Source organism: Flavobacterium pygoscelis, from assembly GCF_023162025.1.
GTDB lineage: Bacteria > Bacteroidota > Bacteroidia > Flavobacteriales > Flavobacteriaceae > Flavobacterium > Flavobacterium pygoscelis.
In genome coordinates, this window is sequence record NZ_JALNUB010000002.1 from 2,931 (window position 1) to 118,273 (window position 115,343).

At 31.7% G+C, this 115,343-nt stretch carries 102 protein-coding genes, 1 tRNA gene and 4 pseudogenes (1 of these 107 only partly in view); 72 read left to right on the plus strand and 35 right to left on the minus strand.

Annotated elements, in window-relative coordinates:
- The first annotated feature begins 507 nt into the window (after positions 1-507).
- Positions 508-2,205, plus strand: a complete 1,698-nt coding sequence (locus MW871_RS02255) for a hypothetical protein (RefSeq protein WP_248427414.1) — start codon at positions 508-510, stop codon at positions 2,203-2,205.
- A 1,180-nt stretch (positions 2,206-3,385) separates the two neighbouring features.
- Positions 3,386-4,382, plus strand: a pseudogene (locus MW871_RS02260) (IS30 family transposase).
- Positions 4,383-4,811: 429 nt separating this feature from the next.
- Here MW871_RS02260 and MW871_RS02265 read toward each other — a convergent pair.
- The 16 genes from MW871_RS02265 to MW871_RS02340 form a co-directional block, all read right to left on the minus strand.
- On the minus strand, positions 4,812-5,987 hold the full coding sequence (locus tag MW871_RS02265; RefSeq protein WP_188050575.1) for a TerC family protein: 1,176 nt from the start codon (positions 5,985-5,987) through the stop codon (positions 4,812-4,814).
- Between the two features lie 27 nt (positions 5,988-6,014).
- A complete protein-coding gene (locus MW871_RS02270) occupies positions 6,015-7,526 on the minus strand; it encodes a helix-hairpin-helix domain-containing protein (protein WP_188050574.1) in 1,512 nt (503 codons plus the stop codon).
- A 3-nt stretch (positions 7,527-7,529) separates the two neighbouring features.
- Positions 7,530-8,939 carry a PP2C family serine/threonine-protein phosphatase gene (locus MW871_RS02275; RefSeq protein ID WP_248427415.1) on the minus strand — a complete coding sequence of 470 codons (1,410 nt, stop codon included), beginning with the start codon at positions 8,937-8,939 and terminating at the stop codon, positions 7,530-7,532.
- 5 nt (positions 8,940-8,944) lie between these two features.
- Entirely contained in the window at positions 8,945-9,997 is a 1,053-nt protein-coding gene (locus MW871_RS02280) for a TerY-C metal binding domain-containing protein (protein WP_188050572.1), read from the minus strand.
- A 341-nt stretch (positions 9,998-10,338) separates the two neighbouring features.
- A complete protein-coding gene (locus MW871_RS02285) occupies positions 10,339-10,974 on the minus strand; it encodes a vWA domain-containing protein (protein WP_188050571.1) in 636 nt (211 codons plus the stop codon).
- A gap of 133 nt (positions 10,975-11,107) precedes the next feature.
- Positions 11,108-11,749 (minus strand): vWA domain-containing protein, encoded by a 642-nt coding sequence (locus MW871_RS02290; RefSeq protein ID WP_188050570.1) that lies wholly within the window; start codon positions 11,747-11,749, stop codon positions 11,108-11,110.
- A 14-nt stretch (positions 11,750-11,763) separates the two neighbouring features.
- Positions 11,764-12,177 (minus strand): hypothetical protein, encoded by a 414-nt coding sequence (locus MW871_RS02295; RefSeq protein WP_188050569.1) that lies wholly within the window; start codon positions 12,175-12,177, stop codon positions 11,764-11,766.
- Positions 12,177-12,839, minus strand: coding sequence for a TerD family protein (locus MW871_RS02300; RefSeq protein ID WP_248427416.1), 663 nt, complete (start codon positions 12,837-12,839; stop codon positions 12,177-12,179). The genes MW871_RS02295 and MW871_RS02300 overlap by 1 nt, the downstream gene beginning before the upstream one ends.
- A gap of 19 nt (positions 12,840-12,858) precedes the next feature.
- A complete protein-coding gene (locus tag MW871_RS02305) occupies positions 12,859-13,410 on the minus strand; it encodes a TerD family protein (protein ID WP_188050567.1) in 552 nt (183 codons plus the stop codon).
- 9 nt (positions 13,411-13,419) lie between these two features.
- Positions 13,420-14,385 carry a hypothetical protein gene (locus MW871_RS02310; RefSeq protein ID WP_188050566.1) on the minus strand — a complete coding sequence of 322 codons (966 nt, stop codon included), beginning with the start codon at positions 14,383-14,385 and terminating at the stop codon, positions 13,420-13,422.
- Between the two features lie 20 nt (positions 14,386-14,405).
- Positions 14,406-15,494 carry a toxic anion resistance protein gene (locus MW871_RS02315; RefSeq protein ID WP_188050565.1) on the minus strand — a complete coding sequence of 363 codons (1,089 nt, stop codon included), beginning with the start codon at positions 15,492-15,494 and terminating at the stop codon, positions 14,406-14,408.
- Between the two features lie 6 nt (positions 15,495-15,500).
- Positions 15,501-16,109, minus strand: coding sequence for a TerD family protein (locus MW871_RS02320; RefSeq protein WP_188050564.1), 609 nt, complete (start codon positions 16,107-16,109; stop codon positions 15,501-15,503).
- 3 nt (positions 16,110-16,112) lie between these two features.
- Positions 16,113-16,667: a TerD family protein gene (locus MW871_RS02325; protein ID WP_188050563.1), complete on the minus strand. Its 555-nt coding sequence runs from the start codon at positions 16,665-16,667 to the stop codon at positions 16,113-16,115.
- 3 nt (positions 16,668-16,670) lie between these two features.
- The gene (locus MW871_RS02330; protein ID WP_188050562.1) at positions 16,671-17,477 is read right to left on the minus strand and encodes a phosphoribosyltransferase family protein; all 807 of its coding nucleotides are present in this window, start codon (positions 17,475-17,477) and stop codon (positions 16,671-16,673) included.
- 2 nt (positions 17,478-17,479) lie between these two features.
- Entirely contained in the window at positions 17,480-18,145 is a 666-nt protein-coding gene (locus MW871_RS02335) for an HAD family hydrolase (protein WP_188050561.1), read from the minus strand.
- Between the two features lie 94 nt (positions 18,146-18,239).
- Positions 18,240-18,815 (minus strand): TerD family protein, encoded by a 576-nt coding sequence (locus MW871_RS02340; RefSeq protein ID WP_188050560.1) that lies wholly within the window; start codon positions 18,813-18,815, stop codon positions 18,240-18,242.
- A gap of 584 nt (positions 18,816-19,399) precedes the next feature.
- On the opposite strand from MW871_RS02340, the gene MW871_RS02345 reads away from it, so the two are divergent.
- Together MW871_RS02345 and MW871_RS16390 are read left to right on the plus strand one after the other, a co-directional pair.
- The gene (locus MW871_RS02345) at positions 19,400-20,203 is read left to right on the plus strand and encodes a hypothetical protein (RefSeq protein WP_248427417.1); all 804 of its coding nucleotides are present in this window, start codon (positions 19,400-19,402) and stop codon (positions 20,201-20,203) included.
- Positions 20,204-20,215: 12 nt separating this feature from the next.
- Positions 20,216-20,410 (plus strand): annotated as a pseudogene (locus tag MW871_RS16390) (OmpA family protein); the annotation flags it as partial.
- Positions 20,411-21,041: 631 nt separating this feature from the next.
- Here the strand turns inward: MW871_RS16390 and MW871_RS02350 are convergent.
- Entirely contained in the window at positions 21,042-21,977 is a 936-nt protein-coding gene (locus MW871_RS02350; RefSeq protein WP_188050558.1) for an aromatic alcohol reductase, read from the minus strand.
- A gap of 325 nt (positions 21,978-22,302) precedes the next feature.
- Here MW871_RS02350 and MW871_RS02355 point away from each other — a divergent pair, with 325 nt between their 5' ends.
- From MW871_RS02355 to MW871_RS02390, 8 genes are all read left to right on the plus strand, one after another.
- A complete protein-coding gene (locus MW871_RS02355) occupies positions 22,303-22,713 on the plus strand; it encodes a winged helix-turn-helix transcriptional regulator (RefSeq protein ID WP_188050557.1) in 411 nt (136 codons plus the stop codon).
- A 346-nt stretch (positions 22,714-23,059) separates the two neighbouring features.
- Positions 23,060-23,536 (plus strand): hypothetical protein, encoded by a 477-nt coding sequence (locus MW871_RS02360; protein ID WP_248427418.1) that lies wholly within the window; start codon positions 23,060-23,062, stop codon positions 23,534-23,536.
- Positions 23,537-23,940: 404 nt separating this feature from the next.
- A complete protein-coding gene (gene chrA, locus MW871_RS02365) occupies positions 23,941-25,071 on the plus strand; it encodes a chromate efflux transporter (RefSeq protein WP_248427419.1) in 1,131 nt (376 codons plus the stop codon).
- 90 nt (positions 25,072-25,161) lie between these two features.
- On the plus strand, positions 25,162-25,743 hold the full coding sequence (locus MW871_RS02370) for a Crp/Fnr family transcriptional regulator (protein WP_248427420.1): 582 nt from the start codon (positions 25,162-25,164) through the stop codon (positions 25,741-25,743).
- Between the two features lie 78 nt (positions 25,744-25,821).
- Complete coding sequence (locus MW871_RS02375; protein ID WP_248427421.1) at positions 25,822-26,508, plus strand: CPBP family intramembrane glutamic endopeptidase; 687 nt, start codon at positions 25,822-25,824, stop codon at positions 26,506-26,508.
- A gap of 295 nt (positions 26,509-26,803) precedes the next feature.
- Positions 26,804-27,793, plus strand: coding sequence for a fumarylacetoacetate hydrolase family protein (locus tag MW871_RS02380; RefSeq protein WP_248427422.1), 990 nt, complete (start codon positions 26,804-26,806; stop codon positions 27,791-27,793).
- Between the two features lie 109 nt (positions 27,794-27,902).
- Positions 27,903-28,988, plus strand: a complete 1,086-nt coding sequence (locus MW871_RS02385; RefSeq protein WP_248427423.1) for a S41 family peptidase — start codon at positions 27,903-27,905, stop codon at positions 28,986-28,988.
- 96 nt (positions 28,989-29,084) lie between these two features.
- Positions 29,085-29,699: a hypothetical protein gene (locus MW871_RS02390; RefSeq protein WP_248427424.1), complete on the plus strand. Its 615-nt coding sequence runs from the start codon at positions 29,085-29,087 to the stop codon at positions 29,697-29,699.
- Between the two features lie 188 nt (positions 29,700-29,887).
- Here MW871_RS02390 and MW871_RS02395 read toward each other — a convergent pair whose 3' ends face one another.
- Genes MW871_RS02395 through MW871_RS02405 form a run of 3 tightly spaced genes read right to left on the minus strand, consistent with a single transcriptional unit; the run spans position 29,888 to position 30,689 of the window.
- Positions 29,888-30,268: a YchJ family protein gene (locus tag MW871_RS02395; RefSeq protein WP_248427425.1), complete on the minus strand. Its 381-nt coding sequence runs from the start codon at positions 30,266-30,268 to the stop codon at positions 29,888-29,890.
- 14 nt (positions 30,269-30,282) lie between these two features.
- The gene (locus tag MW871_RS02400) at positions 30,283-30,525 is read right to left on the minus strand and encodes a hypothetical protein (RefSeq protein ID WP_188050548.1); all 243 of its coding nucleotides are present in this window, start codon (positions 30,523-30,525) and stop codon (positions 30,283-30,285) included.
- An 11-nt stretch (positions 30,526-30,536) separates the two neighbouring features.
- Complete coding sequence (locus MW871_RS02405; protein WP_188050547.1) at positions 30,537-30,689, minus strand: hypothetical protein; 153 nt, start codon at positions 30,687-30,689, stop codon at positions 30,537-30,539.
- 291 nt (positions 30,690-30,980) lie between these two features.
- On the opposite strand from MW871_RS02405, the gene MW871_RS02410 reads away from it, so the two are divergent.
- Positions 30,981-33,824 (plus strand): PAS domain S-box protein, encoded by a 2,844-nt coding sequence (locus MW871_RS02410; RefSeq protein WP_248427426.1) that lies wholly within the window; start codon positions 30,981-30,983, stop codon positions 33,822-33,824.
- Positions 33,821-34,216, plus strand: a complete 396-nt coding sequence (locus tag MW871_RS02415; RefSeq protein ID WP_210646399.1) for a response regulator — start codon at positions 33,821-33,823, stop codon at positions 34,214-34,216. The genes MW871_RS02410 and MW871_RS02415 overlap by 4 nt, the downstream gene beginning before the upstream one ends.
- Before the next feature lie 23 nt (positions 34,217-34,239).
- On the opposite strand, the gene MW871_RS02420 is transcribed toward MW871_RS02415, so the two are convergent.
- Entirely contained in the window at positions 34,240-34,785 is a 546-nt protein-coding gene (locus tag MW871_RS02420) for a hypothetical protein (RefSeq protein WP_248427427.1), read from the minus strand.
- Positions 34,786-34,876: 91 nt separating this feature from the next.
- Between MW871_RS02420 and MW871_RS02425 the strand changes: the two genes are divergently transcribed.
- The 5 genes and pseudogenes from MW871_RS02425 to MW871_RS02445 all read left to right on the plus strand — a co-directional run bounded on the left by MW871_RS02425 (position 34,877) and on the right by MW871_RS02445 (position 37,490).
- Positions 34,877-35,122, plus strand: a complete 246-nt coding sequence (locus MW871_RS02425) for a hypothetical protein (protein ID WP_188050543.1) — start codon at positions 34,877-34,879, stop codon at positions 35,120-35,122.
- A 169-nt stretch (positions 35,123-35,291) separates the two neighbouring features.
- Positions 35,292-35,732 carry a KTSC domain-containing protein gene (locus tag MW871_RS02430; RefSeq protein ID WP_188050542.1) on the plus strand — a complete coding sequence of 147 codons (441 nt, stop codon included), beginning with the start codon at positions 35,292-35,294 and terminating at the stop codon, positions 35,730-35,732.
- 334 nt (positions 35,733-36,066) lie between these two features.
- Positions 36,067-36,828, plus strand: a complete 762-nt coding sequence (locus tag MW871_RS02435) for a DUF4369 domain-containing protein (RefSeq protein ID WP_248427428.1) — start codon at positions 36,067-36,069, stop codon at positions 36,826-36,828.
- Positions 36,829-36,846: 18 nt separating this feature from the next.
- Positions 36,847-37,233, plus strand: a pseudogene (locus MW871_RS02440) (peroxiredoxin family protein); the annotation flags it as partial.
- Between the two features lie 175 nt (positions 37,234-37,408).
- Positions 37,409-37,490: transfer RNA gene (locus MW871_RS02445), tRNA-Tyr, on the plus strand.
- A 201-nt stretch (positions 37,491-37,691) separates the two neighbouring features.
- On the opposite strand, the gene MW871_RS02450 is transcribed toward MW871_RS02445, so the two are convergent.
- The 3 genes from MW871_RS02450 to MW871_RS02460 form a co-directional block, all read right to left on the minus strand.
- The gene (locus MW871_RS02450) at positions 37,692-37,865 is read right to left on the minus strand and encodes a transposase (RefSeq protein WP_345799446.1); all 174 of its coding nucleotides are present in this window, start codon (positions 37,863-37,865) and stop codon (positions 37,692-37,694) included.
- Positions 37,866-38,240: 375 nt separating this feature from the next.
- Positions 38,241-38,582 (minus strand): transposase, encoded by a 342-nt coding sequence (locus tag MW871_RS02455; RefSeq protein ID WP_248427429.1) that lies wholly within the window; start codon positions 38,580-38,582, stop codon positions 38,241-38,243.
- A 180-nt stretch (positions 38,583-38,762) separates the two neighbouring features.
- Positions 38,763-39,056, minus strand: coding sequence for an ISAon1 family transposase N-terminal region protein (locus MW871_RS02460; RefSeq protein ID WP_248427430.1), 294 nt, complete (start codon positions 39,054-39,056; stop codon positions 38,763-38,765).
- Between the two features lie 334 nt (positions 39,057-39,390).
- Here MW871_RS02460 and MW871_RS02465 point away from each other — a divergent pair, with 334 nt between their 5' ends.
- The 37 genes and pseudogenes from MW871_RS02465 (at position 39,391) to MW871_RS02640 (ending at position 82,348) form a co-directional block, all read left to right on the plus strand.
- Positions 39,391-40,488, plus strand: coding sequence for an ROK family protein (locus MW871_RS02465; RefSeq protein WP_248427431.1), 1,098 nt, complete (start codon positions 39,391-39,393; stop codon positions 40,486-40,488).
- A gap of 286 nt (positions 40,489-40,774) precedes the next feature.
- Complete coding sequence (locus MW871_RS02470; RefSeq protein WP_248427432.1) at positions 40,775-44,215, plus strand: SusC/RagA family TonB-linked outer membrane protein; 3,441 nt, start codon at positions 40,775-40,777, stop codon at positions 44,213-44,215.
- A gap of 18 nt (positions 44,216-44,233) precedes the next feature.
- On the plus strand, positions 44,234-45,685 hold the full coding sequence (locus MW871_RS02475; RefSeq protein WP_248427433.1) for a RagB/SusD family nutrient uptake outer membrane protein: 1,452 nt from the start codon (positions 44,234-44,236) through the stop codon (positions 45,683-45,685).
- An 86-nt stretch (positions 45,686-45,771) separates the two neighbouring features.
- Positions 45,772-46,692, plus strand: a complete 921-nt coding sequence (locus MW871_RS02480) for a dihydrodipicolinate synthase family protein (protein WP_248427434.1) — start codon at positions 45,772-45,774, stop codon at positions 46,690-46,692.
- A 227-nt stretch (positions 46,693-46,919) separates the two neighbouring features.
- Positions 46,920-48,095 (plus strand): kelch repeat-containing protein, encoded by a 1,176-nt coding sequence (locus MW871_RS02485; protein WP_248427435.1) that lies wholly within the window; start codon positions 46,920-46,922, stop codon positions 48,093-48,095.
- Between the two features lie 68 nt (positions 48,096-48,163).
- Complete coding sequence (locus tag MW871_RS02490) at positions 48,164-49,408, plus strand: MFS transporter (protein ID WP_248427436.1); 1,245 nt, start codon at positions 48,164-48,166, stop codon at positions 49,406-49,408.
- Between the two features lie 148 nt (positions 49,409-49,556).
- Positions 49,557-50,180 carry a GDSL-type esterase/lipase family protein gene (locus tag MW871_RS02495; protein WP_248427437.1) on the plus strand — a complete coding sequence of 208 codons (624 nt, stop codon included), beginning with the start codon at positions 49,557-49,559 and terminating at the stop codon, positions 50,178-50,180.
- 333 nt (positions 50,181-50,513) lie between these two features.
- On the plus strand, positions 50,514-50,807 hold the full coding sequence (locus MW871_RS02500; protein WP_248427438.1) for a hypothetical protein: 294 nt from the start codon (positions 50,514-50,516) through the stop codon (positions 50,805-50,807).
- Between the two features lie 87 nt (positions 50,808-50,894).
- Positions 50,895-52,082, plus strand: a complete 1,188-nt coding sequence (locus tag MW871_RS02505; RefSeq protein WP_248427439.1) for an AGE family epimerase/isomerase — start codon at positions 50,895-50,897, stop codon at positions 52,080-52,082.
- 8 nt (positions 52,083-52,090) lie between these two features.
- Positions 52,091-53,215: an N-acetylglucosamine-6-phosphate deacetylase gene (gene nagA / locus MW871_RS02510; RefSeq protein ID WP_248427440.1), complete on the plus strand. Its 1,125-nt coding sequence runs from the start codon at positions 52,091-52,093 to the stop codon at positions 53,213-53,215.
- Positions 53,216-53,289: 74 nt separating this feature from the next.
- Positions 53,290-55,227, plus strand: coding sequence for a glucosamine-6-phosphate deaminase (nagB, locus tag MW871_RS02515; protein ID WP_248427441.1), 1,938 nt, complete (start codon positions 53,290-53,292; stop codon positions 55,225-55,227).
- Positions 55,228-55,916: 689 nt separating this feature from the next.
- Positions 55,917-56,492 carry an MliC family protein gene (locus MW871_RS02520; protein WP_248427442.1) on the plus strand — a complete coding sequence of 192 codons (576 nt, stop codon included), beginning with the start codon at positions 55,917-55,919 and terminating at the stop codon, positions 56,490-56,492.
- Between the two features lie 185 nt (positions 56,493-56,677).
- Positions 56,678-57,247 carry a TMEM175 family protein gene (locus tag MW871_RS02525; protein WP_248427443.1) on the plus strand — a complete coding sequence of 190 codons (570 nt, stop codon included), beginning with the start codon at positions 56,678-56,680 and terminating at the stop codon, positions 57,245-57,247.
- A gap of 41 nt (positions 57,248-57,288) precedes the next feature.
- Entirely contained in the window at positions 57,289-58,161 is an 873-nt protein-coding gene (locus tag MW871_RS02530) for a helix-turn-helix domain-containing protein (RefSeq protein ID WP_248427444.1), read from the plus strand.
- A gap of 270 nt (positions 58,162-58,431) precedes the next feature.
- Positions 58,432-59,145 (plus strand): pirin family protein, encoded by a 714-nt coding sequence (locus MW871_RS02535; protein WP_248427696.1) that lies wholly within the window; start codon positions 58,432-58,434, stop codon positions 59,143-59,145.
- A 93-nt stretch (positions 59,146-59,238) separates the two neighbouring features.
- Positions 59,239-60,750 (plus strand): annotated as a pseudogene (locus MW871_RS02540) (catalase).
- A gap of 146 nt (positions 60,751-60,896) precedes the next feature.
- A complete protein-coding gene (locus MW871_RS02545; RefSeq protein ID WP_248427445.1) occupies positions 60,897-61,706 on the plus strand; it encodes an SDR family oxidoreductase in 810 nt (269 codons plus the stop codon).
- Positions 61,707-61,729: 23 nt separating this feature from the next.
- Positions 61,730-62,284, plus strand: a complete 555-nt coding sequence (locus MW871_RS02550) for an NADPH-dependent FMN reductase (RefSeq protein WP_248427446.1) — start codon at positions 61,730-61,732, stop codon at positions 62,282-62,284.
- 11 nt (positions 62,285-62,295) lie between these two features.
- Positions 62,296-63,042 (plus strand): SDR family NAD(P)-dependent oxidoreductase, encoded by a 747-nt coding sequence (locus MW871_RS02555; RefSeq protein WP_248427447.1) that lies wholly within the window; start codon positions 62,296-62,298, stop codon positions 63,040-63,042.
- Between the two features lie 58 nt (positions 63,043-63,100).
- A complete protein-coding gene (locus tag MW871_RS02560; protein WP_248427448.1) occupies positions 63,101-64,348 on the plus strand; it encodes an amidohydrolase family protein in 1,248 nt (415 codons plus the stop codon).
- 452 nt (positions 64,349-64,800) lie between these two features.
- A complete protein-coding gene (locus MW871_RS02565) occupies positions 64,801-65,730 on the plus strand; it encodes a ClpXP adapter SpxH family protein (protein WP_248427449.1) in 930 nt (309 codons plus the stop codon).
- Between the two features lie 349 nt (positions 65,731-66,079).
- Positions 66,080-66,964: a pirin family protein gene (locus MW871_RS02570; RefSeq protein ID WP_248427450.1), complete on the plus strand. Its 885-nt coding sequence runs from the start codon at positions 66,080-66,082 to the stop codon at positions 66,962-66,964.
- A 438-nt stretch (positions 66,965-67,402) separates the two neighbouring features.
- The gene (locus MW871_RS16395) at positions 67,403-67,615 is read left to right on the plus strand and encodes an ATP-binding protein (RefSeq protein WP_427854624.1); all 213 of its coding nucleotides are present in this window, start codon (positions 67,403-67,405) and stop codon (positions 67,613-67,615) included.
- A gap of 718 nt (positions 67,616-68,333) precedes the next feature.
- A complete protein-coding gene (locus tag MW871_RS02575; protein ID WP_248427451.1) occupies positions 68,334-68,828 on the plus strand; it encodes a rhodanese-like domain-containing protein in 495 nt (164 codons plus the stop codon).
- Positions 68,818-69,456 (plus strand): TIGR04282 family arsenosugar biosynthesis glycosyltransferase, encoded by a 639-nt coding sequence (locus MW871_RS02580; protein WP_248427452.1) that lies wholly within the window; start codon positions 68,818-68,820, stop codon positions 69,454-69,456. The genes MW871_RS02575 and MW871_RS02580 overlap by 11 nt, the downstream gene beginning before the upstream one ends.
- 2 nt (positions 69,457-69,458) lie before the next feature.
- The gene (locus MW871_RS02585) at positions 69,459-70,328 is read left to right on the plus strand and encodes a sterol desaturase family protein (protein WP_248427453.1); all 870 of its coding nucleotides are present in this window, start codon (positions 69,459-69,461) and stop codon (positions 70,326-70,328) included.
- Positions 70,329-70,380: 52 nt separating this feature from the next.
- Entirely contained in the window at positions 70,381-71,136 is a 756-nt protein-coding gene (locus MW871_RS02590) for a DUF547 domain-containing protein (protein ID WP_248427454.1), read from the plus strand.
- A gap of 287 nt (positions 71,137-71,423) precedes the next feature.
- Positions 71,424-72,308, plus strand: coding sequence for a hypothetical protein (locus tag MW871_RS02595; protein WP_188050527.1), 885 nt, complete (start codon positions 71,424-71,426; stop codon positions 72,306-72,308).
- A gap of 9 nt (positions 72,309-72,317) precedes the next feature.
- A complete protein-coding gene (locus MW871_RS02600; protein ID WP_248427455.1) occupies positions 72,318-73,277 on the plus strand; it encodes a fasciclin domain-containing protein in 960 nt (319 codons plus the stop codon).
- A gap of 366 nt (positions 73,278-73,643) precedes the next feature.
- Positions 73,644-74,939, plus strand: coding sequence for an NAD(P)/FAD-dependent oxidoreductase (locus tag MW871_RS02605; RefSeq protein WP_248427456.1), 1,296 nt, complete (start codon positions 73,644-73,646; stop codon positions 74,937-74,939).
- 2 nt (positions 74,940-74,941) lie between these two features.
- Positions 74,942-76,534 (plus strand): 4Fe-4S binding protein, encoded by a 1,593-nt coding sequence (locus MW871_RS02610; protein ID WP_248427457.1) that lies wholly within the window; start codon positions 74,942-74,944, stop codon positions 76,532-76,534.
- A gap of 12 nt (positions 76,535-76,546) precedes the next feature.
- Entirely contained in the window at positions 76,547-77,266 is a 720-nt protein-coding gene (locus MW871_RS02615; RefSeq protein WP_210646368.1) for a DUF547 domain-containing protein, read from the plus strand.
- Positions 77,267-77,309: 43 nt separating this feature from the next.
- Positions 77,310-77,699 carry a toxin-antitoxin system YwqK family antitoxin gene (locus MW871_RS02620; RefSeq protein ID WP_210646367.1) on the plus strand — a complete coding sequence of 130 codons (390 nt, stop codon included), beginning with the start codon at positions 77,310-77,312 and terminating at the stop codon, positions 77,697-77,699.
- Between the two features lie 10 nt (positions 77,700-77,709).
- Positions 77,710-78,399, plus strand: coding sequence for a glycosyltransferase family 2 protein (locus tag MW871_RS02625; RefSeq protein WP_248427458.1), 690 nt, complete (start codon positions 77,710-77,712; stop codon positions 78,397-78,399).
- Between the two features lie 28 nt (positions 78,400-78,427).
- The gene (locus tag MW871_RS02630; RefSeq protein WP_248427459.1) at positions 78,428-79,909 is read left to right on the plus strand and encodes a cellulose synthase family protein; all 1,482 of its coding nucleotides are present in this window, start codon (positions 78,428-78,430) and stop codon (positions 79,907-79,909) included.
- Positions 79,906-81,249, plus strand: coding sequence for an MptA/MptB family glycosyltransferase (locus MW871_RS02635; RefSeq protein ID WP_248427460.1), 1,344 nt, complete (start codon positions 79,906-79,908; stop codon positions 81,247-81,249). Before MW871_RS02630 ends, MW871_RS02635 begins: the two co-directional genes overlap by 4 nt.
- 55 nt (positions 81,250-81,304) lie before the next feature.
- Positions 81,305-82,348, plus strand: coding sequence for a glycoside hydrolase family 113 (locus MW871_RS02640; protein WP_248427461.1), 1,044 nt, complete (start codon positions 81,305-81,307; stop codon positions 82,346-82,348).
- Positions 82,349-82,355: 7 nt separating this feature from the next.
- On the opposite strand, the gene msrA is transcribed toward MW871_RS02640, so the two are convergent.
- The 8 genes from msrA to MW871_RS02680 form a co-directional block, all read right to left on the minus strand.
- Entirely contained in the window at positions 82,356-82,982 is a 627-nt protein-coding gene (gene msrA, locus MW871_RS02645; protein WP_188050517.1) for a peptide-methionine (S)-S-oxide reductase MsrA, read from the minus strand.
- A 143-nt stretch (positions 82,983-83,125) separates the two neighbouring features.
- Positions 83,126-84,088 carry a nucleoside hydrolase gene (locus MW871_RS02650; protein WP_248427462.1) on the minus strand — a complete coding sequence of 321 codons (963 nt, stop codon included), beginning with the start codon at positions 84,086-84,088 and terminating at the stop codon, positions 83,126-83,128.
- 4 nt (positions 84,089-84,092) lie between these two features.
- Positions 84,093-85,082, minus strand: a complete 990-nt coding sequence (locus MW871_RS02655; protein WP_248427463.1) for a phosphotransferase — start codon at positions 85,080-85,082, stop codon at positions 84,093-84,095.
- A gap of 157 nt (positions 85,083-85,239) precedes the next feature.
- Complete coding sequence (locus MW871_RS02660; protein ID WP_248427464.1) at positions 85,240-88,215, minus strand: TonB-dependent receptor; 2,976 nt, start codon at positions 88,213-88,215, stop codon at positions 85,240-85,242.
- A 42-nt stretch (positions 88,216-88,257) separates the two neighbouring features.
- On the minus strand, positions 88,258-88,956 hold the full coding sequence (locus MW871_RS02665) for a TIGR04282 family arsenosugar biosynthesis glycosyltransferase (protein ID WP_248427465.1): 699 nt from the start codon (positions 88,954-88,956) through the stop codon (positions 88,258-88,260).
- Between the two features lie 424 nt (positions 88,957-89,380).
- Positions 89,381-93,349: a PAS domain S-box protein gene (locus tag MW871_RS02670; RefSeq protein WP_248427466.1), complete on the minus strand. Its 3,969-nt coding sequence runs from the start codon at positions 93,347-93,349 to the stop codon at positions 89,381-89,383.
- Positions 93,350-93,363: 14 nt separating this feature from the next.
- Complete coding sequence (locus MW871_RS02675; RefSeq protein WP_248427467.1) at positions 93,364-93,798, minus strand: response regulator; 435 nt, start codon at positions 93,796-93,798, stop codon at positions 93,364-93,366.
- A 366-nt stretch (positions 93,799-94,164) separates the two neighbouring features.
- Positions 94,165-94,359, minus strand: coding sequence for a hypothetical protein (locus MW871_RS02680; RefSeq protein WP_188050510.1), 195 nt, complete (start codon positions 94,357-94,359; stop codon positions 94,165-94,167).
- 342 nt (positions 94,360-94,701) lie between these two features.
- Between MW871_RS02680 and MW871_RS02685 the strand changes: the two genes are divergently transcribed.
- The 12 genes from MW871_RS02685 (at position 94,702) to MW871_RS02740 (ending at position 108,493) form a co-directional block, all read left to right on the plus strand.
- Positions 94,702-96,843 carry a catalase gene (locus MW871_RS02685; protein ID WP_248427468.1) on the plus strand — a complete coding sequence of 714 codons (2,142 nt, stop codon included), beginning with the start codon at positions 94,702-94,704 and terminating at the stop codon, positions 96,841-96,843.
- Between the two features lie 12 nt (positions 96,844-96,855).
- Positions 96,856-97,431 (plus strand): YciE/YciF ferroxidase family protein, encoded by a 576-nt coding sequence (locus MW871_RS02690; protein WP_248427469.1) that lies wholly within the window; start codon positions 96,856-96,858, stop codon positions 97,429-97,431.
- Positions 97,432-97,625: 194 nt separating this feature from the next.
- Positions 97,626-98,966, plus strand: a complete 1,341-nt coding sequence (locus MW871_RS02695; RefSeq protein ID WP_248427470.1) for a sigma-54-dependent transcriptional regulator — start codon at positions 97,626-97,628, stop codon at positions 98,964-98,966.
- Between the two features lie 161 nt (positions 98,967-99,127).
- Positions 99,128-99,409: a DUF7674 family protein gene (locus tag MW871_RS02700; protein WP_072991555.1), complete on the plus strand. Its 282-nt coding sequence runs from the start codon at positions 99,128-99,130 to the stop codon at positions 99,407-99,409.
- A gap of 139 nt (positions 99,410-99,548) precedes the next feature.
- Positions 99,549-99,908 carry a DUF7674 family protein gene (locus tag MW871_RS02705; RefSeq protein ID WP_188050506.1) on the plus strand — a complete coding sequence of 120 codons (360 nt, stop codon included), beginning with the start codon at positions 99,549-99,551 and terminating at the stop codon, positions 99,906-99,908.
- 6 nt (positions 99,909-99,914) lie between these two features.
- Positions 99,915-99,992, plus strand: coding sequence for a potassium-transporting ATPase subunit F (locus MW871_RS02710; protein WP_210646426.1), 78 nt, complete (start codon positions 99,915-99,917; stop codon positions 99,990-99,992).
- A 35-nt stretch (positions 99,993-100,027) separates the two neighbouring features.
- Positions 100,028-101,716 carry a potassium-transporting ATPase subunit KdpA gene (kdpA, locus tag MW871_RS02715; RefSeq protein ID WP_248427471.1) on the plus strand — a complete coding sequence of 563 codons (1,689 nt, stop codon included), beginning with the start codon at positions 100,028-100,030 and terminating at the stop codon, positions 101,714-101,716.
- 12 nt (positions 101,717-101,728) lie between these two features.
- Complete coding sequence (gene kdpB / locus MW871_RS02720; RefSeq protein ID WP_248427472.1) at positions 101,729-103,738, plus strand: potassium-transporting ATPase subunit KdpB; 2,010 nt, start codon at positions 101,729-101,731, stop codon at positions 103,736-103,738.
- A gap of 13 nt (positions 103,739-103,751) precedes the next feature.
- Positions 103,752-104,312 (plus strand): K(+)-transporting ATPase subunit C, encoded by a 561-nt coding sequence (locus MW871_RS02725; protein ID WP_188050503.1) that lies wholly within the window; start codon positions 103,752-103,754, stop codon positions 104,310-104,312.
- 73 nt (positions 104,313-104,385) lie between these two features.
- Positions 104,386-105,471, plus strand: coding sequence for a porin (locus MW871_RS02730; RefSeq protein ID WP_248427473.1), 1,086 nt, complete (start codon positions 104,386-104,388; stop codon positions 105,469-105,471).
- A 149-nt stretch (positions 105,472-105,620) separates the two neighbouring features.
- On the plus strand, positions 105,621-106,748 hold the full coding sequence (locus MW871_RS02735; RefSeq protein WP_121926613.1) for a sensor protein KdpD: 1,128 nt from the start codon (positions 105,621-105,623) through the stop codon (positions 106,746-106,748).
- Positions 106,749-106,765: 17 nt separating this feature from the next.
- Entirely contained in the window at positions 106,766-108,493 is a 1,728-nt protein-coding gene (locus tag MW871_RS02740; RefSeq protein WP_248427474.1) for a histidine kinase dimerization/phospho-acceptor domain-containing protein, read from the plus strand.
- Between the two features lie 122 nt (positions 108,494-108,615).
- On the opposite strand, the gene MW871_RS02745 is transcribed toward MW871_RS02740, so the two are convergent.
- Positions 108,616-109,659 carry an NAD(P)-dependent alcohol dehydrogenase gene (locus MW871_RS02745; protein WP_248427475.1) on the minus strand — a complete coding sequence of 348 codons (1,044 nt, stop codon included), beginning with the start codon at positions 109,657-109,659 and terminating at the stop codon, positions 108,616-108,618.
- A gap of 218 nt (positions 109,660-109,877) precedes the next feature.
- Here MW871_RS02745 and MW871_RS02750 point away from each other — a divergent pair, with 218 nt between their 5' ends.
- Together MW871_RS02750 and MW871_RS02755 are read left to right on the plus strand one after the other, a co-directional pair.
- Positions 109,878-110,312: a DUF6526 family protein gene (locus MW871_RS02750; protein ID WP_248427476.1), complete on the plus strand. Its 435-nt coding sequence runs from the start codon at positions 109,878-109,880 to the stop codon at positions 110,310-110,312.
- A gap of 78 nt (positions 110,313-110,390) precedes the next feature.
- The gene (locus tag MW871_RS02755; protein ID WP_210646345.1) at positions 110,391-110,960 is read left to right on the plus strand and encodes a pentapeptide repeat-containing protein; all 570 of its coding nucleotides are present in this window, start codon (positions 110,391-110,393) and stop codon (positions 110,958-110,960) included.
- A 33-nt stretch (positions 110,961-110,993) separates the two neighbouring features.
- On the opposite strand, the gene MW871_RS02760 is transcribed toward MW871_RS02755, so the two are convergent.
- Together MW871_RS02760 and glyA are read right to left on the minus strand one after the other, a co-directional pair.
- On the minus strand, positions 110,994-111,587 hold the full coding sequence (locus tag MW871_RS02760) for a MiaE family protein (protein ID WP_188050495.1): 594 nt from the start codon (positions 111,585-111,587) through the stop codon (positions 110,994-110,996).
- Positions 111,588-111,701: 114 nt separating this feature from the next.
- Complete coding sequence (gene glyA / locus MW871_RS02765) at positions 111,702-112,976, minus strand: serine hydroxymethyltransferase (protein WP_248427477.1); 1,275 nt, start codon at positions 112,974-112,976, stop codon at positions 111,702-111,704.
- A gap of 107 nt (positions 112,977-113,083) precedes the next feature.
- Here glyA and fahA point away from each other — a divergent pair, with 107 nt between their 5' ends.
- Together fahA and MW871_RS02775 are read left to right on the plus strand one after the other, a co-directional pair.
- Positions 113,084-114,367 carry a fumarylacetoacetase gene (fahA, locus tag MW871_RS02770; protein WP_188050493.1) on the plus strand — a complete coding sequence of 428 codons (1,284 nt, stop codon included), beginning with the start codon at positions 113,084-113,086 and terminating at the stop codon, positions 114,365-114,367.
- A gap of 433 nt (positions 114,368-114,800) precedes the next feature.
- Positions 114,801-115,343, plus strand: the beginning of a protein-coding gene (locus MW871_RS02775; RefSeq protein ID WP_248427478.1) for a hypothetical protein. 645 nt of this gene lie beyond the right edge of the window; only the first 543 of its 1,188 coding nucleotides appear in the window; the start codon lies at positions 114,801-114,803; its stop codon lies off the right edge, out of view.

Genomic DNA, 115,343 nt, shown 5'->3' on the forward strand with positions numbered 1-115,343 from the left:
GAATGTGGAAACTTGAATATTGGAATCTGATTAAGGTTGTGGAAAGCAGAAACTTGATAAAATTGGCTGAATATTGAAATGCAAATTATAAACTTGAATAGTAAAATTTTCGCGATTTTTTTTTTAGATTTTTAAGATCAAAATAGATGTTTAAAACTGAATAAAATAATTAAATTTGGAAAAGCCAATTGGAATAAATTGGAATAGACAAACATAGAACATATACTGCCGAACGCATAACAGCCGTTTGGCGAGATTGCGAATTTAGTGGTCAATTCATATTTTTCTTTCGCAAGATATTCTATCTTAGCCGAAAGAACTCGGTTACGAAGTTCGCAACCTTGCCAAGCGCCAAGACGTTAGCAGAAACCGTTGGAAAAATCTGCAAAATAGAACAATTGTTAATAAAAGATTAATAAATACATTTAGAATTGAATTTTATGGCTAACAAAAATAATAAATTGCAAGTTGCTTTCGAAATTTAAAGCTAAACAAAATGTATGACGAATGAGTGATAAAAAAACAGCAATTTATAAGCCTAAAGACTTTTCTAATTTTAATTTAACATTTCCAGAAGTAGACCAACTACTCGATAAAATTGAAGTAATAAAAAGAAGAAAGATAAAAGATGTAGATAGTCAAATAAATTATATTGACCCATTGCATCATGTAAAGACATTGACAAATCCTGTAAATCACCTTATAGTTGGAAGACGTGGTTCAGGTAAAACTTCACTATTGATAAAAGTTATAGAGGAAATTAGAAAAACAAAAGGTTTTGTTACTATTGTTGATATGCAAGGTAAACAAAGATTAAATGCGGAATTACCATTAATAGAAGTTTTGACTTACTTATTCAAGGATTTAAAAAAAGTAATAGAAAATGAAAAAAATTGGGAACCTTATCTTTTAAGGAAATCAAAAACTAGTTATTATCGTCTTAAATCGTTATATTTTGGTTTATTAAACAAAGATCTATGGACGAATGATATTATTGAAAACGATAAAATTTTTAATAGCATTACTTCAATAATTAATAAACTAAATTTAATAAAAGAAACACCAAATGATTCAAATATAATTATTACAAAATCAAGTAAAGATAAAATACAAACTAACAAATCAATAAAATCAATTATTGCTTTTGGTGCTGACACAAAATATTTGAACTTAATTCAAGCATCAGCAGAAGCTTCTTTTGTAATGTCAATTGATAAAGAAACTAACAGCGAAAATAATTTTGAATATAGCGGTAAGTATTCAAAACAACAAGCATTAGATGAACTAAAATATGAAATCATTGATTGTTTAGAAGTTTTCTACAACAAGTATAAACGTCCAATTTTCTTAATTCTTGATGATTTTTACCAAATACCTATTGACAATCAGCCGTTTATATTTCAATATTTACATGACCTAAATAAGGAAACTAGCGGTATTGCTTTTTCATATAAGGCATGTCTAGTTCCAAATAGATTTAAACTCAATGATGATAATAATAAAATTTTATCTCACAAAGACGACTTTAGTACAATAAATTTAGATAGAGAATTTTGTGAATTAGAGGCAAATAAAGATTTACTATTTAAGATTTTATGCAGTATTGACCCGAAATTAGATTTCACAACTGCTAAAATAAATAAACTATTTAATGATGTTGTTGTAATTAATGATTGTATCAGAGCATCAGGAGCTTTGCCTAGATACTTTTTAGATGTTTTTTGTCATATGGTTAAATTTTCTAAATCTGAAAATCAAACTAAAATTCATAAAATGGTACTTTCTCAGGTTATCCGAGAGATTAAAAAAAGTAAGGATGGTCTTATCACAGAAGAAGCATATCTACCCGATGACCAAATTAGAAAATTATGCACTATTATTGAAGATGAAGTTGTACATGGTTTACAAACTAATGTAATACTATATCCGCATATTTCGTTCAAAGAAAATGAAGATATTTTAAATACACTTATTAATTTAGGTTTTATTCACAGAATAAAAGAAAATTTAATGGTTCAAAAAATAAATTATGTTCCATTATTTATTGACATGATTTTCACTCATACAAAATCTGAAAAAATGCCTAAAAATTTTAAAGATGTTAAGTTTTGGGAGCAAGATGGTAAAGTTCTTTTGAAATGCAAAGTATGGGAATTTGATAAAGAAAAAATAAATGAATTGACAAATGTTGATATTGCTGTATAATAATTACGGCATCTGCTAACAGCCGTTTGGCGAGATTGGGGTTTTAGTGGAATTAGCGTTTTTTATCATATCTTCGTTTCGGCAGAAAATACTCTGCTTTAAAGTCCCCAACCTCGCCAAGCGCCAAGACGTTATGTGCAATTGCGCAATCGAGACCTGATAAACAGCCTAAATATTTGATTTGAAAGGGAATATTAAAACAGGAAATACAAATTTGTAATTTTCGTCAAGCCTTTCAAATGAGATTTGCTGAAAATTTATTTTCAAAGCGAAGACGCTTAAAGGCTTGGCTAAGTTATAAGAAAAAAATGATATAATCAAGTTTTTTTTATTATAACAGTTTTAATATGAGATTTTTAACTATTTAGGCTATGATTAAAAAAAACAGTACCTATCCCCCGAGTAGATAGGAACTATATTTTTTAATCGTTTATCTAGCTATCTCCTGGCACAACTGTTCCTGTTTTTATTATCTTAACAGAGAATAAATAACAGCACATAACAACGGCTAGGCATAATGCCGGCCACAGGCCAGAACAGGCACTATGCCTAGCCGAACCGTTAGGCAACATAATTTGAGCGCGAAAATTCTACAGAAAATATTCCTTTAAAATCTTGAAATTTAACTAAACAAAACTTAAGAAAGCAACTTTGGCAAAAATTGAACAATAACCAAAATGAATCGAAAAGTTGGAATAGTTAGCAGAATTACATTGCATGTTGGCATTTTAAATTTTTTACAAAGTGAATGGAAAAGTTGAAACATTTTGCGGAATTGCATTGCATATTGGAATTTTAAAATTGGAACGAAAAACCGAAATTAACCTAAAAATAGAATCGTAAAAATTGGAATTTAAAACAAAAAATATTTTTTCAGTTTAGCGCGGTAAAATAAAAGGTTGGAATTTGAAAATTGGAATATATAGCCGAACTGAATCGGTAGCTAGAATGGCAGAATATGATAAATATTATTACGTTGCCTAACAGCCGTTTGGCAAGATTGCGAATTTTCCAGTAAATTCATGTTTTGCTTTCGCAAGATATTCTATCTTAGCCGAAAGAACTCGGTTACGAAGTTCGCAACCTCGCCAAGCGCCAAGACGTTAGGCGATATTAAAAAACAAAAATCGTAAATTCAATAACTTAATGCAACAGTTTTAATTTTTTAAATTTGTTGTATATGGAAAAGAAACGAAATAGATTAACCTTTGCAGAGCGTATTATTATAGAGACTTTACTGTCCCAAAAGAGATCAATTTTATACATCTCAAAACAATTAGACAGAAACAGAAGTTCAATTTACAGAGAAGTCAAAAAATGGGTTCTTAAACCTTCAGATAAATACCTTGCTCATCTTGCCGATTTTTGTGCTAAAGAAGTGTATTTAAACAAAAGAAATCTTGACAAGATAAATACTCATTTCAGTTTAAAAGTGTTTGTTTATAGAGGATTAATCAATAATCACTCGCCTGAACAAATCGCTGGAAGTATAAAAGATTTATATCCAAATGACCCTATAATGTCAATCTCATATGAAGCGATTTATAAACATATTTACAAGCATAGACAATCTAGATTAGGTAGAAAATTAATTAAACTACTGCCCTACAGCCATTCTAAAAGAAGAAATAAAAAGAGATTTGGTTCTAAAAGATCCAGAATTAAAGATGCTGTTAATATTGAAATGAGACCAAATATAGAAGACAGAAAACAACTCGGACATTGGGAAGGTGACCAAATTGTAGGGCTTGGACATAAAAGCGCCATAGCTACAATGGTAGAAAGTAAAACAAGATTTACATACATCATTTTCCTTAAATACAGAACATCGGAAACCATGACATAAGCTGTAGCTAAAACTTTAAACATCTTAATGCCGGAAGCAATTAAAACAATTACTTACGATAATGGAATGGAAATGGCGAATCACAAATGGTTAACTCAAAACATAGGAATGGATATTTATTTTGCTAACCCCTATTGAACTTAGAAAAAAGATACAAATGAATAAAAACGGACTTATTAGACGTTATTTTATTAAGAAAATAGACTTTAATAACATTAAGCAACAACTAAAAATACTAAAGTAAAGGCTCAATAACAGATCAATGGAAGTGCTTGGTTTTAAAATACCAGCATATATGTTAGAACTCGAAATAAATAAGATCAAAATTTAAAACCAAATTAGTAATTTAAATTATTATCCAAAAACACCAACTCTTGCATTAAGATATTGAATACACCAGCAAACAAAGACTTAATTTAGAAACTCTTTAACTAAACGATTAATTTTAGTAAATTAATGAGTTAATGGTGATTATTTTTTAGATAATGTTAATATCAAACAAATTCCAACAATATTCCAAATTTTTCTTGCAAATTAAATTTTCATGAAAGTATTAAATAAAAAATAAAAACCTCTTTCTTGTATTTCTTTTATTGAAATTACATTTTAAGTAGCTAAATCAAATTGTCGAAAAAAATCGAAATAATTTATAATAGCCATATAGCATATCTAAAGGACAACTAAAAAGTATAAATGATAATATATTTTGTATAAAAAAAGACCTCTTGAAATGAGGTCTTTTAAATATTTAAATCAATGTCTATTCTTCTTTTGATTCAGGAAACAAAATTGAAACTATTACCGAAATTACAAGAACTCCACCAACGATTCCTAATGAAATTGGAGAGGGAATATGAAACCATGGGGATATAAGCATTTTAAATCCAATAAAACTTAAAATTATAGCCAAACCATAAGGTAATTTGCTGAACATGTGTATAAAATTAGCAAGCAGAAAATACAACGATCTTAATCCCAAAATAGCAAATATATTCGACGTGTACAGAATAAATGGATCTTTAGATATTGCAAAAATCGCAGGAATACTATCCACCGCAAATAATACATCAGTAAATTCAATTACGGCTACAACAACTAGTAATGGTGTTGCCATTTTTATACCATTTTGTATGGTAAAGAATTTGTCACCATCGTAATTATCTGAAACTTTATAAAACTTTTGAACAAGTTTTGCACCAGCAGTATCGCTAAAGTCTTCATCATCATCTCCATCTCCACTACCCCAAGATTGTATTCCTGCATAGATCAAGAATAATCCAAATATTGTCATTACCAAATTAATTGGTGGTAAAGCAAGTTGATTTACGTCAATGAAGTATTTAGCATTAACTCCTCCCAAGATAAATAATCCAAACATTATTGCTAGAATCAAAAATGCTTTTTCAGCCTTTAGAAACTTTATAGCTAAGCCAATTAAAGAAACTGCAATTAAACTCCAAACTACATAAAAAGTAGTGCTATCATTTTTAAGAAATGACTCCAAATAAGTTACATTAATGATGCCGACTCCAGCAAATATAAATATAGCTCTAAATATTAAAGCGCCTATAATACCCCAAAAAAGAACTTTATGATGCAGATGCTTAGGAACTTTAAAAAAACCGAATACTAAAATAAAAACAAAAAGATTATCTACTGAAAGTGCTTTTTCTATCCAATAGGCTAATTGAAACTGTGTGAATTTTTCTACTGCGATTTCATGACCACCAGCATCTTGGTTAAAAATCCAATATACAACTCCAGAAAAAGCCATTGAAAGTGAAATCCAAATGATGCTCCATGTTAACGCTTCTTTTGACGTTACTTCGTGTGCTTTTTTATTAAAGATACCTAAATCTAATAATAGCATTATAAAAATCACTATTGCGAATCCGACTACTAAGCCTGGATGTAAATCGATAATATTTGTTTCCATTTGTTTAATTAAAGTTAAAATTTTAAATTATGTATTTGCTAGTGTTACTACGATTACTCTGCCGCCTTCTTCTTTTGAAAGAAGTATTTTTTTTCCATTTGTTAATTCTACCATACTGCCGATTGGAATTTCTTTGTCTTCTGTCACATCTTTGAGCGAAGTGAGTTTCTGATTGACAAAAACCCATTTGTCCTTGAAATAAGTAAAATAGCCAACTGGTACCTTTTGCTGCGCGGTTAATTTCTCATTTCTTGCAATAGTACGATTAACATGCCATTGAAACAAATATTGATCGTTATAAACCATTAATCTGTAATTTTCGGGTTTCCACACGCTATCTTGAAATTGATAGTATAAATCTAAAACGGGTAGTGTTCCTTTGTGTGCCGTTCCGCAAAAAGGACATTTTGGACTATTGGTGTTATCAAAAACATACCATTTTTGTTCGCAATACGGGTTATGGCATTTCTGCATTAAATCGGTGGTTTTTAATAGTGCAATTTCCCATTCTTCTGCAGTAGGTCTTTGCATCGGATTGTGCAATCCGTCTATGAAAACTTTATCAAACAATGTTTTTAGATAAGGTCCAGTAATTGTATACGGCAACTGGGTAATATCTGCCCAAGGCAAATCCCATTTAGAAACTTGATTTAATTTTGGTCTGTTTGTTGGGTCTGTCGGATGTTCTATAAACATCGCCTTTTCTCCCATCGATAACAAATCGTCTTTTTCGGTGTCTAAATCATGAACTTTCCCTCCTTTTAGTGGATGTCTGTGCAACAAAAACATATAAATCAGAATTGGCAAAGCATGTAAGTCCGTTAGCCTGTTTGGTAATTTTCTGTTAGGATCTGTTTTGTTTAAATGTTTTGTAGAAAGCACTTCGGGGGCAATAAATTCTGCAGTGCCAATTACTTCTGCCTGAAATAAACCGGGTACTACTAATCCATCTAAATCAATCATACAGGCTGATCTTTCGATAGGATCTATCAAAACATTATTATAGGATAAATCAGAATGAGCAAGACCCATTGCGTGCATTTTTTTTACCCCTCTTGATAGATTGACAGCCACTTGAAAATAACTCAACCAATCTCCCAATTCGGAATTTGCGACTCTTAATGGAAATTTAGGATTTCTAAATTTTGGTCCAGCAAACCACTTTCCGTTTTTCTCTTTCCCCTGAATCAAATCGCTTGTCTGATATCCTTTCTTAAAGAAAAACTTGGAGTTGTAAATAGGAACAATTATTCCAGTTAGATTTTTATACTCAATAACATCCGTTGGCCATCTGAAAACTTCATTTAAATAATAGTCAGCTGCTTCGCCATTTTTTATTTGGTCAAAATATTTATTCGTTATTTTTTGCAGTCTTTCCTTTTGATTAAAATCTAGTTTGTCTCTAAAAATAGCGACAACATATTTTTTATCAGGACTAAAATATACATCTTTTACACCACCACGCATGGGTTCTCCGTTATCAACAAATTGATAGGTTTTAGTGTTGTCGTTTATTGATTTTACGGTAATTATACTCATAAATTAGTAAATTATAGCTAAGGTTCTGTCATCATGATTTCCTGGACTCCAAAAATCCATCCAGTTTGAAAGTTGTGCTGCAATTGCCGTATTTCCTTTCTCAAAATCAACTTTTGATCCGTCTTCGTTATTGCCTTTCAAATCAGATAAAAATTCATTCCATTTTTCTATTCTTTCTAGGTTTGCTTCTACAACAAACTTTGGGTCATATATTCCATCAGTCATTAACATCAAATACGAGAAATCATCCACTAATTTAAAGCCAAAACGGGAAGAAAATTTTTCGCTCTGAAAAATTTCCGGCATCGTAATAAATCTTGTGCCACCGCCAAATTCTCCAACATCCAAAAAATTCATCAGTTTTATCTCTGTCAAATCTTTATTTAATAAACCAATGGGACAATCACCAACTCCAAAAGTTAGAATTGCATAACCGAAATCGTATTTTTTAACTAAAGCAAAAATTAATGTTGCATGAAATTTTCTTAGTTCTTCTTCATTAATATTGGCAAATTCTTCGATTTTTTGATTTACAAAATGAGCCGCTTTTGATAAATTGTTGTAAACAAAATGGCTTATTTTTTTTGATGATTCTGGATCAGTTTTGTTGTAATGATTTAATACTATTTCATCAAATTGGTTTAGGTTTTCCGCATTTAAATTTTCTTCAAAATAGTTTACTACTGAATCACAAGCAATTTTTGAACCTTTTCTGGATAAACTGGCAGAACCCGCACCATCTGAAACCGCCAAAATACTCCATCCATTTGTACTGAAATTTTTAAACGCAAAATCATCTTCTCTAAAAGAACCAACGTTGGCATGGCTTCGTCCGCGTTTTGAAGCGACAACAATATTTTTATCCAAAAATTGACTTGAAACAGCTACATTATCTTCTTTTGAAAATGGATCGTTTTGATCACTTTCTATATTTTTCCATAATGATTTTGGATCAGGATTTATGATAAGTGTGATTGTTTTTTCGTTTAATGTTACTTCTTCAGCTTCACCATCTATTTTGAAAAACAATTTTATTTTTATATCACCGCTTATTTTCGGCTCACCATAAAGCAGCTCTTTTTTAGTATCAAAAGCAAGTCCTGTATCTTCTAAATTTTTAAACTCGTAATAAATAATATCATCCCAGCCCAATGCGATAAAATCTATTTTTGATTCATATGTTTTATTCACAGTACCATTAGCCAGAAAAACGGATTGCTGTATAATATCGTCAATTCGATTTTTTAATTTCCAATCCTTCATAATCAATTGCTGGTTTTCTTTAATTATTTTTACTGCTATGGTATTTTTTTCGTTATTTATAAAATCATCAAAAAGAGAATCTTTACTTTTTGGAATTTCGATTTTATTTTGGGATAAAAAAGACTGAATATATTTTTTGGTCTCTTCCATAAATATTATCCTTGTGTTCTGTTTACATCAAAACCGCCTTCGCCACAACCGTAAGACCCTTGATTATTACACCAAGGGCAAGTACTTATTTCTTCGTCTCCGATGCAATGAATTTTTTGGCAAACGCATACTGCAAATGCAACTTGATTACCACAACAAGGACAAGTTGGTCCGCCAATAAGTTCTTCGGTATTTATTTGGTTGCTGTAGTTATTACTGTCTGCCAATTCAAAATAAGTATTATCAATCTGGTAGGCTCCAACTAGTTTATAATTTCTTGAAGATAACTCGACACCTGCATAAATGGAAGGTGCAATTGTCTTGCGATACTTCATTAAATACGGTCTTTTTGTGTTTTGACATTTACCATTAAGAACGACATAATTATCATCGACAAAATGCTGATTTGTTTCTGTCTTGGTTAAATCTATTTTAGAAAGTGTTTCTCCATCCAATTTTGCTAATTCAAAACCTGATGAATTATTTTCTACACTAATACTGCTGGTTTTGATAGAATCGGTAACCCATTTAAAGAATTCTTTGTACGATTGTACATTCGTGTTTTTAAAATGAAGTACGTTTTCGGTAAGCTGTCCTAATAATTTTGTGTCAGTTTCGTTTCCAAAGGAAACTGCGATTAAGTTAGCGGTACGTTGCCAGTTCGTTTTCCATTCATTAATTGCTGCTTGAGAATCATCAGTAGGAACTCCGTCAGTGAATAAAAATACAATAGGTTTCCAATCTCCTTTTACTTCATAAGTAGTTTTAACGATATTATTTCTCAATTCGAACATTAAATGTCCTAGTCCTTTACTTAACGATGTGCCGCTACCAATTGGAAATTTTGGAGGATAGAAACTCACTATTTCCTGTAATGGCACTAATGTTTTAGGCTGACCTGCAAAAACTATAATAGAAACAAAAACAGTTTCTAATGCATGCGGATCTGTTTTTAATGCTTGAATTATAGTTGCTAATCCTTCTTCAACTTGTTGAATTGGCTCTCCAACCATTGATTCTGAAATATCTATTAGGAAATATATTGGTAATCTTCTCATCTTAAAGGAATTTTAATAATATTAAAAAAATAATTAAAAGTACAATTTGTGTCATGTCAACAGCCAATCCTAAACCAACCTGAAAAGGTTTGACAATAGTTTTCAAAAAATTGAATATTGGTGTGAATATGCTATTAAAAAAATCAAAAATCGATTTATATTGAGGATTCAACTTGTCTTTATAAGGCAATAATTTTGAATATAAAAACAAACCAACAATTAGGATATTTATAAAAATTTTAATTATAATCATTTGGAAAGCACTATTATTAATTGGTTTGAAATAACATTTTATGAAGTAATGAAACAATAGAGATTGTTAATAAAAGAACCATAATAGTCTATATCACTACCGTTATTTCGCTTGGCGGTGGCGGCAGCGTTACGCTTTCTCCAGTACCCTGGCTTTTATTACCTTGCTCGATAGTTTCGGAAACCCATTTGAAGAATTGTTTTAAAGTCGAACTGTCTGCCGAATCTAAATGAACTACATTATCTGTAAGTTCTTTAAGAATTGCATCATTGGCCATATGACCGGCAGCACAACCTATAACAGCGCCAAAATTTAGTGCTTTTACTTCTGCTATTTTTTCTCTGTAGAATTGAATGTCTGAAGGTTTTCCATCTGTAAAAACAAAAAGTAAAGGTTTCCAATCGCCTTTTAGCGTTGAAGAGCCTTTTATGACATCAGTTTTTACTTTCTGAATCACAAAATCCAATCCAGCTCCTGTATTGGTTGGGCCGCTTTGTGGACAGGTAATTTCAGGAAGTTGAAAATGTACTAATTCTGTTAACGGAACAATTTCTTTTACTTCTCTATCAAAAGTTATAATACTTATCCAAAGCGAATCCAGCGCTTGCGCATCTGAGCGTAAAGTATTAATCATGCCGCTTAAAGCATTATTCAGAGCTTGAATAGGTTCGCCATTCATGGAGCCAGATGTATCTAAAAGAAAATAAACGGGTAGTCTTCTCATAACTTTTTAAAAATAGTTTACTAATGAAATTGTAAAATTCAAAACATATTTAATAATCGGTGACAGAAGCAGAATTGTAAACTTAATACTCAATCTGTACGATTAAAAACAAAAAACTCCTGCTGTCTAAAAACTAAACAACAATATTTAATTCAGATGGAGGCGGAGGCAGTTCTTTTAATCCTCCTGTAAAATCTTTTCCAAAGTCTTCTACTTTTGTTGAGCTTACGCCAATAGAAGCCGTTACCCATTGAAAGAACTTGCCAATACTAGAACTGTCTGCATTGTCTAAACTTACCACATTATCTGTAATTTTCTTTAAAACATTGGTGTCAGCACCACCGCCAGCTGCACAGGCTACTGTAAATGCAATTTTGGCTTTTTTAAATTCATTTAAAGCGCTTTCCCAATTATCCGTAGGAATACCATCGGTCATTATAAAAACCAATGGTTTCCAATCTCCTTTTTGTTCCGTTGTTGTTTTGGCAACTTCGGTTTCAATTTTTTGAGAAACTAATCGTAAGGCATCTCCAAGCGCAGTAACTCCCGACGCTTTGAGATCGACCATTTGAAAAGAGGCTAAATCGGTTAATGGAATAATTTGCTGAGCAGTACTATCAAAAGTAATGATGCTTAAAAAAGCCGTTTCGATTGCTTGAGGATTTTGGCGTAAGGAACTAATCATCATCTGAACGCCGTTTTTTACAGCCTCTATAGGTTCTCCAGTCATAGAACCAGAGGTGTCTAATAATAAATATACAGGTAATCTTCTCATAGTAATTTTTGGTTTTATACAGGAATGTTGTATGTTGGCCTCTCGTTTGTATCTGCTTGAGAATTAGTACTCAAAACACCACCAACATTGTAAGTGCTTGTATTGGCTTGTGGGTCATTTTGTATCAATTCGCTCATTACTGCTTGCGTAAAATCTTTACCGCCAGTTATATGGTTGTAAAGTGCTCCAATAGTATAAATGGGTCCGCATGGAAAACCCCACCATCCAACGATTAAATTAAGCAAAACAAATCCGTAAGAATACTTAAATGTATTTTCGTTAGGTCTGATAAAATAAATATCAGAACTTCTTTTTAAAGTCATTATCAAAAAGGAAACTGTATAGGGAAAAACAACAAATTTCCCACCTTGCTGTACCAGATCTCTCATTTGAGAAACACTAAGTCCTTCTATGTTTTTGATTTGCATTATAGGTAAGAAGCTATAATTTTATGAATAGTTTGTCCTAAAAAAGTATCATCAGTTGGGTCACCAATGGCGCTAAATTTCCATTCGTTGTTTCTTTTGTATAATTTTCCCATTATGATAGAACGTTTGTTTACATATTGAGGATCTGCTGAAACGTTATAAGAAGCAAACTCAGAAACCACTCTTGTTGGCGTTCCTTCATACATTCTTATTTTAGCATACGGAATTTGAGAGAAATCTTCTTTACCAGCATTGTTTAAAAAGAAAAATATTTGAGTAACTTTCGAATCCACTTTTGATAAATCAACAGTTATAATTTCATTATCAAGACCATCGTCTCCGCCAGTATCTCCTGCAAGATCATCACCAGTATGTTTTAAAGCGCCGTCAACGGTTAATAATTTACCTTTTGGTAAACCAAATTGCTGTAGTACTTCTACTCTGTACAAAGGGGAATATAAATGATCGCATAGTTTATTTTGGTCATCTATAAGAATACAACTTAAATCTAAATCGATATCAATTATTTTTTTGGACATGCCCAGAAAACCACCTTTTGTTTCGATAGCTCCCCAGTTTACTCCAACGCAGAAGTTGGTTAATGTTTCTCCGCTTGATTTTCTTAAATCAATTTTTTGTCCTTTGGTTAAGTTAATTGCCATTCTTTTAAATTTTATTTAATTAGTTATATTTATTTAAGTAATCTTGTAAACCACCTTTCATTCCAATTCCAACTGCTTCAAACTTCCATTCTTCATTTCTTTTGTAAATTCTGCCAAATTCAACCGCAGTTTCTATAGAAAAATCTTCATCAAGCTCGTATTTTACTAATTCTACATTGGATTGATCCAGTATTCTGATAAATGAATTTCTGATCTGACCAAAATTTTGTCTTTTCGTGTCAGCATGATGAATGGTAACCACAAAAGAAATCTCATGAACGTCAGGAGAAATTTTAGATAAGTCTATTTGTATTTTTTCATCATCGCCATCGCCATCACCAGTTAGATTATCACCAGTATGGATAACTGCCTGATCTGGAGATTTTAAATTATTATAATAAACAAAATGATTTTCATTTGGCAATTTGCCATTTGCACCAACTAAAAATACAGAAGCATCCAAATCAAAACTGTCTCCTGTACTACTTGAATTATTATCCCATCCCAATCCAACAGTGAATTTGGGAGCGTCAATAATTTGTCTTTGTCCTTTTTCTAAGTTAATTGCCATTTTATTCTTTTAATTAATATTAATATTCAACATTGTTTTTAAAATATTTGTTTGTTCATCAACATTTTGCAATTCCTCTAGAAAATCGACTGATGAAATTTTTGCCAGATATTCTTTTAATACTGTCAAAACACTTTCGGGAAGTGTAGTTTTCAAAGTACTTAGCTCTTGTTGTAGCGTTGCATTTTTTGTTTTCAAATCTTTTACAATACCTTCTTTTGCAGATTCGTTTTTTGAAAGATCAATTCCTTTGGCGTTTTCATCCGTTAAGAGGTAAAAAGATTTTTCATTAGCTATAAAAATAAATTTATCATTAGAATCCCTAAACTCATACACTTCTATAATCTCATTATTGCAGACTAATCCACATGAAAACTTAATATTGAAATTTAGAATATTTAATCTTCCTAAAAGCTTCTTCTCAAATTGAGCATGTTCGTTTTTATACAGGTTTTTATTAAATTGAGAAAGTTGTTCGTATTGATTTATTGTTATTTCTCTGTAAAATTCAGCTTGAATGCTTTCTGAAAAAACTATTATTTCGTTCCAATCAAAAAAAACATCTTTTTCTGTTACAAATAATTGATAGAGATTTTCTATCTTTTTTGACATATTCTGAGCGTGAAGTTGCATTCTTTTAGCATACTTTGTCTCTTCTATCTCTAATTTTAATTTGGATAAAATATCTTCGTTAATATGAATTTCATCCGTAATTAGAACATAATGCTGCTCTTTTGATTTTTTTATTTTCTGAAACAAATCGATAAGACTATTAGTAAACTGAATGTGAAATAATTCTAATTTGTTAATATCTAATATTCGATTGTTCTGAAAAAGGGTGTGAATTATTTTTGTTCTTACCAAAACACCAACAAGATCCTTGTGATTAAAGAAATTGGATAACAATTCTAAAATCACAAGTTTTCTGTTACTGTCCTTTATTATTTGGAGATAAATCTCCTCTTCCTCCTGCATTTAATTGATTTTTCAATTTTCTAGCTTACCACTCCTTTTTTCAATTCTTGTTCCAAACTTTGTAAACCAGCATCAAGTTGTCTTCTGGTTTCAGTACCTTTTTCGTGAATCTGTTTAACTTCTGTCAAGGTATCTATTAAAGATTTTGTAGTTATTTTAAGTGTTTCTAGAGAAACAATTGTGTTTTCATTTTCTCTTGCCACTTCAATACTGTTTTGTTTCAGCATTTCAGCATTTTTCTGTAAAATAGTATTCGTTGTTTCAGAAACTCTTCTTTGTACCTCAATATTTTGTTTTTGTCTTTGTAATGCAACAGCCAATGTAAGTTGGTTTTTCCAAACAGGCATTGTTGTAGTCAAAATCGATTGCGCTTTTTCGGCAATTGATGTGTTGTTGTTTTGAACTACTCTAATTTGTGCCAAAGATTGAAGCATTATAAAACGTACGATTTTCATATCTGCAAGACGTTTGTCCAATCGATTGATGAACGTTCTTTTGTCTGCAATTTGATAATCTTGGTATTGGGCGCTGTTTCCTTCCATAACCGCAAGTTCTTCGCTCAGTTCTTTAAAGCGAATTTGTCCTGCAATAATGTGTTTTTCCATTTCTTTGATAAGATTTACATTGCCATCAAACATAGTTTGCAGTGCGCTGTTATCTTTTAAAGAATTAATCATTCCCGCTTTTACTTTGTTACTGATTTTTTCAATGTTTACAGTAATTTTATCGTATTGTTGAAATAATTTTTTTACATCAATAACCAGCTTATTAAGCAATGGAATTTTCGAAATAAATTTTTTAAATGGCCCTTGATCTAACTGATCTATATCTACATAATTCAATTCTGTAAGCAAATCATTAATCAAAGTTCCTACCTCGCCTGAGTTATAAGTTCTGACGTTGGTTAAAAAAGTATCACTTTGTTTTGCGATAGAAGTTTGAATTTCGGCACCGTAATTCAGAATTGAATTAGCGTCATTTTCATTCAACTGATTGGAGATTGACTTGTAATTATTAACTTCAGTCTCGGAGATTGAAGTTAAATTTACATTTCCATCTTTATCAATCAAAGAAACATTTTCCTGAGGAACTAATTGATTTTCTAACATCTTATTTTATAAATGATTCTGTTGAATTGTAACGATAGTTTGTTCTAGTTTTTTGTCACTTGTAGGAACTCCAACTGCGCTGAATTTCCATTCGTCGTTTCTTTTATAAAAAACACCCAAAACCATAGATACGTTTCCTGCGAAAGTAGCATCATTAGCAATATCAAAGCGAGCAAATTCTTGACTTACTTTGGTAGGTGTTCCTTCGTAAATTCTAATAGATGCAAAAGGAATGTCTTTGAAATCCTGTCCTCTGAAACTATTAATAAAAAAAGCAACGTGATGTGCAGCAGCAGTTAATTGAGAAAAATCTAACGTAATAACTTCATTATCCAATCCGTCATCTCCGTTCATGTCTCCAGTTAAATCATCACCACTATGTTTGATGGCGCGGTCACTAGATATAAGTTTTTTGAAATTTACGGAATCAATATGATTTTTTTTGTCATCATAAACGGCGCAACTAGCATCTAAATCTACAGCTTCTTTTTTTGTTCCAAAAAAACCTTTTTTCTCGATTGCTCCCCAGTTTACACCAACACAAATGTTTTGTAATTTTGAACCGTTACTTTTTTCAAGATTTATACGTTGTCCTTTTTCTAAATTAATTGCCATATCTTAGTTATATTTATTTAAGTAATCTTCTAATCCGCCTTTCATTCCAACTCCCATTGCTTCAAATTTCCATTGTCCGTCTTTGTCGTAAATTCTTCCAAATTCGACCGCCGTTTCTATTGAGAAATCTTCTTCTAATTCATATTTAACCATTTCGGTATTATTAGAATCATCTACTATACGAATAAATGAATTACGAACTTGTCCAAAATTTTGTTTTCTATTTTGAGCATCATGAATGGTAACAACAATGCAGATTTCTTTTACAGCTGGATTAATTTTGGTTAAATCAATTTTTACTTGTTCATCATCTCCATCTCCATCACCCGTTAAGTTATCACCCGTATGAATAACAGCATCATCTGGAGATTTTAGGTTATTATAAAAAATAAAATGGGCATCAGACATTATTTTTTTATTATCACCTAAAATAAAAACGGAAGCATCTAGGTCAAAACCTGTGCCTGTGCTACTGTTGTTTGTGTCCCATCCTAAACCAATTGTAAATTTTGGCGCATTGATGTTTTCTCTTTGTCCTTTTTGTAAATTGATAGCCATAGTTTAATCTATTTTTATTACGTTAATATTTTTTTTATATTCTAAAATTTGATGGTAATTATTGCTAATCGCAAGATGAAATAATTCGTCACACTTTTTGGCAGGTATGTTTGCAACTAAAAATTTAAACTGATCTTCATTTAAGCCTAAAATATATTTTACGATTCTAGTATTATACTGAAAATGATCACTGTTGATTATAGAAACGATATCTTCTACATTGTGCACAGCAAAATAGTTGTAATGATTTTCAATTTTTGGATGAATGTCTTTGTTCATTAATTCAGCGAAATAAACAAAGATAAAATCTCCTTTTACATCGTATTGGTTCAGAATTTTATTTACGGTATGCTCATGACTACCGGTTATTTTAATGTCATCAACAAAAATGCAAAGTTTTCCGTCAATAAAATTGCGGTCTATGTAATACGTATCATTAGAAATTAATTTTACTCTTTCTTCAAAATCCAAATTTCCATAATCGGTAACGTAAGTTTGATTTCTGTAGATTTTGGATTCGATGCAGGCTTTTTTACCATTTTTAAATAAAAATCCATTTAGCTCTTTTTTAAAATAATAACATAGGAAGTTAGAGGCAGTTTGAATTGATAAATAAGGACTTGGCAAAATAACAATCTCAGTTTGAGATAAGATAAGATCTCTAAATTCAGTAACAAATCCGTCAAACAAAACCTTTGCAAATTTCTCGGCATAGAATTTATCTCCAAATTTGAATCGGCTGTATTCTTCTTCTTTAAAAGGGCAAGCGTCTTTATCTAAGATTTTATGTAAACTATAATTTTTATTCACGTTTAAATTTTTAATAGATGTGCATTAAAGCCAAATTTCTGAGCTCCGTTGTAATCGGCAAAAGCATTGTCGCCAATATGCAAAACATCTTTTTTTTCTACTTTTTTATATTTATTTATTTCATCAAATACCAATTGAAAAATTTTCGAATTTGGTTTTGAGAATCCTACTTCGTCAGAATAAATCTGAAATGTAAAATACTGACTCAACTTATAATATTCTAACAGCTTTCTTAATGTTCTGCCTTTTATAAATCCTGTATTGCTCAAAATATTTATTGACATTCCTTGATTCGTAATTTCTTCAAACATTTTTTGAATATTAGAAAAAAGTAATACTGGTTTATATTCCAAAAATAATTCCTCAGTATGATTGTAAAATTGAAATAGTCGGTCTGCCCCATTTTTATCAATATTCACATTCAAAGCGCTTAAAATTAGATAATAAATTTCGTACGTGTCAATATTTAGCCCATTTTTTTCATTAATAGCATTACACAGTACATCATAATAGCGAACAACTTCATTTACTTTTTCAATTCCATGATCAATTTCAAAGAAGTCTTTAAATAATAAATTCCTTTTTTGCTTAAATTCTGGATGTGATTTTATTAGTGTAAGCCATAAATCAAAAGAAAGATGGCTGTAGTTTTCATAATTTATTTTCAAAAGTTTGTATTTTAAAAAATGTATAAAATTTAGGTTAAATAAAAGGCTTCACATTTGTGTGCGAAGCCATATTTTATAAAATTTAAATTTTAGTTTATTTGATAATCTCGCCTGAATAATATTTTTCTAAGAAAAAGCCTAAATCTGCTCTATAGCCTATTCCAGAAGCTTCAAATTTCCATTGATTATTTCTTTTGTATAATCTTCCAAATTCTACACCGGTTTCAATAGAAAAGTCTTCGTCTAATTCATATTTGGCAATTTCCTGACCATTTGAATCGTCAACAATTCTAATATATGAATTTCTAACTTGTCCAAAATTCTGTTTTCTTCTTTCGAAGTCTTCAATTGTTACTACAAAAAGGATTTCCTGAACGCTAGCGTCAATTTTACTTAAATCAACCTTTATAGCTTCATCATCATCTCCATCACTATTTCCACCAGTTGGATCATCTCCAGTATGCTCTAAAGATCCGTCGGGAGATTTTAGGTTGTTGTAAAATATAAAGTAATTCTCTCCAAGTAGTTTACGATCAGAATTAATCATTATTGCTGAAGCATCTAAATCGAAATCTTGTCCAGTTCCTTCATTTGGATCCCAACCTAATCCTATACTTATTTTGGATAAACCAATATCAATTTTTTGTCCTTTCTGTAAGTTAATTGCCATTTAATTCTGCTTGAGTTTAATTATTTTATAATCATACAATAATAATGAATTTTAATACAAATTACAAAATAATGTTAAAGAAGAGTGATAGTCCGGAAATCCAAAAAAGTAAGAAAGGTATTTATTATTTTTAACGGAATTAAAAACTTTTTTAAATAGTTATTTAGGTGAAGTTTTAAACAAAACATTGTAATATGAATTTGGACTTAATGAAACTATGCCAAATAAAACAATAGCTGTAAAAATGCAAAACGTACCTTAAAAATTTACAATACACTAAGACCATATAAAAGCTTAAAAGTAAGAACACCTAATAGTGTCCTTTTAAAGGCTAATCTACCCAATAAATCATAACGTAGGAATAAATAAATTATTTATGTAAATTTTAATTGAAAACACAATAAAAATTTGTCAACCTATTTCAGGACGTTACAAGCTACATTAGTACTTTTAATTATTAACCAAAAAGACCAACTGTTGCATTAAGTTCTTAAATCCACAATTAAATGGAAGCTTAATCATCAGTTAACACACATCAAAGATGATTATGATAAATTTACGGCTCAATAAATAAGTCATAAGAAATGAAAAAATCTTTAATTCTATCAATATCTCTAATGTCTTTATTTAATGCCTGCAACCAAAAGGAAAACAAAGAGAACTCCCAAGAGCAACAAACAGAAGCTACCTCGAAAAAGACAAAAAGATTCGAAAACACAGAAGTAATTACAACTTTCGACATCAACAAAATCCCTGTATCTAAACAAGAAATAGGCACTTTTCCGTATTTGTCTTCACCCGAAGGTTATGTATACAATAATGAAAAGAGTAAAAATTATGAAGAAAAATATTTTTGTTTTAATGATAGCTTACTAACCAAAATAGGTGGAAAATATTTTTTTAGTAAGATTTTAAAAAAAGAGGACAATAAAAATGAGTATGAAAAGTCATTTGTAATAAAAAGTTATGAAAATGCTATTAAAAAATTGGGAGGTATTCAAATTTATGAAGGAGTATATAATAAGAAAGCCCAGAATTTGATTAGCAAAGAAAACCCAGCTTCTTTTGAAGATTTAAACAATGACCTTTCACGAAAAAACATACAATTCTTACTTAAGGTTCCAAGTGGAAACATTTGGTTTGAATTAAGTATTCACGATAGAGACAATGAAATATTTTTTACTGTTATCCAAGAAGAAGGATTTAAACAGACTATTTCGATTCTAAAAGCCGATGAAATTAAAAAGCAATTAGACAAAACAGGAAAAGCAATATTGTATATTAATTTTGACACCGACAAAGCTACCTTAAAAGATGATGGAAACACGGCAGTATCCGAAATTGCGAAAGTAATGCAAAACGATATAAATCTCAAAGTTTCAATTTAAGGACATACCGATAATACGGGCGATGCCAGCCACAACAAAATCCTATCCACTGACCGAGCAAATACAGTATTTAAAAAATTGGTAGCATTAAAAATTAATGCCAAAAGGCTAAAAAGTATTGGCTATGGTGCACAAAAGCCTTTAATAGCGAATGACACAGAAGAAAGCAAAGCAAAAAACAGAAGAGTTGAAATTGTTAAAATATAGTACTGCCACCACCCTGCGTATGTTGATATGGCGGATTTTGTGTTAAATTCAAGTTCAGTTTTTCAATTGAACTTCGGTATAAAGATGAAGTTTTGAACTTCTATTTTCATCACATCGCCAAGCCGAAAACTATTGGTTGCAATTTAACTAGAAAATCACGAATATAATACTAATAGAATATATTAAAAATGCATATAATCAATTCAAAATTAATTATTTGTATAAATTAATAAATCGTGATTTTCTATTAAGTAAAAATTAAAAATTTTTCAATATCCTTTTTATATAGCGGTTGTTTTATTATTTTAAACTTAATTATTAATAATATTTCATATAAATTGATTCCAATTAAATTATTTTACTCTGTAGCAATTTTAATTTTGAACTTACGAGTAATCAAATTAATATTATAAATAATAACTCAAGGGTTTCAAAATCAACGAAAGTAAAATTACTAAAACTAAAACAATATGGAGCTAAAGTCAATAGATTTGATTTTCAGACTTAAAGCCTGCATGTTTATTAGTGCTCAATTATGAAAACATCAATATTTTTATAGCTGTTTTTTGGAAGAATAAAAGCTGAAACAACATAAATGTAATTCAGCTTTTTTAAATAAAATCAATGAGAATTAAATTTTAATACTTTCGCTCCAATCGATATTCTTTTCTGCCCATTCCTTAGCAGAAGTCGTTTTAATTCCTTTTTTAGCATTAAAACTAGTGTTGTAATCCCAAGACACACCTCTTCCCTCTCCAAAAATAGATCTGTACTTGTATACAAAATTTGTTGGGTCATTTTTTAAATCTTTTGCTAATTCATCTAAATCAGAAACAGTACGCTCAAATTTTTGTCCTGACAATGACTCTATAACATCGCCTAATTGTCCGTAAGTAATGGTATCACCAGCGATGTAAACAATACTATTTTCGATTTCTGGTTTTTCAAAAAATATTTCAGCAGTTAACATTCCGATATCATCCGGAGTGGTAACCGTTACTGCAGTATCTAAACTTCCTAGTGCATTCACGACTTTTTTATCGAGATCTACCACACCAAAAAAAGGTTGAAACAAATAACTGGTAAACAATCCTGTTGAAATAACAACCCATTTTGTACCCGTTTGCGCTCTAAGAATTTCCCTTACATCTAACTGTTCATCAAATAAGTCTTGTGCACTTCCACGTCCGATAATTTCAAAATCAACGCCAAATTGCCAAGGAAAATATCGTTTTACTCCAGCTTCCAATACAGCATTGGCTAATTTTATCTGAAATCCACCCGCACCGGCTCCGTATCCTGTACAGGAAACAATAGCATCGTAATTTTTAAAAATAGCTACTAATTCTGATGAAGGGGCTGTAAGATCTGCAGCTAGCAATGTTACCTCCATCGTTTTCAATTCGTCAACATCTTTTTTCTTTTCAACCTCTTCTATATCAATAGTTGATTGGCGAAGCAGCACAGTAATGCTTGTATTATAATTTTTTGCTTTTTTTGCCATATTACGGATTACAGGTAAACCTAGTTCACCAGCTCCCAAAATTAAAACTGATTTATTTTCCATCTCTTTATAAAATTTATTAGTTGGAATACATTATTTTTTTGCAAATTTTATACTTTACAAATAAAATTCCTCAACTTCAAAGGTATCAAAAACAAGATGTTAAGACAATAAGGCACCGAAAAGTGTGTTAGTAACCAATAGGTTAGTATTTTGAATACCAATCTCAAAATTAAAAAGTTTAGATATTAATTAACAGCCGTACTTTATATTTAAAACTTACAATTATAAATATCTGTAATAAAATTCCAGAAAATAACATTCTAGCTATATTAAGTTACCTTTATACCAGAGATAAAATTATTGCGAAAAGTAATACATAAAACAGATGAATAATCAAATGAATGATGATGAAATAGAAATTGCTTGGGGTTCTATTTGTAAAGTTTTGAATAAAGATACTGATGATATTAAGAGTGCTATATTAAATCATGTTGGAAACAAATGGTCACTTTACATTATACACGCTTTAGGAATAGATGGGCGAATGCGATTTTCTAATTTGCAAAAACATATTAATGGAATAAGTCAAAAGATGTTGACAAAATCGCTTCGTGAACTCGAACGCGATGGATTAATTTCAAGAACTTTTTATCCAGAAGTTCCGCCAAGAGTTGAATATGAATTGAATTCTCTAGGACGTGGCTTATTAGTTCTGGTTACTCCGCTTTGGTTTTGGATTGCAAATTCCGTCAACGAATTCAAAGAAGCAAGAGCGAATTACGATAAAACAGAATAATTGTTGAAATAATAAAATTGGAATGGTAAAAAATAATTTGCTAAACACTTGAAACCTTTTTGTCGAGATTGAGGATTTAATGAAATTAAAGTTTTTATTCCTATCTTCGTTTTTGTAATAAATAGTAGGATAAAAATTACCCAAAAGCTAAAAACCTTACTAATTTATGTGAAGTTTAATCTTAAAATGAAAATTAAACACAAAATAAGGAATAATTAAATTCAAAAATTAAATTTATGAGCAAAGTGAAAATACAATGTTTAATTGGTTTATTCTTTTTCCTTTCGAGCTACATATTTTTCTCGCAAATCTCTTTAAATACACAAAAATACGTTGACTGGGCACATTGTTTAATCTAGTTGGAGCTGTATTTTTACTATCTTTTAATTCTATTTTTCCTAGAAATAATATTAGTAAAGTAGCTTCTTTTTTTACATCTTTAGGAGTTATAGCGCATATTGGACTTTGTACAATTGATTTTATTTTATGGAGTTTTGGAGACAACGATACTGCAAGAAATGAGTTAAAACAACATATAAGCAATACTCCTTTAATTTTATATCCTTTTATTATAATTGGACCTTCTTTACTTTTCATAGGACTAGCAACTCATGCTTTAAATTTTATTAAAACAAACACAATTAGCTCACTAATGGTTATTGTAGGTGCGCCACTTGTTGGCATTTCTTTTTTCTTATTAAAAAATGGTAATTTAATGTTAGTAAGTTGTTTTATGTTTACAATAGGATTAGCGCTACTCCTTTTCAGGAAAGGAAATCACAAGGGGCAAATTGAAATTGTCGAAAAAATTGGTCCAAACTAAAAAATAAATATTAAAGCTGAAAATGAAAAATTCCTGATAAAAATTATAATTTCAGATGACTTTTAATGCAAAAAAACCTCAAAATATAGACTTTTAAAAGTACTAGCTTTTGGAATTCTTATGACGTTTTACCCAAATCAGAAAGTAATAAACATCAATTGTAGAAAATGTATTTTTGGTTAAAAAATAGATGGTCGAAAAGCATTTATAACAATAAAGAAATGTGACAATAAAAATTTAAAATATCGCTTAAAAATAAAAACTTCTATTTAAGGCTACTTTAAAAAAAGTGATTACAGTAAAAACAAATAATTATTCCTGTTAGAGTTCAATTATGATTTTAATGTAATTTTAATTTTGAAAATAAGAACATTCTCCAAACAATATTTCATATAAAAAAATAAATGAACGAGCAGAATAATTTGAAAGAACTAGCGAAATTATTTTTAAAAATTGGTATTATTGGTTTTGGAGGTCCCGCAGCACATATTGCCATGATGCAAAATGAAGTAGTTGTTAAAAAAAAGTGGTTAAGCGAACAGCATTTTCTTGACTTAATTGGGGCGACAAACTTAATTCCGGGGCCAAATAGCACTGAAATGGCGATACATATCGGACATGAAAGAGCAGGTTGGAAAGGATTACTTGTTGCCGGATTTTGTTTTATATTTCCTGCGATCATTATTACTTTGCTTTTTGCAGTGTTGTACAAAGAATATGGACAGTTACCTGAAATAAAACCTTTTTTATATGGGATAAAACCTGCTATTATAGCCATTATCCTTTCGGCTATTTTTCCATTGGCAAAAAAATCCTTAAAGACGATTCAATTAACTATTATTGGAGGATTTGTATTGTTTTTTTCATTATTAAAATACAATGAAATAATTTTAATGTTTGGTACTGGAATCGTAGCATTGGTCATTTATCAATTACAAAATAATAAAAATAATAGTGTAAATGCTATTTTACCAATAAGCTTCTTTGAATTTTCAACTACTCATTTAACTCCGATTACTAATTTAAATTTATTCCTGATTTTTATTAAAATAGGTGCGATTTTATACGGAAGTGGTTATGTCCTTTTTGCTTTTCTAGATGCAGAATTGGTAGCTACAGGAATTTTATCACGAACTCAATTGATTGATGCAATTGCTGTGGGACAGTTTACACCTGGTCCAGTATTTTCATCTGTTACTTTTATTGGTTATCAAATTAAAGGCTTCTCTGGTGCGTTACTTTCGACTTTTGCAATATTTTTACCCTCATTTGTTTTTGTAGCTCTTTTAAATCCAATAGTGAAGAAAATGAGAAATTCTAAATTATTTTCAGTCTTTTTGGATGCTGTAAATGTAGCTTCAATAGCAATTATCATTGCTATTTGTTTAGAAATGGGAAAAGAAACAATAGTAGACTGGCGAACAATATTGATTGCTTTAATAAGTATAATAATAACATTTAATTATAGAAATATAAATAGTGCTTTTATAGTTTTAGGAGGTTCTTTGATCGGTTTTCTTTTGACTTTTTTATAAATAGTTTAAAACTTTAAAAAAAATATTTTAAAAGTTATAATTGCGCTATTTTTGAAAACAATAAACTGATAATTCCTACAACTAAATTTTATGGAGCAACCAACAGCAGAGAGAATAAAAGAAATATTTGACCCGTTTTATCCTGCAAATTTAAGTTTATGGACTGAATTTTCTAAATATGTTCAGCCACGTCAGTTTTCGAAAAACGAAATTATCAAACACTTTAATAAAACTGAAAAACATATAAATATTCTTATTTCAGGTTCTGTAGCGCATTTTGTACTTGCAGACGATAAAGAGGTTTGCATTAATTTATATTATGAGAATCAGATTTTTAGTGAATATTTATCCTTTTTATTGCAATCACCAACAATAATCAAAACAGAAGCTTTAGAAGATTCCTTAATTTGGTCTATAAGCCACCAAGATTTAAATTCTTTGTATTTAAAATCGACCAAAGGATTGTTTATTGGAAAGGCAATATCCGATGCGATCTTCATTAGGAAGCAATCAGAACAAATAAATCTACTCACACTTTCACCATCAGAACGCTATTTAAAATTAATTAAAGAGCGCCCAGAAATTTTTCAGCGAACTTCTTTAAAGATAATCGCTTCCTATCTTGGAGTAACCGCAGAAAGTTTAAGTAGAATAAGAAAAAAATTATCTTAATTTTTAATTTCTTACCCAAAGTCAATTTTTTAGAAAAATGGAATTTTTAATTTTGAAATGTAATTAAAACTTTAACTTATGAAAACCAAAATTAACTATTTCGCTATTATCACTTTCTTTACAATCGCCATAAGTTTGCGTTATTTATCTAATAAAACGACAATATTAGACAACGTTAATAGTGAATTTATAAAAGTAATTTTACAGGCTGTTGGTCCAGCCATTGGTGCTATTGTTGCTTTTTTAATTTTTAAAATAAAACCAAAATTAACTCTGAAAGGGAATTATAAAAATCTTATTATTCCTTTTATTTTATACTGGATTTTTCCAATTATTTTGATATTGACAGTAGAATATTTTACAAAAGGAACTTTTTCAATTATTCCTATTTTTGCCATTTTAATATACGGTCTTTTAGAAGAAATCGGTTGGAGAGGATTCCTGCAACACGAGCTAAGATCATTACCAAAACTATTAAATATTATAATTGTTGCCATTTTGTGGTTTATTTGGCACCTAAATTTCGAGATGTCTAGTGGCAATATATTATTTTTTGGGATATTAGTTTTAGCATCTTGGGGAATTGGAAAAGTAGCAGACAGCACACAATCTTTTCTTGCAGTATCGGCTTTTCATTCATTAAATAATTTCTTTCCAGAAATGAACACAACCAAAATAATTATCTTACTAGTTTTAGTTGGTACTTGGGTTATTTTGTTAATCGATAGAAAAAAAAGAAATCAAAAAAAAGAAGCTTCTCTATAAAATTCTATTAGATAGCATCCAAGTATAAATTTCATTTTTTATATTTTCTGATATCATCTTGATTTAAATCAATAGGTTAATTTGTAATTATAACAACTTATAAAACAACAACATATTATTTATTTAAAAAATAACATTGTAAAAAACGTATTATAAAGATTACTTTTTTAGCATTATGATTTTAATAAATTCCTTTTTTATTGTATTTTCGTTAAAATAAATTTAGATTTCCTTTAATGGAATTTTCATTATAATTCCGATTTTTTAAAACTTATTTATAAAATAATAAAAGTACATGAAATTAGCTTCAATCGATAATAACACCAGGGACGGACAATTAGTAGTTGTAAATAAAGAATTGACAAAAGCAGTAAAAGTAACTGAAATTGCAGTGACAATGCAAGCTGCAATTGATAATTGGAACGAAACAGAGTGCAAATTACAAACAGTTTATGAAAATTTAAACGCTGGCAAAATAACTAATAGTTTTGATCTTTCTTCTGTAAGGATACTAGCACCAATTCCTAGAGCCTATCATTGGGCAGATGGAAGCGCTTATGTAACACATGTAGAATTGGTTCGTAAAGCTAGAAATGCCGATTTACCAGAATCATTCTGGACAGATCCGTTAATGTACATGGGTGCGTCTGATGCTTTTATTGGAGCAAATGATGACATAGAGATTGAGAATGAAGATTGGGGAATTGATTTTGAATCAGAAATAGCAGTTATTACCAACGATGTTCCAGCTGGAACTACTGCAGAAAAAGCATTAAGTCACATCAAATTGATTACAATTATTAATGATGTCTCTTTAAGAAATTTAATTCCAAATGAACTCTCAAAGCAATTTGGATTTTATCAATCTAAACCATGGACATCATTTGCTCCTGTAGTAGTTACGCCTGATGAACTTGGAGATTTTTGGACAAAAGGAAAGTTGCATTTACCTCTATATTCTACATTAAACGGAAAATGTATTGGTTCTCCAAATGCAGGAATTGACATGACATTTGATTTCGGTCAATTAATTGCGCATGCTGCAAAAACTCGTTCCTTAATGGCGGGAACTGTAATTGGCTCGGGAACTGTGGCCAATGAAGGAAGTATAAATGGTTCTAGTTGTTTAGCCGAAGTAAGATGCTTAGAAATTATAAAAGAGGGACAAGCTATTACTCCATTTATGCGTTTTGGAGATCAAATTGAAATTGAAATGAAAGACGAAGAAGGAAATTCTATTTTTGGAAAAATAAATCAAAAAGTAAAAAAATACATTAAAAAATAATTAAAATTCAATTTCATAAATCCAATACAATACATTTAAGGTTATTATCGATAGACCTAATATTTAAAATTAGTAAATAAATAATTGATAAATTAATTAAAGAAATTTAATGAAAATAAAAATTAGTTTTTTAACCCTAATGCTGCTCTTATGTTTTAGTATTCAAGGCCAAACAGAAAAAAAATTAAGCAGACCTGAAAAAGATTTCGAAAAATTTTGGATCACTTTCAAAGACAATTATGCTTTTTTTAAATTAAAAGGAGTTGATTGGGATGAAACCTATAAAATATTTAGACTACAAGTTAACCGCAAGACCAAGGAAAAGGAATTAATACAATTATTTAGCGAAATGGTTGCTCCATTAAAAGATGGTCATATATCAATCTCCAAAAAAGATCAGATAGTATATAAAGTAAAGAAACCTTCGGTGTTTAAAGAAGAATTTAAAGGTCATGAAAAAGAGCTTTGGGAAACTAGTTTTAAAACGCTAGAAAAAAAGGGCTTTTCGGAAATTAAAGGAATCGGACCTATTGTAAATAATGAACATTTGTACTATGTGTCGCAAAATTCGGACATAGGATTTGTTAGAATTTCACGCTGTTTTGGATCTCTTGAAAGTATTTATGATGATAAAAAAGAGATTGAAGACACCCAATTGATGCTATCCTTATTTGATAGTATTTTAAATTCATTTTCTAAAACTAAAGGAATTATTATAGACATTAGAGCAAATGGTGGTGGTCATGGCGGTTTGGAACTCGCTACTCGCTTGGCGAATGAAAAGAAAATAACCCACTACAAAGCAGTACGAATAAAAGGTAATTATGATGCAATAAGTACATTAGAACCTATTTATATAACACCTAACCAGGGAGTGAATTATGCAAATCCTGTAGTAATTTTAACTAATGATAAAACAGCTAGTTCAGCCGAAGATTTTACCATTGCTCTCTATCAGCAAAAAAACGTAACTACGCTGGGAACAAATACAGCAGGAATGCTATCCGATATGCTTAGCACTGATTTGTATCATAAAATTTCTTTCACTCTTTCCAATCAAATTTATTATTCTATTGATAAAATACCTTTAGAGGGAATTGGAGTTCCTGCAAAAATTGAACTGAAAAATTCAAAAAAAGATATCGATAATGGAATTGATCCTTTGATAATAAAAGCAATTGAAATATTAAATTAAATCTCATTCTTAATAAATAAATTTTGAATACTAATTAATATAAATTATTGATTTTTAATCATTTTTTTGATCTTATAAAAGTTTAAATAAACCATAATGAAATATATTAAACCAATTATTATATTAGTTCTATTCTCTTTTTTTGGTTGTAAAGACAATGAAAAGTCTGATAATTCAAACCAAATTGAGGAAAATGATTTAGAAAAAATAACCGATGTTGCTGAACTTGAAAAACTAACACGCGATCTTTACAAATGGATAGAAACTGAAAGTTCTATTGAAGATTTTGTTCCTTTACAAAAAGAAAAAACCGACACTATTTACACCAAATTAAATCTAGAACTTAATGAAAAAAGAGTAATTGAATTGATAAATACTAATTTCTTTACGAAGGGTTTTATTGAAAATTATAAAAAAATTGTACTTACAATTGATCAAAAAATGAGCAATAAAACACTTGTTTATTATATAGGTGATCTTCCACCCTATGGTAATGATGCTAATCCTTGGTGCAATTGTCAAGATAATCCAGAAGATTATTGGGGAAAAATATCATTAAAAAATGTAAAAATTATTAATAATAAAGCAACTTATAAATGGACTTGGGGAAATCAATTTGAATACAAGGTAGAAGCAGAAAAAGAAAAAGGAGTTTGGAAAATTTCCTATTTGCAAGGATTTGACTTTAAACAATTTATACCAAAAGAATAATTTTATAAAAAATAAAAATTAAGTATATTACTCTAAAACCATAATTATATATAGCCTTTATATCAATTTTATAGTATAAGAAAATAAAGATTTTAATTCTGAATTTCATTAATTATAGTAGTAATTTACCTTTTATAAAAAACCTCTTGAAATTAATTTAAAAGAGGTTTTTATCTATATTACTTTCCCTAAAAAAAAATTCCATCTTTATAAAACCATTTTTCATCTTCGTAAATAAATGTAGACAGTTCGTGATGCGTTTGTTTTTTAAGATGACTATCTAAAAAATAAGCTTTAAATTCGACTGTCTTTTCAGTGCTTTTTATAATTTCTAATTTTAACCACTTGTTCGTTGTTGCCCAATGTAATATCTCAGATTTAGTATAGAAAGCTCTTTGAGAAATATGAGTAGTTAACATCAAATAATTGGCGTCATGAATAACATAAGCCACATATCGAGAACGCATTAATTCCGCTGCCGTTTTTGCTTTTGTAATTCCATGAATAATTGGTTCACAACAATCCTCAAATTTTTTTGAAGAACCACAATAACATAAAACTAAATTCATAGAAAGTTGAAAAATTAATTTAAACTTGTTGTTTGACCATTTAGACCAACAATCTTTTGGTGCAATTGATTAAGTAATACTTGATACCTACTTATTTCCATAAGTTCATCGTCTTCTTCAGCAAAATCTAATAACTCATCTAATTCTTCACTAACTTCAACTAGTTTATTTCCAGCTTCTTTTGCGTTTTTTTCTGCAATAAAATCAATGATACTCTGTACCCCATTTTTTATTTCATTAAACTTACTTTTTTCCATGAGTTTTATTTTTAACTATTTTCAGAAGACTTTTGTTCATTAAATTTTTTAGCAATTTCTTTTAGCTTTTCTTTCCTAAGTATCTCTGCTTGTTTTACTTTATCTTGCGCTTTATGCAATTTATCGTTGTGTTTTTTTATATTTCTATCGTTATTTCTACCCATTGTTCGATTTATTAAATTATAAACTCAGTTATTGTACTGAAATTTTTGGGCAAAGTTCGGCTTAATTATTAAATTTAAATTGGTTTTAATTTGATAAATTTTATTTTTTTTATTCTGTTGCAGTTATTTATGTTAACTTTAAAGAAATAAAGCAGTAAAATAATTATTGTTTTACTAAATGATTAGAAAAGAAGCAAAATAATTATAAATGATATTTTTATTTATTGTATTTTTTTTTATATTTATTTTTTTAACTAAATGTTGAAGTTTCCTAAATCCTACTGCTGCTAAATGGAATACCAAAAAAAACACAACATATTCATCAGATGGTTCTTTGACAGACCAAAAACTACAGGCATTATTACGTTCTTATTTTTGAGTTATATAGTTAGTTTTATTGTATTTCAGCAGTATAAAATAACCAAAGAGGATGATCAACGAGAAATGAATACAATTCTTCATGTTATTCGTCAAAATATAGAACAATCATTAAAAAACTGCTACACTGCAACTTTAACACTGGCGCTAACTATTGATGACCATGGTATTCCTAAGGATTTTGATTCTATAGGAAAATCATTAATTCGATCTAATTCTAATATCAGTACGGTACAATTGGTGCCAAAAGGAATTATAAAATACACTTATCCTATTAAAGGAAATGAGAGTGTAATGAATCTGAATATCTTAAAAGATCCTTATCTAAAAAAAGAGGCTTTAAAATCGATTCAAACTCAGAAAATGTATTTTGCAGGACCTCTAAAGTTAAAACAAGGAGGAATTGGAATTGTAGGAAGATTGCCTATTTTTGAGAACAACAAATTTTGGGGATTTTCAGCTGTGATAATAAAATTAGAGACGCTCTTAAAATCAGCAGGAGTTGATGGTATTGATAATTCTAAATATTACTTTCAATTTTCTAAATATAATACTGTTAACCAAAAAGAAACATTTTACCTTCCAAATGTAAGTGATTTTTCCAATCATTTCAATATTTCCTTAAAAATACCAGATGGCGATTGGAAATTATATATTATATCCAAAAAGCAGAATTACTTTCAGTACCAAATAATTATTCCAGGTATCATTGGATTTTTTTTAGCGGCGTTATTTGCATTTTTAATATTTAAATTATTAAGAGTTCCCCAAGAATTACAATCTTTAGTAAGTTTACAAGCCAATAAATTACTTAATTCTGAAATAAAATTTGAAGCTATTTTTGATCAAGCAGCGATAGGAATAGCTCACATTGACTCGTTTACAGGTAGATTTATCCAAGTAAATAATCAATATTGTCAATTATTAGGATATACGCAAAAAGAGATTAAGGAATTAAATTATCAAACATTGACTCATCCTGATGATTTGAGTGAAGATTTGATAAATATTGATAAACTTAGAGAAGGTATAACTAATAATTATGCAATAGAGAAGCGCTACATTACGAAATCAGGAAATATAATTTGGATTAATCTCACTGTTTCGCCACTTTTAAAGAAAGAAGGTAAAGTAATTAGCCATATTGCAATTATAGAAAATATTTCGTTAAAGAAGGAAGCAGAAGAATTAATTAAAAAAAGTGAAATCCGTTTTAAAAGTTTATTTGAAGAATACCCAATTGCTTTATGGGAAAAAGATTTCTCTGAAGTAAAAAACTATCTTGAAAAATTAAATCTTATTGGTGAAAATCCCGAAACCGTATTTTATTATTTGCAGGAACATCCAGAAGTGGTTAAAAAATGCATTTCATTAGTAAAAATCATTGATGTAAATTCGATGTGCTTAGAACTACATGACGTTAAAACAAAAGATGAGCTAACACAAGGCCTTACAAGTCTTATAGATAAAAAATATATCTTTGATTTTAAAAAGCAAATTTTTGCCATAACACAAGGGGAAAATCAATTAATAACAGACACATTAATAAAAACATCAAAAGGAGAACTACGAGATGTAAAATTAAGATGGAGTGTAATTCGTGGTTATGAGGAATCTTTGGCCAGAACGATTGTTTCTACAGAAGATATTACGGTTCAGAAATACAACGAAAATATTATTCAAAAAGCACAACAAAGAATTGAATCATTAATTAACACAATTGATGGAATTGTCTGGGAATTTGACCTTAAAAGTGCTACGTATAATTTTGTAAGTCAAAAAGTAAAAAATCTGTTAGGATATATGCCTGAGGAATGGATTAATAATAAATCTTTTTGGCCTGATCACATACATCCCGATGATAAAGAATGGGTATTGAATTATATAAAAATACAAACAGATGCTAATTTAAATCATGATTTCGAATATAGAATGATTGCCAAAGATGGCTCTATAGTTTGGTTAAGAGACATTGTTCATATTGTTTTTGAAAATGGTAAACCTGCTAGTTTACGCGGTATTATGATTGACGTAACTAAAACAAAAGAAGCAGAAAAAGATTTAAATGCTTCGTTTGATTTAGTTTTAGAACAAAATAAAAGGTTGCTAAATTTTTCTTATATTATTTCGCATAATTTAAGATCACATACCAGCAATATTTCATCTATCGTTTCTTTGATGGAATCATCAGAGTCTGAAAAAGAAAGAAATGACATGATGACATTACTCAAAACAGTATCCTGTTCGCTTGACGAAACCATGTTGCATCTCAACGAAGTAATAAACATTAGAACCAACATTAGTTTAGTATCGGAACCATTGAATTTACAAGATTATATTAATAGAGTTACTACTATATTATCAAAGCAAATTTCAAGTAATGAAGTTATTATTAAAACTAACATTCCTGAAAATACTTTAATCAATTATAATCCTGCTTATTTAGAGAGCATCTTGTACAATATTATTTCAAACTCCATTCGGTACAAACATCCTAATCGAAAACCTATTATTGTTATTAGTTTACTAATGGAAAATAATATAAAAATACTAGAAATTTCGGATAACGGAATAGGAATTGATCTTGATAAAAATGGCGATAAAGTTTTTGGGATGTATAAAACCTTTACTGATAATTTAGATTCAAAAGGGATTGGATTATTCATCACAAAAAATCAAGTGGATGCAATGGGAGGAACAATTACTGTAGAAAGTAAACTAAACATAGGAAGTACATTTAAAATTTATATTCAATGACAAAAAAATCAATTTGGGTAATTGACGATGATGTTATTTACCAAATTATTATCAACAAGATAATTCAACGATCAGAGATGTTTTCGAGTACTTCTTCCTTTAAAAATGGAAAAGAAGCAATTGATAGTTTAAATAATTCACTAAAAAATAATTCTGATTTACCCGATATAATATTATTAGACATAAACATGCCTATAATGGATGGGTGGGAATTTATGGAAGAAATGGGATTAATTAAACCAAAACTAAAAAAAGATATTATTGTTTACATTGTAAGCTCTTCTATAGCTATTGAAGATAAAAACAGGTCCAAAACCTATGCAAACATCTTGGGATACTTATCTAAACCTGTAACAGTAAACGACTTAGTCCTAATTGCATCCAGTGATTAAAAGTTCGAACTAATAGTATTTTTTTAGCTGAACTGTTTTTTTATTTCTTCTAAAGTCTTATTGGTATATATTAGATCATTAATGATTTTTTGTCTTAAAAGATCAATATCATCACAATCAAAATACTTGGCCCAAGAAGTTAAATTTAATAGATTACGAACTTGTTTAATTCGTTTTGTAGTATCAGAACTAGTTCTTAAAATAGCTTTATTATTGTAACTAGGATTATTTTTATGTTGATAATTTGCCATTTTTTTTACAAAATTCACTTCTAAATAATACAGTTCATCGATAGCATTATCAGGATAAAAATGATCCCAAGAAGCATATCCTAATTTAAATTTTGATTCCGTTTCTGGTTCTAAAGGCTCTAAACGCCATTTACTATTTGCCAGTCTTCCCCAATGATTAGACAAACGAAACATACCAGATTTAGTGTAATAATACGTACTTCCAGACTTACTGTTATACTGTATTTTTAAATGATTAATGGCATCCAAAGGCATTTCATCAAATACACAAAAAGTATTCTTAAACGAATTAGGACTTGGGCGAAAATCTTTTTCCATGTTACAAAGGTAATCAGAAAGAGTAAATCATAGTTAGACAAACAATATTTCATTAACTTTGCCACCAAGAATTATTTTAAACAAATTGATTATGACTAAAGCTTCTGAAGAAAGAATGTTGCAAAAAGGGGTTTACACCGGAATAATGGAAAAAGATGAAAACAACAACTTTTTTTGTGGTGAATATCTATTAGACTATAGAATGGCTACCAAATATGCTGTTGGAGAATGGATTACAATAAAATCTATCATTGAAAATCCAAGTGACATCAGTTATAATAAATATCCAAAGAAATCAAAAAATTTCGATAAAGCGAATAATAAGCCGCAACAATAAGTTTTATTTATTTTCTTACTTTTAAAATCTTGTAAAATAGACTTTTTTATTAAAAATTATTTGGCATAAACCAAAAAATTAAAAAAAAGTGTACCTTTGCAAAAAATTTGTCGATTTTGAAATCAAATTATATTGATTTTATAGTAAAAGACAAGTAGTTACCTTATTTATGAAAAAAATAGTTGAATACCGCAAACTGCTTAATGTAGACAAAACTGCAGAGCTTAAAGATTTGAAAACCATTTATCGCAATGCGATGAAAGAAGCACATCCTGATAAATTTCAGGGAGATGAAGCTGGATTAAAAGCAGCAGAAGAAAACAGTAAAAAAATTATTGAAGCCTACCACTTTTTAGTAAGCATCAATCCAGAAACTACAAAACTGAACTTACCTGAATATACTGAAACTATATCAACTTCAACTATTTCAGATTATAAGTTTGTTGAAGGTAGATTAATCATTAATTTTTCAAATGGTAGTGTTTATGAATACATTAGTGTTCCTAAAGCAACCTATGTAAAAATGGTTAATGCTGATTCTCCTGGAAGATTTGCAAAAAGACACATTTTAAATTCTTTTACTTGGAGAAAAACAATCAATCAAGATTAATTCTCTCTTAAAAGTATAAAAATAGTAAAGCATCCTTATCGGGATGCTTTTTTTTATGTTTAAAATTTACAGATTTAAATTAGTTATAAAAATAGTATCTAAATTAATTCTACTACCCTACTCTAACTTTCTAAAACTAAATATGAATTGATGTTATTCAATGAATTACACAAACATTTAACAACTTTAAAAAATCTAATTGCAGAATAATGTAAAACCCTAAAAAAAAATACTAACTCATAATAAATTATAACAAAATTTTAGGCTCAAAAATCATTTGAATTTTGATAAATTTAAATACTTTTGCACACTTAACTCAATTAACTAATTAATAATGAAAAAAATAATTTTATTGCTTTCGGCAGCTGTAGTTTTAATCGCTTGTAGCAAAGTTGGTAAAGACGAATACATCATTACAGGAACTGCAACAGGAATTGAAAATGGTAAAACAATCATCTTAGAAACACAAGATGAAAGCGGTATGGGATTACTAGCTAAAGATACTGTAAAAGTTGAAAATGGTAAATTTGAAATGAAAGGTAAAATTACTGAGCCTGCATTTTACATGATTCAATTAGAAGGTGCTCAAGCAAAAATTCCTTTGATACTTGAAAATGGTGAGGTAAAAATCACAATTGACAAAGATAGTATTCAAAAATCTAAAGTTACCGGTACCTATAATAATGATGAGTATACTTCATTTGTTGCCGAAACTACTAAGATCCAAAAGAAATTAATGGATTTTCAAAATAAAAACATGCAAGCTATGAATGCTGCTCAACAATCTAAAGATACTGTGGTAATCAATGGTTTGATGAAAGAATTCAATAAACTGCAAGAAGAAGTGAGTGTTACTTCAAAAGCTAAATATGTAACTTATGCTGAAACGCATCCAAAATCTTTTATTTCTGCTTTGATTATTCAAGGAATGTTAAATGATCCAACAGCAGATGTTGCAAAATCTGAAAAATTATACAATAGTTTAGAAGAGTCATTGAAAAATACTAAACCAGGAAAAGCAATAAAAGCTAAATTAACTGAACTAAAAACACCTACAGGTGTTGGAGCATCTGCACCAACAACTGACGGTAAATGAAGAGCAGATTTTTCAGCTCCTAATCCAGAAGGTAAAGTAATTTCACTTAAGGAAAGTTTAGGGAAAGTAACAATAGTAGATTTTTGGGCATCTTGGTGTGGACCATGTCGTCAAGAAAACCCAAACGTTGTTGCAATTTACAAAGAATTGCATGCTAAAGGTCTTAACATTATTGGAGTATCATTAGATAAAGATGCTGCCAAATGGAAAGAAGCTATCGCTAAAGATGGATTAACTTGGACACAAGTTTCTAATCTAAAATTTTGGGATGAACCAATAGCAAAACAATATCATGTAGAATCTATTCCTGCTACTTTTATTCTTGATGCATCAGGACATGTAGTAGCAAAAGATTTAAGAGGTGATGAATTAAGAGCAAAAATAATCGAACTTTTAGCGAAATAAAAGCTCCATTTAATACAAAAATAAAAAATCTCCCTAGTGGAGATTTTTTTATTTTATTCAATACCAATACGTTAAAAATAATAGTAAAATTAAGTGTAAAATAAGTTTGCAGAAACAAAAACTGTTTCTATATTTGCACCGCTAACAACAAGCAATTGTTGTACTCAAAGGCTTAGGGGAGATACTCAAGCGGCCAACGAGGGCAGACTGTAAATCTGCTGACTACGTCTTCGTAGGTTCGAATCCTACTCTCCCCACAAAATTTATCTAGCCTAAAAATCTTTTGATTTTTAGGCTTTTTTGTTTTTGTACTTTTCTGAGCTTTTATAAAATGTTGAAAATTTTGGATTTTACCGAAAATGGATCAATAACAAAAGTTGGGGATTAAGCAAATAACTTAGTTAATCTAAAAAGAAAGAAGTCAAGGATCATAACGAAAACCTATGGAGTAGTAAAAATTAGGCATAAATATTCGTTAGCCTAAAAAGGAAAAACTCAATGTTTCTCACGCCTCTAAATTGAGATCTAAAAGCTTTAATTTTAGCATTTAAAGATTCCGCTGAAGCATTGGTACTTCTGTTATCAAAATAGTTTACAATTGTTTGATAGTGATTCTGTATTGATCTAGATATTGTATCAAATTATTTAAACTCAGCTTGAGCTACTTTTTCATGCCATCAAGCTAATTTGCTCAGATCGTAAATTTTATCTGTAGTATTCTCAAAAACATTTCGTAAGTCTTGACATAGCTGGTATGTTTTTTTAATATCAAGATATAAAATTAAATAAGAATCTAGCTCTTTTAGTTTGGTTCTATTCGCTATTTTATATTTTTATTTGATGCTCATGATATCACTTCGCTAATTTCAGACCATTTTGATTTGTTTTTATATAAGATATAACGGCTTCTAGCTAATAGTTGCTTAATGGTATCACCGTTTTATAGTATTTTGGGTTCGGATTTAGCTTTTCCAATAGCATCATTCTCCATGTCAATTGCTTGCCATCTATTTTTTAATCCTGATTTCTTGTAAAGCTTCGAGCGCTAGTTTTTTAACATGGAATCGGTGCATAACTCTTACTGCATTTGAAAAGTATTTCTTAGCAATAATCCCCATATTAGCCGACATATCGAGTGTTATTTCGGTAATTGAATTTCTTAACTTCAGTGGTGTTTTTTCTAATATAACAAATACTGTCTCTGCCTTGGTTCCGGCAACCATGGCTACTATAGTTCCCTCTCTACCTTTGCAAGCTTTGTTGGTTACAATGGTATACAATTCGCCATTGGAGAGGGATGTTTCATCTATCGATAATCGTTTTGCAATGTTTTCAGGAAAATAAGCCATTGTTTTGCATCTGACTTTTGTTTCCAAGCTTTAAAACCGCTTAACTAATCTTTGTAGTGATATTCCAAATTTCTTCCTGAAACCCCATAGAAAGAAGCTGTAGCATTACAATTATTTGGGTTGGAATATATTTTTTTAAAAAAGATGCAAACTCCTGTGTTACAAGAGTTCCGTCAGCTACTAAATTACAATCTCTAAAAAAACTACTTTTCCAGTGTCTTCGTTCAGCCATCTTCTACGAGTAATATGCAGGTATACTTGATGTGCACGAATAGGAAAATCCTGAACAGTTATCTCATCTAAGAATCCTTTTGAGCTTAATTTAAAAGGTCCGTATTCTTTGTGAATCAAATTAATTTCTTTTAAATACAAATGAAGTATCTCCTCTTGCTCTTTATAAGAAGTCAATTCAAAGTATTCAACAATTATTTCGGGTAATAATAACTTGATTAGTTCGCTGTAGCAATCTTGCATTTGCTATAATTTGGAATCACAAATATCTAGATTTTAATATTTTCCCACACATTATGTATTGATCCCTTTTTTTGTTAAATACCAACGTCTTCTGAATTCAATCGCAATAATTAAATTAATTTATTATCAAACTCTAATTAATAAATATTAATAGTAATTTTGTTTTAAAAAGTTATATAAACATTTTATACACAGCAAAATGAACTTAAAAAATTTATTAGACGTTAGTAGTGACAATACCCTTTCTGGTCAAAAATGGCACATCTTAAGGCAAACTATTGTTAGAAGTCTCCTATCAAATGGTAATGCCACAATAGCTGAGTTAAGTTTCGAGTTGCAGTCAAGTGTTCCAACTGTTACAAAGGCAGTAAACGAACTGCTTTTGGAAGACTATGTAATAGATATGGGTAAAGTTACTAATAGTAGCGGAAGACGTCCTTCATTATATAGTATTAACCCAACTTGCGCTTATTTCCTAGGGGTTAACGTAAACAGAGCAAGTATGTCAATTGGTTTACAAAATATTAAAAATGAATTCGTAAGTATAGAATTAGATTTTTCTTTTGTTTTAGAAAACACTCCAGAATCTCTTCAAGAATTGTGTAATATAATAAACTCATTTATCGATGACGGCTCTGTCGATAAAAGAATGATAGTGGGAGCTTGTATTAATTTGTCCGGTCGCATTAATTCGATCGAAGGATTTAGTTATAATTATTTCTTCAGTGAAAACAGACCATTAACGGAGATAATATCAGCTCAATTAGGGCTTCCCGTTCGATTAGAAAATGATACAAGAGCAATGGCTTATGGTGAATACAAAGAGGGAATTGTTGATGGAGAGCAAAACGTAATATTTGTAAATTATAGTTGGGGAGTAGCCATAGGAATGATTACGGATGGAAAGCTATATTACGGTAAGTCAGGATATTCAGGCGAATTTGGACATAGTACATTGTTTAATAATGAAATTATGTGTCAATGTGGTAAGTTAGGTTGTCTCGAAACTGAAATTTCAGGATGGTCCCTAGTTAATCAGTTTAAAAACGCATTAAAAGAAGGTAAGCAATCTAAAGTTAAGCTTACTGATAGTTCAGAGGCTTTACAACATCACGCCATAATAGCTGGCGCAATCAATTTAGAAGATAATTTATGCATAGAATTGGTTACCATTCAAAGTGAAAAAATGGGCCGTTATCTCTCTATTATTCTTAATATTTTTAATCCTGAGCTTTTAGTAATTGGTGGAGACTTTTCAAAGTTGGGAGATTATGCATTATTACCTATACAATCAGCTTTAAAAAAATATTCATTGGGTTTAGTTAATAGAGATGTAAAGCTAAAAAAGTCATCTTTAGGTTTAAGAGCTGGTGTAATTGGGGCTTGCTGCGTGGTAAAAGAACAAATGTTATCAACTTTAATTTCAAATTAAATAGAGTTAATAAAATATTTTAATAAATATAGTTATGATATTAAAATATTTTATATATTTACTTAATTAATAGTCAATAGAACAAAAATTGAGTGCTTGTGTTTTTGTTTCTATTATCTAATATCGATTATGCTAAAGCATTTAGTGTAGTCAAATAAAAAAAGTCAGCAAATGTTACTAGCATAGCTGACTTATAATTTTCCTGAAGGAAATGGCTGGAAAACAAAAAAAATAATTACTACATAGGATTTATCATTAACCAAACCATTACAAAGTTATGAATTTTTTGACTAAAAAAAAACCGCAAAACTTTCGGCTCGATTCGAAAAATTGGTCCGTTACGAAAGTAGCAGCAGTACTTTTAACTACATTGACAGTGCAAGTATCTGCAGCAGAATCTAAAGAAAGGCCTAATTTAATAGTGCATAAATCGACATTTTTTAAACAAATATCTACCTTAGGTTTTGTTCAAAAAATTGTCAAAGGAAAAGTACTTAATGAAAGCGGAGAGACCTTGCCAGGAGTAAATATTGTCGCAAAAGGAACTAATATAAGCGCGCAAACTGACTTTAATGGTAACTTTACAATTGAGGTTCCTGATAATGTTACAACATTAATTATTTCTTATATAGGTCTTGAAGAACAAGAGATCTTAATAGGAAATGAACCTCTTACTATAATATTAAAAGAAGTCGGCGTTCAAATGAATGAAGTTATTGTTGTGGGTTACGGACAACAAAATAGAAAAACATTAAGCACATCAGTATCAAAATTAGATAAAAAGGTTTTAGAGAATGTGCCGTATTCTAATGTTACTCAAGCTTTACAAGGTAATATAACTGGCTTAGTTGTTCGTACCTCCTCAGGACAGCCTGGAAAAGCATCCAACATTTTAGTTCGTGGTGGGACATCAATTGATAATCCAGCAGGAGCAACTCCCCTATATATTGTTGATGGAGTAATTAGAAATCAGATTGACGATATTAACTCGAATGACATAGCTTCATTGCAAGTTTTAAAAGATGCAGCAGCTACTTCTATCTATGGTGCAAGAGCTTCTAATGGAGTAATTATAATTACTACTTCAACTGGTAAAGCGGGAAAAACAAAAATCACTTATAATGTATCAACACAGAGTAGTGCGATTGGCAAAAAATATGATTTTTTAGATGGAGGAGATTATATCAGATTGCAACGTCAAGGTTTGTACAACGCTGCTGAAATAGCAGGATTGAATACAAGTACAGGTATTGCTAGATTAGGTCAGTTGACTGGTGCTACTCCGGCTGGTACAGGAAACAATTTGTTATCAAATACGCCTTTCGCAACTTTATTAAAGTCAAATTTATCGCCAAGTACAATTGGTACTTTGCAAGCTAAAGGTTGGCAAGAAATTACGGATCCACTTAATGCTGCCAATACTATTTTGTACAAAAGCACGGATTGGAATGACGTTTTGTTTCAAAATGCAATCACTCAAAATCATAATATAGGAATCAGTGGCGGTAGCGATAAAGGGGTATTCGATTTAAGTTTAGGATATTTAAAAGGTGATGGTATTACTATATTTACTGGTTACCAACGTTTTACTAGTAAATTAAACGCTTCCTTACAAGTAGCTGAAAACTTTACTTTAAATGGTCGTGTGTTATATTCTAAATCAAGTAACAATCAAGTTGTAGCCAATAGTGTTGTTTTTAATAGATACTTAGGTAATTCACCTACTACAAAACTATATTTAGAAGACGGTACATTGGCTCCTGGACAAAACAATATCAATGGAAATCCATTATACCAAATGGGCAAAGTGAAAGGAATTAATGAAAATAATAAATTACAAATGAGTGTTGATGGTGATTTAAAACTTACTAATGACTTAACTTTTACACCATCCCTTTCTCTTTATAATGAAAATGAAAATGACAATACTTTCCAACAAGCTTTTTTAAGTGGTAGTAACGGTTTAGTCGATAATACACGTACAGCAACTAGATTAAGTAATGAAATCGCACAATATCAATATGAAGGGGTGTTTTCTTATGCTAAAAATCTAGAAAAAATTGGAAATTTTCAAGCAAAGCTTGGAGCTTCAAAATTTGATAGAACGATAAAAACCTTTAATGCATCTGGAAAAGGAAGTCCTTCTGATCTTGCTCAAAGTTTAGATTCTTCTCCAATACCAATTTCAGTATATAGCAATAATACAAAACTAGTATTAAATAGTGTTTTTGGACGTGTAAATTACGATTATAAAAGCAAGTATTTTGCAACAGCTTCTTTTAGATATGATGGTGCATCTAGCTTAGGACCAGATAACAAATATGGTTTTTTTCCTGGATTATCTGTTGGATGGAACGCTCAAGAAGAGAAATTTTGGAAGGTAATGCCTGAAATGGTTTCTTCTTTAAAACTTCGTGGAAGCTTTGGTATAAATGGAAACTTAGGTACCTTGGGTGATTTTCAAGCAGGAGGATTATATTCTGGTACATCTAATGGCTTTGCCAACAGTTATAATGGTCAGTCAGCAATTATAAATTCTCAAATTGCGAATCCGGGTTTAAAATGGGAACAATCACAAACTTTTAATGCTGGTTTTGATTTAGGTTTTAATAATGACAGAATTAGATTGATTGGAGATTTTTACAATAAATTAACTTCTGATCTATTAACTAACTTAACGCTTCCTTCTAATAGTGGTTTCTCTACAGTATTAACAAACTTAGGCGGATTAAGAAGTAAAGGTTTTGAGCTAGAATTGAATGCTAATGTTTACAATCGAAATGATTTAAAAATTAATCTTGGTGCCAATGTTTCTCATAATACAAACGTAATCGAGAAACTTCCATTTAATGGTAATTTAAACAATAGAATTGGAGGAACTCAAATTTGGGACGCAGGAAGTGGTGCTTATAAATTTGTTGGGGGATTACAAGAAGGCCAAAAAATTGGTGATTTCTACGCCCATAAACAATTATATATTCTTTCGACTCAAGCAGAAGCAGATGCTTATAACTTGACCACTCATGATAATTATGTTACAAAAACAGAAATAGCAGGAGGAAATCCAACAGGAAAGAAATTTGCAGGTGATGCAGTATTTGAAGACACTGACAAAAACGGCATTATTGACAGTAGAGACAGAACCTTTATGGGAAATATGTTTCCAAAATTCACAGGAGGTTTTAGTTTGAACGCCGATTATAAAGGATTTGAATTAGCTGTTAGAACAGATTATTCACTTGGAGCAACAATTTATAATGAAGCAAGAGCACGTTTTGTAGGACAATTTCAAGGAAACTATGGATTACTAGCTGAAAGCTTGCAATCTTGGCAAAAAGAAGGAGACATTACTGATGTACCTCGCTATCGTTGGGCAGATCAAACCAATCAAAATAACTTGTTTAGATCTGAAGCAGCTGGTGCAGCTTACAACACTAATATGTTCCAAGGTAATAGCCGTTATTATGAAAGCGGAGACTACCTATGTTTGAGAGAAATAACAATCAGTTACACCATTCCAAAATCATTAATCGAGAAAATAAAATTGAATAACGTACGTGTTTATGTTACAGGAAGCAATCTATATTATTTCACCAAATACAGTGGTTTAAGTCCAGAGGTACAAGGTATAGACGGTGGTTCTAGTCTTGGACTAAATGATGCAGGAGCAAAAGGAACTTATCCTGTTCCAAGAAACATTATACTTGGTTTAAATATTGGTTTGTAAATTTTAACAAAAAATATCATGAAAAAGAAAATTCTCTTATATACAATGCTTTTTACAGGTTTATCATTACTGAATTCCTGTCAAGATGACTTAAATCTAAAGTCAGATAGTGTTATCACTTCTACGAGCTTTTGGAAAACTGAAGATGATGCTAAAGCAGGTGTAAACGGTATGTACTTCAACTTTAGAACACAAACCCAACAAAATTACTATTTATTGGGAGGAGCAAGAAGTGCTGAAATTACAAATGGTGTTCAATCACCTCTTACTTTAGCAAATTATTATAACAATAACTTAACGCCACAGAATATGGATGTGGATTGGGGTGGCTTATACACCGTAATCCAACAGGCTAATTTAATTTTAAAATATGTGCCTAATATTCAGTTTAGCCCAACTACGGTAAAGGAGCAAAAGAGATATATTGCTCAAGCTTATTCCATGCGTGCTTTAGCTTATTTCATTATGGCTCGTTCATGGGGAGGTGTACCAATTGTTACTACACCTACAGAAAACACCAATCAATCGGAATACATTGTTCCTAGAAACACTATTGCTGAAGTTTTTACCTTTATAAAATCTGATATTGATTTAGCTCTTGCTAATTTTCCTGATGCGAGTAATAATAAAACACAACTATCGTTAGCCTCTGTAAATGCATTAAAAGCAGATGTAAATTTGTGGACAGCAAAACAATTGGGTGGAGGAGCAACAGATTTAAATACTGCTTTGGCTGCGATAAACGCAATTCCTGCGGGACCTGCTTTATTACCTAATTTTAAAGATGTGTTTAGCTACACTAACAAAGGAAACAACGAGGTGCTTTTTGCAGTTAGATATTCATTAGCAGACGTCCCTTCATCTTTATCAGACAACTGGAATTCATTTATGTTTGTAGGACCTAGTGATTTTGCACCTTTAACTGCTCTAACGGCGACAGCAACTTTTGGAACCTTAGGAGTTGGTTCGGGTAATGCAGGAATTTCGAGAGTTCAACCGGACATTACCCGTTTTAACTTCTCCAATACTGATACGAGAAAAACAGCTACTTATTTAACATTGATGAACGGAGCTACACCTGTAGTAACAGGATTAGTGAAATATAATGGAACAGTTGACGGAACAACAAGAAGATTTGTAAGTGACATCATTATTTACCGTTGGGCTGACATCTTGCTAATGAAAGCAGAAATTAAAAATGCATTAATGCAAGACCCAACAACTGAAATGAATTTAGTAATGCAAAGAGCTGATCCATCAGCATCATTTACAAATGGCTCTCAAGCTGCTAACGATGATGCCATTTTAAGAGAGCGTTTACATGAACTAGCATTTGAAGGCAAAGCATGGTGGGATTTAGTTCGTTTTGGAAAAACAGCAAACGTTCCGTCAATGGCTGGTAAAAAGATCTTATTTCCTATTTCTCAAAATACAATAAATTATAATCCTAAAATCACACCAAATCCCTAATAGAATTTCATTTTAAATTTTAAGCCGGAAAATATTTAAATTTCCGGCTTATTTTATAAAATATAAAAATAAATAAATAAAATACCATGAAAATTCAACACTTACAAGGTCTTATCTCAGCTCCATTTACACCTTTTGACAGCAACGGAAAATTAGATGTTAGCTTAATTTCTGGTTATTATTCTTTTTTAAAGAAAAACGGCATAACAGGAGCATTTATTAACGGTTCTACAGGCGAAGGAGTTTCTACCACTATGGCCGAAAAGAAAGCGGTTGCGCAAGCTTGGGCAGATTGTAGTAATCAGGATCCCGATTTTAAAGTAATGGCTTTTTTAGCAGGAACTTGTCTTGACGATTGTATCGAATTGGCTAAACATGCTTATGAAATAGGTTTATACGCTGTTTCACTAACAGGTCCTTTTTATTTTAAACCGGCTAATGTAGATATGCTTGCTGAAGTATGTATCAAAGTAGGTAAAGAGGTTCCTAATATGCCCTTCTATTATTATCATATTCCTGTATTGACAGGCGTTAACTTACCAATGTTTGATTTAGTAAAAGCGCTAGACGGTAAACTTCCCAATTTTGCTGGAGTGAAATATACGCATGAAGACTTCATGGACTTCCAAAGTTGTATGAGCTATGAAAATGGAAAATACGATATGCTTTGGGGACGTGATGAAAATATGCTTTCAGCTTTAGTATTAGGAGCTAAAGGTGCTGTAGGAAGTACTTTTAATTATGCAGCTCCATTGTATTATGATTTGATTGATGCTTTCAATGCTAATGATTTGGTTAAAGCACGCATTTTACAACAAAAATCAATTAACATGATTCGTTTATTAGGTAAATATGGCGGAATCTCAGTTGGTAAAGCATACATGAAAATAGTAGGATTCAATTTAGGTGAATTCAGATTACCAGTTAAAAACATGAACGCTGAACAATTTGAATTGTTTAAATCAGACGTAGCTAGTCTAAATTTTGATGAATACAAGTCAAAATAATCGTAATTATATAGTCTGAAAAATTCTAACACGAATAATATTAAATAAGTTGTTTTTTTTTTAATAACTAAAAAAATATTAGTTGCCACTAAGCCATAAGATTACAAAGGTTTTACTTGATTTAATTTATTAGAAAGCTAAAAAAAATTGTTTGAGTCTTTGTGTCTTCGTGGCAATTGAATCAGGAATCTTCTTTTTGTTAGAAACTTTATTTTAAAATAATTACGATGAACAAATCTATTTTTTCTCTACTATTTATATCCCTTATTATGTCAACAACTGATGCCTTTTCTCAAAAAAAAGAAGTAAACCATGTAGATTGGAAAACCGCTGCCCAATTAAAAAATTTGGATGGAAGTATTTCAATTGGTTTCGCAGGGCCTATTAACGGCATTAGTAATGACGTTTTGATTGTAACTGGCGGTGCCAACTTTCCAGATAAAATGCCTTGGGAAGGTGGAAAAAAAAACTATTCAAAAACGATTCATGTTTTAGAAAAATGCAAGGATGTCTATAAATGGAACGAATTAGTAAAGAGTGAGTTAGCAGAACCTATCGCTTATTGTGGCTCAACATCTACAGATTTGGGTGTGGTATATGTAGGTGGTGAAAATGAAAAGGGACTTTCTAATAAAACGTATCTATTAAAATGGAACGCGGCTAAAAAAGAAGTGGAGACAAAATCTTTAGCTGATTTTCCTATCGCTGTTGCAAATATTTCTCTTACACATATTGGTAATGTGGTCTATGCTATTGGCGGAGATGAGGCAACTAAATCCTCTGATTTTTTTGCAAGTCTAGATTTGAATGAAGTAAATGCTAAATGGAAAACTTTACCCAATTTACCTTTGGCTCTAGCCAATGCAGTTGTAGTTGCACAAAAAGGAATAAATGGTACTAACATTTATATGGTTGGTGGAAGAACAAAGACAGGTTCAGGTATAAGTGATTTGCATAATACTACTTTTGTTTTTGATGTAAAAAAACAAATTTGGTCTGCTGCCGCAAATATATCTGATGGAAAAAACAGTACTAACTTTTCAGCAGGAGCTGGAGTTGCAGTTGGTTCACATTCGGTTGTAATTGTTGGTGGAGATGATGGTGTTATTTTTCATCAAATAGAAACCTATTTATCTCAAATTGCTAAAGCGACAACAGAAGAACTTAAAGCAGAATTAATCGCAAAGAAAAATAAATTAGTAACGAATCATCCTGGATTTTATAAAGGAGTTTTGTTATACAATACTTTGACTAATGAATGGTCAAAAATAGGAGAATTACCATTTTTACCACATGTTACTACACCTGCTGTTTTATGGGATAAAAAAATAATTTTATCAAATGGTGAAATAAAACCTGGAATCAGAACTCCTGATGTAATGTTAGGAACGATAAAAAAATAAACCAATTAGTAACCACAGCTATTTCTTTGCGAAGTCAACAACCAAAAAACTAAAAAGACTACCTAAATATGAAAGAATCAAAATATTATCCTTGGGTTGTCGTGGCCTTATTATGGATTGTCGCCTTGCTTAATTATATGGATAGACAAATGTTATCAACCATGCGTCCATCAATGGAAACGGATATTCCTGAATTATTATCTGGAGAGAATTTTGGTCGATTAATGGCAATATTTTTATGGATTTATGCCCTTATGAGTCCAATTTCAGGAATTATTGCTGATAAAATGAATAGAAAATGGCTTATTGTAGGTAGTCTTTTTGTTTGGTCAGCGGTTACTTATGCAATGGGATATTCTAATAGTTACAATCAGTTGTATTGGTTACGAGCTGTTATGGGTGTAAGTGAAGCCTTGTATATTCCTGCTGGTTTGTCGCTTATTGCTGATTACCATCAGAAAAAAACAAGATCGCTTGCGATAGGTATTCACATGACGGGATTGTATATGGGTTCTGCTATTGGAGGTTTCGGAGCGACTATAGCAGCTTCTTTTTCTTGGCATACTACTTTCCATTATTTTGGAATCATTGGTATTGTATATGCTGTTGTTTTAGTGTTCTTATTAAAAGAATTTAAACATCCTAAATCAGAAATTAAAACTACTGCAACTTCACCTATTAAAGAGAGAGAATCAGTATTAAAAGGATTAAGTGTGTTGCTTACTAATATGTCATTTTGGATAATCTTATTCTATTTTGCTATTCCAAGTTTACCAGGTTGGGCTACTAAAAACTGGCTGCCAACTTTATTTTCTCAAAACTTAAATATTCCTATGGAACAAGCTGGACCTCTAGCAACCATAACGATTTCTGTTTCGGCATTTATCGGAGTTATTTTTGGTGGAATTTTATCAGATAGATGGGTTCAGAAAAATATAAAAGGACGAGTTTACACCAGTGCCATTGGTTTAGGATTAACAATTCCAGCTTTGTTGTTACTTGGCTTTGGTCACTCTTTATTTAATGTAGTAGGAGCAGCCTTGTGTTTTGGTATCGGTTACGGAATGTTTGATGCTAATAATATGCCTATTCTTTGTCAGTTTGTTTCTTCAAAATATAGAGCAACTGCTTACGGAATCCTTAATATGGTTGGTGTAGGTTGTGGAGCATTAGTCACTTCATTACTAGGTAAATATTCAGATAGTGGAACATTAGGAAGTGGATTTGCATTAATGGCGGGTGTCGTTTTAGTCGCGTTAATAGTCCAAATTAGTTTTCTACGTCCAACCGCAAATGATTATGTAGATGTCTAATATTTGAAGAAAATTCAAATAGGCATTTAGAAATAATAAATGAATTTCATTATTTTTTGGTTTGGTTAGAGCTATCGTTTGAGGCGAAATTATAAATTTTGCTTCATCTGATAGACATTTAAAATCTTGCAACGCTTAATCGCACACTATGAAACGCTTTACAACAAATCAGTTTATTCTTTCTTGCATCACTATCATCTGCTTCGGGCAGGTGTTACTGGCGCAGAAAGCGGCTATAAAAATAGCGTGTATTGGTGATTCTGTAACTGCGGGGTATTTGCTAGGGAATGCTGGATCTTATCCTTCCCTACTTCAAGTTTTGATGGGTAATAAATATGACGTTGGAAACTTTGGAAATAGTGGTGCTACGCTTTTAAAAAATGGACATAATCCGTATTATAAAACAAAGAAATTTACTGATGCTGTTGCATTTAATCCAGATGTCGCCATAATTCATTTGGGCTTGAATGATACCGATCCTAGAAATTGGCCCAATTATAAAGAAGGGCTTGATGCTGATTACAGTTGGTTATTGGATGCATTAAAAAAGCAGAATCCAAAAGTTAAAATTTACATCTTTAGAATGAATCCTATTTTTAATCAACACCCTCGTTTTAAATCAGGTACAAGAGATTGGTATTGGCAAATTCAATCCTATATTTCAAATATTGCTAAAGCAAATCCAGTGGGCTTGATTGACTTATACGAAAATTTATATTCGCGCCCTGATCTTTTTCCAGATGCCTTGAATCCTACAAAAAAATGCACATGAAGAAAATGTACCTATTGGTTTGATAGAAGTTAATGTAGGAGGTTCGCCAATAGAATCTTGGATCGATCAATACACACTAGAACACGACGATAAAGCTGTTGATTTATTGACTAACTGGCGCAAATCAGATTTCACTATGCCATTGGTTAGAGAGCGTGCTGTAACAAATTTAAAAAATGCTATAAATTTAAAAAAAGTCATCCATATGATCCTTGTTATAATTATGAAGCTGGAGTTAATGATTTTTCCAAGTTCTCTTTCAAAGGTGTTATCTGGTATCAAGGCGAAACCTATACCCATAATATCGAATTATCTGAACATCTTTTACCCCTTTTGGTTAAAAGCTGGCGTAAGGCATGGAATACTGTTTTTCCTTTTTACTACATACAATTATCAGGAATTTGCCCTCCCTCCTGGCCTACCTTTAGGGATACACAGAACAGACTGCAAAAGATAATTCCTAAGAGTGGTATGGTCGTAAGTATGGATAATGACGATTCTATTAACGTTCATCCGATCAGAAAAAAAGAAATAGCAGAACGAATGGCTCTTTTGGCTTTACGATATAATTACGGAAAAGGAGTTAAGACCGATGGCCCCTCGCCTTTCAAATTAGAAATCAATTAAAAAGAAAGCATCTCAAGGGATGCTCAGGACATAAAAAATAAAACTACACCGCTATTTAAAATTAAATACGGATTATAAAAAAAACAAATGGGTTATTCAAAGAAAGACTTAAAAGAGCTTAAAGATTTTTATCAAAATCAGTTATTAAATGATACCATTCCATTTTGGTTCCCTCGTTCTGTGGACACCGAGTTTGGAGGGTACTTATTAATGCGAGACGAAGAGGGAGGCTTAATAGATGATGATAAAGCCGTTTGGATTCAAGGTCGTGCTGCTTGGCTTTTATCAACTCTTTATAATACAATTGAACCTAAACAAGAGTGGTTAGATAATGCCAAGTCAGGAATCGATTTTTTAAAAAATCATTGCTTTGACGCCGATGGACAAATGTTTTTTCATGTAACTCGCGATGGGAAACCTATACGCAAGCGACGTTACTTCTTCTCTGAAACATTTGCGGTTATCGCAATGTCAGCTTATGCCAAAGCTACTGGAGATAACAGTATTGCTCATAATGCACGTCAATTATTTGAAAAATGCATCGAATACTCAAAAACACCTGGGTTATTACAAGCAAAATTTACTGCTACTCGTCCATTAAAAGGGATTGGAGTACCGATGATAATGATAAACACCGCGCAACAGTTAAGAGAAAATATTGGGGACCCTCGTTGCAATGAATGGATTGATAAATGGATTGATGAAATTGAAACCTATTTTGTTAAAGATGATATTCAATGTGTTATGGAGCAAGTTGCACCAGATGGATCAATAGTAGATCACATTGATGGACGTACTTTAAATCCTGGACATGCAATTGAAGGAGCTTGGTTTATATTGCATGAAGCAAAATACAGAAACAACGACCCACGTTTAATTGCTTTAGGTTGTAAAATGCTTGATTATATGTGGGAACGAGGATGGGACAAAGAGTATGGCGGAATTTTATATTTCCGTGATGTATATGACAAGCCCGTGCAGGAATACTGGCAAGATATGAAGTTTTGGTGGCCACATAATGAATCAATTATAGCTACACTTCTTGCATACACCTTAACTGGTGATATGAAATATGCTAAATGGCATAAAATGGTTCATGATTATTCCTATGATAAGTTTCACGATAAAGAAAATGGAGAATGGTTTGGATATTTACATAGAGATGGTAGTATAGCTCAAACAGCAAAAGGAAATCTATTTAAGGGGCCTTTCCATTTGCCAAGACAAGAATGGTATTGCATGACATTACTTAACGAACATTTAGAAGAAAATTAGTTTTAAGAATGAAACAAGCTATTGTAAACGCAACAGTTCATACCGGAGATGAAATGATAACTAATAGTGTTGTCATTATCAAAAATGGCATTATCCTTTCGGTTCAAAAAGAAGTACCACATGATATTCCAACAATTGATCTAAAAGGCAAACATATTGCAGCCGGTTTTATTGATATTCAAATAAATGGCGGAGAGCGATTTTATTTCAGTCAATCTCCAAACGAAGAAACCATTCAGGACATTAATGATTCGAGTCTAAAACATGGAACTTTCCACACTTTACCTTGTTTAATTTCGTCTTCAAACGAAACAATTCATCAAGGAATTGAAGCTATCCGTAATTATATAGGAAAATATAAAAACGGAGTATTGGGTATGCATTTAGAAGGGCCTTTTTTAAATCCTTTAAAACGTGGTGCACATAGTATCAACCAAGTTCGAAAGCCATCTAATACTGAATTAGAAGAAATCATTCGTTATGGAAAAGATGTCATAAAAGTAATAACTATTGCTCCCGAATGTTTCACCGAGGATCAATTAGACATGTTGTTAGAAAGCGGCATTGTCATTTCGGCTGGACATTCAAACATGACCTACGATCAAGCGCAATATTACTTTTCCAAAGGAATCAAACTAGTTACCCATCTATTCAACGCCATGACACAATTTAGTCACCGAGAACCCGGTTTAGTGGGTGCGTCATTTGAAAACGAGTCCGTTTACACTCCAATTATTTTAGATGGCGTTCATTGTAACTATGCCGCTGCAAGGCTGGCTTATAAATTAAAGAAAGATAAATTTTTCTTAATTAGTGATGCCACATTTTTAGGGCGAAAAGTCTCTAATTTCAAATGGGATAGTTTCAATGCACACCTAAAAAACGGGGTTTATACAAACGACGAAGGCAATTTAGCAGGCTCCAGTATTTCAATGAAGGAGGCAGTTCAAAATGCTTATAAACATTTGAATATAACAGCTGACGAAGCAATCAAAATGGCTACTTCGAGGGTTGCTAATGCAATCAATATGAAAGATAAAATTGGAAAAATAAAACCTGGATTTCCTGCTAGTTTTGTTCAGTTCAACGATGATTTATCAGTAATTGAAACTTTGAAATTTAATGCATATTAAAATATATAGGAGTATTAATGAACGTCTAAAAGCAATATTAAATAATTATATAAATAATTCAAATAAACTACACAATGACTACCACATTAGAAATAAAATCAGACATTAGTTATAAGAGTCCTGGCAAATTTGAAGAAACTAGATTTGAAAAAATTCATAATGAAATTTTTAAAAATTCAGCAGAAGCTTCTATAATTGTTGCCAAAGAAATAGCTTTGTTAATTAAATCAAGACAAAAGGAAAACAAATCCTGTGTTCTTGGTTTGGCTACAGGGTCCTCTCCTATAAAAGTATATAATGAATTAGTCCGAATGCATAAAGAGGAAGGACTAAGTTTTAAGAACGTAATAACTTTTAATTTAGATGAGTACTATCCAATGACAAAAGAAAGCAATCAAAGTTATTATTATTTTATGCATCAACATCTTTTTAATCATATAGATATTAACCCAGACAATATAAACATTCCTGATGGTACTATTTCTATTCAACAATTGAATCAATATTGTTTAGATTATGAGAAAAAAATTATAAATGCTGGAGGACTTGATTTTCAATTGCTGGGAATTGGTCGCACAGGGCATGTAGGTTTTAATGAGCCTGGCTCACATATCAATTCTGGCACGAGAATTATTACCTTAGATCACATTACAAAAGTAGATGCATCTGGTGATTTTAACGGTATAGGTAATGTACCTAAAAGAGCGATTACAATGGGGGTCTCTACAATCTTAAGATCTAAAAGAATTGTTTTGATGGCTTGGGGCCAAAATAAAGCCGATATTATAAAAAGAACTATTCAAGGAGATATAAGTTCGGAAATTCCTGCTACTTTTTTACAAAATCATACTAATACCACTTTCGTTTTAGACGAATCTGCTTCCTCAGAATTAACAAGGTTTAAAACTCCATGGCTGGTTGGAGACTGTATTTGGACTCAAGAATTGAAAAGTAAAGCAATTGTTTGGCTTTGCCAAAATACAAAACAGTCGATCTTAAAATTAACCGATCGAGATTACAACAACAATGGAATGTCAGATCTTTTGGCTTCTGGAACTTCAGCTTATGATTTGAATATTAATATGTTTAATGTACTACAACATACCATAACAGGATGGCCTGGTGGAAAACCAAACACGGATGATTCAAATAGACCCGAAAGAGCTAATCCAACCAAGAAAAGAATCATTTTATTCAGTCCCCATCCAGATGATGATGTGATTTCTATGGGAGGTACATTTGCCAAATTAATTAAACAAGGGCATGATGTTCATGTCGTATATCAAACTTCAGGAAATATAGCTGTTACAGATGATGAAGCATTAAAATTTGCAGAAGTTTGCAATGATTTTATGGATAAATCTACTAGTGAAATCAATTTTAAATCAGTTATAAGCTTTATAAATGCTAAAAAACAAGGTGAAATTGATTCTGCAGAGGTTCGTAAACTAAAAGGAATTATACGCAGACGTGAATCTTACGCGGCTACAAGATACATTGGATTAAAAGATGAAAATACGCATTTTTTAGATCTTCCTTTCTATGAAACTGGGTTGGTACAGAAAAATCCACTGGGATCAACTGATATAGCAATCGTAAAAGACATCATAGCTAAAATAGAACCACATCAAGTTTTTGCCGCCGGAGACTTAGCTGATCCACATGGTACTCATGAAGTTTGCTTGAATGCCATATTTGCCGCAATGGCCCAATTAAAATCGGAATCTTACATGAATGAATGCTGGTTATGGTTATATAGAGGCGCTTGGCACGAATGGGAAATTCACGAAATTGATATGGCAGTACCATTAAGTCCAGATGAAGTCTTGTTAAAAAGACACGCCATCTTGTATCATCAATCGCAAAAAGATAGAGTAATGTTCCAGGGAAATGACTCTAGGGAATTTTGGGTAAGAGCAGAGGATCGTAATAAGAATACTGCAAAACTATATGATGATCTAGGTCTAGCCGAATACGAAGCAATTGAAGCTTTTAAACGTTTTGAATATTAAAGTTATTATGTATATCCAAGCCTAAAAATTGAACATGTTGAACCTTTAATTATTGTTAAGTACCTTTATTTAACCGCACCAAATTATGAACTTTACTAGGCTAATAACTTGTTTAACCATCGGTTCATTTACATGTTCTTTTTTCAGTATGGTTCATCCTGTCTGGTCCTAAATAACCAATACCAATTTTTACACAATAAATATTTAATTAAACACTTGCAAAAATTTTTTCGCAAGTGTTTTTGTTTTATTCGTCCTGATCTTAATCTTACTTTGTAAATGTAGAAATGGAAATAAAATATGGAGCTATATTTAAGAAAAAAGGGTGCAAAATTTCACTCTTATTTTGTTTACAAATGAGAAATACTTAGTCCTTTTATTTTTATAAATATTGAAACTTTTTTCCAAATTAAAAAAACAAATTTTAGCAGCTAAATTATGAGTTGGATCTTATAAAAACATTGGTTTAATTTTACATAAAACTAGAAATAGATTCTTACTTTCTATAAAGGATTCCAGATAGCTAATTTCTTTAGATCTTGTATAAAATGTTTTGTGAATTTCTAGTAAGGATCAAAAAATAAAAGCTCAATTCATATGAATTAAGCTTTTATTTTTAAATTTTAAATAATCTAAAATTTTGGAACAATTATTGAAATACAACTATCAAAATTAAAACTATATATAATATGAAAAAACAAATTTTGACTTTCGCAATGTTGACCGCATTAATAGTTACTTCTTGTAAGGAAAAAACTCAAAAAGACGAGAGCGTGATTACAACAGAAGCGGTAGAAGTTAAAAATGAAGACGTTGTTACATCGACTTTGAAAAACAAAGAAGGCAAACAATTAGAAATGAAATTTGACAATATCAATGGTACTGCCACAATAAATTTTGACGGCGAGACTAGCGAATTAAAAGCCCAACGATCAGGTTCTGGCATTTGGTATAAAAATGAACAATTCGAACTGAGAGGAAAAGGAAATGACATCGAACTTACAAAAGATGGTAAACTCATTTTTGAACACAAAGACGAAATGGGTTCGCAATCTTTAAAAGATAAAAACGGACAAACTTTAGATTTGACGTTCAACAATACTGAAAATACCGTAAAAGCGTATTTAAACGGTGGCGAACAAATTGATTTGGTTGGCAAAAAACCAGCTTCCGGAATTTGGTATAAAAATGACCAATACGAATTGAGAGGAAAAGGCGATCACCTTACTTTGACAAAAGACGGTAAAACGGTTTTTGAAAATTAAATAAAACAGATTCGTCTGAAGACAAGTTTTTGGCTAATCAGATGGAAGGACTTATAATTTTAGCGGTTGGAAAAACACTTTGTTTTTCTAACCGTTTTTTTTTTTGCACCATCGACATAGATGTTGTTTATAATTGAGAAATTACTAAATTCGCTTTTCTCTTTCACGTAATTTCTTTCTTCAAAATGACAACAAACAGACTAGAAGCTTTTAGCGACGGCGTTTTGGCAATTATCATTACCATTATGGTATTGGAACTCAAAGCTCCTGTTGACACGGACTTGAATTCTTTACTTGCAAAGACGCCTGTTTTTATCAGTTATATTTTCAGTTTCATTTACGTTGGAATTTATTGGAACAACCACCATCACCTCTTTCAAATTACCGAAAAAGTAAACGGTAAAATTCTGTGGGCCAATTTGCATCTCCTCTTTTGGCTTTCCCTTATTCCATTTACCACTGCTTGGATTGGGGAAAATTATACAAATCTTTTGCCTGTCATGGCTTACGGTGTAGTTTTGCTTTTTTGTGCCATAGCCTACTATATTTTGCAAGCTATAATTATAAAATTCCACGACGACCAATTTGCTTTAAGACAAGTTATTGGTTCAGATCGAAAAGGAAAGATTTCAATGGCATTGTACCTTTTGGGAATTGCATCCGCATTTATTTTTCCCTGGGTGGCTTTAATTTTCTACGGAATTGTTGCTATAATGTGGCTGGTTCCCGACCGGAGAATTGAAACAAAAGTATAATTTACACCAACCTCCTTATAAGATTCTAATTAAAGCTAGTAATGACTGCCGTAAAAACCTATAAGAGCATAAATAGTAACCAAGAAAATCTTCATTTTAATATTGCTAAAATGCAGGATATTTACACGCTTCGAAACGGTAAAGTAGATGAACCACATCGGCATAATTTCTATTCCGTTTTAATTATCAGTAAAGCAAAAGGTATTCATAAAATAGATTTTAATGCCTATGAATTGGCTGAAAAGCAAATCTTCTTTATTGCTCCAGGACAAGTGCATCAAGTAATTGAGCATGAAAAATCAGAGGGTTTTTCTATGACCTTCTCTAATCATTTTTTAGTAGAAAACTCCATTCCAATTTCATTTATAGAAAGCTTAAACCTATTTCAAAATTACGGACAAAGTCCACCGTTACAACTAGAAAGCAAAGCTTTTGAAAGCGTCGAAAATTTCGCCAATCAAATAGTCGAATTATTCAATAGTAATGCTGCAATGAAATTTTTATCCATTGGCTCGTTTTTAAAATTAATACTAATCGCATGCAATAACAGTTGTGCCATCAATCCCATCGAGTCGGATATTGATATTTCCGGAGCTTCTTTAATTCGGAATTTTAAAAATTCGGTAAACCAAAATTTCAAAAAAGAACATTCAACCACCTTTTATGCCAATCAGCTTTTTATTACTCCTGATCATTTGAATCGAACATTTAAAGCAAAAGTAGGCAAAACTGCCAAAGAATTTATTCAAGCACGAATCATTACGGAAGCTAAAAGACTCCTCTTTTTCAGCAGTTTAACCAATAAAGAAATTGCCTACCAATTGGGGTTTAACGAACCTGCCAATTTTAGTGCTTTTTTTAAAAAACACACCAAGTTATCTCCTTCTCACTTCAAGAAACGAGAAATTAAATAGGCACATTTCTATAAAAATCGGAAATTCATACGTTTACACTCCATTTTCATATTCCAGACTTGAAATAAGAAAGCCATCTTTGTAGTACTAACAAACGGCAAAATTATGGATCGTAAGAAATTCTTAAAAAATATCCTTATTACAGGTGTAGCAGGAACCATTGCACCTCAAATCATAAAAAAAGCAGAACAACCGGTTATCGCATCTACTTATGATCGATTGATGGAACAAGTAGGATTCAATCATTTGCCCAATAAAAACATAAAAACTATGAATACAGTTATTCACAAAGCAGCTACGAGAGGAAATGCAAATCACGGATGGCTTAACTCTTATCATACTTTTAGCTATGCCAATTATAACAATCCTGAACGAATGAACTTTGGTTTATTACGGGTTTTGAACGATGATAGTGTACAAGGCGGAATGGGTTTTGGTACACATCCACACGATAATATGGAAATTATTTCAATTCCTTTAGAAGGTGATTTGGAACACAAAGACAGTATGGGAAACACTACAGTAATCAAGCAAGGCGATGTGCAAGCTATGAGTGCTGGAACGGGAGTTACTCATTCTGAATACAACAAAAACACTCATAAAGAGGTGAAGTTTTTACAGATTTGGATTTTTCCAAACAAGAAAAATGTAACACCAAAATACGATCAGATTTCACTAAAAGATATTGCAAAAGAAAATGAGTTCTATCAAATTCTTTCGCCAAATAAAGACGATCAAGGTGTTTGGATCCATCAAGATGCTTGGTTTCACCTCGGTCAATTTACAAAAGAAACTAGCGAAACGTATCAAATAAAAAAAAAAGGTAACGGAGTGTATGCTTTTATTTTAGAAGGAGAAGCAACAATTAACGATCAACCACTTTCAAAAAGAGACGGAATGGGGATTTGGAATACCAACGGAATTCAAATTAAGGCAAATCCACAAGCAATGATCTTGTTGATGGAAGTTCCAATGAACCGATAAGTAATTTATATAAAAAGTGCAGTAATTGATTTAGTACATCAATAATTTGGTAAATTAACGTTCTAAATTTTTTATAACAAAACAACACAAATTATGGACGATAAAAACAAACTTACAAGACAGTCGGGAGCTCCAGTAGGCGACAATCAAAATGTACAAACGGCAGGAACTCGCGGCCCGATGTTAATGCAAGATGCTTGGTTTCTGGAAAAAATGGCCAACTTTGATCGAGAAGTAATCCCAGAGCGAAGAATGCATGCTAAAGGTTCGGGTGCTTTTGGAACATTTACTGTTACGCACGATATTTCGCAGTATACAAGAGCCAAAATATTTAGTGAAATCGGTAAAAAAACGGAAATGTTCAGTCGGTTTTCAACAGTAGCAGGAGAACGTGGAGCAGCCGATGCCGAACGAGATATTAGAGGTTTTGCATTAAAATTTTACACCGAAGAAGGAATTTGGGATTTAGTGGGAAATAATACGCCTGTCTTTTTCTTTCGTGATCCAATGAAGTTTCCAGATTTAAATCATGCGGTGAAAAGAGATCCGAAAACCAACCTACGAAGTGCAAACAACAACTGGGACTTTTGGACTTTACTACCTGAATCTTTACACCAAATAACCATCACGATGAGTGATCGCGGAATTCCAAAAGGATACCGTCACATGCACGGTTTTGGAAGTCATACGTATAGTTTCATCAATAAGAATAATGAAAGGCATTGGGTTAAGTTTCATTTTGTAACTCAGCAAGGCATTGAAAACCTATCGGATGAAGAAGCGATGAAAATAGTAGGTTCGGATAGAGAATCGTCACAACGAGATCTTTTTGATGCTATTGAAAGAAATGATTTTCCAAAATGGAAGATGTTCATTCAAGTTATGACCGAAGAACAAGCAAAAACCTACCGCTTCCACCCTTTTGATTTAACAAAAGTGTGGTCTAAAAAAGATTTTCCACTAATTCCAGTGGGAGAATTTGAGTTGAATCGAAATCCAGAGAATTATTTCCAAGATGTCGAACAAGCTGCTTTTAATCCAACCAATATTGTTCCTGGGATTGGATTTTCGCCAGACAAAATGTTACAAGGAAGACTCTTTTCTTACGGCGATGCATAACGTTATCGTTTAGGTGTCAACCATTTTCAAATTCCGGTAAATAAACCAACTTGTCCCTACAATTCTTTTCATCGTGATGGTGCCATGAGAGTAGATGGAAATTATGGTGGAGCCAGACATTATGAACCAAACAGTTTTGGCGAATGGCAAGAACAACCCGATGCGAAAGAACCTCCATTAGAATTAAACGGAGATGCTTATGCTCATAATTTTAGAGATGACGACGAAGATTACTTCACGCAACCCGGTAATTTATTCCGAATCATTAAAGCAGATGGAAAAGCAAATTTATTGTTTGCCAATACTGCAGCACAAGTGGGTGGTGCAGAAAAATTTATCCAAATTCGCCACATTAGAAACTGTTTTAAAGCCGATCCAGAATATGGAGAAGGTGTGGCAAAAGCGTTGAATTTGACCATGGAAGAAGTAAATAACTTTGACCTGACGCCTTACAATCGTTGGGCACCAAAGCCAACAAACGGATAATATAAATAATGAAAATTAAAAACCAATGCCTTAATGATTAGCAAATTCAATAATTAGGACAAGATTTCTAAAGTATTTATCCAACCTAGTTCTGCTTGAACTGCGAAAATTTAGAGTTAATTATAAATTCATATAAAATAGTAAAAATGAAAGAAGATAAAAAGTTGATAGTGATAACAGGTGGAGCCGGAGGAATTGGTCAAGCTTGTGCAAGAGCATTTAAAAACCAACCTATAATTATTACCGATTATTCGCAAGATCAAGTCGATGAAACCGTACAATCTTTTGAAAAAGAAGGATTTGATGTGGCAGGTATTGCTTGTGACATCACCGATAAAAACGACATTGAAAAACTAACCAAATTTGTTTCCCAAAAAGGTCAATTAAAAGCTTTGGTTCATACCGCTGGTGTCAGTGGAACCGTAAAAGATTTGAAAAAAGTGTACAGCATTGACTTAATTGCAACTGAACTTTTAGTAGATGCGTTTTTCGACATTGCAAAAAAAGATTCAGCAGCTATATTACTTTCGTCGATGATGGCGCATTCGGTTCCTCCAAATCCTGAATATGATGACGCTTTGGCTAATCCGCAGTCTTCAGGTTCTTTTGAGACGGTTAGTAAGTTTGTCAAAGATTCCGACACCATGTACAATTTTGCAAAAAGAGGTGTTCAATTGTTGACACAGAAATACGCTGATAAGTGGGGACAAAAAGGGGCGCGAATTGTTTCCGTTTCTCCCGGAGTAATTGAAACTCCTATGGCATTAAAAGCCGCTGAAGAGCATCCCGAACGTATGGAAGCGATTCGAAAAGCCACACCGATGCAGCGAAACGGACAAGCAGAAGACGTTGCCAACGTAGTGTATTTCCTAGCCAGTGATGCAGCAAGTTTTATTACAAGCACTGATATTTTAGTGGACGGCGGCGTGATTCACAACATTAAAAAAATGAAATAAAAATTAATTTAAAAAAGATATATATGAAAAAATTTAAAATTGGCGTACTCGTAGGAAGTCTTCGCAAAGAATCATTCAACTTGAAAACCGCAAAAGTGTTGATGGAAGTTGCCCCAAAATCATTAGAATTGGAATTAATTGACATTTCAAATATCCCAATGTTCAACCAAGATTTAGAAGGAACACCGCCTGAAGAATGGACGACTTTAAGAGAAGCTGTAAAAGCGGTTGACGGACTTATTTTTGTAACGCCTGAATACAATCGTTCGGTTCCCGCTGTGTTAAAAAACGCAATTGATGTCGGTTCTAGACCTTATGGGAAAAATGTTTGGACAGAAAAACCAGGTGCTGTAGTGAGTGTTTCTACAGGAAATATCAGCGGATTTGGAGCTAACCATCATTTGAGACAATCATTGGCTTTTGTCAATATTCCTACAATGGCTCAACCCGAAGCTTATATTGGTGGAGCAGCAGATCTTTTTGATGAAAAAGGTAATTTAAAAAACGATTCAACTAAAAAGTTTCTAACCACGTTTATGGAAGCTTTTGAAAAATGGGTTCAAACTATTGTAAAGTAATAACTATTATAATGAAAAATTTAACAGGTAAAGTAATAATCGTAACTGGCGGAGCAGCAGGAATTGGAGGAGCTATAACATCTGAATTAACAGAAAGAGGAGCCTTTGTTGTAGCAGTAGATTTAAATGAAGAGGCTGGAAAGAAAAAGGTAGCTTCCAATCCAGATCAGATAGCATTCCTAAATGGCGATATCTCGAAAGAATCCGTAGCAAAAGAGGCGGTGGCATTAGCCATTTCTAAATTTGGCAAATTGACAAGTTTAGTAAATAATGCACACGCTTCACGTCAAAAACCATTATTGGAACTTACCGAAGCTGATTGGGCACTATCCATGGACACTGGTTTAAAAGGTACTTTAAATTTCATGAAGGCGGCTTATTCAGAGCTTAAAAAAAATAATGGAGCAATTGTGAATTTTGGTTCTGGAGCAGGATTATTGGGTCAAAAAAATCAAGGAAGTTACGCTGCAGCAAAAGAAGCTATTAGGGGATTATCTCGTGTGGCAGCAAATGAATGGGCAGGAGATGGCATTCGTGTAAATGTCGTTTGTCCATTAGCATTTACTGAGGGTGTTAAAGAATGGAAAGAAAATTTTCCTGAACAATATGAAGAGATTGTTAGTAAAAACCCGATGCAACGTTTTGGAGACCCTCAAAAAGATGTCGCACCAATTGTCGCTTTTTTATTAAGTGATGACAGTCAATATATGACAGGTCAAACACTTATGGCAGATGGTGGAGACATAAAATTAAGATAGATTAAATAGTTAGTAAGATATTGGCAGTAATCAATTATTAACGTAAAATAAATCAAACATGAAAAAGAAGTTTTTTAATGCAAAAATTTATCGCAACGACACTGCTACTGAAATGATTGTGGAAAACGGAAAAATCATACACATTGGCACTAATTTGCCAAAATGTGACGAAGAAATTGACCTTAACGGGAAGCTTGTGATGCCTCCTTATGTTGATCCGCACTTGCATTTGGATTATGTTTATACTTTATCGGAACTTGGACAAGAAGGAGCTGGTTCTGGAACTCTATTTGAAGCCATTAAACTATGGCCACAATTCAAAAAAACACTAACCGTTGAAAGTGTGAAAAGATTGGCAATGAAGGGAATTAAAGATGAAGTTTCACAAGGTGTACAACACATTCGAACTCACATTGATGTTACTGATCCCAACTTTACGGCACTAAAAGCGATGCTGGAATTGAAAGCAGAATTAAAAGATATTGTTGACATACAAATTGTGGCTTTTCCCCAAGAAGGGATGTACATGTATAAAGGGGGACGCGATTTAGTGGAAGAAGCACTCAAAATGGGAGCTGATGTTGTAGGTGGAATTCCGCATTATGAACCTGCAAGGGAATTTGGCGAAAAATCCATTCACGATATCGTAAAAATGGCTATGAAATACGATAAACTGATTGATGTGCATTGTGATGAAACAGATGATCCCCACTCCCGATTTGTAGAATTATTAAATGGACTCGTTTACATGGAAGATTACGGAAGTAAAACTACTGCAAGTCATACGTGTTCCTTTGGTTCGGCAGATGATTCGTATGCGTTTAGAATGTTAGATATATTCCAAAAAACAAAATTAAACTTTATAGCCTGTCCAACCGAGAATGCCTATTTGCAAGGTCGTCAAGACACGTATCCAAAACGCCGTGGACTAACGCGAGTGAAAGAATTTATAGAATACGGAATTAATGTTGCTTTTGCTCAAGATTCCATCAATGACCCTTGGTATCCAATGGGTAATGGTAATATGATGAATATTCTTGATAATGGAATTCACTTGGCTCAAATTATGTCTTCGGAAGACGTAAAAACAAATTTCGACTTAATTACTTACAATGGAGCTCGTTGTTTAAATATTCAAGACAGTTATGGTTTAGAGGTAGGTAAAGCTGCGAATTTCATTGTTTTAAATGAAAGCTCGGTTTATGAAGCAATGCGAAAAAGAGTAGATGTCTTGGCATCTGTACGTAATGGAAATTTCTTATTCCGTCGAAAAGAGATGGCGTACGATATTCCATTACGTCTTTAATCATAATCAAAGTACTTCACATTGGTTGTTTCAGAACAATTGAACTACTTAATGTGAAATACTTTAAAAACTATAATCTCCTAAAATCAAAGTTATGACTAAAGAGTATAGTGTTTAAAAAACCAAAAGCGTTTTTCCGTGGCTGATTATGATGTCCTCTGTAACTTTCGTAGGAATATTATCAGAGTTGATGCCTTCCGGCGTGTTGCCATTAATCATGGATTATTTGAATATTAGTGCAGTGCAGACTGGAAATTTGGTTTAAGTCTGTATTAGTTGAACAACTTAAAAAAACAAAGCCGTTAGAATAAGCACTAAAATAAACATGGAGGAATTTGCAACTTCTGAAAAAGTCAATAAAGAATAGCATGGTGTTAAAGTAAAATTTCTTTAAATTACAAATAACTTTGTTAAGCGTGACCGCTTTGCAAGATCAATTAAAAACTAAAAATATGAGTACTGAAACGAATAAAGTCAATCCTCTTTTATGCGATATCGAAACCGGTATGTGCGAAATTGGATCAGAGACGACCGATAACACAACTAAAAACACACAACAATCGACAGCAAAACGCGTAAAACTGGTTTATTATACCGATCCAATTTGCTCCTCTTGTTGGGGAATTGAACCGCAATTGCGTAAATTAAAATTAGAATACGGCGATGCCATCGATATTGATTACCGAATGGGTGGTTTATTACCCGACTGGAGTTACAACAGCGGCGGTATTGGAAAACCATCAGATGTTGCAACCCATTGGGACGAAGTCAGCGCTTATTATGACATGCCTATTGACGGCGATTTATGGTTGGAAGACCCGCTAGATTCCTCCTATCCGCCATCGATTGCTTTTAAAGCAGCTCAAATGCAAGACGAGGAAAAAGCGGTGCTATTTATGCGTGAAATGAGAGAAATGGTTTTCCTGAATAAGAAAAACATTGCTAAATGGGAACATATTGCAAATGCAGCTCGAAACGTAGGATTGAACGTTGACCAATTAAAATCAGATTTTGAAAATGATGCGAAGAAGCGATTTGAAGAAGACTTGCAATTAGGAAGAACACTTGGAGTTCGAGGGTTTCCTACAATTTTCTTCTTTGACGAAAACGGCACCAAAGAAACGGTTCATGGTTCAAAACCCTATGCTTTTTATGAAATGGCGATTCTGAAGTTAAATCCAAATGCGGTAAAAAAAGAATACCGTAAAGATTGGGAAACGCTTTTTGCAAAATATCCTTCGCTTACAGCAAAAGAATTTTCGGAACTATCTGGAAATCCAAGAGTGGAAAGCGAAAAAATGTTGAATGAACTTTCAAATAAAGGGATATTAGATAAAGTAACCACAAAGAATGGTTCGATGTGGAAAATATTGAAATCTTAAGTTATCGTATCTTTAAGTTTTAAAAATCATTTAGGAAAAATATACCAAATCGGCAGAAGTCATCAACGGTCTTCCTTTGAAGGGTAAACGCACAATTTTAATATTGAACAGTATTGAATCATTTGTCTAGGAAAAAATGTAGAACTAAATCCAGACGATTTTGAAATCGATAAAATTATACGTTTTCAAGAAATTTGACGTGGGAATTACAAAAGTATACTCTATGCCATTTCTGCGATCCACTAAGATCTAAAAGGCTTTTCAATTAATGCGTACGGAATGTATGCCAATACGTCATTGGTTAAATTAATTACCAAACTAAAAAAACATTAAAAAATATTTAAGCACTATGTCAAATATCCAATTAATAATAGAAGAACGAGCTGCCACGATTGGGAAATTTATGGTGGGACGCTTATTGCCTTTTCGACAAAAAAGGATGGTTGGCCCTTTCATTTACATTGATCACATGGGGCCGGTAAAATTGAATGAAAGAGAAAACTTTGATGTTTTGCCCCATCCACACATTGGATTATCAACATTAACATTTTTATTTGAAGGCAGCATAATGCATCGTGATACTTTAGGAAACAATGTTGAAGTAAAACCAGGAGCTGTAAACTGGATGACGGCGGGAAAAGGGATTGTTCACTCTGAAAGAACGCCAGAATATTTGCGAGAATCAGAATTATTTATGCACGGTTTGCAAATCTGGGTAGCATTACCCAAGCATTTAGAACAGATGGAGCCCGCTTTTTCGCATATTGAAGAAAGCGAAATACCATCATGGACTGAAGATGATTTACAATTTAAACTGGTAGCCGGTGAAGCTTTTGATAAAAAATCGCCCGTTCCCGTATTTAGTAAATTGTTTATGATTGAAATAAAGAGTAAATCAAAACAATCAGTCAATATTGGTCATCATCTTTACGGAGAGGCTGGTATGTATATTTTAGAAGGAGCTATTGAAAGTGAAGGTAATCTCTACGGTCCAAAACAATTATTAGTGGCAAATGAAAGTACACTTTGCGAATTTACCATTCATGAAAACACTTCGATTTATATTTTTGGTGGTGAAACTTTTGCTGAAGAACGCTTTATCGACTGGAATTTTGTCTCTTCGTCGAAAGAGCTAATTGAAATCGCCAAGAACAAATGGAAAGAACAATTGTTTCCAAAAATTCAAGGAGAAGAAGATGAGTTTATTCCTTATCCAAGTTTACCTAGAAAATAAAACCGAAATACTTAGGATTTTTAGGGGATGATGCAAGTTCATCATACATTAAAAAAAACTGATTAAAATGCTGTTGACTGTGACCTATATCAGGTTGCTTCAACAGCATTTATTTTTTTTGTAAAAAATCAACAATAACATTGTTGTTCCTACTTCATCATTTCGCTTCTAAGTGCTGATGGATATGCAATAAAAGGAAGAATTTAAATTAAGCGATATTTTTGTAAATATTTGATTGATTTTTTAAATTCATTTTTATCCTATATTTCAAATCCGAATTTTTTATTGTATTCGATTTCAATCTATTCAAAAAACATGCAGTTTCATTTATTCTTTTGGATTCCGCTTATACTACAATTAGAAAGAAAAGATCTAATAATACTTGACGATTTTGGAATGCAGTCATTAGATGCACATAACCGAATTACACTTTTATAAATCTTTGAACACAGGCATAATAATAGTTCTGTAATCTTAACATCACAAATAGCACTGCAGGGTTGGTATGATATTATTGGAGAGAAAACCACAGCTGATACTATTTTAAATAGACTCATTCATCAGTCACACCGGCTTGAACTAATTGGAGAATCCATGAGGAAGAAAAGAGGCATAAGCAAACAATATTATTTAGGTATTTTGCCAATTTAACTTTTACAGTAAATAATTACTACTAGAAATAGCTATTCACTGAACAATTTAATTTAAAATTTATCATTTAGAAAACAACTTTGAACTATGCTTATAATGAATAATTTTTCCTTTTTTTTATAAAACTTATTACTTTTGTTAACTATATAAACTTTTGAAAGTGAACCTATTGTTGTCCCCGTTGTTAAATAGTAACTTTTAACCCCCTTTAATTACTAGAAAATTAATAAAGCTAATGGTACCTCTTTGTCCGCAATCAAAAATTTGCGAAAAAATTTTTAGGCTTTTTTGTTTTTTTACTCTTCTGAGCTTTTATAATATGTTGAAAAATTCTCTAAACACATTTTATATCTGAAATTAAAATTTACTATTCAAATTATCTCTGTAATTCTAAAAGATAATAGAATAATAAAATGTGATAGTAGATTAGCCTGAATTTTTCCAACAATAAAGAAACAATTCTTTTTCTAAAAACGATTTCATAATCCTATACATTAGTAATTCCTTCTTAAAAAATTTATTCAATTTATAAATTTAACAAATCTCATTATCAATTCTTTATTGTAATTTTTTAGAAATAACATAATTTTAAAGAACTAATTTTATGTTTTCTACGTAAATACCTTTAATCACTCATTTATATTGGATTAAAATAGTCCGCAACAACTAAATAAGTTTTAAAACATTTAATAAAGTATTTACCTTTAAAAAAAATAACATGCGAATTTATTTCTCTATTTTTATTTGTATTTTTTCGATAGGAATTCAGGCGCAAGGCAATATTCCTAAAGCGCTTAAAGAACTGAATAAAGAAACCGTTCCATATATCATGGTAAATGAATTAAAAGGGAAAAAAAATATGGTTTTCCTTGATGCAAGAGAAGTAAATGAATTTAAAGTAAGTCATATCAAGGGAGCAATTTGGGTAGGATTTGATCGCTTTAAAGCAAAACCTATTGTTAAAAAAATTAGAAATAAGAAAACCAACATAGTCGTATATTGTTCTATTGGGGTTCGGAGTGAGAGAATTGGAGAAAAATTACAAAAATTAGGGTATAAAAATGTATACAATCTTTTTGGTGGAATTTTTGAATACAAGAATTCTGGTGGAAAAGTGGTGAATTCAAAAAACATAGAAACAGATAGTGTGCACACTTACAACAAAGAATGGAGCGCTTATTTAAATAAAGGAATAAAAATATATGAAGACTAATGCCTTACTTATTTTTACTAGAAATCCAGAAATTGGGAAAGTAAAAACAAGACTCGCAGAAACAATTGGTGATCAAAATGCTTTGACTGTGTACAATGATTTGCTCAATCATACTAAAAATGTAACTGAACATGCAGATTGTGATAAATTTGTTTTTTATGACAGTCATGTAAGTAAAAATGACTTATGGCCGGAATCAATTTATCAGAAAAAACTACAAATTGAGGGTGATTTAGGCCAACGAATGCAAACTGCTTTTGATAGTCTTTTTGAAATGGGCTACGAAAGATGTATCATTGTAGGCAGTGACTTATTTGACTTAACAAAATCTATCATTGAAAACGCTTTTAAACAACTAAACACTTATGACGTTGCTATAGGACCGGCCGAAGATGGTGGTTATTATTTGTTAGGATTAAAGAAAAAAAATGATACTGTTTTTCTAAATAAAAAATGGGGCACTGATAGCGTGTATGAAGCGACCATAAAAGATTTAGAGCATTTTAAAATTGCCATTTTACCAACATTGAATGATATTGATACTTTTGAAGATTTAGAACGGAGCGGATATAATTGTAAAAACATCAAGATTAATACAAATGCAGAAATATCAAGTAAAGAAGTATAAAAATGGATAAATACATTGCTATTTTAATAAATTCCTATAGTGGTTATTTCGATTATCTAAAAAACGAAGTATTGTACTGGAAATGGGATAATTATTTCTACGGATTAATTGCTATTTCTGTTACAGTTTGGTTGCTTGAAATTTTGTTTCCATGGAGAAAAAATCAAGCTATTTTCCGAAAAGATTTTTGGCTGGATTTATTTTACTTGTTTTTTAATTTTTTCTTACTCAATCTCATTTTATTAATAGCGCTATCAAACATCACTGAGCAGTTTATCAATGATTTTTTGCATTTCTTTGGATTCGAACTAACATCTATTCAGCTCCTATCAATATCTAAACTTCCACAACCAATTTCGTTACTATTATTTTTTGTTATTAGCGATTTTATTCAATGGAATGTACACCGCCTTTTGCATACAATTCCGTTCTTGTGGAAAATTCATAAAACTCATCACAGTGTCAAAGAAATGGGTTTTGCTGCTCATTTTAGATACAATTGGATGGAACCACTGGTTTACAAAGTCCTACTTTACATACCCATTATTTTGATAGGTGGAATAAATCTTCAAGATGTGTTTATTGTACATTTTATATCAATTGCAATTGGACATCTAAATCATGCTAATATTGGCTGGGATTATGGTATTTTTAAATATATTTTTAATAATCCTAAAATGCACATTTGGCATCACAGTAAAAAAATACCAAATAAAAATGGGGTCAATTTTGGAATTTCATTAAGCATTTGGGATTACCTTTTTAAAACCAATTATATTCCGAGTGATGGTAGAGATATTGAACTTGGTTTTGATGATGATGATAAATTTCCAGAGGATTTTATAAAGCAAGAACTTTTTCCATTACAATAACAAATTCTAATTGGCACTAGCCTAATTACTAAAAATTAACTTTAAATAAAATATGAAAAAATACCTAATTATACTGATCCTTTTACCAATGCTTTCTTGTGGAAAAAATAAAGAGCAGGTAAAACTTACTTCAACTTCTACTGTATCAGAAAAAGTACTTGATGAGACTACAGATCATAATAAGTGGAATGCGCTTTTGCAAAAAAATGTATCAAAAGATGGAACAGTAAATTATAAAGCTTTTCAAAAAGATGGTAAAGAGTTACAATCTTACCTAGATGAATTATCCGCTAGAGTTCCCAATAGATCTTGGTCAAGAAATGCTACTTTGGCTTATTGGATTAACACTTACAATGCTTTTACTGTTAAATTAATTTTAGATAATATGCCCATAAAAAGTATTAAAGACATCAATAATCCTTGGGGTAAAAAATTCATTTCTTTAGCTAATAAAAAATATAGTTTAGAAGAAATAGAACATGAAATTTTACGAAAAATGGATGAGCCTAGAATACATTTCGCTATTAACTGCGCCTCGTTTTCTTGTCCAAACTTGTTGAATAGCGCTTACACGGAAACAAAATTGGAACAACAACTTAATACCGTAGCAAAAAGTTTTATTAACGATAAAAGTAAAAATAGCATCACAGCTAATAAAATTGAAATTTCTAAAATATTTGATTGGTTTGCAGGTGATTTTAAAAAAGAGGGTTCTGTTATTTCATTCTTAAATCAATATTCTTCTATTAAAATAAATCCTAAAGCAAAATTAAATTACAAAGACTACAATTGGAGTTTGAATGATTAAATTATCAATACTAATTCCGTGTTTTAATAAAGTTTATTATAACAATAAATCAGTATAAGATTTTGAAAGTAAGTCCTTTGATAAAAAATAACTCTAGATAAATATTATACTCCAATTACAATGTGATTTGATTATTTAAACTGTACAAAAATTTACAAAATTAATAAGTTTAAAACACTAAAAATCAATACGTTAAAAAATAATTTAAAAATTTTTATATTTTTTTAAAACCACAATTACTCTTTTTTCGTAAATCAATTTAAATTAAACAAAAACACATTATTATCATGATTAAAAAACAATTACTATTCATTTTAGCTGTAACAACATTTGGATATGTTAACACAGCTCATTCTCAGAGTCCAATTAGTGGATTCATGCAAGGAAAAGGCAAGGGAAATGTTTCTCTTTCTTTTAGTTCAGAAAAATATGATGAGGTTTATTTTATTCCAGAAAAAGTAAAAGGAGTTCCTGTTTTTAACGAAACAAAAATCACGAGTACTTCTATTTATGCCACTTATGGAATTAGTGACCAAGTTGATGTAGTTTTAGTATTACCTTACGTAACAGCAAAAGGGAATGCGACGCCAGAAGTTTTAACAAATTTAAATTTAGAAAACGAAAGAAAAGGTTTTCAAGATGTTTCAGTTTTTGTTAAATATAGTCCGTTTTATTTTGATTTTGGTTCTTCTTCGTTACGCTTAATTGGAGCTTTAGGATTAAAAACACCATTAGGCAACTACAAAGTTGAAGAAGGATTCCAATCTATTATTGCCATTGGAAATAGAAGTACAACAGTTAGTACAACTGGTATGGCAATGTACAAAATGAATTCAGGAATTTTTGCATCGGCGCAGTTAGCTGGAAATTACGCTTCAAATGATGTTCCTAACTCTTACGCTACAGAACTTAAAGTAGGTTATGCAGCAAGATTATTTTACGGGGACGCTTTTATAGCGAATCAAAAATCAACTGGTGGTGTAGATATTTTTGGACAAGGTTTTACAGGCTTTTTCCCAATTACAAAAGTAAATTATACCAAAATAGGTTTAAATTTATATACTCCTGTATATAAAGATCTAGGTGTTTCTGTTGGAGCTAGTACATTGGTAGCTGGTAGAAATATTGGTAATTCGACAGGTTATTACGGTGGTATAGTTTACAAATTTTAAAAAAAAAAAATGAAAAATACAAATATAAAAAACGCTTTTTTCGCAGTAGCTTTAATGTTATCTATAGTTTCATGTGATTCTGAGTACAAAGATGAAACACCTAGTATTGCTGGAATTGCAGTAGCTAATCCTAATTTTAGCACACTTGAAGGAGCTGCAGTACAAGGTGGTGTAGTTGGAGTTTTAAGCAACCGTAATCCTAATGATCCTTCTGGACATTACACTGTTTTCGCTCCTACAAATGATGCTTTTGCAAGACTAGGATTAGTTGATGCAGGAACTTTGGGAGGATTACAAAATAGTTTTTTGACCAATACCCTACTGTATCATGTTTCTAACGGGGATTTACTTTCTAATCAAATTATAACTGGTAACACATCAACATCTGCTTTAGGACCTAACAGACGTTTTATAAGTAGAGGAAAAGATTTATACATCAACGGTTCAAAAATAATATTGACAAATGTAAATGCTAGTAATGGTACCGTTCATGCTATAGATAAAGTGATGATCGCTACTGGTGTAGATATTGTACAATCTGCGATATTATTACAAACTGTTAAAGTATTTAAAGCGCCTGAACTTACTTTTTTAGTGGCAGCGGTAGTAAAGTCGGGTTTAGCACCGGTTTTAGCTGATCCAAATGCTAACTTTACTATTTATGCACCAACAGATGCAGCATTTAAAGCGGCAGGATTTGCAACTGTTCAGGATGTTACCAATGCACCAGCATCAGTTTTAGCACAAGTTTTATTAAACCATGCAATTGCAGGTGGAAAATTTACATCAGAACAAACTAGCACTACAGTTGCTACAGCAGGTGGAGGAACATTGACTTATAGCCCATTTTTAAACGGTACTTTTACTATAAAAAGTAATGGAATTACAACTCCTGCTAATATGGTTATTCCAGATATACAATGTAGTAACGGAATTGTACATGTTATAGACAAAGTTTTATTGCCATAATAATATAAAACAAAAGAAAACAGTTACAAGTTTATAATTGCAACTGTTTTCTTTTAAATTATTGCTTTCTAAAAAAATAAAGATTTTAGTTTTTATGATACTTTATAATTGTACTTTCTAATTAATATTTTTTTCTAAAAAGAATTAAAATTTTATGAATTGTTAATCATTATGGTTTTAACTTAAAACTATATTTGCGGTCAGATAAACAAGCACGTAATTCTATTAATAATTATAAAATACATTTGATTTTATTAAATTGATGTAGATCCAAAGTATTGGTTTTTAAAATGATTATTAAAATAGTATCCTTTTAAATCAGCTAACAAATTATTTTTTCAGTAATCGAATACTCAAATATTTTATATGGAACATATTGTAATCATTGGAAATGGAATTGCGGGAGTCACGCTTGCACGACATATCAGAAAGAAATCTGAATCAAAGATTACAATTGTATCAAATGAAAATGAGTTTTTCTTTTCACGAACAGCGTTAATGTATGTTTTCATGGGACACATGAAATTTGAGCACACACAACCTTATGAAAATGATTTTTGGAAAAAAAACAAAATAGAACTTACACTAGGGCAAGTTATACAGGTTGTTCCTTCTGCTAAAGAAATTATTTTGGCAAACGACAAAAAAATAAGCTACGACAAATTAGTATTAGCAACTGGATCAAAACCTAATAAATTTGGCTGGCCTGGCGAAGAACTAAAAGGCGTTACCGGGTTATATCATAAAAAAGATTTAGAATCATTAGAGAAGTGGTCTGTAAATGCAAATCGAGCTGTCATTGTTGGAGGAGGTTTAATAGGAATCGAATTAGCAGAAATGCTTCGCTCTCGTGACATACAAGTTACTTTACTTGTTCGAGAAAAATCGTTTTGGGCAGGCGTTTTACCTTTTGACGAAAGTCAGATGATTAACCGTCACATAGTAGAACATAATATTGATTTGAGATTAGAAACCAATTTAGTAGAAATTCTTTCAGACGAAAGCGGAAATGCTAAAGGAGTTGTAACGGATAAAGGAGAAATAATACTTTGCGATATAGTAGGTTTGACCGCAGGAGTATCTCCAAACATTGATTTTTTAAAAAATTCAGGAATAGAATTAGGAAAAGGAATAAAAGTAGATCGTTTTTTAGAAACAAATATAAAAGACATTTACGCAATTGGTGATTGTGCTGAACAACGTGTTGCGATTGGAGAAAGAACAGTTGTTGAGGCTGTTTGGTATACGGGTCGAATGATGGGAGAAACTTTATCACAAACATTATCAGGAATACCCACAGCATATAATCCAGGAAATTGGTTCAATTCGGCTAAATTCCTAGATATAGAATACCAAACTTACGGCTGGGTTTTGGCTAAACCTAAAGAATACGAAGCACAGTTTTATTGGGAACATCAGCAAGGAAAGAAAGCAATACGAATTTCTTTTGATAAAAGTAATCGCACTTTCTTAGGTATTAATACTTTTGGTATACGAATGCGTCATGAATTTTTTGATAAGGTTTTGACTGAAAAGAAAACGGTAGAATATGTTATCGAAAATTTACTTAAAGCTAATTTTGATCCGGAATTTTTCACTTCGCATCATAAAGAAATTCAAAAACAATTTTACAAACAATTCGATAGTTTTAAAACCGCATAATTATGACTAAAATAGTTGAAAATATATCGTTTGCTTCTCATGAAAATATGCAGATGGATGGTATGCAAAAATTAAGTGTTACTTTAGGCATATTGGGTTTATTTATTTTGGTACTAGCATTATTTAATGTTAATTTTCCAAATAAAGAAATTTGGCTTGCTACCGCTATAGCTTTAATTTTAGTAGGTGTTATTACTTATGCAAATAAAACCTATCTCAATCAGCCAGCAGGTATAAAAAACAATGGCGTTTGGCATACAAACTTTACCAACAAAGGTACTTTGGCTTGGATGACTGGTATTGTGTTAACTTCATTTTATGTTGTTTTATATTGGTATCCTCAGTATTTAGGGCTTAATCAAGAAGGTGGAAAAAATAGTGGAATTGTTGCGTTTTTTGATCCACTAAGTCTAATTTTAAACGGAAAATCGGCTACTCAATGGTTTGTTTATGGTACTTTATATACTGTCGCTATTTTAGGGTTAGGTTATAAATTTATTTTAAAATACAGACATAATAAGTACCAATTAGTGCGTACTTTATCAGTAATGTTTTTTCAATTAGGATTTGCTTTTTTAATTCCCGAAATCTTAGAAAAACTGAATCCAGAAAAAGCTTATTTTGCTAAGGATTTAAAAAATATGTGGCCACTAAACTATTATTTTTTTAATGATTGGCACTTAAAAAACATGTTGGAAGGCGGTAATTTAGGCATGTTCATGTTGATCTTTGGTTTAGCAATGGTTTTTATCATCTCCCCTGTCCTTACCTATTTTTATGGTAAAAGATGGTATTGTTCTTGGGTTTGTGGTTGCGGAGGTCTCGCAGAAACTGCTGGTGATAGCTTTAGACATTTGTCAAGTAAATCAACAATATCATGGAAAATTGAACGATGGATGATTCACAGTGTTCTTGTATTTTCATTTATTATGACAATCGCAGTAATATTTACATTTTTATCTGATAATCCTCAAATGAGTTTTATTACAAAAGATCAATTTATATTTGGTGTAGTAATTTTCTTAGCCTTATTTACAATTGTACTGTATGTTTTTAAAAGAAAAGATATGGATACCGATGCGATTTATACAATGCTTTCATTAGTCGCTATAATTATTATATCTTTGCTGCTCAATTATTTTTCTGGAAAACAAAACATTCTGTTTTTAGATAGTAATTCATTGAGAGAATGGTACGGCTTTGCTATAGGAGCTGCATTTAGTGGCGTCGTGGGAGTTGGGTTTTATCCTATTTTAGGCAATCGTGTTTGGTGTCGTTTTGGATGTCCAATGGCTGCAATATTAGGACTGCAACAACGCTTATTTTCGAGATTTAGAATTACTACAAATGGCGGACAATGTATTTCATGCGGTAATTGTTCTACCTATTGCGAAATGGGAATTGATGTGCGTAGCTACGCTCAAAAAGGAGAAAATATTGTGCGTTCTTCTTGTGTTGGTTGTGGCATATGTTCGGCAGTTTGCCCTCGTGGCGTTCTAAAATTAGAAAATAACTCCGTATCAGGTAGAATAAATGCTAATGAAATTTTACTAGGAAATGATGTTGATTTACTAGATTTAATAAATAATAAATAGAAAATTTTTAAAATGAAAAAAATTATTTTAGCGCTTTGTTTTTTGGCCTTACCCTTATTATCACAAGCTCAAACAACCGAGCAATTTTTTGAGCAAGCAACTGAGTTTCTAAAGAAAAATGTAACTGAAGATGGAAAAGTTGACTATGAAACTATTAAAAAAAGCCCTGGCGAGTTGATATACATATTAAGTAACATTCAAAAACTTGATACTAAATTTAGCGATAAAAAATTAGCAAAAGCATTTTGGATTAACGTATATAATCTTCAAGTAATAAAAGGAGTAATTGATGTATATCCTATTACTTCTGTAGAAAAAATACCAGGTTTCTTTACTGAAAATAATTTTGTTGTAGGTAATCAAGATTTAACACTTGATGATATAGAAAACATCATATTAAGAGACTTGTTCTTTGATCCAGCAATACACTTTACATTATCTAGTGCAGCAAATGGTGGAGCTCCTTTATTGGATACCGCTTATATGCCATTAAGAATTGATGAACAAATAAAACAAAGAGCTACGTTTGTGATTAACTCTAAAAACTACGTAATAGTTAAGAAAGAACAAAAAGTAGTGGAATTACCAAAAATATTTGAATGGTATAAAAAAGATTTCGCAGTAAACTATTTTAACGAAATCGATTTTATAAACATCTTTTTAGAAAAAAAACTAGATAGTAAGTTTACAGTAAAAACATATAATTTTGATTGGTCTTTGAACCAAAAATAATATCTAAAAAAATAGCCTTTGCTAGACTAATACTTGATAAAAAATGATTAAATCCGTTTTCATATTAATTTTATTTTATGTTTTACCCGTTTCTGGTCAAAAAACGTATTTCAAAAATTATTATGAAAACGGAAATATGAAGTCAGAAGGATGGCTTTCTGATAATAAGAAAGTTGATTATTGGTTTTATTATTACGAGAATGGCATAAAAAAAGAAGAAGGACATTATGCGGATGATAAAAAAACCAAATGGTGGTTGATTTACAACACCAATGGAAAAATCCAAAAGAAAGTCGAATTCAAAAATAATCTCCCCGAAGGGCTTTGTATTTTTTACACGAATGGAAAAATCATAAAAGCCGCCCGATACAATGCAGGAATTAAAACGAATGAATGGAATTCTATCTCAAGTTATCAGAGAGACAATCCGTGATAAATAAAAAATGAATATAATAAAAGTAATTATTCCTGCTTACAATGAGGAAAAAGCGATAGCAAATGTAATTGGTGAAATACCAAGTTTTGTTTCCGAAGTCATCGTAATTAGCAATAATTCTACTGATAACACAGTTCTTGTAGCAACTAACGCTGGTGCTACAGTGCTAACCGAAAAAAGAATGGGCTACGGATATGCTTGTTTGAAAGGACTTGAGTACATTTCAAATCAACCAATAAAGCCTGATATCGTAGTTTTCCTTGACGGTGATTACTCTGATTATCCAGAAGAATTAATTAAACTTACCACTCCAATTATTGAGAATAACATTGATTTTGTTATTGGCGCCAGATTAAAAAACTTGCGTGAAAAACATGCAATGACTCCTCAGCAAATTTTTGGAAATTGGTTAGCAACTACTTTAATGAAGCTGTTTTTTAAAGCTACTTACACGGATTTAGGTCCTTTTAGAGCTATTAAATATTCAAAATTAGTAGCATTAAATATGGAGGACAAAACTTATGGTTGGACCGTAGAAATGCAACTTAAAGTTTTAAAACAAAAAATGTCCTATTTAGAAATTCCTGTTCGGTATAAAAACAGAATTGGTGTTTCAAAAGTTTCAGGTACTGTAAAAGGAACCTTTATGGCAGGAATAAAAATAATAGGATGGATTTTTAAATATACCTTTAAATAAATTCTTCCATAAATGGTAAAATAATAACATGCTACTACTTTCTTATATTGTTGTAATTTTATACAGCCTAGCAATTTTTCTTTTATTTTTATATAGTTTAGCCCAATTCAATTTACTTTTGAACTATTTGAAAAGTAAAAAAAAGGAAGACCAATCTTTACAATTTGATCTTTCTCTAGAATCTGAAATTCCATCAGTAACCATTCAGCTTCCAATTTATAACGAAAAATACGTAATTGAGCGATTATTAAATACCATTTCTCAAATAGATTATCCAAGAGGACTTTTAGAAATTCAAGTATTAGATGATAGTACAGATGATAGTATTATAGAAACTAAAGCTTTAGTTAACAAACTTTTTGCTACTGGTTTAGATATAAAACACATTACACGCACTGATAGAAAAGGATATAAAGCAGGAGCATTAAAAGAAGGTTTACAATATGCTAAAGGAGAATTTATAGCTATTTTCGATGCTGATTTTGTACCACAAAAAGACTGGCTTTACCAAACTATTCCTTATTTTAAAAATCCCAAAATTGGTGTTGTACAAACACGTTGGGGGCATTTAAATCGGGATTACTCTGTATTAACAAAGATTCAAGCTTTTGCCTTAGATGCACATTTTACATTAGAACAAGTGGGTCGTAATTCAAAATTACATTTCATAAATTTTAATGGAACAGCAGGTGTTTGGAGAAAGAAATGCATTATAGATGCAGGCAATTGGGAAAGCGATACCCTTACTGAAGATCTCGATTTAAGTTATAGAGCGCAGTTGAAAAATTGGGAATTCAAATACTTAGAAAATGTAGTTACACCAGCAGAATTACCCGCGATAATTAGTGCTGCTCGTTCACAACAATTTAGATGGAATAAAGGTGGCGCTGAAAATTTTAGTAAAAATGCCAGAAGAGTAATTGCCTCAAAATCTATTGGACTTAAAACTAAAGCACATGGTATTTTACACTTGCTAAATAGTACCATGTTTTTAGCTGTTTTTACAATGGCGATGTTAAGTGTACCAATGCTATACATTAAAAATGAATTTCCTGTATTTGAAAAAGTATTTGATATACTTATCTTTTTCATCATAACTTCTATTCTGTTTTTTATTAGCTATTGGACCACTTATAAAAACATACATGGTGGCGGTTTTAAAAACTTTTTTAAATACATTTCTTTATTCCTTACTTTTTACACTATTGCAATGGGTTTTTCATTTCACAACACCATCGCTGTACTCGAAGGCTTATGGGGCAAAAAAAGTGAATTTGTAAGAACTCCAAAATTAAATATTGAAGGCCTTAAAGAAAAATGGAAACAAAACACATATCTGACTAAAACCATTTCAAAAAATATTTTTGTTGAAGGAGGATTAGTACTTTACTTCTTGTTTGCTATTTACAGTGCATTTGTATTAAAAGATTACAGTTTAATAGCGATCCATCTAATGCTTTTTCTAGGTTTTGCTTTTGTATTTATAAAGTCATTGCAAACAAATAGATGAGTTTTGTAATATCAAATAAAGTAAAGACATACTTGTTTGTACTTCTAAGTATATTACTTTACTTGTACATTGCTTATTTCTTAAAAAGAAATGAATTTATAAATTTAATAGTTTCTTTTACTTTTTTGTTTGTTTGTTTTTATTACATCGTTAAACTTCAAAAAGATAATTTTGTTTTTCTAATTGTAACAGCAATACTATTTCGTTTGCTTTTTTTGGTCGCTTTACCCAACTTATCCCAAGATTATTACCGTTTTATATGGGATGGAAATCTCATCTTACAAAATATAAGCCCTTATTTACATTTACCGCAAGACCTTATTAAAGAAAACAGCTTTAGCATTCCAAATGCGAATGTTTTGTATGAAGGAATGGGCAGTTTAAGTGCGCAACATTATTCTAATTATCCTCCTGTAAATCAATTTTTATTTGCAATAGCAAGCTTTTTGGGTTTACAATCTGTTTTAGGAACTGTTATTATGATGCGTGTAATAATTATTGCTGCAGACCTAGGAACATTATATTTTGGAGGAAAATTATTAGTTCGATTAGGCTTAGAAAAAAATCGTGTTTTTTGGTATATTCTAAATCCTCTGGTACTTGTAGAACTGTCTGGAAATTTACATTTTGAAGGAGTAATGCTATTCTTTTTTATATGGTCTCTTTACCTCTTAGAAAAAAACAAATGGAAAACTGCTGCTGTAGTATTAGGATTTTCGATTTCGGTAAAGTTATTGCCACTCCTATTACTTCCTTTATTCTTAAAAAAATTAGGTTGGAAAAAAGCTGTTTCTTTTTACGCATTAGTGATTGGAGTCACTATTATTTTGTTTCTCCCTTTTCTTTCAAGACAATTAATTCATAATTACAGTGAAACTATTGGACTTTGGTTTACTAATTTTGAATTTAATGCTAGCGTGTATTATATTATTCGCGAAATTGGTTTTTGGATTAAAGGATACAATATCATTCATACCGTTGGAAAAATTATTCCTATTTTTATTATTCTTTATATTGCTTACCAAAGTTTTAAAGAAAAAAACAAAAGCAGTATTGAATTGCTTCATACAATGCTAATAGTATTGTCTGTTTACTTTTTTATGGCAACAACCGTGCATCCATGGTATGTTATTAACCTTATTTTAATAGCTACTTTTACGTCCTATAAATATCCGTTCCTGTGGAGTTTTACCATCATTTTAAGTTATAGTGCGTATTCTAATGCTGTTTTTTCAGAGAATTATTGGTTAATTGCTATCGAATACATCGCTGTTTTTAGTTTACTTTTCTATGAGAAATGGATTAAATTAAAAAATAAATCTCAATTGACTACATCTTAACTTTTTCAGTTTTAACTATTTTATTCTGTAATTTATTTTTTAAAAATTGAACATTATGAAGTTAAAAAAAATCATACTTAAACTTTGTATCATTTTACCTCTTTTGGTCATTTGCTATTCTTTTTATAAAAGTGAAAACAAAACTAATTCGAAAACCAATTCGAAAACAAATATAGAATTCAGGGGAATGAATTTAGTTGCTCCCATAAGTGAACTAAAAAATGAAACCTTTGAAGCCTTAAAACAAAATAATGTCAATTACATTTCACTTATTCCTTATGCATTTGTCAATTTAAGTCAAGCCACCGTTTCTTATAATCACAGTAAACAATGGTGGGGAGAAACTTCTGAAGGAATAGCAGAAACTATTAAAAAATCACATCAATATCAAATACAAGTGATGCTTAAGCCTCATCTTTGGATTAAAAATGGCTTATATACTGGTAATTTAGACTTTGCAACAGAGAAAGAATGGGAAAAATGGGAAGAAAATTATGAAAAATATATAATTGAATTTGCTGAATTAGCTCAAAAAGAAAATGTAGTTCTTTTTTGCTTTGGCACAGAACTTGGAAATCCAATAGCAAAACGGCCTAAATTTTGGTTTGATTTAATTAGTAAAATCAGAAAAGTATATAAGGGTAAAATAACTTATGCCGCGAATTGGGATGATTTTGAAAAAATTCCTTTTTGGAAAGAACTAGATTATATAGGTATTGATGCTTATTTTCCGTTATCGGATGCTATCACACCAACCGTATCTGATCTAAATAGTGCCTGGCAAAAACACCTCTTAAAGATAATTCTACTCCAACAAAAAATAAATAAAAAAGTCGTTTTTACGGAATTTGGATACCGAAATTCAGATTATGCTGCAAAAGAACCTTGGCTAGAAAATCAGAGTAAGATAAATAATATTGGGCAAGCCAATGCCTATGAATCACTCTTTGAATCTTTGATTAGAAAAGAATGGTATGCGGGCGGATTTGCTTGGAAATGGTACGCAGATGATTATTATAAAAAGTCAAATCCTATTGATTATACTCCTCAAGAAAAACCAGCGTTACAAATTATTAAAAAATGGTATAAAGAAAGGTAATGAAAAGTTAGCTATTAGGTTTTAATTTACCTTTATAGTCATTTTTAAATTTTTCATATCGGGGCAAGGAAACTCCTCTAACATAAGGTTGACTCGGATTGTTTTTTACATAATTTTGATGATACGATTCGGCTTCGTAAAAATCGCCAACAGGTAATACTTCTGTTACAATAGGACTATTATAAATCTTATTATCTGTAAGTTGTTTGATTTTTTCCTCAATAATTTTCTTCTCTGTTTCATTTTTATAAAAAGCGATAGAACGATAAGAAGAACCCCGATCTGGACCTTGCTGGTCTGGTGTTGTGGGATCTTGTGAAATAAAAAATACGTTTACTAATTCTTGGTATGAAATCACCTTTGGATCATAAAACACAGCAACCGACTCTGCATGTCCTGTTTTATTAGAACTAACATATTCATAGTATGGATTTTTGATTGTTCCGCCTGTGTAACCAGAAATAACATCATCAACGCCCACAAGAGATTCAAAAATATGTTCTGTACACCAAAAACATCCTGAAGCAAAAATCGCTACTTCTTGGCCTTTTTTGGGTTTTAATGACAATTTTTCTGTTTTATTAGTACAACTAACAAGCAATACTAAAATCATAATATAACTTACTATTTTCATCTTAAAGTCTTTTTTTAATAAAGAAACCTCAAAACATCTAAAATAATTCTGATGATTTTGAGGCACACTTTATTAACAATTTAATATACAGTAATTTACGTGTATTTTATTTATTTAGCTTTAGAACAAGTATTAAAGTTTTGTTACTTTTTTACACTTAGAGTTTCTAATATTTTCTCTTCAAATCCTTGTAGAGCGCGTATGGCATAATCTACTTTTTTCTTAGATTTAAATTGATATGAAACCTCTAGAAAATTTTTATAAGGTGTTGTAGGTTGTATCTCTAGTGCATCATTTTTTTTGTAATTGACTTTGATAGGTATGTCCTTATAATATGTAAAATAATCTGGATGTGTAATTACACCAAGTGTAGAACAGTCAAAAGGAATAAAACCTCTCACACCAAAATATTTTTCATTGTTCTCCATCCAAGGTTGTACAATATCAAAAAGCCATTTATCTGCTTCTTCATTTTGATCCAAACTGGCCAAATCAATATTCCCAATATGCGTATAAGAACTGGGTTCATAACCTGCAAAAACTAAGGGAATACTTGATTCTAAAAGCACATTCATAGAAGCATTATCCAATTCATAATTATAGTCAAATACATTTAATTTTCCATTTCCTGGATTAAACACTAGACCAGGAGTTCGTGCCGCACATATTGAAATTTTCTCGATTTGCGGAATAATATCAGGATGATTCTGAATTAATGTTGCAATATTAGTCATTGGACCAAGTGCTAAAATCGTTAATTTCTCTTTTTTAAGTGCCTGATAAAGTGCTCTTGTTGCGTCATTTTCTACACCTAAATCATCTGCTTTTGGAGAACCTTTATAAACCGGAATTGATTCTCCTTTATGATGCCATTTTAATAATTTCTGAATAATATCGTAGCTATAATCGACATACGTAATCGAACTGATTCCTACAATATCAATTTGAGGCTGCTTTAAAGCCATAATTAATGTAATTCCATCATCAACTTCACGAGCCGTTTTATCTGGCATTCCAATCATCAAATCAGTATCAAACCACACTTTTGTTTGCGCTTGCAGTGCACAAGTAAACAAAAGTGCATAAAATATCATTTTAGTTTTCATCTTTTTATTTTAAAATTAAAGTCCGTGCAAAAGTCAATAAATTAGCTTTAGTTTCTAAATCCATTTTCAATGGCAATTGGGCCAAACCAATCAATCTTCGCATAATTTCAGTTCCTATAAAACCATTTAGAATTTCACTATTTAGTTCTGAAAAATAAAGATAATTATTTTTTATATAAGCAATCTTAGATTTCTCTTGCTGCGTAAGATACAAATGCGCAATAAAAACGGCTAAATCAAATTCGCGCAAACCATAAAAACAAAATTCAGGATCAATTATCTTAATTCCGTTTTCGGTCTTTAACCAACTTCCAGGATAATAATCACCATGCAATAAATATTTCCCTTTAGAAAGATATAAAGAGCCCAAACTTTCTATTTTAAGTTTTAATTCAACATCGTTTTTATAAGTTATTGCTATTTCTTGAAGTCCTTTTTGCACTGTATTCAAATCAAAACCAGTATCGTCTCTATAAGGAAATTCAAATATATGCTCGTAATTTAGCGCTCTCATTGCAGAGTTTGACAACTCCTCATCGATAATTTCTTTTTGAAAATTTTGGTGCAAACCATTCAAATAACCAACTAATTGATGTAGTTCCTTTTCTTGTATTTTTTCTTCTAAATCATACAAAAAAGTAAAATCATTTGACTTTCCTAAATCTTCTAAAAGAATTAAATTATTGGCCTCATCTATTGCAATTATTTTAGGCATCGCATCTTGAACATCAAAATCAGCAGCAATTTTGGTATAAAAAGCTCCTTCTGTAAGCACTCGATTTGCTGGAGCCAAAACTTGCGGATATTTTTCTACATACCCACGAGATTGTTTTATGATAAAAGAATGTTTTGTGGTCACGATTCGCAATACATAATTCATATTTCCCTCTCCTGGTTTGGCTATAGAGTTAATCGTTTCATTTTCTTCTAACCAATTATTTTCTCGCAAATAAGCAGCCAATTCTGTTGGCTCATTTTCGTTTAGTATAAACATAATTATTTTCTATTTTTGGGGCATTGCCTAAAAAGGCCCGGGCTATACGCTTTATCTTTTGTTCCGCTAACGCTTTACAAAAGGATACCGCTTCTATCCCTAATGCAAATTAAAAATATCCTGCAAATTAATGTAATCTGCAGGATATTAATTGCTATTAGAACAAATAACGCACTCCAAACTGAAACTGTCTTGGTGGCGAAGCATTTCTTTTAGTAAATAATCCACTGGCAACAGAACCACCTTGAATTTGGTTACTTTGAGTAGCATTATTACTATAACCACTTAAATTTTCAGCATTAAAAATATTAAAGATATCAGCACGCAATTCTAATTTATTATTTGCTGAAATTTTAAATTGATGTTGCAATCCAAGGTCAAAAGTAGCACTCCACGGCAATCGGTCATTGTTTCTACTTTCCCCAGGAAAACGATCACTATTTCCTTGATACGCATCCGAGAAACTAGAACCATCTCCGTTCAAATCAGTAGTACCAAAACCAAGTGGAATTCTGTTTATAGGTTGTCCACTTTGCAATAAACCAGCCATCGTAATAACTGTACCTTTAAAAGGGTAATAGCTATAAATACCGTTAATATTATGAGTTCTGTCGTTTATAGAAGGTCCCCATTCGTTAGCATAATTGTTGGCATCCGATGGTCTAAAGTTGATGTCATCTGTATTGTTTTTGCTAGAGGACAAAGTATAATTCAATCGATAAGAGTAATTATCCAATCCTCTTGCTTTTTGATAATTCAAGCTCATGGCGTAGTATCTCGATTTACCTTCGTTTTCTGTTACAATTACATTTCTAGCAACTCCAGTAAGGTTCTGACCATTTATAGTTGCGCTGCCGTTAACAATAGGAATTGGTCGACTAGCATCTGCCTGTGCTTGCGTTCTAATAACTACATTATTAGGATCTACTGTATATTCGGCTGCAGCATTAAGATTGCGCAAACGACTTAAATTTTCACCTCTATTGTGCACGACATCAATAAAAAATAATTTATCTTCTTGAACTTGCAGTTGATAACCCACTACAAATTGATGTGAATAAGGATTTTTGTATCCATTTGGATTCAAAATTCTGCGTTCACCAGAAAAAACATTTTCTCTTTGCACTTGCAAACTTGCAGCAGAAGGACCTTGCAAATAATTCACTCCCGATACTGAAGCGGATAAATTTCCGTCGTAGGTAATTTTATCTATGTTAGTGTTTGCAGGCAAAATTCCCAATCTTTTAAGCTCTTCTAATTGTGTTTTATAGCTTTGAGAAGTCGTATTTTGTTGTAGAGCATCACTGTAAATAGCATAGTTTACTTTGTCATAAGCAATACCATAACCACCTCGAATACTACTTGAATTATTTAATTTATAATTAAAATTAATACGAGGAGCTAAGTTGTTAAAATCACCTTTATCGCTTCCTCCTTTTGATAAATTATCATAATCGTAACGCAATCCTAAGGTAAGATTCAATCGATCGGTAACAGACCATAAATCTTCAATATAAGCCGAATAAATATCCTGATGAGTCCCAAAAGAAGTTGGTCGCAATTCTACATTATAATCTAAAACTTGAACATCCTGAGGAATATCATTTAGATCTAGTGCGCCTGCTACTCCACTATTTTTTATAATATCTATTTGATTTTGATTCAATTTAACTCTATAATTACCCACTGGATTTCCACCACCAAATAGCTGATGATTGCCTCTAATAAAATTTAAACCTGCTTTAAAAGTATGATTTTCAGAATAATACTTCAATTTTTGTTGCAATTGGATGGTGTTTTCAAACGAATCAAATACATATCCAGGATTTCCAATCACACCTAATGTTTCATCATTTACGCCTAATATCGTTACTTGAGATTGATTCGGATTAAATGGTTTTGCATAATTCCATCTAAAACGACTGTATTGAACATTTGTTTCCCCAGAAAAATTACCAAATTTATAGTTGTTTTTCAAGGCAACTAAAATACTATTTCGCGCTTGAGTATTTCCTGCAGAATTAAAAGTAGAACCACCATCGAGCCCACCACCTTGACGCTCTACATCAACTCTCCCAACGTTTGCTCGCAAAGAGGAATTGAAATTAGTATTCCAGATTTGATCTATTTTAGCCGAAAAGTAATCAAATGTATTGGTTCCTCTTACAGACTCTGAAACACCTAATTGAGGGACATTTAATAAATTATCTTTGATGTCTGTTGTATGTTCAAAGTTAAAATAATAGAACGTTTTATCTTTAGCAAAAGCGCCTCCGATTCCCGCACCGGTTTGGTAACGAGCAAATCCATTTTTAACTTGATTACCAGATAAATCACGTTGCGCAAAACTTGACTTTCCGTCAATTGCTGGACCTGGTCTTGTGATAAAAAATGCTTCTCCCGCAGTTTCGTTAGAGCCAGAACGCGGCGTAATATTTATAATTCCACTTCCTGTTAAACCATATTCAGCAGAAAAATTATTGGTTAAAACGGTTATATCTTTGACAAATCCAGAAGGAATAGCAAATTTTTGTCCACCTAAAAAGCGTTCGTTATTATCTAAACCATCAATTAAGTAAGAAGTGTTTTGAGAACTTGCTCCATTGATACTCACATTTGCCGCTTCAGGAAAAAATCCTGTGGCCTGCGAAACATTTGGCAAACGATATAAAACTCTTGTAATATCACGACCTTCAACTGGTATTTCCTGTATTTCAGCTGCTTTTAATTCAGAAGAAACCTCAGCATCACTCCTATTAATCTTTGAAGTTGATTTAGAAGATACCACAATTTCATTTAGTTCCTGCGCATTAGCTTTTCTTAAAACTAAAGTTACATTTGGATTCTGATTGGATCGAATACTTATAAAATTAGAATTTTCGGCTGAATAATCTTGAGTTGCCATAGCATTAACTTGATAATTATCAAGCGCTTCCAAATTTCTAAAAATTGCTTTCCCTTGTGTATTGGTAATCTGGCTTACTGCTAGATTTCTACTTTTATTGATTAAAGTAACAGCTATATTAAAAATGGGCTTTTGTGTTTCTGCATCGATTACAGAAACGGTTAAATCTTGTTGAGCGACTGCTATTGTTGATATAAGTAGCACTGCCCAAATATAAAATTGCTTCATTTGGTTGAGAATAATTAATTAAAAAAAAGTTGTAAAAAGTATTTATAAAGGAAAGGGAGATCCTTTATTAAAATTGACCGCTTGATAAGCAGTAGAAATAAATTTTATTTCACTATTCTTTTTAACTTTTAATGAATTAAAAAAAGAAAGTAATAACTTTCTAAAATCATCAGAAAATGACAATTTATGAATTGCTTTTTTAAAATCGGAAGCATCATCACAATCATTCAAAAATGGAAGATAGGCAATGGATTGTTCCTTGTAAAGACTTTGTAAAGCAGTAAAAACATCTTTACTTTGCCAAGGAATACGCTGAAAATTAGCAGAATTGAAGGTAGATTTTCTAACTCCTATTAAGTAAGCACCTCCTGAATAATCTGAACCAATAACCAAAGAATTTGTTTTTAAATCTCGATCGGCTTGTAATAAATGATGCGATTTTAATTCAATACAGTCATTACCTATAACAATAACTTTCTCGAATCCTTGATCGAATACATGCTGAATAGCATTTGTTATTTTTTCTCCAAAACTGGTTCCAACTTGATTTTTTTCAGTTGATATAAAATAAGATAATTTAGTTTTCTGAATGGTTTTTAAAGCATTTCCATTCATTTTCTTCCACAACAATACATTTTGCTTAACGCTAGGAAAAATTGGCTTAATAATACTTTCAACATTTTCGCTTTGTGCAAAAAGAAGAATAGCAGTTCGTGAATTAGAATCCTTTACTAAATTCATTATTTATAAGTCAAAATGATTTGTGGTTGTGGTGAAAGTAATAAAAAGTAATTTGAATATACTATCACAGTAATCATCTACGTATAAATAAAGAGTTTGGTTTTAAAATATTTTAAAATTTTGCAAAAAAAGAAGTAACTTCCTATAATTCTATTGATTAAACAATTATTAAAATTCTTATTTTATTTGAAATCAAATTCGATAAGCAACTAATACCTAATTTTCAGTATTATTAAACATTTAAAATAAAAGATAAAAACTTGAAATATTTTATAAAAAATAGTATCACTTGTCAATTGTTCTATTAGGAACGAAATTTTGTTCATTGTAAGATAGAAAATCCTAATGTATTCTTACTTTCAATAAAAAAGCGCTTAAATAAATTTTATTTAAACGCATCTTTTAATATGGTAATTGATCCAAATTAACCCTTCTGATACGGAATAAATATTTCAAAAGTAGCACCTTCATTTAAAACTCCAGTTGCAACAATACGTCCGTTATGATTGTCAATAATCCTCTTAACAATTGCTAATCCAATACCAGTACCTTCAAATTTTTCTTTACCATGCAAGCGTTGGAAAACCTCAAATATTTTTTCAGAATACTCTTCTTCAAATCCAATTCCATTATCTGTAAATTTAATATAACAATACTCTCTATCTGGGTCTAAATCATGAGTGACTATTTCTGAGTTTAATGCCAAACGTGAATCTATAACGATGTTACAATTTTGATTGGGTTTAGTAAACTTCAATGAATTACTAATCAAATTAAAGAGTACTTGCCTAAATTGAAATGGAATAATATCAATTTCGCAGTCATTACTGATTGTTATGCTTGAATTTTCTCCTTCAAAATCTTCCTCTAAGTCTTCTTTTACCTCATCAATTATATCTGAAAGTTTTGTTTTTTTGAAAGAGCGTTCTTGCACGCTGGTTCGGGAATAAGCAAGCAAATCTTGAATTAAAGTTTGCATTCTGTCTGCAGCAGATCGCATTCTATGAAATTTATCAAGCCCTTTATCGGATAAGTTTTTGGCTTCACTCTGTTGCAGTTGAGTTGCAAAAGTCTGAATTTTTCGCAAAGGTTCTTGTAAATCATGACTCGATATATAAGCAAAAGATTGTAGTTCCCTATTCATCTTTTCTAAGGCTTCGTTTTTGTCGTAGATTTCTTTTGTTCTTTCAGATACTTGTTTCTCTAATTCGTTGGTAAACATTTTTTGGTCCTGAATATCAGTACTCGTTCCCACCCACATAGTAATAACACCAGATTTATCTCGCTGCGGAATTGCCCTACTTAATTGCCATCTGTAGGTTCCGTCATTTTTGCGAAAGCGATGCTCAATTATAAAATCTTTCTCTGTAGAAACTGCTTCAATCCATTTAGTTCGATTTTCTTCTTTTTCCTCATCGTGAACGATAGAAAGCCATCCTTTTTCAATCATTTCCTCCTTAGAATATCCTGAAAAATCATAGACCGCTTGATTAAAATACGTTAATTTTCCTTCTCGATTAGCAGTCCAAACAAATTGAGGCATAGAATCTGCCAAAAGTCTGAACTTTTGTTCTCTTTCTAAAAGTTCATTTTGTATGTTTTTCTCATCGGTAACATCGCGCAAAGTTCCGATTATGCGAAGTGGTTTTTTATCTAAATCGAAAAAAACTTTTCCTTTAGCTTCTATCCAATGTATTACCTCATCAACAATTATTCTAATCTCATAATAAAGAATACCATTCTTTAGCGCTTCTTTAAATGCGGTTTTTCTTATGATTAAATCATCTTTATGCATCTTACTAGAAAGTAGTTCGCGATTGTATTTTTTTTCACCAGGCAATCCCAAGATTTCTAATGCACGTTGAGATACCTTTGTTTCATTATTTTTTAAATCTAATTCCCAAACACCTAGTTCACTTGCATTTATAACAATATTTAATCGCTGTTCCTTATTTTCTAATTCTTTCTTTGCTCTAACATTTGCTGTTACATCTGTAGCTACTACAATAATCCCTACCACTGTATCTGATTCTATTAAAGGTTGATACACAAAATTAAAATAGCAATCCTCTTTATTACCAAAGCGTTTTAGAACTACAGGAAATTCGTAGCCATAAAAAGCTTTTTTAGTTTGATAAATTCCCTTAATTATGGGATCAATAGATTGTTCTACTTCGGGTAAAGAAGAAAATAAGGGTTTTGATAAAAATTCAGATTCCGTTTTATCAACTAATTCTAAATATGGGGCATTAACCATTTCTACAATGTTCTCTTCTCCTCTAAAAATAACTATCGCAACAGGAGCTTGATGCACCGAATCTCTAAATCTTTTTTCGCTTTCTTCAATTCTTTTTTTAGCTTCGTTTAATTCTGTGACTTCAGCAGCAGTATTCATCACACCATAAATAGTTCCTAATAAATCCCTTAGAGGTGTAAAACTGTAATTAAAATAAAAACTTTTTAGAATACCGTTCTTTAATATGTCAACTTTTTGATTTTTTGCATGAAAGGGTATTCCAGTAGCAAAAACTCCGCTTATTTGTTCATAAATATTTTGATTTTCTAATTCTGGTAATACTTCTTTATATAATTTGCCAATTACACCACTTCCCTTTCCCCAAGCCTCTATCATAGACTGATTGGCAAGTGTTATTCGCATTTCAGAACCTGTGTACACTGCAATAGGAAAAGGTGCGCTTTCTACTATGCTGCGTATATCGTGTTCGCTTTTCTCAATTTCTTTACGTGCTCTAACTTGTGTAGTTACATCAAAACCAAGTACCATAATTTTATCACTATTTCCTTCATCATCAAAAAGAGGCTCATATGAAAAATTCATAAAGACAGTTTCTAATATTCCATAGCGCATAATCTTTAAGGGCAATTCTGTAGTAGAAAAATGTTGTTTAGTAGTTCTTACTTTATCTAAAATATTCTGGATTCCTTGCAATGCTAATTCAGGGATCGAATCAAATACAGAAATATTATATACTTCTTCCTCGGTCTTAGTCCAAAGATCTAAAGCGCTTTTATTGGCAATTTCTACGACATATTTAGGTCCACGAAGAATAGCAATTGCCATCGGTGCTTGAAGTATTATTAATCGAAGGTTGTTTTCGCTTTGCTCTAATTTTTTTCTTGCTATGGTTTGCTCCGTAATATCTTCGACAGTACCATTAAAACGAAAAGGTTTTTTATCACTAGTAAACAAGGCTTTTCCTTTGGCATGCAATGTTATTTCTTTTTTCGAAATAGGATTTACGATATCATAACAAATGTCATAAATTCCTCCTGACGAAAATTGAAGTGCGGTATCAATAGCAGTAATCACCTTAGATTTGTCTTTCTCTTTAATTACTTTTGTTCCGTCATACAGATCAATATCTTGTTCAACGGAAAGTCCAAACCACTCTTTTAATCGGTTATTCGAAGTAAACTTATTCGTTACTGGATCATAATCAAATGTTCCCAATTTTGCAGCTTCAATTACAAATTCTAGTTCGTTTTTACTTTCATCTAGCGCTCTTTCTGCTAATTTTTGTGGGTTAATATTGGTATTGGTACCAAACCAAGTTATAATTTCTCCAACCTCATTTTTCACTGGCAAAGCCCTTGTTAAAAATTGATTATAAACTCCATCTGCTCCCTTAATGGGATAAACCATTTCAAAAGCTTGTCCCGTTTTTAAAGAGGTATTCCATTCTTTTAAAACAGCTTCAAGCTCTTTCTCTTTGTATACCGATTTCCAACCCCAACCTTGCATATCTTCAAATGAAGTTCCGGTGTATTCATACCATTGTTTGTTGTACCAATATACAGATCCTTCAGCATCGGCCATCCAGGCCAAATTTGGAATATTATCGGCTAATGTTTTAAATCGCTTCTCACTTTCTTGTAATTCTTGATCCGCAATTTGCTTGGCTGTAGTTTCAAAAATAGTTACTAATGTTCCGCCTATTTCTCCGTCTTGTAAAAAAATAGGACTGTAAGCAAAATCAAAATAACAGTTTTTTAAAGATCCATCTCTATCCAAAGTCAAAATAAAGCTAGACGAACTTGCAAATTCACCTTTCATCACTAAATCAAACTTATCTTTAGTAATTTGCCAAACTTCTGATAAAGTGTCTGAAGGTTTGAAATCCAAAGAATCTAATTGTTGTTGTTTTCCTAAAATTGGCAAATAAGCATCGTTATAAATTTGTGTACATTCTTTTCCCCAAGCAATATACATAGGTAAAGGATTATTGAGTACTAATGAAACTGCTGCCTGCAAATTTTGAGACCATTTTTCTGGCAAACCTAAAGGCGTTTTTGTCCAATCTTTTTTGCGAATTAAATCGCCCATTTTGCCACCACCTTTAAGAAAGTAGTATTGATCGTTGGAATTATTCAAAATAAGATATTATGTTAACAATGAATTATAAAATTGTTTCTTTCTGGCTGATTAAGTTTGTCTTCTTGTAATAAAACAGTTGCTTGATGAATCACTTTCTTTAATACATTAAAATCACCCGGTTTACGAATATAATAATGTGCTCCGTTATCATATAACTTGTTTACTATTTCAATATCTAAAGAGGTAGAAAAAATAACAACAGGAATATCCTTTAAAGTCTCATTTGCTTTAATTTCAGACAAACATTCACATCCTGTTTTGCGCGGCATATTAATGTCAAGAAATAATATATCTGGCAATTGTTCTGAGTCCTTTGCTAATAATTCCATTAGCTCTACTCCATCATTAACTGTAGCTAATTTGTAAGAACTAAAGAGCTCTTCTACAGCATCTTCAAAGAAAAGACGATCATCTATGTCATCGTCTGCAAGTAATAATTTTTGCATAATAATATTCCTTTAAATAGATTCTTTATGGACGCTTTTGAATTAATTATTTAAAGAGGAATAAAAAATTCAATCAAAAGTAAGAAAAATTTTTGTTAAACAATTGATATGAGTTTAATGCCATAAGAATTACTAGAATTTAATAGAGAGCAGAAGTCTGTTATTTTGATATAGAAATTCTACTTAAACAAAATAAAAAAGGAATGTTTGTCTTAAAATCAATTTATTTATGAAATATAAGCTCGCAAAAAAATTAGTATGCGCTATATAAAGCCTTATAAACTAATTTGAGGAAAGAAATATAAATTTATAATAATACTACCTAAAAAAAGCGTCTTAGAGATTGCTCTAAGACGCTTTTAAAAATTATTTTTTTTCTTCATTATTGAGTTTATCATCAAAATCTGGTGCTTCCCCTTTAAATTTTTGAGTATCCTCATCGTAGTTTTCATCATTCGTTAACACTTGATCGTGATCTTTATATTGATGCTTTCTCATATCACTTCGGTTATCTGATCCTTTGTTGTTCGAATTTTGCGGAGTTGAATTGTTTGTGCTCATTTTTTGTGGTTTTAAATTTTAATAAAATTACCATTATCAACTTAAAAAGTTATTACACAATCACGAATAATATTTGCAAAATTCAAACTCATCAACCTTCAAAATCCTTAAAAATATATTCTATCAATTACATTGTCATTAAAAAATTCTACATTAGAATAAAACTCAATAACAACATTATCAAATACTTAATGTTTTAAATTATATAAAATTTTAAAAATATTTTATAATTTATTTGATCAGATAATAAATAAATTTGATTTTAAGATTTAAAATAAAATTATAAACACCTACAGAAATATCAACTTACATACAGCTATAAATTTAATAATCATAAATTCTATGGAAAATCTACAAGACAGCAAGCATCGCGATTTAACTAAAAACAAATCGGATGCAAACAACAAATTTTTGACAACCGATCAAGGTCTAAAAATCAACGATGACAATAATTCCTTAAAAGCAGGTGAACGCGGTCCATCTTTATTAGAGGACTTTATTTTAAGAGAAAAGATTACTCATTTTGACCATGAAAGAATTCCAGAAAGAATTGTACATGCAAGAGGATCTGGAGCTCATGGTTTTTTTGAAGTCACAAATCCAATACCCGAATTAACCAAGGCTGGCTTTCTGCAAACCAAAGGACTAAAAACCCCAATATTTGCTCGTATTTCTACTGTAGCGGGTTCTCGAGGTTCTACAGATCTTGCAAGAGATGTTAGAGGTTTTGCAATTAAGTTTTATACAGAAGAAGGAAATTATGATTTGGTAGGAAATAATATGCCAGTGTTTTTTATTCAAGATGCTTCTAAATTTCCTGATCTAGTACACGCCGTTAAACCCGAACCACATAACGAAATGCCACAAGCAGCTTCGGCACACGATACTTTTTGGGATTTTATCTCCTTAATGCCAGAATCCATGCACATGATCATGTGGATTATGTCAGATAGAGCTATTCCTAGAAGTTTACGCATGATGGAGGGATTTGGAGTTCATACTTTCCGACTCATAAATGCTAAAGACGAATCTGTTTTTGTAAAGTTTCATTGGAAACCAAAATTAGGCACACATGCAGTAGCTTGGGATGAAGCACAAAAAATATCAGGAAAAAATGCTGATTTTCATCGTCAAGATTTATGGGATGCTATTGAAATGGGGAATTTTCCAGAATGGGAATTAGGAGTTCAAGTTATTCCAACTGCAGACGAACATAAATATGAATTTGATTTATTAGATCCAACTAAACTGATTCCGGAAGAACTTGTGCCGGTTACAATAATTGGAAGAATAGTATTGAATAAAAACCCAGATAACTTTTTTGCAGAAACAGAACAAATTGCCTTTCACCCCGGTCATCTTGTTCCTGGAATTGACTTTAGTAATGATCCTCTTTTGCAAGGTCGATTATTTTCATATACAGACACCCAATTATCCAGATTAGGAAGTCCTAATTTTCATGAAATACCAATCAACCGCAGTATTGCGCCTGTACACAATAATCAGAGAGATGGTCATATGCGTCAGGAAATTAATACGGGTCGTGTAAGTTATCATCCTAATTCTCTCGGCGGCGGATGTCCATACCAAGCTAAAATAAGTGAAGGTGGATTTTCAAGTTTTAATGAGCGCATCGATTCTCATAAAATAAGAGGTAGAAGCGAAAGCTTTAATGATCATTTTGGTCAAGCCAAATTATTTTTTAATAGTCAAACCGAGGTGGAGAAAAGCCATATCGTTAAAGCCTTACGTTTTGAATTAGGAAAAGTTGAAACCGCAGCTATTAGAATTCGCATGTTAGGCCTTTTAGCTCAAATAGACCAACAATTAGCCGAAAAAGTTGCTTTAGGTTTAGGAGCACAAGTTCCTGACTCACCAGAAAAACCTATGAACCACGGAGTTTCACCAGAGAATGAAATGGGAAATCAAGAATCAACTACAGTTAAACAATCCGTTTCCTCTTCGGATGCGCTAACCATGATTAAAAACCCAACAAACTCTAATACAATAACTTCAAGAAAAGTAGCTATAATTTGTAATGAAGGAGTTTCTGAAGCTTGTGTAGCCAATATAAAAAGCGCATTGTTAAAGGAAGGGGCAAAAGGTTTTGTGATAGCACCTCATCAAGGAAGCCTGAAAACCGAAAATGATGGTGCTATTCCAGTAGACTTTAGTTTTCTTACCGCTTCATCCGTTCTTTTTGACGCAGTTTATATTCCGCATGGAAAAAAAATAATAGCCTTAGAGCAAAACGAAGAAGTACAAGAATTCTTGAATGATGCTTACAAACATTGCAAAGTTATAGGAGCAGATGGCGATGGGCAAAAACTATTAAAAGCGACATCATTTGCATCTAAAATAAAAACCAGTGACAAAGGAATTATTATGAAAGAAGAAAAAGCGTCAAAAGATTTTGCTACAGAATTTATTAAAGCAATGGGTAAACACCGTTACTGGGAACGAGAAGAAAATTTATACCAATAAAAAATAAAACTTATGAAAAATTCAGACCACCCAACACAAAACAAAAGTACTGTTAAAGACAAAACGAATAAACTAATGGTAGAACCAAAAAAGGATGCAGCTAAAACACTAAAGGATTTATTTATAGACAGTTTAAAAGATATATACTGGGCAGAAAATGCACTTGTTACTGCCCTACCTAAAATGGCTGCAAATGCTACTTCGCCCACTCTTAAGTCAGCTATCAATGAACATTTAGCCGTAACTAAGAATCAAGTGATTCGTTTAGACAACGTTTTTAAACTGATTAGCGAAAAAGCTGAAGGAAAAAAATGTGAGGCAATGGCAGGGCTATTAAAAGAGGGAGATAGCATCCTTGAAGAAACAATGCCAGGGGCTGTTCGTGATGCTGGAATAATCGCTGGATCGCAAAAAATAGAACATTATGAAATTGCTACTTATGGAACCTTGGTAGCGTTTGCAAAAGCGTTGGGCGAAAATGATGCTGCAAAATTGTTAACACAAACATTAGCAGAAGAAAAAGAATCGGACTTTATACTGAATGAAGTTGCCTTGAATGCTGTTAATCATGATGCTGTTCGTAAATAGCATTAAAGTTTTTACGATTATTTATTTTACAATAAATAGAAAAATCTGTATCTGATACAGATTTTTCTAAGTAAACGCTTTTGACCTAAATTAAAAATTAAAGTGCAATTACGATGCGTAAAAAACTTTAGTATTGATCTTAAAATAAGAAGAAAAATAATATCTAATTTTACAAAAAATAAATTGTAATCGAATTGAGAAATATTCTAATAATCGACGATGAAGAAAAGTTAAGAGGTCTTCTTGCTCGAATTGTAAAGTCAGAAGGTTTTGTAGTTTTGGAAGCAGCAGATTTAAAATCTGGTTTCAAGAAATTAGAACAAAATGAAATTGATGTTGTCCTTTGTGACGTAAAACTCCCTGATGGCAACGGCGTTGAATTTCTCGAGAAAATTAAAGCTAGTTTCCCCTTAACAGAAGTGATTTTGTTGACGGCCTACGGTAAAATCTCCGATGGTGTGCAAGCCATGAAAAATGGTGCTTTTGATTACATTGTAAAAGGCGATGATAATGATAAAATAATTCCTCTTTTATACAAAGCAATTGAGAAGGTTACTCTTCAGCAAAAAATTAAGCAGCTAGAAAAACGAATTTCAAAAAAGTATTCCTTTGATGCTATTATTGGAAAGTCAAAAGGATTGGAACAAGTTATCGAATTATCCAAAAAAGTGGCAAATACAGATTCTACCGTACTTTTAACTGGAGAAACCGGAACGGGTAAGGAAGTTTTTGCGCAAGCAATTCATGAGAACAGCAATAGAGCAGGAAAATCATTTGTAGCCTTAAATTGCAGCACCTTTAGCAAAGAACTTTTAGAAAGTGAATTGTTTGGTCATAAACAAGGCTCATTTACTGGCGCTATAAAAGATAAAAAAGGTTTTATAGAAGAAGCGAATGGCGGAACCTTATTTCTAGATGAAATTGGTGAAATGCCAATAGATTTACAAGCTAAATTACTTCGTGTTCTAGAAACGAGCGAATACATTCCTGTTGGAGATTCTACACCAAAAAAATCAAATTTCCGCTTGATTGCGGCTACCAATAGAAATTTGAAAACAGAAAGTGACGAAAAACTCTTTCGTCAAGATTTATACTTTAGATTAAATATTTTTGAGATTACTATTCCGCCTTTACGGGAACGAATAAAAGATATCGAACCATTGACTCATTATTTTGTAAGTCAGTTTGCTGAAAAAATGAATCGACAAACATTACAAATTGATAGTGATTTTTTGCAAAAATTAGAAGCCTATCAATGGCCTGGAAACATTAGAGAATTAAAAAATGTAATTGAGCGTTCCGTAATTTTATGCAGTAGTACAGTTTTATCCACAGATTTGCTTCCTTACGAAATGCAGCAAGAACAAAGTAAAAATGGGAAAAGCTTGTCGGCGTTTTCTATGCAAAGTGTCGAAAAACTTCACATCCAAAAATTATTAAATTATACCAAAGGCAATAAAGCCGAAGCAGCTCGTTTACTCGAAATTGGTATTGCTACCTTATATCGAAAATTAGAAGAATACAACATTCAATAAAAACCTATCATTTCAATAAAAGCCTATCATTATGATAGGCTTTTTTTATGTCTTTTTTTTAAAGGAACTATTTAAAACCAACATTAGTAATACTTTACGGAAATCGATATTTATTGGAACAGGATTTGGCATGAGTGAGGAGAACATAAAAATTCATCCTTATGAAAAATCAAGTCATTACGATTTACAAACAAGCAGAACGCTTCGCAGAAATCACAAAAAAAGCGATTAGTGCTGGAAATATTGCTAGAGCTAAAAAATGTCTAGCGCACGCAGAATACTTATTCAACAGCGGAAGCAATGAAACTAAAAGTGTCATTTCTAATATTTATGTTTTTTCGGTTTCTTCTTTTATGGAACTCCGTCATTGCAGCATTTCTAATCTCTTTCCTAAAAATTTGAAATTAGAGTATAACAAGCAAATCAATTCTTTAGGAGTATAATAATCAATGATACTCTTCCTACTACAATTTTAATTCACTTAGATCCATTTATTATGTTAACACTTATCCTTTTCGCTCTCGGTTTATTATGCTTTTGGCTGCTCTATCTCTCTATCAATTATTTTGACAACATTTAAAAATGAAAACAAAAATCTACGAGGCTATCCAACAATGGATACCCGATTCCAAAAACTGGACTGATTTTCCATCTACTAATGATGAAACTATTAATCAATATGCACTATTAAAAAGTGTTGCTAGATTTTGTGTGGAGAAAATGGATTCACTTGATGAATCTGAGTCAGAATCAGCAAGAGAAATTATTAGAGTGATCAACATGTTGTATGAAAGTGGCAATCACTACACTAGAAATGCAATTGAGAACGAATTCTTTACTGAATTAAGTGCTCAAGAAAATCCAGCAAGTTTAAAGAAGCATTTGGATTTTCTTTCAAAAGAATCGAAACAAGGCTATTTAAGAACACTATTAGAAAACTAAAAAATTATGACCGCATTATTTATTATAGCAATTGCAGTTTTTGTCTACATCTGTTATGTACTATTAAAACCTGAAAAATTTTAGCAACCAAAGAATTATTTAACCCTTAATACTAAAAAATGAATACAGAAATATTAGGAATTATAGCGATGTTCTTGCTCACCTTAGCACTCGCTATTCCGTTAGGAAAATATATTTCCAAGGTTTACGGAATGGAGAAAACTTGGCTGGATTTTATATTTAATCCACTTGAAAAGTTATTTTTCAAATTAAGCGGTGTCAATCCAGCCGAAGAAATGAACTGGAAACAACACATGAAAGCGTTACTAACCATAAACTTAATATGGTTTGTCTTGGGAATGATTATCCTGATGACTATGGGAAGTTTACCCCTAAATCCCGATGGAAATCCAAGTATGTCCGCTGATTTAGCTTTTAACACTGCAATTTCATTCGTGGTCAATTGCAACTTACAACATTATTCAGGAGAAACTGGAATAAGTTATCTAGGACAATTTTATTTGATGTTCTTGCAATTTGTAAGTGCAGCAACAGGAATGGCAGCTGCAGTAGTGGTCTTTAGAGCTTTTAGAGATAAAACAACAACGGAACTAGGGAATTTTTATACCTATTTCATGAAATCTTGCACTCGCATATTGTTACCACTTTCTTTTGTTGTAGCAGCTCTTTTGGCTTTCCAAGGAACACCAATGACATTTGAAGGAAAAGACAGTATTACTACTTTGCAAGGTGATGTACAAGAGATTTCTCGCGGACCAGCAGCAGGATTTGTTGCCATCAAACACATTGGAACAAATGGTGGAGGATTTTTTGGAACTAACGGAGCGCATCCTCTTGAGAATCCAACTTATTTCACCAATATGTTAGAAATGTGGGCTCAAATGATTATTCCGTTTGCTATGATATTTGCCTTTGGATATTTCATTAAAAGAAAAAAGTTCTCATGGATGATTTTCGGGGTGATGACTATTGGCTTCTTGGCTTTGGCGATTCCAAATGTGATCGGTGAAATGCAAGGAAACCCAATGATTGAGAAAATGGGAATTGATACTTCGCTTGGTGCCATGGAAGGTAAAGAAACAAGAATTGGCGCGGCAGCTACTGGTTATTGGAGTATTGCTACTACGGTAATATCAACAGGATCTGTCAATTCTATGCACGACAGTACAATGCCACTTTCTGGAATGAATGAATTGCTTGCCATGATGATAAACAGTTTTTATGGTGGAGTTGGCGTTGGAATTTTAAACTTTTTTGTTTTTATCATTTTGGCTGTTTTCATCAGTGGATTAATGGTAGGAAGGACACCCGAATTCTTTGGTAAAAAAGTGGAAGCTCGGGAAATGAAAATAGCGATGATTATTGCATTAATGCACCCATTCTTAATCTTAGTGGGAACTGCATTAACAGCAGCGATGCCAGAATATGGTACAGCAACTTTAAATAATCCTGGATTTCACGGTTTGAGTGAAATGCTTTACGAGTTTACTTCTGCATCAGCAAATAACGGTAGTGGATTTGAAGGTTTGGGAGACAACACCGTTTGGTGGAATGTTTCTACAGGAATTGTTTTAATTCTAGCACGATTTTTACCCATAATCGGACCTGTAGCCATTGCTGGATTGTTAGCACAGAAAAAATACATACCTGAAAGCGATGGAACATTAAGAACTGATACAGGAACTTTTGGTGTAGTAACATTGACTGTAATAGTGATTATTGCTGCATTAGCCTTTTTCCCTGTATTAGCCTTAGGACCGATAGCTGAATATTTTACCATTTACTAAAAAGAATTTAAAATGAATAAAGATCAATCCTTATTTCAAAAAGACATCATGCAACAAGCATTGGTTAAATCTTTTGTGAAATTGAATCCGAAACTTATGTTTCGAAATCCGGTAATGTTCACGGTAGAAATCGGAACATTTGTTATGCTCGTTGTTTCTATTTGGACATTAACAGGTGAAACTTCACAAGGTAGTTTTGGATATAATTTTGTGGTATTCCTAGTATTATTGTTGACTTTGTTGTTCGCCAATTTTGCCGAAGCCATTGCTGAAGCAAGAGGAAAAGCACAAGCCGATAGTTTAAGAAAAACAAGAGAAGAAACTCCTGCAACTTTAAAAAGCGGTGAAAAAATATCATCCTCTCAACTAAAAAAAGGCGATTTATTTGTGTGCGAAGCCGGCGATATTATTCCAACTGATGGAGAAATCGTAGAAGGTTTGGCCACAATTGATGAAAGTGCCATAACAGGTGAATCAGCTCCCGTAATTCGAGAATCTGGTGGAGATAAAAGTTCGGTTACCGGTGGTACAAAAGTATTATCAGACCGAATTGTTGTAGAAGTTACTAATGAACCAGGCGAAAGTTTTTTAGATAAAATGATTGCTTTGGTAGAAGGAGCTTCACGCCAAAAAACACCAAATGAAATCGCATTAACCATATTACTTGCTGGGTTTACCTTAGTATTCATCATTGTTTGTGTGACTTTAAAACCATTAGCAGATTATTCGAATGTTAATATTACAATCGCTTCTTTTATAGCACTCTTTGTTTGCTTAATTCCAACAACTATTGGAGGACTTTTATCAGCAATTGGAATTGCTGGAATGGACCGCGCTTTGAGAGCGAATGTAATCACGAAAAGTGGTAGAGCGGTTGAAACTGCTGGAGATATTGATGTATTACTGTTGGATAAAACGGGAACAATTACGATTGGAAACCGAAAAGCAACTCACTTCTACCCTGCTCCTGGAATTTCAGAAGCACAATTAATCAAAGCGGCATTTTTAAGTTCTATTTCTGATGAAACACCAGAAGGAAAATCGATTGTTGAATTGTCAAAAATAGATCCTTTAACTTTTCAAAATAGTAACGCACAATTTATCAAGTTTACTGCCGAGACGAGAAGTTCAGGAATCAATTTTGACAGTACTCGTATTAGAAAAGGAGCTACAGATGCCATTAAAAACATGGTGACAAATGCTGGAAATACCTTTCCAACCGAACTTTTAGACCAAGTAAAAGTAATTGCTGAAAATGGAGGTACACCTTTAGTAGTTTCTGAAAATGAAGTGGCTCTTGGAGTAATCGAATTGCAAGACATTATTAAAACTGGGATGTTCGAGCGATTTGAAAGACTTCGCAAAATGGGAATTAAAACGGTAATGGTAACAGGTGATAATCCTTTGACTGCCAAATTTATTGCCGAAAAAGCAGGTGTTGATGACTTTATTGCCGAAGCCAAACCAGAGGATAAAATGAATTACATCAAGCAAGAGCAAATGGCTGGTCGTTTGGTTGCTATGATGGGAGATGGTACTAATGACGCTCCTGCCCTTGCACAAGCTGATGTTGGTGTTGCCATGAATAGCGGAACACAAGCAGCAAAAGAAGCCGGAAATATGGTTGATTTAGACAATGATCCAACCAAATTAATTGAAATCGTAGAAATTGGTAAACAGTTATTAATGACTCGCGGAACGCTTACTACGTTTAGTATTGCAAATGATGTAGCCAAATATTTCGCCATCATTCCTGCGTTGTTTATCACTGCAATTCCAGCGCTTCAAGGATTAAACATAATGCATTTACACAGTCCTGAAAGTGCAATACTTTCAGCAGTAATTTTCAACGCGATCATTATACCGTTCTTGATTCCATTGGCTTTAAAAGGAGTGAGTTACAAACCAATTGGCGCTAGTGCTTTATTGAGAAGAAATTTATTGCTGTTTGGTGTTGGTGGAATCATCGTTCCCTTCATCGGTATCAAATTGATTGATATTGTAGTTGCATTATTTATTTAAAAAAATAGAAACCATGAAAAATAATTTAATAAAAGGAATTAGAATGACCGTAGTGCTAGTGGTGCTTTTCACAGTAATTTATCCACTATCGGTATGGGCAGTTGCTCAATTAGCTCCTAACAACGGAAAAGGCGAAATCGTGTCTTACAAACAAACCAAAGGATACGCTAACATTGGACAAAGCTTTACGAAAGACGAATACTTCTGGGGAAGACCATCAGCCGTAGACTATAATGCTGCTGGATCAGGAGCCAGTAATAAAGGAGCTTCAAATGAAGAATATCTAGCCGTAGTGCAAGGTCGAATTGATACTTTTTTACTTAAAAATCCAAGTGTGAAAAAGTCGGAGATTCCAGTTGATTTAGTAACAGCAAGCGGAAGTGGATTAGATCCTAATATTTCAGTTGCAAGCGCTAAAATACAAATTGCAAGAATTCAGAAAGCAAGAAATATAGATCCTGAAAAATTAAACACATTGATTGACGCCAATACTGAACAACCTTTATTAGGGATGTTTGGACCAGCAAAAATTAATGTTCTAAAACTAAATATTGCTCTAGACCAACTAAAATAAAACCGTAATCAGAGCTGGGGAGGTTGTGCCATACCTCCCCTTTTTTTAAAAAAATCAACTTAATAAATACAAAATGAATACAAAAATAAGTCTAGCTGCTTTAACTTTATGTTTTTCAGGAGTAGCTTTTGCGCAAGAAGAAAAATCTGAAAATCCATTGAAAATCAGCGGATATGCTGAAACCTATTTTCAATATGATGCTAATAATCCCGACAATAATTCGCGTCCAGGATTCATATACAGCCACAACCGTAACAATGAGGTTAGTTTGAACCTTGGATTTGTAAAAGCAAATTACGAAACTGAAAAGGTACGTGCCAATATAGCTATTGCAGCGGGTTCCTATATGAATGCAAATTATGCAGCAGAACCTGGAGTTTTAAAAAATGTTTACGAAGCCAATGTAGGATTTAAAGTGGCCAAGAACCAAAATTTATGGATTACAGCAGGAATTTTACCTTCGCATATTGGTTATGAAAGTGCTGTTGGAGCCGATTGCTTTACATTAACTAGAAGTATTATGGCTGAAAATTCTCCTTATTTTGAGGCTGGAGCCAAAATTACGTACATTTCGCCAAGTGGACAATGGGAATTAACGGGATTGTATCTTAACGGATGGCAACGAATTCAGCGTGTCGATGGTAATACAACACCGAGTTTTGGTCATCAAATTGTGTACAGACCTTCGTCAAAAATGTCCATAAACAGTAGCTCTTTTATAGGAAATGATAAAGCGGATAACGTACGTCAAAAACGTTATTTCCATGATTTATATGCTGCTTATGATTTAACCAGTAAAGTAAAACTTTTAGCAGGATTTGATATCGGTTGGGAGCAAGCCGCAACTCAAAGTGAGGATTATAACAAATGGTACGGAGCTTCTGTAATGGCGCAGATGATGGCAACTGAAAAATTAAATTTTGCCGTAAGAGGAGAATATTACCAAGATAAAAAAGGAGTAATAATTGCATCAGGAACCCCAAATGGTTTTGAAACTTATGGTCTTTCTTTGAACGCAGATTATAAAATCACTCCAAATTTAATCTGGAGAACTGAAATTAAAAATTACACTAGTGAAGATGCCGTTTTTGCTAAAAACACTGCTGAAGTATCAGATACTAGTTTTTCTATAGTTACTGCTTTGGCTATCAAATTTTAAATTAAAAGTTTTGCCGTGAAGGCACAAAGACTCAAAGTTTTCTTTTGCAGAAGTAATGAAAAGATCTATTTTTCAAGAAGTATTTTAAATTTTATTACAAAAAACTCTTAGTGACTTTGTGCCTTAGCGACAAAAATAATTTAACCTAAATGGACAACGAAAAAGAAAATAATGTCAAGCACTTTCTAGATTTAATTCAGAAATCTCGCAAAGGAAAGTTTAAAATCTACATTGGGATGAGTGCTGGTGTGGGAAAAACATACCGCATGCTTCAAGAAGCCCACACTTTATTAAAGAACGGTATTGACGTTAAAATAGGATATATTGAAACGCATAATCGCAAAGAAACGCACGAATTATTAGCTGGTCTTCCTGTTATTCCGCGCCGTACTATTTTCTATAAAGGGAAGCAACTGGAAGAAATGGACGTGCAAGCGATCATTAATTTACGTCCAGAAGTGGTAATTGTCGATGAACTAGCACATACGAATATAGAAGGAAGTAAAAATGAAAAACGCTGGCAAGATGTTTTAGAGATTCTAGAATCTGGTATCAATGTAATTTCGGCAGTAAATATTCAACATATAGAAAGTTTAAATCAAGATGTAAAACGAATTACTACTATTGATGTACAAGAGAGAATTCCAGATCATGTGTTGCGAATGGCAGATGAAGTGGTGAATATCGATTTAACTTCAGAGGATTTGATTGCACGATTGAAAGAAGGCAAAATTTATACGGCTGATAAAATACCAACCGCATTAAATAACTTTTTCAAATCAGATCAAATTTTACAGTTACGCGAATTAGCTTTGAAAGAAGTGGTGAATCAAGTAGGTCGCAAAGTAGAAAATGAAGTCCCTAAAAATTTAGCTTTAAAACCTCAAAAAATAGTCGCTTGTATTAGTAGTAATGATAAAATGGCTAAAATTGTGATTCGGAAAACGGCTCGATTGGCAAGTTATTACAATTGCAAATGGTATGTTTTGTATGTAGAAACTCCGAAAGAAAGTTCCAATAAAATAGCGTTAGATAAACAGCGCCATTTAATTAATAATTTCAAATTAGCGTCACAATTAAATGCTGAGGTTATCAAAGTAGAAAATAATAGCATTACCGATGCAATATTAGAAATTGTTGAACAGAAAAATATTACAACTGTTTGTATTGGGAAACCACATTTAAATTTATTTAAAGTAATTTTATCGACCACTATCTTTAATAAATTACTGAATAATCTATCTTCATCAAATATCGACTTAGTAATTTTGTCCTAACTGTTAATTGCATCATTATGAAAATAAAAACCAAATTGAATCTGGGTGTCGGATTGTTGTTCTTAATGATTATTATCCTTTCCTTGATAAGTGCTTATTCTGTTTTTTTGATAAAAATAGACACTCAAAACATTCTGAAAGCGAACTATAATACGTTAGAATATTCTCGTAATATGTTGCTTTCATTAGAAAAAATTAGTGCCGATAAAAATATAGATTTTTCTGTTTTCGAAAAAAATCTTAAAAGCCAGATGAAAAATGCAACTGAAATTGGTGAAAAAAATGCTAACATTAATCTTGAAAAAAAATTCATCACACTTAAAAATGATTTTAGCAACGAATCAGTAAAAAATCAAATTCGGCAAGATATTTTTGAAATAATGAAACTGAATATGAATGCCATTAAGCAAAAAAGCGATGTGGCAACTCATACTGCTGAAACGGCCAACTTATGGATTGCTATTACAGGAACGTTATGTTTCTTGATTGCTTTTAATTTACTAGTAAATTTACCTAATAATATTGCCAATCCTATTAAAGAACTGACAGATAGCATCAAGGAAATTGCCAACAAAAATTATTCGCAAAGAGTACACTTTATGAATCATAATGAATTTGGAGATTTAGCAAAATCATTCAATTCAATGGCGGAGAAATTACAAGAATACAGTAGCAGTAACTTACACAAATTATCATTTGAGAAAAAACGATTAGAAACCTTGATCAATAATATGCACGATCCAATTATTGGATTGGACAATACAGGAACTATATTATTTGTAAATAATGAAGCATTGAAAATCATTGGTTTAAAATCTAGTGAAGTTGTAGGACAATTGGCCACTACGCTAGCTCTTACTAATGATTTAATGAAATCACTTATAGTAAGTACACTGCTTGATGGCAAACAGAAAGTGGAACCGATGAAGATTTTTGCAGATAATATAGAAAGTTATTTTGAAAAAGAAATTGTAAATATTACCATTAAACCAACCGGTGAAGATCAAACAATTGATATTGGTGATGTAATCATTCTAAGAAACATTACTGTTTTTAAAGAGCTAGATTTTGCAAAAACCAATTTTATAGCCACGGTTTCTCATGAATTAAAAACGCCTATATCTTCGATAAAAATGAGTTTACAAATTCTTGAAAAAGAAGATACTGGTAAGATGAATGAAGACCAAAAACAGCTAATTACAAGTATCAAAGAAGATAGCGAAAGATTGCTGAAAATTACCGGAGAATTACTGGATTTATCTCAAGTAGAAACGGGAAACATACATCTAACTATAGAAAACAACAATCCTTACGACATAATAAATTATGCGATAGCGGCTGTAAAAGTAAAAGCCGATCAAAAAGCAATAAAAATCATTATTGATGCCCAAGAAAACTTGCCTTTTGTAAAGGCTGATACCGATAAAACTGCTTGGGTTCTTATCAACTTTTTAACAAATGCAATTACCTACTCCTCTGAAAACAGTACCATTATTGTCAAAGTAAGACAAGAGAATAATACAATCCTTTTTGAAGTTATTGACAAAGGAAAAGGGATTGATAGTCATTACAAGAATAAAGTTTTTGATAAATATTTCCAAATTCCAGGAAGTCATAAATTAGGAACTGGATTAGGTTTAGCGATTAGCAAAGAATTTATTGAAGCTCAAAATGGTATAATAAGTGTAAAAAGCGATCTGGGATTAGGAAGTACTTTTAGCATTGCACTACAAGCTGATACCTAGCAAGAAAAACAATTTATAAACATGTTTTTATTTACAATAAAAAATTGAAACATTCCTAATTAAAAAAACGCTGCAGTAATCTGCAGCGTTTTTTATGTTTATGTTCTACGAATTTGATTTTGCTACAAACTTGCCATGTCAATTACAAAACGATATCTTACATCTCCTTTCATCATTCGATCATACGCTTGGTGAACATTTTTGATATCGATCATTTCAATATCAGAAACGATATGATGTTCTGCACAATAATCTAGCATTTCTTGTGTCTCTGGTAATCCACCAATTAATGATCCTGCTAAACTTTTTCTACCTCCAATAAGGCTAAAAGCGTGGATTTGGTAAGGTGTTGGAGGCGCTCCTACACAAATATGAACTCCGTTAACACCCAACAAAGAAAGGTATAAATTCAAATCATGTGGTGCAGAAACAGTATCTAAAATAAAATCAAAATAACCAGTTACACTTTTTAATTGCTCTTCGTCTTTAGTTACTATAAATTTGTGAGCTCCTAATTTTTTAGCGTCAGCTTCTTTTTCAGGAGAAGTACTTAAAACCGTAACTTCTGCTCCAAATGAAACTCCAAATTTTACGGCCATATGTCCTAAACCACCTAATCCTAAAACAGCTAGTTTATGCCCTTTACCCACTTTCCAGTGTCTTAATGGCGAATAAGTTGTTATTCCTGCACAAAGCAATGGCGCTACTGCCGCTAAATTTAATTTGTCTGATACATGAAGTACAAAATCTTCATGCACTACAATTGTATTAGAATAACCACCATAAGTAGGCGTTTTACCATCTTGACCTAAAGCATTATAAGTTCCTGTGCTTCCATTAGAACAAAACTGCTCTAAGCCTTCTTTACAATTATCACAGGTTCTACAAGAATCTACCAGACAGCCCGTTCCGGCAAGATCACCAACTTTAAACTTTTTGACATGAGTTCCTACTTTCACTACTTTACCTACAATCTCATGACCGGGAACCATAGGATAAATTGCTCCTCCCCAATCGTCCTTTATTTGGTGTAAATCACTATGGCAAACACCACAAAACTGTATGTCAAATTGTACATCGTGAGGTCCTACTTCTCTTCTTTCAAAATTCCAAGGGGCTAAATCTGTTTTTGCATCCTGAACTGCATATCCTTTCGTTGGTATCATAATTTTTAATTTTTACTAAAATTATGGAATTATTAGTTTTATACAGAATAGCAATTCATAATATTTACATAATTTAATTTTAGTTACTTTTTTACAAATGAATAAATAATTATAAATAGAAAAAACAAATTGCAATTCTTCAGCTTTATTAAAACTAATATAGATTGACTAATTTGAATTTAATTGTTTTTAAGTATCTTTAAAAAAATAAAAAAACTATGAAAAACCAGTCTTATAAAAATCACATTCGCTTTTATCCACCGCATCATTTTGTTTATTATCCTATTATAATGGCTTTTCTTGCCTTTAGCATTTACTTTGCATTCACAACTCCTGATGTATTATTATGGTTGTTTATCAGCGCTATTTTCATAGTGTTATTTTGTCTGGCTTTCATGCTAAGACAACATTATGCCTTAACACTACAAAACCGAATCGTACGTCTCGAATTAAGATACCGATATCTTGCTACAACTGGAAATAGATTTGAGGTTTTTGAAGATCAATTAGATGATTCGCAATTATTTGCCTTGCGTTTTGCTCCAGATGAAGAGCTCGCTGCACTAACTCAAAGAGTAGTCACCGAAAATTTATCCGGAGATACCATCAAAAAATCAATTAAGAATTGGAAAGGCGATTACGAAAGAGTATAATATTACAGAAGATTACCACTGTTTAATTTGAACAACAATTTAGAATTTGTTTCTTTGCTAGGAATTGAAAAATACAAAATGCCAGAATATTTTTTAGATATTGAATACAACGAAATTACTTATTCTGAAGAGCAAGTTAATTTTAAAGAATTTGAATGCTGTACTTTTACAAATTGTAATTTCTCACAATGTATCTTTGTCGCGGTAACTTTTATAGATTGTACTTTTAATAATTGTATTTTTAGCGAAGCCAAAATTAATTATGTAGCCTTTAGAACCGTAGTTTTTAATAATTGCGAAATTAAAGAGGTGAATTTTGCAATGTGCGATAAACTAATTTTCGAAATCGCCTTTAATAACTGTATTCTGGATTTTTCTAAATTTTATACTTTAAAAATAAAAAGAACTTCCTTTACAAATTGCAGTCTAGTCGCAGTAGATTTTATGAATACGGATTTAACTGAAGTTGTTTTTGATAATTGTGATTTGTACCGCTCAGAATTTGCAAAAGCAATCGCTAACAAAGCCAATTTTCAAACGAGTTACAACTACACAATTGATCCTACCAAAACAAAAATTAAGAAAGCCCTGTTTTCTTTAGAAGGAGTCAAAGGATTGCTTTATAAACATGATATTACAGTTCAATAATTATAACAACTATAATTATTGAACTGTAAAATATTATCCATGAATGGTTTCGCTCTTACCATAATTTGCAATCACCGAAGCTTCAAATTCAATCCACTCACGCCATCTTTTTTCTACGTCAATTCCGGTTCCGTATTTTCTTGCATAGGTAATAAAAGTAGTGTAATGTCCTGCTTCACTTTCCATTAAATCCCTATAAAAAACAGACAATTCTTCGTCTTGTATGTTTTCAGAAAGTACTTTAAAGCGCTCACAACTTCTAGCTTCAATCATAGCGGAGAACAGTAATCGTTCTACTAAACTAGAAACGCGGCTCCCATTACCATTCTTTTTCATGTACAAATACAATTCGTTTACATAATCGTCTTTGCGTTCACGACCTAATTTAAGTCCACGTTTGATAATAATATTATGAACTTGTTCAAAATGATCAATTTCTTCTTTGGCTAAAGCCAAAAGATCCTGAACTAAATCTTGATGTTCTGAATTATTCGTAATAATTGTAATCGCATTAGTAGCGGCTTTTTGCTCGCACCAAGCGTGATCGGTCAATATTTCTTCAATATTTTTTTCTACTATATTTACCCATCTAGGATCCGTTGGCAATTTTAATCTTAGTACAGACATAGTTTTAATCTTAAATTTATAAAGTAATAAAGTCGAAAATCAAACTCAAAAAAGAACAGATTAATGTCTTTTTCAGGCTATTGACTTTCGACTTTAAAAATTTTGAACTATTTGTTAATATACAAAAATAGCTCTTTCGCTCATCATTTCGTTTACTTCATTAGCAACTGCTTCGATAACGTCTTCATTGGTAGGATCTACTAAAACTCTGTCGATTAAATCAACAATAGTTTCCATATCTGCTTCTACAAGACCACGAGTAGTAATTGCTGCAGTACCAACACGAATTCCTGAAGTTACAAATGGAGATTTGTCATCAAATGGAACCATATTTTTATTTACTGTGATTTCTGCTTTTACCAATGCATTTTCAGCTTCTTTTCCAGAAATATTTTTGTTTCTTAAATCAATCAACATCATGTGATTGTCTGTTCCTCCAGAAATAATTTCGTATCCTCTTTTTACAAAAGCGTCTGCCATAGCATTTGCATTTTTTTGTAATTGTAAAGCATAGGTAAAAAACTCATCTTTTAATGCTTCACCAAAAGCAACTGCTTTTGCAGCAATGATGTGCATTAATGGTCCACCTTGATTTCCTGGGAAAACAGCAAGATCCAATAATGAAGACATCATTCTTATTTCTCCTTTTGGAGTTGTTAAACCAAATGGGTTTGGAAAATCTTGCCCCATTAAGATCAAACCACCACGAGGTCCACGTAAGGTTTTGTGTGTTGTTGTTGTTACAATATGACAATGAGGCAAAGGATCGTTCATCAAACCTTTGGCAATAAGTCCTGCAGGATGAGAAATATCAGCTAATAAAATAGCACCTACACTATCAGCGATTACTCTAAAACGCTCAAAATCCATATCGCGTGAGTAAGCCGAAGCTCCTGCGATAATTAATTTTGGTTGTTCTTTAGTCGCTATTTCTTGAATTTTATCGTAGTTTAATAATCCCGTTTCTTTATCTACACCATAAAATGAAGGCGTATATAAACGTCCAGAAAAATTTACTGGAGAACCGTGAGTTAAGTGACCACCATGAGATAAGTCAAAACCTAAGATTTTGTCTCCTGGTTTAATACAAGCATGGTAAACTGCTGTATTGGCTTGAGATCCCGAGTGTGGTTGTACATTTGCATAAGCAGCTCCAAATAATTCTTTGGCTCTATCAATTGCAATTTGTTCTACTACATCAACTACTTCACAACCTCCATAATACCTTTTTCCGGGATATCCTTCGGCATATTTGTTAGTTAATACAGAACCAGCTGCTTCCATTACTTCGTCACTTACAAAGTTCTCCGAAGCGATTAGTTCTAATCCGTGAATTTGTCTTTCTTGTTCTTCAAGAATAAGGTCAAAAATTTGTTCGTCGCGTTGCATTTTTTTGATTTTCGTTAATTTGATGCAAAAATACAAAAAAACGTTTGGTTAATAGTTAGATTATAATATATTTGATGAGTAATTTTCAACAAAATAATTAACAGAATATGCCAATAATAGCCAACGATATAAATAGAAAATCATGGATTGAAGTTCGTCCAGAGAGTGATTTCCCTATTCAAAATATACCTTTCGGTGTTTTTCTTACAAAAGAAAATGTAGTAACCGTAGGAACACGAATTGGAGATTTCGCTATTGATTTAGGAGCCTTACAACAATTAAACTATTTTGAAGGTATCGAACTTACTGATGATATGTTCATGCAAGATACTTTGAATGATTTTATTTCTGATGGTCAAAAAACATGGCGTTTGGTTCGTAACCGAATTGCAGAGATTTTTGACATTGAGAATCCAAAGTTGCAAGACAACGCAAAAGACAGAGAAATCATCATTTTCAATATGGAAGATGTAGAGATGCAATTGCCTGTACTTATTGGTGATTACACTGATTTTTACTCTAGTAAAGAGCATGCTACTAACGTGGGGAAAATGTTTCGTGACCCAGAAAATGCACTTTTGCCTAACTGGCTTCACATTCCTGTAGGATATCATGGTAGAAGTTCTACAATTGTTCCTTCAGGTATTCCGGTACACAGACCAATGGGACAAACTTTACCAAATGGTGAAACGACTCCGGTTTTTGGACCCTCTCGTTTGGTTGATTTTGAGTTGGAAACGGCCTTTATCACTACAGATGTAAATATAATGGGCGAAAATATCTTGGTAACTGAAGCCGAAGAATATATTTTTGGAATGGTTTTACTAAATGACTGGAGCGCCCGCGATATTCAGAAATGGGAATATGTACCATTAGGTCCATTTTTAGCTAAAAACTTCGCTTCCTCAATTTCTCCTTGGATTGTAACTATGGATGCTTTAGAACCTTTTAAAACCAAAGGTCCTAAGCAAGAACCAACACCACTTCCCTATTTGCAACAAAAAGGAAAACATTCTTTTGACATTCATTTAGAAGTAGCGATTCAGCCTGAGAAATCAGAACCAACTGTTATTTCGCGTTCTAATTTTAAATATATGTATTGGACTATGAGTCAGCAATTAGCACACCATACCTCTAACGGCTGTCGTGTAAACTCTGGTGATATGATGGGTTCCGGAACTATATCTGGACCGACTCCTGATAGTTATGGTTCGATGTTGGAACTAACTTGGGGCGGAAAAAATCCAATTAAATTAAATGATGGAACAGAGCGCAAATTCATTAATGATAACGATACTGTTATTATGAAAGGATATTCTCAAAACGAAAACGTTAGAATCGGATTCGGTGAAGTTTCTAGTAAATTATTACCTCCTTTTGTAAGGAAATAAATTATAGCCTTCCTAAAAAAACTCCATCAGCTTTTGCTTTTGGAGTTTTTTTTGTGCTAAAAATCAATTTTAGATTTATTGCTATAAAATTATTTTGATAACACTATTTTATATTAATAAGTTGATTTAGTGCGGTATTTTAAATTGAAAACAGGTATTGTATTCCTGTTTTAGCCCAGATAGTAATGAAAATCTTTATGCAGGAGAAGGTTCGTTTTATAGGCCTAAAAGAGCGACTAAAAGAAGCTCCTTTTGGGCCTAATAAAACTACCTGATACCAATAAAATTGTAATGGAGAGCTGGAATATGCTTTTAAAGAAATAAATAAGTCAACTTTAAATAAAGCAATAAAATAAAAACTCTAATAATTTTCCTATTTTTGGATACTCAAAAAGAGGTCCTTATTATCGAGACTTACTAAAATCTATTATTTATGAAAAAAATTACGCTCCTACTTTCCTTAATTATCCTTGCTACAGGGTGTGGAGTAAAGCAAACTCAAAATTTATTAGGTTCTGGAAATTATGATGAAGCCATTGATAATGCGGTATCTAGTTTGAGAACTAATAAAGATAAAAAAGGGAAACAAGATTATGTTTATTTATTGGAAGAGGCATTTGCAAAAGCAAAAGAGCGCGATTTAAACACGGTAAACTTACTCGTAAAAGAGGCTAATCCTGCACAATTAGAAAGGATTTATACTACTTATTTGCAACTTAACCAACGTCAGGAAAAGATAAAACCAATACTCCCTTTGAAATTATTGAGAGAAGGTCGAAATGCTATTTTTCCTTTTGAAAATTATAATAATCAAATTATTGATAGTAAAAATGCTTTGTCTGTTTACTTGTATAACAATGCAAAAAAGCTAATGACTACTACTGATAAAATGAATTTTAGAAAAGCGTATGATGACTTGGATTATTTAAACAAAATAAATCCAAATTATAAAAATGTATTGCAATTGCTAGACGAA

Bases quoted from the DNA above. Each gene is read 5' to 3' on its own strand.
- MW871_RS02525 (WP_248427443.1), top strand. From the start codon at position 56,678: ATGACAACAAACAGACTAGAAGCTTTTAGCGACGGCGTTTTGGCAATT.
- MW871_RS02590 (WP_248427454.1), top strand. From the start codon at position 70,381: ATGAAAAAATACCTAATTATACTGATCCTTTTACCAATGCTTTCTTGT.
- MW871_RS02655 (WP_248427463.1), bottom strand. From the start codon at position 85,082: ATGTTTATACTAAACGAAAATGAGCCAACAGAATTGGCTGCTTATTTG.
- MW871_RS02730 (WP_248427473.1), top strand. From the start codon at position 104,386: ATGAATACAAAAATAAGTCTAGCTGCTTTAACTTTATGTTTTTCAGGA.
- MW871_RS02310 (WP_188050566.1), bottom strand. From the start codon at position 14,385: ATGCAGGAGGAAGAGGAGATTTATCTCCAAATAATAAAGGACAGTAAC.
- MW871_RS02570 (WP_248427450.1), top strand. From the start codon at position 66,080: ATGTCAAATATCCAATTAATAATAGAAGAACGAGCTGCCACGATTGGG.
- MW871_RS02395 (WP_248427425.1), bottom strand. From the start codon at position 30,268: ATGAATTTAGTTTTATGTTATTGTGGTTCTTCAAAAAAATTTGAGGAT.
- fahA (WP_188050493.1), top strand. From the start codon at position 113,084: ATGCCAATAATAGCCAACGATATAAATAGAAAATCATGGATTGAAGTT.
- MW871_RS02700 (WP_072991555.1), top strand. From the start codon at position 99,128: ATGAAAAATCAAGTCATTACGATTTACAAACAAGCAGAACGCTTCGCA.
- MW871_RS02565 (WP_248427449.1), top strand. From the start codon at position 64,801: ATGAGTACTGAAACGAATAAAGTCAATCCTCTTTTATGCGATATCGAA.
- MW871_RS02620 (WP_210646367.1), top strand. From the start codon at position 77,310: ATGATTAAATCCGTTTTCATATTAATTTTATTTTATGTTTTACCCGTT.
- kdpB (WP_248427472.1), top strand. From the start codon at position 101,729: ATGAATAAAGATCAATCCTTATTTCAAAAAGACATCATGCAACAAGCA.
- kdpA (WP_248427471.1), top strand. From the start codon at position 100,028: ATGAATACAGAAATATTAGGAATTATAGCGATGTTCTTGCTCACCTTA.
- MW871_RS02345 (WP_248427417.1), top strand. From the start codon at position 19,400: ATGAAAAAATCTTTAATTCTATCAATATCTCTAATGTCTTTATTTAAT.
- MW871_RS02520 (WP_248427442.1), top strand. From the start codon at position 55,917: ATGAAAAAACAAATTTTGACTTTCGCAATGTTGACCGCATTAATAGTT.
- MW871_RS02475 (WP_248427433.1), top strand. From the start codon at position 44,234: ATGAAAAAGAAAATTCTCTTATATACAATGCTTTTTACAGGTTTATCA.
- MW871_RS02505 (WP_248427439.1), top strand. From the start codon at position 50,895: ATGGGTTATTCAAAGAAAGACTTAAAAGAGCTTAAAGATTTTTATCAA.
- MW871_RS02600 (WP_248427455.1), top strand. From the start codon at position 72,318: ATGAAAAATACAAATATAAAAAACGCTTTTTTCGCAGTAGCTTTAATG.
- MW871_RS02665 (WP_248427465.1), bottom strand. From the start codon at position 88,956: ATGAATTTAGTAAAGGATTCTAATTCACGAACTGCTATTCTTCTTTTT.
- MW871_RS02550 (WP_248427446.1), top strand. From the start codon at position 61,730: ATGAAAAAATTTAAAATTGGCGTACTCGTAGGAAGTCTTCGCAAAGAA.
- MW871_RS02295 (WP_188050569.1), bottom strand. From the start codon at position 12,177: ATGCAAATCAAAAACATAGAAGGACTTAGTGTTTCTCAAATGAGAGAT.
- MW871_RS02430 (WP_188050542.1), top strand. From the start codon at position 35,292: ATGAAAAAAATAGTTGAATACCGCAAACTGCTTAATGTAGACAAAACT.
- MW871_RS02455 (WP_248427429.1), bottom strand. From the start codon at position 38,582: ATGGCTTATTTTCCTGAAAACATTGCAAAACGATTATCGATAGATGAA.
- MW871_RS02300 (WP_248427416.1), bottom strand. From the start codon at position 12,839: ATGGCAATTAACTTAACCAAAGGACAAAAAATTGATTTAAGAAAATCA.
- MW871_RS02685 (WP_248427468.1), top strand. From the start codon at position 94,702: ATGGAAAATCTACAAGACAGCAAGCATCGCGATTTAACTAAAAACAAA.
- MW871_RS02745 (WP_248427475.1), bottom strand. From the start codon at position 109,659: ATGATACCAACGAAAGGATATGCAGTTCAGGATGCAAAAACAGATTTA.
- MW871_RS02680 (WP_188050510.1), bottom strand. From the start codon at position 94,359: ATGAGCACAAACAATTCAACTCCGCAAAATTCGAACAACAAAGGATCA.
- MW871_RS02320 (WP_188050564.1), bottom strand. From the start codon at position 16,109: ATGGCAATTAATTTAGAAAAAGGACAACGTATAAATCTTGAAAAAAGT.
- MW871_RS02740 (WP_248427474.1), top strand. From the start codon at position 106,766: ATGAAAATAAAAACCAAATTGAATCTGGGTGTCGGATTGTTGTTCTTA.
- MW871_RS02280 (WP_188050572.1), bottom strand. From the start codon at position 9,997: ATGAGAAGATTACCAATATATTTCCTAATAGATATTTCAGAATCAATG.
- nagA (WP_248427440.1), top strand. From the start codon at position 52,091: ATGAAACAAGCTATTGTAAACGCAACAGTTCATACCGGAGATGAAATG.
- MW871_RS02490 (WP_248427436.1), top strand. From the start codon at position 48,164: ATGAAAGAATCAAAATATTATCCTTGGGTTGTCGTGGCCTTATTATGG.
- MW871_RS02610 (WP_248427457.1), top strand. From the start codon at position 74,942: ATGACTAAAATAGTTGAAAATATATCGTTTGCTTCTCATGAAAATATG.
- MW871_RS02635 (WP_248427460.1), top strand. From the start codon at position 79,906: ATGAGTTTTGTAATATCAAATAAAGTAAAGACATACTTGTTTGTACTT.
- MW871_RS02460 (WP_248427430.1), bottom strand. From the start codon at position 39,056: ATGCAAGATTGCTACAGCGAACTAATCAAGTTATTATTACCCGAAATA.
- chrA (WP_248427419.1), top strand. From the start codon at position 23,941: ATGAACGAGCAGAATAATTTGAAAGAACTAGCGAAATTATTTTTAAAA.
- MW871_RS02340 (WP_188050560.1), bottom strand. From the start codon at position 18,815: ATGGCAATTAACTTACAGAAAGGACAAAAAATTGATATTGGTTTATCC.
- MW871_RS02420 (WP_248427427.1), bottom strand. From the start codon at position 34,785: ATGGAAAAAGATTTTCGCCCAAGTCCTAATTCGTTTAAGAATACTTTT.
- MW871_RS02285 (WP_188050571.1), bottom strand. From the start codon at position 10,974: ATGAGAAGACTACCCGTTTATTTTCTTTTAGATACATCTGGCTCCATG.
- MW871_RS02305 (WP_188050567.1), bottom strand. From the start codon at position 13,410: ATGGCAATTAACTTAGAAAAAGGACAAAGACAAATTATTGACGCTCCC.
- MW871_RS02315 (WP_188050565.1), bottom strand. From the start codon at position 15,494: ATGTTAGAAAATCAATTAGTTCCTCAGGAAAATGTTTCTTTGATTGAT.
- MW871_RS02375 (WP_248427421.1), top strand. From the start codon at position 25,822: ATGAAAACCAAAATTAACTATTTCGCTATTATCACTTTCTTTACAATC.
- MW871_RS02370 (WP_248427420.1), top strand. From the start codon at position 25,162: ATGGAGCAACCAACAGCAGAGAGAATAAAAGAAATATTTGACCCGTTT.
- MW871_RS02400 (WP_188050548.1), bottom strand. From the start codon at position 30,525: ATGGAAAAAAGTAAGTTTAATGAAATAAAAAATGGGGTACAGAGTATC.
- MW871_RS02675 (WP_248427467.1), bottom strand. From the start codon at position 93,798: ATGCAAAAATTATTACTTGCAGACGATGACATAGATGATCGTCTTTTC.
- MW871_RS02385 (WP_248427423.1), top strand. From the start codon at position 27,903: ATGAAAATAAAAATTAGTTTTTTAACCCTAATGCTGCTCTTATGTTTT.
- MW871_RS02380 (WP_248427422.1), top strand. From the start codon at position 26,804: ATGAAATTAGCTTCAATCGATAATAACACCAGGGACGGACAATTAGTA.
- MW871_RS02530 (WP_248427444.1), top strand. From the start codon at position 57,289: ATGACTGCCGTAAAAACCTATAAGAGCATAAATAGTAACCAAGAAAAT.
- MW871_RS02485 (WP_248427435.1), top strand. From the start codon at position 46,920: ATGAACAAATCTATTTTTTCTCTACTATTTATATCCCTTATTATGTCA.
- nagB (WP_248427441.1), top strand. From the start codon at position 53,290: ATGACTACCACATTAGAAATAAAATCAGACATTAGTTATAAGAGTCCT.
- MW871_RS02595 (WP_188050527.1), top strand. From the start codon at position 71,424: ATGATTAAAAAACAATTACTATTCATTTTAGCTGTAACAACATTTGGA.
- MW871_RS02410 (WP_248427426.1), top strand. From the start codon at position 30,981: ATGGAATACCAAAAAAAACACAACATATTCATCAGATGGTTCTTTGAC.
- MW871_RS02755 (WP_210646345.1), top strand. From the start codon at position 110,391: ATGCCAGAATATTTTTTAGATATTGAATACAACGAAATTACTTATTCT.
- MW871_RS02630 (WP_248427459.1), top strand. From the start codon at position 78,428: ATGCTACTACTTTCTTATATTGTTGTAATTTTATACAGCCTAGCAATT.
- MW871_RS02265 (WP_188050575.1), bottom strand. From the start codon at position 5,987: ATGGAAACAAATATTATCGATTTACATCCAGGCTTAGTAGTCGGATTC.
- MW871_RS02760 (WP_188050495.1), bottom strand. From the start codon at position 111,587: ATGTCTGTACTAAGATTAAAATTGCCAACGGATCCTAGATGGGTAAAT.
- MW871_RS02710 (WP_210646426.1), top strand. From the start codon at position 99,915: ATGACCGCATTATTTATTATAGCAATTGCAGTTTTTGTCTACATCTGT.
- MW871_RS02355 (WP_188050557.1), top strand. From the start codon at position 22,303: ATGAATAATCAAATGAATGATGATGAAATAGAAATTGCTTGGGGTTCT.
- MW871_RS02425 (WP_188050543.1), top strand. From the start codon at position 34,877: ATGACTAAAGCTTCTGAAGAAAGAATGTTGCAAAAAGGGGTTTACACC.
- MW871_RS02255 (WP_248427414.1), top strand. From the start codon at position 508: ATGAGTGATAAAAAAACAGCAATTTATAAGCCTAAAGACTTTTCTAAT.
- msrA (WP_188050517.1), bottom strand. From the start codon at position 82,982: ATGAAAATAGTAAGTTATATTATGATTTTAGTATTGCTTGTTAGTTGT.
- MW871_RS02535 (WP_248427696.1), top strand. From the start codon at position 58,432: ATGAATACAGTTATTCACAAAGCAGCTACGAGAGGAAATGCAAATCAC.
- MW871_RS02605 (WP_248427456.1), top strand. From the start codon at position 73,644: ATGGAACATATTGTAATCATTGGAAATGGAATTGCGGGAGTCACGCTT.
- MW871_RS02725 (WP_188050503.1), top strand. From the start codon at position 103,752: ATGAAAAATAATTTAATAAAAGGAATTAGAATGACCGTAGTGCTAGTG.
- MW871_RS02555 (WP_248427447.1), top strand. From the start codon at position 62,296: ATGAAAAATTTAACAGGTAAAGTAATAATCGTAACTGGCGGAGCAGCA.
- MW871_RS02415 (WP_210646399.1), top strand. From the start codon at position 33,821: ATGACAAAAAAATCAATTTGGGTAATTGACGATGATGTTATTTACCAA.
- MW871_RS02350 (WP_188050558.1), bottom strand. From the start codon at position 21,977: ATGGAAAATAAATCAGTTTTAATTTTGGGAGCTGGTGAACTAGGTTTA.
- MW871_RS02640 (WP_248427461.1), top strand. From the start codon at position 81,305: ATGAAGTTAAAAAAAATCATACTTAAACTTTGTATCATTTTACCTCTT.
- MW871_RS02560 (WP_248427448.1), top strand. From the start codon at position 63,101: ATGAAAAAGAAGTTTTTTAATGCAAAAATTTATCGCAACGACACTGCT.
- glyA (WP_248427477.1), bottom strand. From the start codon at position 112,976: ATGCAACGCGACGAACAAATTTTTGACCTTATTCTTGAAGAACAAGAA.
- MW871_RS02625 (WP_248427458.1), top strand. From the start codon at position 77,710: ATGAATATAATAAAAGTAATTATTCCTGCTTACAATGAGGAAAAAGCG.
- MW871_RS02735 (WP_121926613.1), top strand. From the start codon at position 105,621: ATGGACAACGAAAAAGAAAATAATGTCAAGCACTTTCTAGATTTAATT.
- MW871_RS02405 (WP_188050547.1), bottom strand. From the start codon at position 30,689: ATGGGTAGAAATAACGATAGAAATATAAAAAAACACAACGATAAATTG.
- MW871_RS02580 (WP_248427452.1), top strand. From the start codon at position 68,818: ATGAAGACTAATGCCTTACTTATTTTTACTAGAAATCCAGAAATTGGG.
- MW871_RS02615 (WP_210646368.1), top strand. From the start codon at position 76,547: ATGAAAAAAATTATTTTAGCGCTTTGTTTTTTGGCCTTACCCTTATTA.
- MW871_RS02275 (WP_248427415.1), bottom strand. From the start codon at position 8,939: ATGGAAGAGACCAAAAAATATATTCAGTCTTTTTTATCCCAAAATAAA.
- MW871_RS02480 (WP_248427434.1), top strand. From the start codon at position 45,772: ATGAAAATTCAACACTTACAAGGTCTTATCTCAGCTCCATTTACACCT.
- MW871_RS02705 (WP_188050506.1), top strand. From the start codon at position 99,549: ATGAAAACAAAAATCTACGAGGCTATCCAACAATGGATACCCGATTCC.
- MW871_RS02690 (WP_248427469.1), top strand. From the start codon at position 96,856: ATGAAAAATTCAGACCACCCAACACAAAACAAAAGTACTGTTAAAGAC.
- MW871_RS02585 (WP_248427453.1), top strand. From the start codon at position 69,459: ATGGATAAATACATTGCTATTTTAATAAATTCCTATAGTGGTTATTTC.
- MW871_RS02495 (WP_248427437.1), top strand. From the start codon at position 49,557: ATGAAACGCTTTACAACAAATCAGTTTATTCTTTCTTGCATCACTATC.
- MW871_RS02575 (WP_248427451.1), top strand. From the start codon at position 68,334: ATGCGAATTTATTTCTCTATTTTTATTTGTATTTTTTCGATAGGAATT.
- MW871_RS02270 (WP_188050574.1), bottom strand. From the start codon at position 7,526: ATGAGTATAATTACCGTAAAATCAATAAACGACAACACTAAAACCTAT.
- MW871_RS02660 (WP_248427464.1), bottom strand. From the start codon at position 88,215: ATGAAGCAATTTTATATTTGGGCAGTGCTACTTATATCAACAATAGCA.
- MW871_RS02750 (WP_248427476.1), top strand. From the start codon at position 109,878: ATGAAAAACCAGTCTTATAAAAATCACATTCGCTTTTATCCACCGCAT.
- MW871_RS02545 (WP_248427445.1), top strand. From the start codon at position 60,897: ATGAAAGAAGATAAAAAGTTGATAGTGATAACAGGTGGAGCCGGAGGA.
- MW871_RS02650 (WP_248427462.1), bottom strand. From the start codon at position 84,088: ATGAAAACTAAAATGATATTTTATGCACTTTTGTTTACTTGTGCACTG.
- MW871_RS02435 (WP_248427428.1), top strand. From the start codon at position 36,067: ATGAAAAAAATAATTTTATTGCTTTCGGCAGCTGTAGTTTTAATCGCT.
- MW871_RS02390 (WP_248427424.1), top strand. From the start codon at position 29,085: ATGAAATATATTAAACCAATTATTATATTAGTTCTATTCTCTTTTTTT.
- MW871_RS02290 (WP_188050570.1), bottom strand. From the start codon at position 11,749: ATGAGAAGATTACCTGTATATTTATTATTAGACACCTCTGGTTCTATG.
- MW871_RS02325 (WP_188050563.1), bottom strand. From the start codon at position 16,667: ATGGCTATCAATTTACAAAAAGGACAAAGAGAAAACATCAATGCGCCA.